Source organism: Mesorhizobium sp. M1A.F.Ca.IN.022.06.1.1 (assembly GCF_003952605.1).
GTDB lineage: Bacteria > Pseudomonadota > Alphaproteobacteria > Rhizobiales > Rhizobiaceae > Mesorhizobium.
The window spans coordinates 2,953,450-3,065,514 of the sequence record NZ_CP034455.1; the positions used below are offsets into that span (position 1 = coordinate 2,953,450).

At 64.1% G+C, this 112,065-nt stretch carries 106 protein-coding genes, 1 tRNA gene and 6 pseudogenes (1 of these 113 only partly in view); 61 read left to right on the forward strand and 52 right to left on the reverse strand.

The window, feature by feature from the left end:
* Together iolC and EJ078_RS13930 are read right to left on the reverse strand one after the other, a co-directional pair.
* Positions 1-247, reverse strand: partial view of a 5-dehydro-2-deoxygluconokinase gene (gene iolC, locus EJ078_RS13925; protein WP_127215322.1) — the 5' end (the start) only. The gene continues 1,688 nt to the left of window position 1, outside the view; the window shows 247 of its 1,935 coding nt (coding positions 1-247); it begins with the start codon at positions 245-247; the stop codon falls past the left edge of the window.
* A gap of 155 nt (positions 248-402) precedes the next feature.
* On the reverse strand, positions 403-1,248 hold the full coding sequence (locus EJ078_RS13930; RefSeq protein WP_067323921.1) for a MurR/RpiR family transcriptional regulator: 846 nt from the start codon (positions 1,246-1,248) through the stop codon (positions 403-405).
* Between the two features lie 158 nt (positions 1,249-1,406).
* Here EJ078_RS13930 and EJ078_RS13935 point away from each other — a divergent pair, with 158 nt between their 5' ends.
* A complete protein-coding gene (locus tag EJ078_RS13935) occupies positions 1,407-2,516 on the forward strand; it encodes a Gfo/Idh/MocA family oxidoreductase (RefSeq protein WP_067323919.1) in 1,110 nt (369 codons plus the stop codon).
* Between the two features lie 12 nt (positions 2,517-2,528).
* Here the strand turns inward: EJ078_RS13935 and EJ078_RS13940 are convergent, their stop codons facing one another.
* The gene (locus tag EJ078_RS13940) at positions 2,529-3,230 is read right to left on the reverse strand and encodes a YafY family protein (RefSeq protein WP_095782142.1); all 702 of its coding nucleotides are present in this window, start codon (positions 3,228-3,230) and stop codon (positions 2,529-2,531) included.
* A 125-nt stretch (positions 3,231-3,355) separates the two neighbouring features.
* Here EJ078_RS13940 and EJ078_RS13945 point away from each other — a divergent pair, with 125 nt between their 5' ends.
* On the forward strand, positions 3,356-3,991 hold the full coding sequence (locus EJ078_RS13945; protein ID WP_095776900.1) for a LysE family translocator: 636 nt from the start codon (positions 3,356-3,358) through the stop codon (positions 3,989-3,991).
* Positions 3,992-4,012: 21 nt separating this feature from the next.
* Here the strand turns inward: EJ078_RS13945 and EJ078_RS13950 are convergent, their stop codons facing one another.
* The 9 genes from EJ078_RS13950 to EJ078_RS13990 form a co-directional block, all read right to left on the reverse strand.
* Complete coding sequence (locus EJ078_RS13950) at positions 4,013-5,104, reverse strand: 3-deoxy-7-phosphoheptulonate synthase (protein ID WP_067323911.1); 1,092 nt, start codon at positions 5,102-5,104, stop codon at positions 4,013-4,015.
* Positions 5,105-5,383: 279 nt separating this feature from the next.
* Positions 5,384-5,806 carry a type II toxin-antitoxin system VapC family toxin gene (locus EJ078_RS13955; RefSeq protein WP_127215323.1) on the reverse strand — a complete coding sequence of 141 codons (423 nt, stop codon included), beginning with the start codon at positions 5,804-5,806 and terminating at the stop codon, positions 5,384-5,386.
* Positions 5,803-6,069 carry a type II toxin-antitoxin system Phd/YefM family antitoxin gene (locus tag EJ078_RS13960; RefSeq protein ID WP_067323907.1) on the reverse strand — a complete coding sequence of 89 codons (267 nt, stop codon included), beginning with the start codon at positions 6,067-6,069 and terminating at the stop codon, positions 5,803-5,805. The genes EJ078_RS13955 and EJ078_RS13960 overlap by 4 nt, the downstream gene beginning before the upstream one ends.
* 152 nt (positions 6,070-6,221) lie before the next feature.
* Positions 6,222-7,016, reverse strand: coding sequence for an SDR family oxidoreductase (locus tag EJ078_RS13965; protein ID WP_127215324.1), 795 nt, complete (start codon positions 7,014-7,016; stop codon positions 6,222-6,224).
* Between the two features lie 32 nt (positions 7,017-7,048).
* Complete coding sequence (gene iolG, locus EJ078_RS13970) at positions 7,049-8,041, reverse strand: inositol 2-dehydrogenase (protein ID WP_067002875.1); 993 nt, start codon at positions 8,039-8,041, stop codon at positions 7,049-7,051.
* Between the two features lie 83 nt (positions 8,042-8,124).
* Positions 8,125-8,895 carry an ATP-binding cassette domain-containing protein gene (locus EJ078_RS13975; protein ID WP_067003269.1) on the reverse strand — a complete coding sequence of 257 codons (771 nt, stop codon included), beginning with the start codon at positions 8,893-8,895 and terminating at the stop codon, positions 8,125-8,127.
* Between the two features lie 2 nt (positions 8,896-8,897).
* Positions 8,898-9,974, reverse strand: coding sequence for an ABC transporter permease (locus tag EJ078_RS13980; protein WP_095782140.1), 1,077 nt, complete (start codon positions 9,972-9,974; stop codon positions 8,898-8,900).
* A 181-nt stretch (positions 9,975-10,155) separates the two neighbouring features.
* Complete coding sequence (locus tag EJ078_RS13985) at positions 10,156-11,097, reverse strand: sugar ABC transporter substrate-binding protein (RefSeq protein ID WP_067002877.1); 942 nt, start codon at positions 11,095-11,097, stop codon at positions 10,156-10,158.
* Between the two features lie 367 nt (positions 11,098-11,464).
* Positions 11,465-12,496, reverse strand: a complete 1,032-nt coding sequence (locus EJ078_RS13990) for a LacI family DNA-binding transcriptional regulator (RefSeq protein ID WP_095799066.1) — start codon at positions 12,494-12,496, stop codon at positions 11,465-11,467.
* A gap of 176 nt (positions 12,497-12,672) precedes the next feature.
* On the opposite strand from EJ078_RS13990, the gene EJ078_RS13995 reads away from it, so the two are divergent.
* The 4 genes from EJ078_RS13995 to EJ078_RS14010 are packed head-to-tail and all read left to right on the forward strand — an operon-like array spanning position 12,673 to position 16,221.
* Positions 12,673-13,779 (forward strand): fatty acid desaturase family protein, encoded by a 1,107-nt coding sequence (locus EJ078_RS13995; protein WP_208721646.1) that lies wholly within the window; start codon positions 12,673-12,675, stop codon positions 13,777-13,779.
* Between the two features lie 46 nt (positions 13,780-13,825).
* A complete protein-coding gene (locus tag EJ078_RS14000; protein WP_127403333.1) occupies positions 13,826-14,140 on the forward strand; it encodes a MocE family 2Fe-2S type ferredoxin in 315 nt (104 codons plus the stop codon).
* 16 nt (positions 14,141-14,156) lie between these two features.
* Positions 14,157-15,374 carry an FAD-dependent oxidoreductase gene (locus EJ078_RS14005; RefSeq protein ID WP_245457160.1) on the forward strand — a complete coding sequence of 406 codons (1,218 nt, stop codon included), beginning with the start codon at positions 14,157-14,159 and terminating at the stop codon, positions 15,372-15,374.
* A gap of 37 nt (positions 15,375-15,411) precedes the next feature.
* Positions 15,412-16,221, forward strand: a complete 810-nt coding sequence (locus EJ078_RS14010) for a 3-methyl-2-oxobutanoate hydroxymethyltransferase (protein WP_127216677.1) — start codon at positions 15,412-15,414, stop codon at positions 16,219-16,221.
* Positions 16,222-16,239: 18 nt separating this feature from the next.
* Here EJ078_RS14010 and EJ078_RS14015 read toward each other — a convergent pair whose 3' ends face one another.
* From EJ078_RS14015 to hslV, 5 genes are all read right to left on the reverse strand, one after another.
* On the reverse strand, positions 16,240-17,199 hold the full coding sequence (locus EJ078_RS14015; protein ID WP_127324175.1) for a DUF1402 family protein: 960 nt from the start codon (positions 17,197-17,199) through the stop codon (positions 16,240-16,242).
* Between the two features lie 129 nt (positions 17,200-17,328).
* Positions 17,329-18,639, reverse strand: coding sequence for an ATP-dependent protease ATPase subunit HslU (hslU, locus tag EJ078_RS14020; protein WP_067323891.1), 1,311 nt, complete (start codon positions 18,637-18,639; stop codon positions 17,329-17,331).
* 5 nt (positions 18,640-18,644) lie between these two features.
* Positions 18,645-19,244 (reverse strand): DUF2585 domain-containing protein, encoded by a 600-nt coding sequence (locus tag EJ078_RS14025; protein WP_067002893.1) that lies wholly within the window; start codon positions 19,242-19,244, stop codon positions 18,645-18,647.
* A gap of 5 nt (positions 19,245-19,249) precedes the next feature.
* Positions 19,250-19,774 carry a GNAT family N-acetyltransferase gene (locus EJ078_RS14030; RefSeq protein WP_127216635.1) on the reverse strand — a complete coding sequence of 175 codons (525 nt, stop codon included), beginning with the start codon at positions 19,772-19,774 and terminating at the stop codon, positions 19,250-19,252.
* A 49-nt stretch (positions 19,775-19,823) separates the two neighbouring features.
* Positions 19,824-20,375: an ATP-dependent protease subunit HslV gene (hslV, locus tag EJ078_RS14035; protein WP_067002895.1), complete on the reverse strand. Its 552-nt coding sequence runs from the start codon at positions 20,373-20,375 to the stop codon at positions 19,824-19,826.
* 203 nt (positions 20,376-20,578) lie between these two features.
* On the opposite strand from hslV, the gene hisB reads away from it, so the two are divergent.
* The 9 genes from hisB (at position 20,579) to coaA (ending at position 26,352) form a co-directional block, all read left to right on the forward strand.
* The gene (gene hisB, locus EJ078_RS14040) at positions 20,579-21,178 is read left to right on the forward strand and encodes an imidazoleglycerol-phosphate dehydratase HisB (protein ID WP_095825521.1); all 600 of its coding nucleotides are present in this window, start codon (positions 20,579-20,581) and stop codon (positions 21,176-21,178) included.
* 4 nt (positions 21,179-21,182) lie between these two features.
* A complete protein-coding gene (locus tag EJ078_RS14045; RefSeq protein WP_127216636.1) occupies positions 21,183-21,656 on the forward strand; it encodes a DUF2628 domain-containing protein in 474 nt (157 codons plus the stop codon).
* A 1-nt stretch (position 21,657) separates the two neighbouring features.
* A complete protein-coding gene (gene hisH, locus EJ078_RS14050) occupies positions 21,658-22,308 on the forward strand; it encodes an imidazole glycerol phosphate synthase subunit HisH (RefSeq protein ID WP_127216637.1) in 651 nt (216 codons plus the stop codon).
* Positions 22,309-22,605: a DUF1330 domain-containing protein gene (locus tag EJ078_RS14055; RefSeq protein WP_067323883.1), complete on the forward strand. Its 297-nt coding sequence runs from the start codon at positions 22,309-22,311 to the stop codon at positions 22,603-22,605.
* Complete coding sequence (gene hisA, locus EJ078_RS14060; protein WP_127216638.1) at positions 22,602-23,348, forward strand: 1-(5-phosphoribosyl)-5-[(5-phosphoribosylamino)methylideneamino]imidazole-4-carboxamide isomerase; 747 nt, start codon at positions 22,602-22,604, stop codon at positions 23,346-23,348. Before EJ078_RS14055 ends, hisA begins: the two co-directional genes overlap by 4 nt.
* The gene (locus EJ078_RS14065) at positions 23,345-24,184 is read left to right on the forward strand and encodes an arginase family protein (RefSeq protein ID WP_127216639.1); all 840 of its coding nucleotides are present in this window, start codon (positions 23,345-23,347) and stop codon (positions 24,182-24,184) included. The genes hisA and EJ078_RS14065 overlap by 4 nt, the downstream gene beginning before the upstream one ends.
* Positions 24,181-24,975, forward strand: coding sequence for an imidazole glycerol phosphate synthase subunit HisF (hisF, locus tag EJ078_RS14070; protein ID WP_164747333.1), 795 nt, complete (start codon positions 24,181-24,183; stop codon positions 24,973-24,975). Before EJ078_RS14065 ends, hisF begins: the two co-directional genes overlap by 4 nt.
* Positions 24,976-24,984: 9 nt before the next feature.
* Entirely contained in the window at positions 24,985-25,308 is a 324-nt protein-coding gene (locus EJ078_RS14075) for a phosphoribosyl-ATP diphosphatase (protein WP_067323877.1), read from the forward strand.
* Positions 25,309-25,392: 84 nt separating this feature from the next.
* Complete coding sequence (coaA, locus tag EJ078_RS14080; protein ID WP_067002907.1) at positions 25,393-26,352, forward strand: type I pantothenate kinase; 960 nt, start codon at positions 25,393-25,395, stop codon at positions 26,350-26,352.
* 114 nt (positions 26,353-26,466) lie between these two features.
* Here the strand turns inward: coaA and EJ078_RS14085 are convergent, their stop codons facing one another.
* From EJ078_RS14085 to EJ078_RS14100, 4 genes and pseudogenes are all read right to left on the reverse strand, one after another.
* Entirely contained in the window at positions 26,467-27,591 is a 1,125-nt protein-coding gene (locus EJ078_RS14085) for a phosphatase PAP2 family protein (protein WP_067323875.1), read from the reverse strand.
* Positions 27,592-27,649: 58 nt separating this feature from the next.
* A pseudogene (locus tag EJ078_RS14090) lies at positions 27,650-28,268 on the reverse strand (alpha-ketoglutarate-dependent dioxygenase AlkB).
* A gap of 86 nt (positions 28,269-28,354) precedes the next feature.
* A complete protein-coding gene (gene arfB, locus EJ078_RS14095) occupies positions 28,355-28,792 on the reverse strand; it encodes an alternative ribosome rescue aminoacyl-tRNA hydrolase ArfB (RefSeq protein ID WP_067002912.1) in 438 nt (145 codons plus the stop codon).
* Positions 28,793-28,873: 81 nt separating this feature from the next.
* On the reverse strand, positions 28,874-30,484 hold the full coding sequence (locus tag EJ078_RS14100; RefSeq protein ID WP_127403336.1) for a phosphoenolpyruvate carboxykinase: 1,611 nt from the start codon (positions 30,482-30,484) through the stop codon (positions 28,874-28,876).
* Positions 30,485-30,825: 341 nt separating this feature from the next.
* Between EJ078_RS14100 and EJ078_RS14105 the strand changes: the two genes are divergently transcribed.
* From EJ078_RS14105 to EJ078_RS14165, 13 genes are all read left to right on the forward strand, one after another.
* Positions 30,826-31,527: a response regulator transcription factor gene (locus tag EJ078_RS14105; RefSeq protein ID WP_006201274.1), complete on the forward strand. Its 702-nt coding sequence runs from the start codon at positions 30,826-30,828 to the stop codon at positions 31,525-31,527.
* A gap of 116 nt (positions 31,528-31,643) precedes the next feature.
* Positions 31,644-33,428 (forward strand): sensor histidine kinase, encoded by a 1,785-nt coding sequence (locus EJ078_RS14110; protein ID WP_067323871.1) that lies wholly within the window; start codon positions 31,644-31,646, stop codon positions 33,426-33,428.
* 25 nt (positions 33,429-33,453) lie between these two features.
* The gene (locus tag EJ078_RS14115; protein WP_127216347.1) at positions 33,454-33,915 is read left to right on the forward strand and encodes an HPr kinase/phosphorylase; all 462 of its coding nucleotides are present in this window, start codon (positions 33,454-33,456) and stop codon (positions 33,913-33,915) included.
* A 165-nt stretch (positions 33,916-34,080) separates the two neighbouring features.
* Positions 34,081-34,482 carry a PTS sugar transporter subunit IIA gene (locus EJ078_RS14120; RefSeq protein WP_067002921.1) on the forward strand — a complete coding sequence of 134 codons (402 nt, stop codon included), beginning with the start codon at positions 34,081-34,083 and terminating at the stop codon, positions 34,480-34,482.
* A complete protein-coding gene (locus EJ078_RS14125) occupies positions 34,479-34,775 on the forward strand; it encodes an HPr family phosphocarrier protein (protein ID WP_067323867.1) in 297 nt (98 codons plus the stop codon). Before EJ078_RS14120 ends, EJ078_RS14125 begins: the two co-directional genes overlap by 4 nt.
* Before the next feature lie 171 nt (positions 34,776-34,946).
* On the forward strand, positions 34,947-36,347 hold the full coding sequence (ahcY, locus tag EJ078_RS14130) for an adenosylhomocysteinase (protein ID WP_127216345.1): 1,401 nt from the start codon (positions 34,947-34,949) through the stop codon (positions 36,345-36,347).
* 188 nt (positions 36,348-36,535) lie between these two features.
* Positions 36,536-39,091: a PAS domain-containing sensor histidine kinase gene (locus EJ078_RS14135; RefSeq protein ID WP_127216344.1), complete on the forward strand. Its 2,556-nt coding sequence runs from the start codon at positions 36,536-36,538 to the stop codon at positions 39,089-39,091.
* Positions 39,092-39,097: 6 nt separating this feature from the next.
* Positions 39,098-40,609: a tRNA (adenosine(37)-N6)-threonylcarbamoyltransferase complex ATPase subunit type 1 TsaE gene (gene tsaE / locus EJ078_RS14140; protein WP_208721595.1), complete on the forward strand. Its 1,512-nt coding sequence runs from the start codon at positions 39,098-39,100 to the stop codon at positions 40,607-40,609.
* Positions 40,606-41,367: a nucleotidyltransferase family protein gene (locus tag EJ078_RS14145; protein WP_127216342.1), complete on the forward strand. Its 762-nt coding sequence runs from the start codon at positions 40,606-40,608 to the stop codon at positions 41,365-41,367. Before tsaE ends, EJ078_RS14145 begins: the two co-directional genes overlap by 4 nt.
* Before the next feature lie 60 nt (positions 41,368-41,427).
* Positions 41,428-44,547, forward strand: a complete 3,120-nt coding sequence (gene addB / locus EJ078_RS14150) for a double-strand break repair protein AddB (protein ID WP_127847081.1) — start codon at positions 41,428-41,430, stop codon at positions 44,545-44,547.
* Entirely contained in the window at positions 44,544-48,056 is a 3,513-nt protein-coding gene (gene addA / locus EJ078_RS14155) for a double-strand break repair helicase AddA (RefSeq protein WP_127404132.1), read from the forward strand. Before addB ends, addA begins: the two co-directional genes overlap by 4 nt.
* A gap of 74 nt (positions 48,057-48,130) precedes the next feature.
* On the forward strand, positions 48,131-48,454 hold the full coding sequence (gene trxA, locus EJ078_RS14160) for a thioredoxin (protein ID WP_041000044.1): 324 nt from the start codon (positions 48,131-48,133) through the stop codon (positions 48,452-48,454).
* Between the two features lie 130 nt (positions 48,455-48,584).
* Positions 48,585-48,866: a cupin domain-containing protein gene (locus EJ078_RS14165; RefSeq protein WP_067002933.1), complete on the forward strand. Its 282-nt coding sequence runs from the start codon at positions 48,585-48,587 to the stop codon at positions 48,864-48,866.
* Between the two features lie 18 nt (positions 48,867-48,884).
* Here EJ078_RS14165 and EJ078_RS14170 read toward each other — a convergent pair whose 3' ends face one another.
* The 6 genes from EJ078_RS14170 to EJ078_RS14195 all read right to left on the reverse strand — a co-directional run bounded on the left by EJ078_RS14170 (position 48,885) and on the right by EJ078_RS14195 (position 54,742).
* Positions 48,885-49,304: a VOC family protein gene (locus tag EJ078_RS14170; RefSeq protein WP_127217156.1), complete on the reverse strand. Its 420-nt coding sequence runs from the start codon at positions 49,302-49,304 to the stop codon at positions 48,885-48,887.
* Between the two features lie 29 nt (positions 49,305-49,333).
* Complete coding sequence (locus EJ078_RS14175; protein WP_127217157.1) at positions 49,334-50,659, reverse strand: folylpolyglutamate synthase/dihydrofolate synthase family protein; 1,326 nt, start codon at positions 50,657-50,659, stop codon at positions 49,334-49,336.
* Positions 50,660-50,874: 215 nt separating this feature from the next.
* A complete protein-coding gene (gene accD, locus EJ078_RS14180; RefSeq protein ID WP_095825505.1) occupies positions 50,875-51,801 on the reverse strand; it encodes an acetyl-CoA carboxylase, carboxyltransferase subunit beta in 927 nt (308 codons plus the stop codon).
* 97 nt (positions 51,802-51,898) lie between these two features.
* Positions 51,899-52,738: a tryptophan synthase subunit alpha gene (gene trpA / locus EJ078_RS14185; RefSeq protein WP_067002941.1), complete on the reverse strand. Its 840-nt coding sequence runs from the start codon at positions 52,736-52,738 to the stop codon at positions 51,899-51,901.
* A 2-nt stretch (positions 52,739-52,740) separates the two neighbouring features.
* Positions 52,741-53,991, reverse strand: coding sequence for a tryptophan synthase subunit beta (gene trpB, locus EJ078_RS14190; protein ID WP_127324725.1), 1,251 nt, complete (start codon positions 53,989-53,991; stop codon positions 52,741-52,743).
* A gap of 91 nt (positions 53,992-54,082) precedes the next feature.
* A complete protein-coding gene (locus EJ078_RS14195) occupies positions 54,083-54,742 on the reverse strand; it encodes a phosphoribosylanthranilate isomerase (RefSeq protein WP_208721597.1) in 660 nt (219 codons plus the stop codon).
* 111 nt (positions 54,743-54,853) lie between these two features.
* Between EJ078_RS14195 and EJ078_RS14200 the strand changes: the two genes are divergently transcribed.
* The gene (locus EJ078_RS14200) at positions 54,854-55,072 is read left to right on the forward strand and encodes a hypothetical protein (RefSeq protein ID WP_067002948.1); all 219 of its coding nucleotides are present in this window, start codon (positions 54,854-54,856) and stop codon (positions 55,070-55,072) included.
* A gap of 44 nt (positions 55,073-55,116) precedes the next feature.
* Here the strand turns inward: EJ078_RS14200 and EJ078_RS14205 are convergent.
* From EJ078_RS14205 to EJ078_RS14220, 4 genes and pseudogenes are all read right to left on the reverse strand, one after another.
* A pseudogene (locus EJ078_RS14205) lies at positions 55,117-55,874 on the reverse strand (M48 family metallopeptidase).
* 118 nt (positions 55,875-55,992) lie between these two features.
* Positions 55,993-56,475 (reverse strand): DUF2852 domain-containing protein, encoded by a 483-nt coding sequence (locus EJ078_RS14210; protein ID WP_067002952.1) that lies wholly within the window; start codon positions 56,473-56,475, stop codon positions 55,993-55,995.
* Positions 56,476-56,591: 116 nt separating this feature from the next.
* A pseudogene (locus EJ078_RS14215) lies at positions 56,592-57,734 on the reverse strand (benzoate/H(+) symporter BenE family transporter).
* Between the two features lie 2 nt (positions 57,735-57,736).
* Positions 57,737-58,507: an alpha/beta hydrolase gene (locus EJ078_RS14220; protein ID WP_127216518.1), complete on the reverse strand. Its 771-nt coding sequence runs from the start codon at positions 58,505-58,507 to the stop codon at positions 57,737-57,739.
* A gap of 214 nt (positions 58,508-58,721) precedes the next feature.
* On the opposite strand from EJ078_RS14220, the gene infC reads away from it, so the two are divergent.
* The 8 genes and pseudogenes from infC (at position 58,722) to EJ078_RS14260 (ending at position 65,886) form a co-directional block, all read left to right on the forward strand.
* Positions 58,722-59,258: a translation initiation factor IF-3 gene (gene infC / locus EJ078_RS14225; protein ID WP_067003282.1), complete on the forward strand. Its 537-nt coding sequence runs from the start codon at positions 58,722-58,724 to the stop codon at positions 59,256-59,258.
* A gap of 376 nt (positions 59,259-59,634) precedes the next feature.
* Positions 59,635-60,282, forward strand: a complete 648-nt coding sequence (locus EJ078_RS14230; RefSeq protein ID WP_067324658.1) for an isoprenylcysteine carboxylmethyltransferase family protein — start codon at positions 59,635-59,637, stop codon at positions 60,280-60,282.
* 239 nt (positions 60,283-60,521) lie between these two features.
* Positions 60,522-60,725 carry a 50S ribosomal protein L35 gene (gene rpmI, locus EJ078_RS14235; RefSeq protein WP_027166935.1) on the forward strand — a complete coding sequence of 68 codons (204 nt, stop codon included), beginning with the start codon at positions 60,522-60,524 and terminating at the stop codon, positions 60,723-60,725.
* 38 nt (positions 60,726-60,763) lie between these two features.
* The gene (gene rplT / locus EJ078_RS14240; protein WP_040968947.1) at positions 60,764-61,165 is read left to right on the forward strand and encodes a 50S ribosomal protein L20; all 402 of its coding nucleotides are present in this window, start codon (positions 60,764-60,766) and stop codon (positions 61,163-61,165) included.
* A 185-nt stretch (positions 61,166-61,350) separates the two neighbouring features.
* Positions 61,351-62,388: pseudogene (gene pheS / locus EJ078_RS14245) on the forward strand (phenylalanine--tRNA ligase subunit alpha); the annotation flags it as partial.
* Positions 62,389-62,398: 10 nt separating this feature from the next.
* Entirely contained in the window at positions 62,399-62,839 is a 441-nt protein-coding gene (locus EJ078_RS14250; RefSeq protein WP_067002960.1) for a GFA family protein, read from the forward strand.
* Positions 62,836-65,244, forward strand: coding sequence for a phenylalanine--tRNA ligase subunit beta (gene pheT, locus EJ078_RS14255; protein ID WP_127847082.1), 2,409 nt, complete (start codon positions 62,836-62,838; stop codon positions 65,242-65,244). The genes EJ078_RS14250 and pheT overlap by 4 nt, the downstream gene beginning before the upstream one ends.
* Positions 65,245-65,283: 39 nt before the next feature.
* Complete coding sequence (locus EJ078_RS14260; RefSeq protein WP_127403563.1) at positions 65,284-65,886, forward strand: nucleotidyltransferase family protein; 603 nt, start codon at positions 65,284-65,286, stop codon at positions 65,884-65,886.
* Positions 65,887-65,967: 81 nt separating this feature from the next.
* On the opposite strand, the gene EJ078_RS14265 is transcribed toward EJ078_RS14260, so the two are convergent.
* Positions 65,968-66,963 (reverse strand): aldo/keto reductase, encoded by a 996-nt coding sequence (locus tag EJ078_RS14265; RefSeq protein ID WP_127215306.1) that lies wholly within the window; start codon positions 66,961-66,963, stop codon positions 65,968-65,970.
* A gap of 96 nt (positions 66,964-67,059) precedes the next feature.
* Between EJ078_RS14265 and EJ078_RS14270 the strand changes: the two genes are divergently transcribed.
* From EJ078_RS14270 to EJ078_RS14295, 6 genes and pseudogenes are all read left to right on the forward strand, one after another.
* Complete coding sequence (locus tag EJ078_RS14270; protein ID WP_127215307.1) at positions 67,060-67,950, forward strand: LysR family transcriptional regulator; 891 nt, start codon at positions 67,060-67,062, stop codon at positions 67,948-67,950.
* A 39-nt stretch (positions 67,951-67,989) separates the two neighbouring features.
* On the forward strand, positions 67,990-68,583 hold the full coding sequence (locus EJ078_RS14275) for a cytochrome b (RefSeq protein WP_259979584.1): 594 nt from the start codon (positions 67,990-67,992) through the stop codon (positions 68,581-68,583).
* 66 nt (positions 68,584-68,649) lie between these two features.
* Positions 68,650-69,225: a YceI family protein gene (locus EJ078_RS14280; protein ID WP_067003284.1), complete on the forward strand. Its 576-nt coding sequence runs from the start codon at positions 68,650-68,652 to the stop codon at positions 69,223-69,225.
* A 267-nt stretch (positions 69,226-69,492) separates the two neighbouring features.
* A complete protein-coding gene (locus EJ078_RS14285; protein ID WP_127215308.1) occupies positions 69,493-70,479 on the forward strand; it encodes a Gfo/Idh/MocA family oxidoreductase in 987 nt (328 codons plus the stop codon).
* Positions 70,480-70,510: 31 nt separating this feature from the next.
* On the forward strand, positions 70,511-72,166 hold the full coding sequence (locus tag EJ078_RS14290) for an FAD-binding dehydrogenase (RefSeq protein WP_128294507.1): 1,656 nt from the start codon (positions 70,511-70,513) through the stop codon (positions 72,164-72,166).
* A 435-nt stretch (positions 72,167-72,601) separates the two neighbouring features.
* A pseudogene (locus EJ078_RS14295) lies at positions 72,602-73,597 on the forward strand (caspase family protein); the annotation flags it as partial.
* A gap of 232 nt (positions 73,598-73,829) precedes the next feature.
* Here the strand turns inward: EJ078_RS14295 and EJ078_RS14300 are convergent.
* Together EJ078_RS14300 and EJ078_RS14305 are read right to left on the reverse strand one after the other, a co-directional pair.
* Positions 73,830-73,906 (reverse strand) — tRNA-Arg (locus EJ078_RS14300).
* A 202-nt stretch (positions 73,907-74,108) separates the two neighbouring features.
* Positions 74,109-75,602 carry a HAMP domain-containing sensor histidine kinase gene (locus EJ078_RS14305; RefSeq protein WP_067002984.1) on the reverse strand — a complete coding sequence of 498 codons (1,494 nt, stop codon included), beginning with the start codon at positions 75,600-75,602 and terminating at the stop codon, positions 74,109-74,111.
* A gap of 255 nt (positions 75,603-75,857) precedes the next feature.
* On the opposite strand from EJ078_RS14305, the gene rpmH reads away from it, so the two are divergent.
* Genes rpmH through yidC form a run of 3 tightly spaced genes read left to right on the forward strand, consistent with a single transcriptional unit; the run spans position 75,858 to position 78,194 of the window.
* Complete coding sequence (rpmH, locus tag EJ078_RS14310; protein WP_008833937.1) at positions 75,858-75,992, forward strand: 50S ribosomal protein L34; 135 nt, start codon at positions 75,858-75,860, stop codon at positions 75,990-75,992.
* Between the two features lie 16 nt (positions 75,993-76,008).
* Positions 76,009-76,362 carry a ribonuclease P protein component gene (gene rnpA / locus EJ078_RS14315; RefSeq protein ID WP_067323826.1) on the forward strand — a complete coding sequence of 118 codons (354 nt, stop codon included), beginning with the start codon at positions 76,009-76,011 and terminating at the stop codon, positions 76,360-76,362.
* Positions 76,363-76,376: 14 nt separating this feature from the next.
* Complete coding sequence (gene yidC, locus EJ078_RS14320) at positions 76,377-78,194, forward strand: membrane protein insertase YidC (RefSeq protein ID WP_067002989.1); 1,818 nt, start codon at positions 76,377-76,379, stop codon at positions 78,192-78,194.
* Between the two features lie 347 nt (positions 78,195-78,541).
* On the opposite strand, the gene EJ078_RS14325 is transcribed toward yidC, so the two are convergent.
* The 3 genes from EJ078_RS14325 to EJ078_RS14335 are packed head-to-tail and all read right to left on the reverse strand — an operon-like array spanning position 78,542 to position 81,751.
* Entirely contained in the window at positions 78,542-80,083 is a 1,542-nt protein-coding gene (locus tag EJ078_RS14325) for a DHA2 family efflux MFS transporter permease subunit (protein ID WP_127215311.1), read from the reverse strand.
* Positions 80,080-81,372 (reverse strand): HlyD family secretion protein, encoded by a 1,293-nt coding sequence (locus EJ078_RS14330; RefSeq protein WP_127215312.1) that lies wholly within the window; start codon positions 81,370-81,372, stop codon positions 80,080-80,082. Before EJ078_RS14330 ends, EJ078_RS14325 begins: the two co-directional genes overlap by 4 nt.
* Positions 81,365-81,751, reverse strand: coding sequence for a hypothetical protein (locus EJ078_RS14335; RefSeq protein ID WP_245457038.1), 387 nt, complete (start codon positions 81,749-81,751; stop codon positions 81,365-81,367). Before EJ078_RS14335 ends, EJ078_RS14330 begins: the two co-directional genes overlap by 8 nt.
* 35 nt (positions 81,752-81,786) lie before the next feature.
* On the opposite strand from EJ078_RS14335, the gene EJ078_RS14340 reads away from it, so the two are divergent.
* The 3 genes from EJ078_RS14340 (at position 81,787) to yihA (ending at position 83,504) form a co-directional block, all read left to right on the forward strand.
* Positions 81,787-82,101, forward strand: a complete 315-nt coding sequence (locus EJ078_RS14340) for a hypothetical protein (RefSeq protein ID WP_095825578.1) — start codon at positions 81,787-81,789, stop codon at positions 82,099-82,101.
* A 96-nt stretch (positions 82,102-82,197) separates the two neighbouring features.
* Positions 82,198-82,836 (forward strand): CatB-related O-acetyltransferase, encoded by a 639-nt coding sequence (locus tag EJ078_RS14345; protein WP_127215313.1) that lies wholly within the window; start codon positions 82,198-82,200, stop codon positions 82,834-82,836.
* A 32-nt stretch (positions 82,837-82,868) separates the two neighbouring features.
* On the forward strand, positions 82,869-83,504 hold the full coding sequence (gene yihA / locus EJ078_RS14350; RefSeq protein WP_127215316.1) for a ribosome biogenesis GTP-binding protein YihA/YsxC: 636 nt from the start codon (positions 82,869-82,871) through the stop codon (positions 83,502-83,504).
* Between the two features lie 268 nt (positions 83,505-83,772).
* On the opposite strand, the gene EJ078_RS14355 is transcribed toward yihA, so the two are convergent.
* Positions 83,773-86,226, reverse strand: coding sequence for a DNA translocase FtsK (locus EJ078_RS14355; protein WP_127403565.1), 2,454 nt, complete (start codon positions 86,224-86,226; stop codon positions 83,773-83,775).
* A gap of 216 nt (positions 86,227-86,442) precedes the next feature.
* Positions 86,443-87,141, reverse strand: a complete 699-nt coding sequence (locus EJ078_RS14360; RefSeq protein WP_127403566.1) for a TetR/AcrR family transcriptional regulator — start codon at positions 87,139-87,141, stop codon at positions 86,443-86,445.
* Positions 87,142-87,276: 135 nt separating this feature from the next.
* Here EJ078_RS14360 and EJ078_RS14365 point away from each other — a divergent pair, with 135 nt between their 5' ends.
* Both EJ078_RS14365 and EJ078_RS14370 read left to right on the forward strand, forming a co-directional pair.
* Positions 87,277-88,452: an HlyD family secretion protein gene (locus EJ078_RS14365; RefSeq protein WP_127217446.1), complete on the forward strand. Its 1,176-nt coding sequence runs from the start codon at positions 87,277-87,279 to the stop codon at positions 88,450-88,452.
* Between the two features lie 115 nt (positions 88,453-88,567).
* Positions 88,568-90,172 (forward strand): DHA2 family efflux MFS transporter permease subunit, encoded by a 1,605-nt coding sequence (locus EJ078_RS14370; RefSeq protein ID WP_095799435.1) that lies wholly within the window; start codon positions 88,568-88,570, stop codon positions 90,170-90,172.
* Between the two features lie 93 nt (positions 90,173-90,265).
* Here EJ078_RS14370 and msrB read toward each other — a convergent pair whose 3' ends face one another.
* The 4 genes from msrB to EJ078_RS14390 form a co-directional block, all read right to left on the reverse strand.
* Positions 90,266-90,769, reverse strand: coding sequence for a peptide-methionine (R)-S-oxide reductase MsrB (gene msrB / locus EJ078_RS14375; protein WP_067323811.1), 504 nt, complete (start codon positions 90,767-90,769; stop codon positions 90,266-90,268).
* 195 nt (positions 90,770-90,964) lie between these two features.
* A complete protein-coding gene (locus EJ078_RS14380) occupies positions 90,965-91,522 on the reverse strand; it encodes a fasciclin domain-containing protein (protein ID WP_067323809.1) in 558 nt (185 codons plus the stop codon).
* A gap of 207 nt (positions 91,523-91,729) precedes the next feature.
* Positions 91,730-92,452: an anti-sigma factor gene (locus EJ078_RS14385; protein ID WP_189413704.1), complete on the reverse strand. Its 723-nt coding sequence runs from the start codon at positions 92,450-92,452 to the stop codon at positions 91,730-91,732.
* Positions 92,449-92,988: a sigma-70 family RNA polymerase sigma factor gene (locus tag EJ078_RS14390; protein WP_127217426.1), complete on the reverse strand. Its 540-nt coding sequence runs from the start codon at positions 92,986-92,988 to the stop codon at positions 92,449-92,451. Before EJ078_RS14390 ends, EJ078_RS14385 begins: the two co-directional genes overlap by 4 nt.
* A 176-nt stretch (positions 92,989-93,164) precedes the next feature.
* Here EJ078_RS14390 and EJ078_RS14395 point away from each other — a divergent pair, with 176 nt between their 5' ends.
* Positions 93,165-94,661, forward strand: a complete 1,497-nt coding sequence (locus tag EJ078_RS14395; protein WP_095799020.1) for an amidase — start codon at positions 93,165-93,167, stop codon at positions 94,659-94,661.
* A 243-nt stretch (positions 94,662-94,904) separates the two neighbouring features.
* Positions 94,905-95,798, forward strand: coding sequence for an acetylglutamate kinase (argB, locus tag EJ078_RS14400; RefSeq protein WP_067003018.1), 894 nt, complete (start codon positions 94,905-94,907; stop codon positions 95,796-95,798).
* Positions 95,799-95,805: 7 nt separating this feature from the next.
* Here argB and bchE read toward each other — a convergent pair whose 3' ends face one another.
* Positions 95,806-97,374, reverse strand: coding sequence for a magnesium-protoporphyrin IX monomethyl ester anaerobic oxidative cyclase (bchE, locus tag EJ078_RS14405; RefSeq protein ID WP_127215202.1), 1,569 nt, complete (start codon positions 97,372-97,374; stop codon positions 95,806-95,808).
* 325 nt (positions 97,375-97,699) lie between these two features.
* Between bchE and EJ078_RS14410 the strand changes: the two genes are divergently transcribed.
* Positions 97,700-98,770: a class I SAM-dependent methyltransferase gene (locus EJ078_RS14410; protein ID WP_127215201.1), complete on the forward strand. Its 1,071-nt coding sequence runs from the start codon at positions 97,700-97,702 to the stop codon at positions 98,768-98,770.
* Positions 98,771-98,893: 123 nt separating this feature from the next.
* On the opposite strand, the gene EJ078_RS14415 is transcribed toward EJ078_RS14410, so the two are convergent.
* Both EJ078_RS14415 and EJ078_RS14420 read right to left on the reverse strand, forming a co-directional pair.
* Positions 98,894-100,873: a GGDEF and EAL domain-containing protein gene (locus tag EJ078_RS14415; protein WP_095825575.1), complete on the reverse strand. Its 1,980-nt coding sequence runs from the start codon at positions 100,871-100,873 to the stop codon at positions 98,894-98,896.
* Between the two features lie 386 nt (positions 100,874-101,259).
* Positions 101,260-101,736: an Lrp/AsnC family transcriptional regulator gene (locus EJ078_RS14420; RefSeq protein WP_067003023.1), complete on the reverse strand. Its 477-nt coding sequence runs from the start codon at positions 101,734-101,736 to the stop codon at positions 101,260-101,262.
* Between the two features lie 142 nt (positions 101,737-101,878).
* Between EJ078_RS14420 and phhA the strand changes: the two genes are divergently transcribed.
* On the forward strand, positions 101,879-102,712 hold the full coding sequence (phhA, locus tag EJ078_RS14425) for a phenylalanine 4-monooxygenase (protein ID WP_095799018.1): 834 nt from the start codon (positions 101,879-101,881) through the stop codon (positions 102,710-102,712).
* 152 nt (positions 102,713-102,864) lie between these two features.
* On the opposite strand, the gene EJ078_RS14430 is transcribed toward phhA, so the two are convergent.
* The 3 genes and pseudogenes from EJ078_RS14430 to EJ078_RS14435 all read right to left on the reverse strand — a co-directional run bounded on the left by EJ078_RS14430 (position 102,865) and on the right by EJ078_RS14435 (position 104,585).
* Positions 102,865-103,356, reverse strand: coding sequence for a MarR family transcriptional regulator (locus tag EJ078_RS14430; RefSeq protein WP_127215200.1), 492 nt, complete (start codon positions 103,354-103,356; stop codon positions 102,865-102,867).
* 306 nt (positions 103,357-103,662) lie between these two features.
* Positions 103,663-103,825: pseudogene (locus EJ078_RS30860) on the reverse strand (GMC family oxidoreductase); the annotation flags it as partial.
* Positions 103,824-104,585 (reverse strand): GGDEF domain-containing protein, encoded by a 762-nt coding sequence (locus tag EJ078_RS14435; RefSeq protein ID WP_067323795.1) that lies wholly within the window; start codon positions 104,583-104,585, stop codon positions 103,824-103,826. The gene EJ078_RS14435 and the pseudogene EJ078_RS30860, both read right to left, overlap by 2 nt.
* Positions 104,586-104,735: 150 nt before the next feature.
* Between EJ078_RS14435 and EJ078_RS14440 the strand changes: the two genes are divergently transcribed.
* The gene (locus tag EJ078_RS14440) at positions 104,736-105,443 is read left to right on the forward strand and encodes a pyrimidine 5'-nucleotidase (RefSeq protein WP_067003034.1); all 708 of its coding nucleotides are present in this window, start codon (positions 104,736-104,738) and stop codon (positions 105,441-105,443) included.
* 67 nt (positions 105,444-105,510) lie between these two features.
* On the opposite strand, the gene EJ078_RS14445 is transcribed toward EJ078_RS14440, so the two are convergent.
* The gene (locus EJ078_RS14445) at positions 105,511-106,350 is read right to left on the reverse strand and encodes an LOG family protein (protein WP_082953833.1); all 840 of its coding nucleotides are present in this window, start codon (positions 106,348-106,350) and stop codon (positions 105,511-105,513) included.
* A gap of 143 nt (positions 106,351-106,493) precedes the next feature.
* On the opposite strand from EJ078_RS14445, the gene dapD reads away from it, so the two are divergent.
* The 3 genes from dapD to EJ078_RS14460 all read left to right on the forward strand — a co-directional run bounded on the left by dapD (position 106,494) and on the right by EJ078_RS14460 (position 108,151).
* Positions 106,494-107,348, forward strand: coding sequence for a 2,3,4,5-tetrahydropyridine-2,6-dicarboxylate N-succinyltransferase (dapD, locus tag EJ078_RS14450; RefSeq protein ID WP_127404254.1), 855 nt, complete (start codon positions 106,494-106,496; stop codon positions 107,346-107,348).
* A gap of 70 nt (positions 107,349-107,418) precedes the next feature.
* Positions 107,419-107,781 carry a DUF805 domain-containing protein gene (locus tag EJ078_RS14455; RefSeq protein WP_067323786.1) on the forward strand — a complete coding sequence of 121 codons (363 nt, stop codon included), beginning with the start codon at positions 107,419-107,421 and terminating at the stop codon, positions 107,779-107,781.
* A complete protein-coding gene (locus EJ078_RS14460; RefSeq protein ID WP_067003040.1) occupies positions 107,774-108,151 on the forward strand; it encodes a DUF805 domain-containing protein in 378 nt (125 codons plus the stop codon). Before EJ078_RS14455 ends, EJ078_RS14460 begins: the two co-directional genes overlap by 8 nt.
* Before the next feature lie 146 nt (positions 108,152-108,297).
* Here EJ078_RS14460 and EJ078_RS14465 read toward each other — a convergent pair whose 3' ends face one another.
* On the reverse strand, positions 108,298-109,332 hold the full coding sequence (locus tag EJ078_RS14465) for a 2-dehydropantoate 2-reductase (protein WP_127215198.1): 1,035 nt from the start codon (positions 109,330-109,332) through the stop codon (positions 108,298-108,300).
* Between the two features lie 118 nt (positions 109,333-109,450).
* Between EJ078_RS14465 and dapE the strand changes: the two genes are divergently transcribed.
* Complete coding sequence (gene dapE, locus EJ078_RS14470; protein WP_127215197.1) at positions 109,451-110,650, forward strand: succinyl-diaminopimelate desuccinylase; 1,200 nt, start codon at positions 109,451-109,453, stop codon at positions 110,648-110,650.
* Between the two features lie 2 nt (positions 110,651-110,652).
* Positions 110,653-111,258: a transporter gene (locus EJ078_RS14475; RefSeq protein WP_127215203.1), complete on the forward strand. Its 606-nt coding sequence runs from the start codon at positions 110,653-110,655 to the stop codon at positions 111,256-111,258.
* Here the strand turns inward: EJ078_RS14475 and truA are convergent.
* The gene (gene truA, locus EJ078_RS14480) at positions 111,255-112,043 is read right to left on the reverse strand and encodes a tRNA pseudouridine(38-40) synthase TruA (protein ID WP_095799013.1); all 789 of its coding nucleotides are present in this window, start codon (positions 112,041-112,043) and stop codon (positions 111,255-111,257) included. The genes EJ078_RS14475 and truA overlap by 4 nt on opposite strands.
* Between the last annotated feature and the right edge of the window lie 22 nt (positions 112,044-112,065).

The window sequence follows — 112,065 nt, forward strand, 5'->3', positions numbered from 1 at the left end:
CACGCCTGAGCTGCTCGCGGATGAAACGGCCCATCTGCTCGTCGCCGACGCGAGTGAGCAGCGCCGAGCGCAGGCCGAGCCTTGCCGTGCCGACGGAGATATTGGCCGGGCAGCCGCCGACCGACTTGGCGAAGGAGGTTATGTCCTCCAGACGCGAGCCGATCTGCTGGCCGTAGAGATCGACAGAGGCGCGGCCGATCGTGATGACGTCGAGCGGCGGATATTTCGCTTCCACGGCTTCGCCCATTCGAACCTCCCATCGGCTTTGTTGTGCAGAGCAGCGTCGTTTTGGGCAGCACGCGCGAACGGCGGCGTGACACCGTCAATATGAAATAATAATTCCAATCTATAGTCAATATGGAATGAGTGTTCCCTGACGGAAAAACGCCCGTTCGGGGCCGCTCAGGCCTTGCGCTTGCGGCCGGCGTCGCGCCGCTTTTCGCCGACGGCAACGGTCAGCGCCATGGCAAGCGCCATCGTTGCCGACAAAGAGCGGAAGCCGCCGAAATCGGATTCGGCCACCTCGAACCAGACCTTGGCGAATTGGGCGAGAGGCGAGAACGAGCTGTCGGTGATGGCGACGATGGGCACGCCCTGCTCGGCGATCGAGCGCGTCTCCTCGATGGTCGCAGGCGCGTAAGGCGAGAAGCTGATGGCGATGACGGCGTCGCGCGGCGTGGCGAAGCCGATCATCTCGGCATTCAAGCCCGCGGCCGACTCGATCAGTTGGTTGCGGATCTTGAGCTTGCCAAGCGCGTAGGCGATGTAGGAGGCGACCGGATAGGAGCGGCGCTTGGCCAGCACATAGATTGTCTCGGCCTTTGCCAGCAGCGTGATCGCCTGTTCGAAATGCGCATCGTTCAGCGCGCGCGAAATGTCGCTGAGCGAGGTGCTGGCGGCAGCCACGAAGCCGTCGAAGATCGCCCGGTGTCCGGCGCCTTCCTCGGCCTTGGCGCGCAGCGCCGCCAGCCGCTCGTCATAAGACGAATTGCGTTCGCGCAGCCGCTCGCGAAACACCTGCTGCAGGCTGGTGAAACCGTCGAAGCCGAGCTGCTGGGCGAAGCGGATCAGCGTCGAGGGCTGGACGCCGGCGGAAGCCGCGATACTCGCCGCCGTGCCGAAGGCGATGTCGTCGGGATTGTCCAGCGCATAGGCGGCGATCTGCGCGATGCGCTTGGGCAGACTGGTGCGCCGCTCCAGGATCGTCGTGCGCAAGGTCTCGAAATCGCGAGGCACCCGTCCGTCCATCGTCGCTCCGCCCACGGCCATGCTGGTGTTCCCTCTCCTGCCTCATCATAGCGGTTTCGCGCAAGAACACCATAAAAAATGATTTGGACGTTCCATTCTCGACTGAAATGGATTAATTCATCCATGCGAATTCTTCCCCTTCAGCGGAGACAATCGACATGGTCGGAGTGGGCCTCATCGGCACGGGCTTCATGGGCAAGTGCCACGCCATTGCCTGGAACGCGGTCGGCACCGTCTTTCCCGATGTCGAGAAGGCGAGGCTGGTGCATCTGGGTGAGGTCAACGACGAGCTTGCAAAGCGCAAAGCGGCCGAGTTCGGCTTCACTCGAGGCTCGGGCGACTGGCGTGCCGTCGTCAACGATCCGGAGGTCGATGTCGTGTCGCTGACCACGCCCAACCAGTTCCATCCGGAAATGGCGATCGCCATCCTCGAAGCCGGCAAGCACCTGTGGTGCGAGAAGCCGATGGCACCGAGTTTTGCCGAGGCCGAGGCGATGGCGAAGGCAGCGACCAAATCCGGCAAGGCTGCCGTGCTCGGCTACAACTACATTCAGAACCCGGCCATCCGCCACATCGGCGCGCTGCTTGAGGAAAAGATCATCGGCGATGTCAATCTCGTGCGCATCGAGATGGACGAGGATTTCATGGCCGATCCCGAGGCGCTGTTCTTCTGGAAGCATGAGGCGGCTTCCGGTTATGGCGCGCTCGACGATTTCGCGGTGCATCCGCTGTCGCTGATCAAAGTGCTGTTCGGCCGCGTCGCTCGCGTCATGTGCGACATGGCGAAACCCTATGCCGACCGGCGCGTCGCCTCCGGCGGCCGCCGTGCGGTCGAGACCTACGATATCGCCAGTGTTCTGATGCATCTGGAGAACGGTGTCGCCGGTACGCTGCTGGTCAACCGCTCGGCCTGGGGCCGCAAGGGCCGTATCGCCCTCCAGATCTTCGGCTCGAAAGGCTCGATCCTCTACGACCAGGAGCGAATGAACGAGTTCCAACTTTATCTGACCGCCGACCGGCCGACCGAGCAGGGCTACCGCACGATCCTGCTGGCGCCGCACCACAAGCCCTACGATTCCTTCGTGCCGGCGCCCGGCCACGGCCTCGGCTTCAACGACCTTAAGATCATCGAATGCCGCGAGCTTTTGATGCGGATCGCCGGCAAGCCGGCGCGGACCATCGACTTCGACGAGGGGCTGGAGATCGAGCGGACCGTGCATGCGATGGCGCGTTCGTTCCAGGAACAGCGCTGGGTGGATGTGAGGTGAGCTGGCTCCCCTTCAGGTGCCGGCGGCGGCTGCTGCATTGATCTCCCAGCCGTCCACCCAAACCTGCCGCAGTTGATCGCCTTCGCCTTTGAACCATAGGCCGGTCGGCTGGCAATCCTCGATGCGGTCGCTGCGGAAATTGCGGATGGCCTGGCGCAGCTCGCACCAAGCGACGATGTTGGCGGTCTCGGCGTAGTAGATCAGCGCGATCGGGCGGACGATACGCTGTGTGTCGCGGCCGGCTTCGTCGCGGTAGGCGAGGTCGAGCTTCTCCTCGTCGCGGATGGCGCGGCGCACCAGCGCCAGATCGACCGCCGCGGCCGCAGGCGAAAAACCCCAGGCATGAAGAGCGTTGGCGTCGAGCGTCTGGCGCAAGGGCGGTGGCACGGCGCCGGCGATCTTGGCGCCAACGCGCTTTGCCGCCTGCTTGAGCTCGTCATCGCCGGTGCGTTCCAGCAGCGCCAGCGACAGCACGATCGCCTCCATCTCCTCGATCGAAAACATCAGCGGCGGCAGGTCGAAGCCGGGGCGCAGGATATAGCCTATGCCGCGCCCGCCCTCGATCGGCACCCGCATCGCCTGCAGCGCTGCGATATCGCGATAGACCGAGCGCACCGTCACTTCCAGTTGCTCGGCGATCGTCGCCGCGGTCACCGGCTTCTTGGCCAGCCGCAGGATCTGGATGATTTCGAACAGGCGCGAGGCCTTGCGCATTTTTCCACTCGATCGAAACGCAACTGACACACCCCCGTCAGTTGGGATGACCTATAGGGCCGCGCATCAGTTTGAAAATCAACAGATTCCTCAGCGTCCTTGGCGGGCCGCGACAGGCAACTGACATGAGTTACACGGAAAATCTCTGGCTGTTCTTCATCCTGCTGTTCGGCATCATCGCCGTGCCGGGCATGGACATGCTGTTCGTGCTGGCCAATGCGCTGACCGGGGGGCGCGACAGGGGGCTGGCGGCGACCGGCGGCATTATGCTCGGCGGCGTAGTGCATACGTTGAACGGGGCGATCGGCGTCGGGCTGCTGATTCATTTCGTGCCGGTCCTGTTCAAACCGCTGCTGATCGCCGGCGCCGCTTACATGGCCTATATCGGAATTTCGCTGATGCGCAGCTCGATCACCGTCAGCGATGACGGGCCCGCCGGCAGCCGCTCCGCCTGGAAAGCCTTTCGCCAGGGATTGGTCACCTGCCTGATCAACCCCAAGGCCTATCTGTTTATCCTTGCCGTCTATCCGCAGTTCCTGAAGCCGGTTTACGGTCCGATCTGGATGCAGGCGACCATCATGGGACTGCTGACTGTCGTCACACAAGCAGGAATCTACGGCGGCCTCGCCATCACCGCCGGGCGCAGCCGGGCGCTTCTGGTCGGCAATCCGCGGGCAACGGTCATTGCCGGCCGTGCGGCCGGGCTGCTTCTATTCGCGGTCTCGGTATTCACCGCATGGGAAGGGCTGAGGGCCGCGTGAACGCCGCCCTCGCCAGGGTTGTCAGGCGGCGCCCTGACGGGTGGCGAGCAGTTCGCGCTTCACCGACCGGCGCCACTCGACGGCGCCGGCAAGTCCGTGCAGCACCGTTTCGGTGGTCGCCCAATCGATGCAGCCGTCGGTGATGCTCTGGCCGTAGGTGAGCTGCTTGCTGGGCACGACGTCCTGACGGCCGGCGACGAGATTGCTCTCGATCATGACTCCGATGATGCGCTCGTCGCCCGCTGCGACCTGGCCCGCCACGTCGTGCGCGACTTTCGGCTGGTTCTCCGGCTTCTTGCCGCTGTTGGCGTGGCTGACATCGATCATCAGGCGCGGCGCGATGCCGATGCGGCCGAGCTCCGCGGCGGCCGCGTCGACGCTTGCCGCGTCGTAGTTCGGCGCTACGCCGCCACGCAGAATGACATGGCAGTCTTCGTTGCCGGTCGTCGCCGCGATCGCGCTGCGGCCGCCCTTGGTCACCGCCATGAAATGATGCGGCTGCGCAGCGGACTTCACCGCCTCGCCGGCGATTCTCAGATTGCCGTCGGTGCCGTTCTTGAAGCCGACCGGGCAAGAGAGGCCCGACGCCAGCTCGCGGTGGATCTGGCTTTCGGTCGTGCGCGCGCCGATGGCGCCCCACGCGACGAGGTCGGCGATGTATTGCGGCGTCGTCATGTCGAGGAATTCGGTCGCCGCCGGCAGGCCGAGATTGTTGACGGCGGAAAGCACGTTGCGCGCCATCCGCAAGCCTTTGTCGATGTTGAAGCTGCCGTCGAGGTCGGGATCGTTGATCAGGCCCTTCCAGCCAACCGTGGTGCGCGGCTTCTCGAAATAGACGCGCATGACGATCTCGAGCCGGTCGGCCAGGGCCTCGCGCAGCGCCGCCAGACGGCTGGCGTAGTCCACGGCGGCGACCGGATCGTGGATGGAACAAGGGCCGACGATGACGACCAGTCGATCGTCGGCCCCGGTCAGGATGGAATGGATGGCGTTGCGTGACGCAGCAACGGTGCGCGTCGCCGTGAGCGAGCGCGGTATCTCGCGCATCACGTCGTCCGGCGTGCTCAGGACTTTGAGTTCCTTGACCCGTAGGTCGTCTGTGGTGGTCAACACGGCTTTCTGCTCCTGGTTAGGAGACCTGCCGGCTGAAACGAAAAAGCCGCCAGGTCTGGCGGCTTTTCGGATTAGATGCTGCAATCTTCAGATCGAGCGCAATCCTCCCGCCGCCAGCGAGCTACCGTAGCTAAAGTACCAAAACGAGGCGGTCAGGTGGATCATGCGGCTCATATAGTCGATGCCGAGGCGCTTGTCACGTCCTCATGAAGCTAAGCATTTGCTTGGTTTGCGCCGTGCTCCGTGGCCTCGGGAAAAAAGAGAGCATCATGCAGCGGTTCATGCAGACCATGGATCGAAAAGTTCGATTGCAAAGCCTTCGAAATGCTTCGAATTACGCGTTGCCAAGGTGAGCTGCTTCGCAATCGCGGTGGCGGCGATCAGACCGTCCATCGACGACAGACCGCGACCGCGGCGCTTGGCAAGGCCCATCAGGTCGCCCCAGGCCAAGGCAACGGCTTCGTCCACCGGCAAAACCCTTTGCTCGAAGCGCTGCGGCAAATCTCGAGCGAGCCATTCGGCCAGTGCCTCTCGTTTGCGGCCCTCATCCATGAGGGAAACGCCGCGCCGGATCTCGGCGATCGACACGACGCTGATGAATGATCGATCCTCATCAAGCCCGTCCAGCCACTTTAGAACGCCTACATCCGGCGCCGGCCTCGTCACCTCTGACAGGACATTGGTATCGAGCAGAAGCCTCAAAGCGGCTGATCACGCGGTTCGTCGGGTTGACGCTCAAGGTCGAGATCGGCGCCGCGCAGCGGCGACTCCAGGAGGAACTCCGCAAGCGTTCCTTTGCGGGCGGTCTTCCGCCGCCATTCCTCTGCGGACACGACGACAACGCTTGGTTTGCCGTTACGGGTGATCGTCTGAGGCGAAGATTGCGCCCGATCTATTACCTCCGAGAGCCGGGCCTTTGCCCCAGCGACCGTCCAGCTCGTATCTTCTTTCGGTCCGGGCAGCATCTCAATCTCATGACTACTCTGACCATCTTGACTATACCGGAATAGCGATGCTGCGGCAACAGGGGCTCTCAGGGGCCGCGTACCTTTGGGCGCACGAGGCTGATCTCATCTCCACCCATAGCTGGCCGGCTTCTGGAAGGCTACTCGTGTCACTACTCCCCGATCACGCCAGCTATGTTTTGATCATAATCGACCAGCGAGCCGGTCATGACGCCGGCCTGCGGGCTGAGCATATAGGTGATCAGCCGGGCAAGCTGCGCCGGCTTGACCAACTGGCCCATCGGCTGCGCGGCCTCGGCCTTTTCCAGCCAGTCGTCCGGCGCATCGTGCCACTTCTTCTGCACGATCGCCTCGCCCTCGGTATCCATCCAGCCGGGCAGCACCGCGTTGCAGCGGATGCGGTTTTTCCGGTAGGAGCTGGCGACATTCTTGGTCAGCGTCATCAGCGCGCCCTTGCTGGTCGAATAGGGCGTCAGGAAGGACTGGCCGGCATGCGCCGACATCGACAGCACGTTGACGATCGAGCCCGGCGCCCTGCGCTCCAGGAGATTCGCGACGAGGCCTTGCATCAGGAAAAAGGGGCCGCGCACATTGGTGTCGAAGATCTGGTCGAAAAGCTCTTCCGATGTCTCGACCAACGAGCCGCGGGCCGAAGTGGCGGCGGCGTTGACCAGCGCGTTCAAAGTGCCGAAATGCGCGAGCGCCGTTGCGACGGCGCGCTTGCAGTCGGCGACCTTGGCGACATCGGCGCTGATGAAGATGGCATCGACACCGTTCTTCTTGAGCGCTGCGACCGCCTTGTCACCTTTGTCCTGCGAGCGGCCGACCAGCGCCAGCGCGCGGCAACCCTCGTCGGCCAAGGCTTCCGCGACGGCGAAGCCGATGCCCTGCGCGCCGCCGGTGACGATGGCGCGCGTTTCTGAATTGCGACCGGCTAGACCGTTCATCGCTCTGGCTCCTGTAATCGAGTTTCAAACCTTCAGGCGACGCGGACGGTCTTGCCTGTCTTGGCAGACTCCAAGGCGGCATCAGCCAGCTTCAAGGCGACCAGCCCGTCCTTGCCGCTCGGCGCCGCCTTCTTGCCGGCAGTCGCGGCGGCGATGAAGGAAGCGATCTCGTTGGCGTAGGCGTCGATGTAGCGGGTCATGAAGAAATCGTGCAGCGGCGGGCGCGTGTAGCCCTTGTCGTTGGCGAGTTCGATCGACACCGGCCGCTGATTCTCGGCCGCAACCATGCCCTTCGAGCCGTGCGCCTCGATGCGCTGGTCGTAGCCATAGGTGGCGCGGCGCGAGTTGGAGATGACGGCCTGCTTGCCGGACGCGGTTTCCAGAATGACGCTGACGGAGTCGAAATCGCCCGCTTCGCCGATCTTCTTGTCGACCAGCACCGAGGCGTGCGCGCTGACGGCAACCGGCTCTTCGCCGAGCAGGAAGCGCGCCATGTCGAAATCATGGATGGTCATGTCGCGAAAAATGCCGCCGGATCGCGCGATGTAGTCGAGCGGCGGCGCGCCCGGATCACGCGAGGTGATGGTGACCATCTCGACATCGCCGATGGCGCCGTCGTCGATCGCCTTGCGGACGGCGGCGAAATGCGGGTCGAAGCGGCGGTTGAAGCCGACCATCAGCGTAGCGCCGGCCTTGTCGACCACGGCCAGGCACTGCTCGACGCGCTTGACGTCGAGGTCGATCGGCTTCTCGCAGAAGATCGCCTTGCCGGCCCTGGCGAAGCGCTCGATGAGGTCGGCGTGAGTGTCGGTCGGCGTGCAGATGATGACGGCGTCGATGTCCTTGGCCTGCTCGATGGCGTCGATGCTGCGCACCTCGGCCCCATAGGCGGAGGCAAGCTCCGTCGCCGCTTTCTCGAAGGCGTCCGCCACGGCCACCAGCTTGGCCTGCGGGTTTGAGGCTACGGCGCGGGCATGCACCTTGCCGATACGGCCGGCGCCGAGAAGAGCGAAGCGGAGAGTCATGGAATGTCCTTTGAGGGTGGCTCTAAAACGTGTCCGCGCCGGCCGGCGCGGACGATTTGGTCTGGTCCCGTCGTGGCGCCTGGTCAGGCGGCCTGAAGCTCCGCCTGCCCGGTCTTGGCGCCGGTGATGTAAGCGACGATGTCGTTGCCGTCGGTGTCCTGCTTGCGCAAATTGGCGACGATGCGGCCGCGCCGGAAGACGACGATGCGGTCGACCAGGTCGAAGACCTGGCGCATGTTGTGGCTGATCAGGATCAGCGGCTCGCCGTTCTCCTTCAGCGTGCGGATGATGTTTTCGACCTGCGCCGTTTCCTGCACGCCAAGCGCTGCGGTCGGCTCGTCCATGATGATCAGCTTGGAGGCGAAGGTTGCGGTCCTGGCGATCGCCACGCATTGGCGCTGGCCGCCCGACATGTGGCGGATGGTGCTGGAAAGGTTCGGGATCTTCACCGCGGTGCGGATCAGCGCCGCCTCCGTCGCCCTGCGCATCGCCTTGCGGTCGAGAATCGAGAAGGGGCCGAGGTTGAAAAGCACCTTCTCCCGGCCGAGGAAGAGGTTCGACGGCACGTCGAGGTCGTCGGCCAGAGCCAGGTTCTGGAACACGGTCTCGATGCCGGCCTCGCGCGCCTCGATCGGGCCGGCGAAGTTCACTTCCTTGCCGTCGAACCAGATCTTGCCGTCGGTGCGCTGCTCGACGCCGGTGATCTGGCGCACGAAGGTCGACTTGCCGGCGCCGTTGTCGCCCATGATGGCGACATGCTCGCCCTTGCGCAGCTCGAAATTCGCCTCCTGCAGCGCGTGAACGCCGCCATAATGCTTGGTGAGGTTTTCGGTCTTCAGAACGATATCGGACATGGTCAAGCTCCTATCGCCCGGCGGCGCTGGCGCCATTGATCGAGAACGACTGCGCCGACGATGATCACGCCCTTGACCATCTCCTGATAGTAGGCGTCGAGGCGCAGGAAGGTGAAGCCGGAGATGATGACGCCGAAGATCAGCGAGCCGATCACCGTGCCTATGATAGACCCGCGGCCGCCCGAGAGCGAGACGCCGCCGATGACCGCCATGGCGATGGCGTCGAGCTCGTACATCACGCCCATGCCGGCCTGGGCAGTGAGGTTCTTGGAGGAGAGCACCACCGCGGCGATCGAGGCGAGGATGCCGGCAATCACATAGACCAGCACCTTGTGGTTGGCGATCTTGATGCCGGACATGCGCGCGGCGTCCTCGTTGGAGCCAATGGCGTAACAATGCTTGCCGTATCGGGTGTAGCTCAGGATGAGCTGGAACAGGATCGCCAGTGAAATGAAGATGATGACCGGCATCAGCCCCTTGCCGATGGCCGCGAAGCTGTCGGTCGGGAACGAGATCGGTTGGCCCTTCGACCACCATTTGGCGATGCCGCGCGCCGTGACCATCATGCCGAGCGTGGCGATGAACGGCGGAATGCGGGTGTAGGCGATCAGGGCGCCGTTGATCAGGCCGGCAATCAGCCCGCAGCCGATCGCGACCAGCAGCGGCACGATGACCGGCAGGTCGGTCCATCCGTAGTCAATGAACATCGCCTTCGGGTTGGGATTGCCGTTGACGGTCGCAACCTGCGCGAAACTCATGGCGATCATGGCGGTGGCGCCGACGATCGAGCCCGAGGACAGGTCGATGCCGCCGCAGATGATCACCTGCGTGACGCCGATGGCGATGATGCCGACGATCGACACCTGCAGGATGATGATCTGCAGCCGCTGCTCGTTGAAAATAGCATCGACGTTATCGCGGGTGTTGAAGAGGAAGCTGTCGCCGAGGAAGACGCGGCCGATCAGCTCGAATGCGCCGACCAGGATGACCAGCGCCAGAAACACGTTGAACTCGGCAGGCCAGGGGCGCTTCTTGGCGTCATAGCTCAGCCCGCCAATGCCATGCGATGTCTGTGACACGTCTTCTTCCTCCGAATGACCGCGCCCGCTCTCCCGCCCGGTCGGGCGGGAGAAGGAAGGGAGCGACGCTGCTCTGTCTGCAGCCGATTTCAGCCAACTCGATGCGTCGGAGCGCCGCTCCAGGGTTTGTCCTCACGCAAGTCCGTACGGAAAACTTCCCTGGAATTGCGTTGGCGCGACCTCAGTTCTTCTTCAGGAACTTGTCGATGTTCGCCGGCGTCACGAGCTGGAAGGGGATGTAGACCTTGCGCTCCACCTTCTCGCCCTTGGAGAGCTTCAGCGCCGCATCGAGCGCGCCCGCGCCTTGGCCAGCCGCATCCTGGAAGACCGTGACGTCGAGATCGCCCGCCTGCATCGCGGCCAGCGCGTCCTGGGTTGCGTCGACGCCGCCGACCACGACCGACTTCATGTCGATATTGGCGGCCTTCATCGCCTGGATGGCGCCGATGGCGCTTTCGTCATTGTTGGCGATGACGCCGTCGAACGGCTTGCCGGACGACAGCCAGTTGGTCATCAGGTTCTGCGCTTCGTCACGCTTCCAGTTCGAGGTCTGCTTGTCGATGATCTTGATGAAGTTGCAGTCCGGCGTGGCAATCACTTCATCGATATCCTTGGTGCGCTGCACCGCCGCCTGATTGGAAAGCTCGCCCATGATCACATAGACATTGGCTTCCTTCTTGCCGGCTTCCTTGAACAGGCGGCAGATTTCCTTGGTCTCGAGCGTGCCGGACTCGGCCTCATTGGACGCGACGAAAGCCTGGTTGTCGGGCAGCTTGTCGACATTGACCGGCTCGCGGTTGACATAGACCAGCGGGATCTTGGCCGCGGCCGCCGCATCCGACATCGCCTGGGTGGCCGAAGTGTCGACCGGGTTGACGATGATCGCGTCGACGCCCGAAGCGGCGAAGTTCTTGATCTGGTCGAGCTGCTTGGCCACGTCGTTCTGCGCGTCCTCGACCTGCAGTTCGACGCCGTCCATGCCCTTGGCCTGGGCGATCATGCCGTTGCGCAGCACGGTCAGGAAATTGTCGTCGAAAAGAGCCATCGAGACGCCGATCTTGGCGGCGAAGGCGGACGAACACATCAGCGCCGAAAGCGCGACGCCCAAAAGCAGTTTCTTCATTTTAGTTTCTCCTCCACTTGGTGTCCGGCTGCACCGATTGAACCGGAATCCCCGATGTTACCGGGGAATCTCTCCCATGGCCCTTCCGGCGGCGTTTTCCTCGCATAATGGAACGCCTGGTCCTCTGCTTGAAACAGATGTTCCGGAACGAAAGAACCAAAATACCCAGTTGGTGAAATATTTATTCCATTTCGCTTGCAGCCGTCAAGGGAGATTCGAAATGGACGTGCCGGTTTTTCGATGGAGGCAAGCGTGCAGCGCCCTCGCGGCCGGCATGCAAACGTTCTGCGGCGGACTTCCGGGCAATTTCACGGCGCGAAAGAATTCCATCAGCCTGATGGATCCCATCATTCCGACGGGAGGCGGCTTAGATGTTTTCCGGCAGATAGATGTCGAAGGGGAGAAAAGTCTGGCCGGGCGCATTGGCGGCGCCGGTCTCGATGGCATGCGCCATCAGCCCGACAAGCTCGCGGCAGAGCGCCGCCAGCGGGGTCGAGATCACCATGGTCAGGATGTTGTCGGCAAGTGCCGCGCGCGACTCCGCATTGATCTCGTTGCAGACGACCACCGGCATATGCGCCGGCTTCGCCGCCCTCAACGCCGCGACCGCGCCCTCCATGCCGCCGCCGGCGACGTAGCAGCCGGCAAGGTCGGGATGCCGAGCCAGAAGCTCGAGCATCGCATCATGCGTCACCTGGTTGGCCTCCAGGTTGACCAGCGTCTCCATCACAGTGAAATCCGGCGCATGCTCGCGAAAATAGGAGCGGAAGCCGATCTCGCGCAGCTCGTGACCATGAAAACGGTGGCTGCCGACGAAAAGCGCGACCTTGCCTGGCTTGCTGGCGGCCTTGGCGATCATCCAGGCCGCGGTCCGTCCGACCTTGCGGTTGTCGAGCCCGACATAGCCTTCACGGATGCCGGCGGCGAAGTCGGAGAGCAGCGAAAAGACCGGCTGCCCTCGCGCCTTCAGCGCCTCGACCACCGCCGTCAGGGTGGGATGGTCCGGACCGACCACGGCGATGGCCCTGGATTTCGCCGCCAGCTTGCGCATCTGGGCGGCGATCTCATCGGGCGCCAGCGAAGCGGCGAAGTCGATCGTAGCAGTGCCCCGGAAACGTTGCGATTGCGAGACCGCAAGCTCCAGCTCGCGGGCGAAATCGCCGTAGAAAACGTCATTGCCGCGTAGCAGCAGGAAGCCGAGACGATATTCGGGCAACTCCTGGCGCATGCGCTGCCTGATCAGGCCGGCGGCGTGATAGCCGATGTCGGTCGCCGCCTCGTAGACGCGACGCGCCGTCTCCTCGCGCACCGGCAGGCGATTGTTCAACACCCGGTCGACCGTGGCGACGCTGAAGCCTGAAACGCGCGCGAGATCGGTGATTGTCGGCCGCTTTGCCATAAGTGCTCCATCGCTTGCCCGACTCAGATTAGCCCAATCTGATAGAAAATGATAGAATCTATCTTTGTGACATTGAGGCTATCATGACTTGGCGCTATGGTGAAGTCGAAGCCAGCCATGGGCGAGGCGCGGCATTGCCGAGGGCCATTCGCCAGGTGCTGATGGAGGACCTCGCAATGACGGCAATCACGTCTCCGGCGCCGTCCGGACGCGACTACAGCCTGACCGGCCGCGACGCCAAGCGCGCGGTCGAGAACGGTCTTTCGGCGGCCCAGTGGTACCACACCGAGATCCCGCGCAAGCAGATGAAGGAGCTGATGCAGCGCTCCGACCAGCCCGCTATCCGAGACACCATCATCTGGCTCGGTGCGCTGTTCCTCAGTGGCGCGGGCGGCGCTTGGTTCTGGGGCAGCTGGTGGTGCGTGCCGTTCTTCTTTGTCTATGGCACGCTCTACGGTTCCTCGACCGACTCCCGCTGGCACGAATGCGGTCACGGCACGGCCTTCCGCACCCAATGGATGAACGATGCGGTCTACCAGCTCGCCTGCTTCATGATCATGCGCAATCCGGTGACCTGGCGCTGGAGCCATACACGCCACCACACCGACACCATCATCGTCGGCCGCGACCCGGAGATCGCCGTCATGCGACCGCCGGACCTTTTGCGCGTTGTGCTGAATTTTTTCGGCGTGCTCGATGCCTGGCATGCGATGACCGACATGGTGCGCAATGCCGCCGGCGTCATCAGCGCCGCAGAACAGACCTTCATCCCGGAACAGGAGCAGCCCAAGGCCATCCGCATCACCCGTATTTGGCTCGCCATCTATGTCGCGACCATCGCGCTGGCGCTCTATCTGCATTCATGGCTGCCGCTGATGCTCGTCGGCCTGCCCCGCCTCTACGGCGCCTGGCATCACGTCATGACCGGGCTGCTGCAGCATGGCGGGCTGGCCGACAATGTCATCGACCATCGGCTGAACAGCCGCACCGTCTACATGAACCCGATCAGCCGGTTCATCTATTGGAACATGAACTACCATGTGGAGCACCACATGTTCCCGATGGTGCCCTACCACGCGCTGCCCAAGCTGCATGAGCTGATCAAGCACGATTTGCCGGCGCCGACGCCGTCGATCCTGGCCGGCTACCGCGAGATGATCCCGGCCTTCCTGCGCCAGCTGCGCAACGAGGACTACTTCCTCAAGCGCGAGCTGCCGCCGACGGCAAAGCCCTACCGGGAAGAGCTGCACAACAACAATCCGGTAGCGGCCGCGGCCGAGTGACCGGATCCGACACAACCGACAACGAAGAATTTCGCCGGAGGACGACATGAGCGACTGGGTCGAGGCCTGCGCGGCCGGAGACATCGACGAGGAGGACGTAATGCGGTTCGATCACGCCGGCCGCACCTACGCCATCTATCGCAGCCCGGAGGACGAGTATTACGCGACCGAAGGCCTGTGCTCGCATGAGAAAGTGCATCTGGCCGATGGGCTGGTGATGGACGACATCATCGAGTGTCCAAAACACAATGGCCGCTTCAACTACAAGACCGGCGACGCGCGCGGGGCGCCGGTCTGCGTCAATCTCAAGACCTATCCGGTCAAGGTCGACGCTGGCAAAGTCCTCATTCAGCTTGGGTGACGGCATGGCGGGAGGAATGGTCATCATCGGCGCCGGCGAGTGCGGCGGTCGTGCCGCGCTTACCCTGCGCGACCTTGGTCATGAAGGGCCGGTGACGCTGGTCGGCGACGAGCCGCATCTGCCCTATGAACGGCCGCCGCTGTCGAAGGAGGCGATGACCAGCGAGGCGCCCCTCATCAAGGCGATCGCCAGCGACGAGCTTTTGGCCGAACGCTCGATCCGCCACATCCATTCCGTTCGGGCCGTCGCGGTCGACCGCGCCGCGCATCTCGTGCGCTTCTCCGAGGGCTCTTCGCTTGGCTATGGCAAGCTGCTGCTCGCGACCGGGTCCGTGCCGCGCAAGCTGCCGATGCCTGGTCTGGGCGGCCGCTGCGTTTATCTCAGGACCTTCAACGACGCGCTCGCGATCCGCGCCCATCTTAAGCCGGAGAACCGCGTCGCCATCATCGGCGGCGGTTTCATCGGCCTCGAGCTTGCCGCTTCGGCGCGCAAGCTAGGCGCAACGGTCACGGTGCTCGAGGCGCAGCCGCGCATCCTGATGCGCGGCGTGCCGGCCGAGATCGCGGAAATCATTCATAAGGCGCATCAGGCCGAAGGCGTGAAGGTGCTTACCGGCCAAGGCATCACGGCGATTGCCGATGACGGCACGCAAGTTCGCATCACGCTTGCCGACAGGCAGGACATCGTCGCCGATCTTGCCGTGATCGGCATCGGCGCGGTGCCGGTGACGGCGCTCGCTGCCGAAGCAGGACTTGCGATCGACAATGGTATCGCCGTCGATGAGAACCTTTGCACCGCGGATCCGGATGTTTTTGCCGCCGGCGACTGCTGCTCGTTCCCGCTCGCCGTCTATGGCGGCCGGCGCGTGCGGCTGGAAGCCTGGCGCAACGCGCAGGAGCAGGGCGCGCTCGCCGCGAAGAACATGCTGGGCGCCAACGAGGCGCATGCCGCGGTGCCGTGGTTCTGGTCGGATCAATATGGGCTCACGCTGCAGATCGCCGGGCTTTCGGACGAAGGCCGCTCGACCGTACGGCGCGACCTCTACGACGGCGCCTTCATTCTGTTCCACCTGGCCGAGGACGGCAGGCTGGTCGCCGCCAGCGGCATCGGGCCCGGCAATGCGGTGGCGCGCGACATACGGTTGGCCGAGATGCTGATCGCGAAGCGGGCGACGCCCGCGCCTGAGGCGCTCGGCTCGCAATCGGTCAAGCTGAAGTCGCTGCTGGCGGCATAGGCCCGAGTAATCGCTGGAAACGAGGGGATCCACGGACATGGCACGCAACAGACCGACCGTCGCCGATTTGCAATTGCTGAAGGGCAAGCGCCAGCTTTCGAAGCTGCGCGTTTTCTCGCTGGAGGAGGCCGAGGCCGCCGAGCGTGCCGGCATCGACATCATCTCGGTCCCCTATGATCTTATCTTCGATCCGCGTTTTCGCGACGCCGCACCCACTTGCTTTGCCATTCCCGGCGACGAACGCATCAAGCTGGGCGCAACCACCGACGAGATCCTGCGCATGGCGGTGAAGCTGCGCGCGGCCAGCGCCGACGCCATGTATTGCGCGGCCAGCCTGCACACCATCCGCCGGCTGCGCGACGAGCATATTCCGGTCTGCGGTCACGTCGGGCTGATCCCGGCGGATGCGACCTGGACGGGCGGCTTCAAGGCGGTCGGCAAGACGGCCGAAAGTGCTGCCTTCGTCTGGAAGCAGGTCAGGGATCTTGAAGCCGCCGGCGCCTTCGCCGCCGAGATCGAAGTTGTGCCGGCCCCGGTTGCAAGCGCGATCTCGCGGCGTACATCGCTGATCATGATCTCGATGGGCGCCGGCGCCGGCTGCGATGCGCAATATCTGTTCGCGGAAGACGTGCTCGGCAGCAATCGCGGCCATTATCCGCGCCATGCCAAGCGCTACCGCGACTTCGCGGCGGAATTCAACCGCCTGCAGAGCGAGCGCGTCGCGGCCTTCCGCGAATATGCCGACGATATCCAGTCGGGCGCCTATCCAGAGCCGCGGCACATGGTCGAGGCGGATGCCGACGAAATGCGCAAGTTCGAGGCGTTTCTCGCCTCGGAAGGCTACTGAGCCACCCGGGTCAGCCGGCTAGAACAGCGTCTTCAGCTCGTCCAGCTTGTCGTTGACCAGCCAGCCGTAATAATTCTCCTCGGGCAGCTTTTCCGCTTCCCCGGCGGCGCGACGCTTCTCGTTCTCCTCCTCCAACGCATAGGCGCGCTGCTCGGGGTTGCCGACATTGTAGAGCGTGGCGGTCAGGCCCGGATTGTGCGAGATGTCGAAGCCGGCGATGCTGTTGTAGGCGTCGATCGACTTCCTGATGGTCGCAGCGACGTAAGGCAGCGTGAGGTCGGGATCCATGATGGTGTTGTAGACCGTGTTCGGATCATTGACGTCGAGCTCGGGCAGGCCGGAGACCTTGTGCACGAGATCGCTCATCTGCAGCGCCGTCAGCGGGTTGAGCTGGCCGAGTCCGAAAGTCTGGCCGGCATAGTAGGGTTGGAAGAAAGTGGCTCCGAAGCGGTCGTTGGGGAAGCTGGTCCCGCCGACGGTCTTGCCGCGGAAGGAATGGTTCCACACCTGCTCGCGGCATTCCCAGAGATCGTAGCTGTCGGTTATGCCGGCGCATTTCTGGAATTGCGGCCGCTCAACGAAATCGCTGACGTCCTCCCCTTCATAAGCAAAGGTGAGCTTGCTCGACAGGTAGGACATTGCCTTGACGTAATAGGTCTGCAGCCGATCATAGGCGTCGACATTGTAGGTGTGCTCGCCGACGATGGCGCCGACGATGTGCATCGGATCGATGTCGTAGGCGGCCGCCACTTTCCTGATCTTGGCGCGCAGCTCGGCATCGTTCTGCAAGAGCGCGTAGACCTTGCGATACTTGGCCTGGAAGCTGGTGTTGGTGGCCTGAGTGCGCCGGCTGGAAGCGCCCGGAATATCCGGCTGCACGCTGTTGCGATTGCCCGGCGGCACCATGGTCGCCGCGTTCGCCGTTGCCATCGCCGCGGCCAATGCCAGCCCAACAAAAAGAAGTATGCGTTTCTTCATCCACCGCCGCCTTCAAGTCGGCGGCAAACTAGGTAAAGCGCGTGGGAGAGTCGAGACGAGGCAAGCTTCCGACGGGACGAAAGGTGGCCAGATGGTACCATCTGGCCACACATCGCCGGGCTTCGCCCGTTAGAGGATGAACCGTGACAGGTCGGTGTTGCGCGAGAGATCGCCGACATGCTTCTGCACGTAGTCGGCATCGATGGTGACCGCCGTGCCGTGGCGGTCCGGCGCGTCGTAGGAAATCTCGTCCAGCACCCGTTCCATCACCGTCTGCAGGCGTCTGGCGCCGATGTTCTCGACATTGGCGTTGAGGTCGACGGCAATGCCGGCGAGCGAATCGATGGCGTCGTCGGTGAAGGCCAACTCGACGCCTTCGGTCTTCATCAGCGCAATATACTGCTTGATGAGGCTGGCCTCCGTTTCGGTGAGGATGCGGACGAAATCCTGCTTCTCCAGGGCACGCAATTCGACCCGGATCGGCAAGCGGCCCTGCAGCTCCGGAAGCAGGTCCGAAGGCTTGGAGACGTGAAACGCGCCCGAGGCGATGAAAAGAATATGGTCCGTCTTGATCGGCCCGTATTTCGTCGCAACGGTGGTGCCTTCAACCAGCGGCAGCAGATCGCGCTGAACGCCTTCACGCGAGGGACCGCCCGAAATGTCGCTCCTGGCCGCGATCTTGTCGATCTCGTCGAGGAACACGATGCCGTCATTCTCCGTCGATTCCAGCGCCTGGCGAACCACCTCGTCCTGGTCGAGCAGCTTGTCGGACTCGTCATTGATCAGTAGCGCGTAGGATTCCTTCACCGTCGTCTTGCGGGTCTTGGTCTTCCTGCCGCCCATCGCCTTCGACAGCATGTCGTTGATGTTGAGCACGCCGATATTGGCGCCCGGCATGCCGGGGATCTCGAAGCCCGGCATACCGCCGGTGCCGGTGTCCGCCACCTCGATCTCGATCTCCTTGTCGTCGAGCTCACCGTCGCGCAGCCGCTTGCGGAAGCTGTCGCGCGTGGCCGGGCTCGCGGTCTTGCCGACCAAAGCTTCGAGCACGCGCTCTTCGGCATTGATGTGAGCGCGCGCCTTGACGTCCTCACGCATCTTCTCGCGCGTCAGCCCGATGGCGACCTCGACGAGATCGCGCACGATCTGCTCGACGTCGCGGCCGACATAGCCGACCTCGGTGAACTTGGTGGCCTCGACCTTGACGAAAGGCGCGCCGGCCAGCCGCGCCAGCCGGCGCGAGATCTCGGTCTTGCCGACGCCGGTCGGGCCGATCATCAGGATGTTCTTGGGCATCACCTCTTCGCGCATCTGGCCCTCCAGTTGCTGGCGGCGCCAGCGGTTGCGCAAGGCGATCGCCACGGCGCGCTTGGCGTCTTTCTGGCCGATGATGAAGCGGTCGAGTTCCGAAACGATTTCGCGGGGAGAAAAGGTGCTCATGTTACTCAAATTCCACTTTGCCACTGCCTGATGGACTCGAACGGATGCAGCAGCATGATCACGTTGAGCGTCAGATTGTCCCGGATGATGTAGCCCGTGCCGAATTCGAAAATGAGCGCCAGAGCCACGATCACCCATATAGGGAGCTTTCGCGCCATCACAAATCCGAGCGCCATGAACAGCGTGTCGGACACCGAATTGATGATGCTGTCGCCGTAGTAGTTGAGGGAGATGGTGCCGGCGCGGTAGCGGTCGATGATGAAGGGGCTGTTCTCCAGGAGTTCCCAGCCGCCTTCGATGAGGACGGCGAAAGCCAGCCTCAGCCCGACGGGCGAGCGCGGGAACAGAGCCCAGGCCAGCGCATAGAACAAGAAGCCGTGGATGATGTGCGAGAAGGTGTACCAGTCGGCGATGTGCTGGGAATTCTCCGAGCTGTTCACCACACCGTGCCAGAGCTTGACGTAGCCGCAGGTGCAGATCGGCGGATGGCCCATGCCGTAGAGAATGCCGGCCTGGAAAACGACGAGAGCCAGCACCAGCAGCAGCCCCATGCGCCAGCTGTCTTCATAGGCCGACAGCGTCTTGTCTCCCCCGGATGCGGTCATTGTGATCAGTCCCCCTCTTGTTGGTCGATTTCGGCCGCATCGACGGCCATCAGCACGACGTCCCCATATTCCGAATGCCTGCGGCCGATCGGCCTGAAGCCGGCCTTTTCATAGGCGCGGATGGCGCGGCCATTGCCGGGATGCGAATCGATGACGACGCGCGGCGCGCCTTCCTCGAACAGTTCCGCGACGAACTGGCGGACGATGGCCGAGCCGTGGCCGATGCCGACCAGGTCCGGCGGCCCGATCGACAGATCGATACCCAGCGTGCCGAATGGCTGGTCGGCGTAAGGATGGTTGTCCTCGAGATGCGGATCGTAGCTCTGCAGATAGGCGATCGGCTTGCCGCCCAATTCGACGATCAGCGGCTCCACCGAAACCGACCCGATATGCTCGCGTATCTCGGCGATCTCCTTTTCCGGATCGCCCCACCATTCGGCGATATGCGGCTCGGCAAGCCAGCGGGCGATCATCGGCAGATCCTTTTGGGTGACCGGCCGAAAATCGTAGCTGTCTTCCTGTTCGACCATGATCTGTTCCAGAAGCCGATTCCCATTTTTCGGGATCATGGCCGGCCGCCTAGGCGGCATCGAGCGTTTCGACGACGAAGCTGCTGTTGGTGTAGACGCAGATATCGGCGGCGATCTGCATCGCCCTGCGGGCGATCTCCTCGGCGTCCTTGTCGGTGTCCATCAGCGCGCGGGCGGCGGCGAGCGCGTAGTTGCCGCCGGAGCCGATGGCCATGACGCCATGTTCTGGCTCGAGCACGTCACCGGTGCCGGTCAGCGCCAGCGAGACCGACTTGTCGGCGACCAGCATCATCGCTTCCAGGCGGCGCAGATAGCGGTCGGTGCGCCAGTCCTTGGCGAGCTCGACGCAGGCGCGGGTCAGTTGGTCAGGATATTGTTCGAGCTTGGCTTCGAGGCGTTCGAGGAGGGTGAAGGCGTCGGCGGTGGCGCCGGCAAAACCGGCAATGACACTGCCGCCCTTGCCGATGCGGCGCACCTTGCGGGCGTTGCCCTTCATGATGGTCTGGCCAAGACTGACCTGGCCGTCGCCGGCGATGACAACCTTGCTGCCCTTGCGCACGGTGACGATGGTCGTGGCGTGCATGGTCAGTTCATTCGACATTTCCTGCTCCGAGTCGCGCTATCCCTCAAAGGCGATTGGCGCGGTACGAGTGACTTTGATCGGCCATATGTATGCATAGGGCGAGTGATTGCAAACCGTCCGCGGCAAGGCCGATACAGTCCGGAATGGCAACTGGCAATCGCCGGATCATGCTGATAGAAGGCTCTCGTTTTCAAGCCCGCGCCTCTGAACAGGACAGACTGATGCCGCCCCGTTCCGCAGAAATCAGCCGCAAGACCAAGGAAACCGAGATTTCCGTATCGGTCCATGTCGACGGCACGGGTAAATCCGACATTTCGACGGGTGTCGGCTTCTTCGACCACATGCTCGATCAGCTGTCGCGCCATTCGCTGATCGACATGACGATCGAGGCCAAAGGCGATCTTCACATCGACGACCATCACACGGTCGAGGATACCGGCATTGCCATCGGCCAGGCGCTGAGCAAGGCTTTGGGGGAGCGGCGCGGCATCATGCGCTATGCCTCGATCGAGCTGGCTATGGACGAGACGCTGACCCGGGCGGCGATCGACGTTTCCGGCAGGCCGTTCCTGGTCTGGAACGTTTCCTTCTCGTCGCCGAAGATCGGCACATTCGACACCGAGCTGGTGCGCGAATTCTTCCAGGCGCTGGCGCAGAATGCCGGCATAACGCTGCATGTGACCAACCACTACGGCGCCAATAACCATCATATTGCGGAAACCTGCTTCAAGGCCGTGGCCAGGGCGCTGCGCGTGGCGCTGGAGCCTGACCCGCGCCAGCCCGATGCGGTGCCGTCCACCAAGGGATCCCTGAAAGGATAACCCTATGGCCATCTATGTCGTGATGGAGCCGCCTGCGGGGGGCAACGAGGAGGACGCCGCCCTGGTGCGCGACAGCTTCACCTGGCTCGGCTTCCTGTTCTCGCCGATCTGGCTCGCCTGGCACCGCCTCTGGATCGAGGCCCTGCTCACCTTCGCGGCCATGGCCGCGTTGTCCATGCTCGGCGAGAAACTAAGGCTTGAATGGGCTGGATCGGCGCTCTCGCTGCTGGTGTCGCTCTATATCGGCTTCGAAGGCCAAGCCCTGCGGATCGCGGCGCTCCGCCGCCGCGGCTGGCGGGAATGGGGCGTCGTCGAGGCCGGCAGGCTCGGCGATGCCGAGGTCCGTCACGCGCTCGAAGCCAGCGAGCGCACGCAGGAACAGGCGCCGATGCCGCACATCGTGCCCGACACCAACCTGGCGCGGCCGGCGCAGACGGGCATGGCGCTGGGGCTGACCCATACTCCGGGAAGGCCCTGACATGCGGGTAGCGATCATCGACTATGGGTCGGGCAATCTGCGCTCGGCCACCAAGGCCTTCGAGCGCGCCGCGCATGAGGCGGGCATCGCCGCGACCATCGATCTCACGGCCGACGCCGAGCGGGTGCGCAGCGCCGACCGCATCGTCCTGCCGGGCGTCGGCGCCTATGCAGACTGCGCGGCCGGCCTGCATGCCGTCACCGGCATGTGGGAAGCGGTGGAAGAGGCGGCGCTTCGCAAAGGGCGGCCGTTCCTCGGCATCTGCGTCGGCATGCAATTGATGTCGGAACGCGGGCTGGAAAAGACCGTCACTAAGGGTTTTGGCTGGATTGCCGGCAACGTCAAGGAAATCACGCCGAAGGATCCGGCACTGAAGATCCCGCAGATCGGCTGGAACACGATCGAGCTCGCGCGCAACCATCCGCTGTTTTCGGGCATCGAGACCGGTCCGAAAGGGCTGCACGCCTATTTCGTCCATTCCTACCACCTGGAGGCGAGGAACCCGGCCGAGGTGCTGGCGACGGCCGACTATGGCGGGCCGGTGACGGCGGCCGTTGCCCGCGACAACTTTGCCGGCACGCAGTTCCATCCCGAGAAAAGCCAGGCGCTCGGCCTGGCGCTGATCACCAATTTCCTGAATTGGAGGCCCTGAATGACCAAGAAGGGCTACTGGATCGCCATGATCGATGTCCGCGACCCGGACACCTACAAGAAATACATCGAGGCCAACGCGAAGGCCTTCGCCAAATTTGGCGCGAAGTTTGCTGTTCGGGCCGGCCGCCATACCGACCCGGAGGGGGCAACGGGAAACCGCCATGTCGTGGTGGAGTTCGATTCTTACGACAGGGCGCTCGCCTGCTATCAGTCGCCCGAGTACCAGGAAGCCTTGAAATTCCGGCTGGCGGCATCGACCGGCCACTTCGCCATCGTCGAGGGCGCCTGGTCGTGATCCTGTTTCCGGCAATAGACCTCAAGGACGGCAAATGCGTGCGCCTGACGCACGGCGACATGGCGACCGCCACCATCTACAACGATGACCCGGCGGCCCAGGCACGAGCCTTCGAAGAGCAAGGCTTCGAATGGCTGCACGTCGTCGACCTCAACGGCGCCTTCAAGGGCCAGAGCGTCAATTCCGCCGCGGTCGGCGCCATCCTCGAGGCGACGAAGAACCCGGTGCAGCTCGGCGGGGGCATCCGCACGTTGGCGCAGATCGAGGACTGGCTGGACCGCGGGCTGGCGCGAGTCATCCTCGGGACCGTGGCGGTGCGGGAGCCCGAACTGGTGAAGGAGGCATGCAGGACCTTTCCCGGCAAGGTAGCAGTCGGCATCGACGCCAAGGGCGGCAAGGTGGCGGTCGAGGGCTGGGCCGAAGCCTCGGAACTCGGCGTCATCGAATTGGCGAGGAAGTTCGAAGGTGCGGGCGTGGCCGCCATCATTTACACCGACATCGACCGCGACGGCGTGCTCTCCGGCATCAACTGGGATGCCACCATCGACCTTGCCGAGACGGTATCGATCCCGGTGATCGCTTCCGGCGGATTGGCCTCTATCGCCGACATCGTGCGCATGACCATGCCCGATGCGAAGCGCCTGGAGGGCGCGATCTCCGGCCGCGCGCTCTATGACGGGCGCATCGACCCGGCGGAGGCGCTCGCCATCCTGCGCGGCAATCACGCGGAGGCACGAGCGTGAACATCTCGATCATCCTGGCATCTTATGACAGCGGCCACTTTCACGGCCGCTGTGGCCAAGGCCCCGATGCGCTGATCTCCGGCGGGCTGGCCGAGGCGCTGAAGCTTGCCGGTCACGACGTCGAGGTGCGCGACATCGGCAAGGTCGTCGAGGACGAGCAGGAGCGCGAGATCGGCACGGGATTTGCCGTCTGCAACGTCGTTTCGGGCGAGGTCCGCATCGCGCTGGACAACGGCCGCTTCCCCATCGTTCTGGCCGGCAACTGCCTGACCAGCGCGGGCGCGGTGGCCGGCGAAGGCGCGGACGCCATCATCTGGGCCGACCAGCATGGCGACCTCAACACGCCGGAAACCTCCACCTCCGGCTTTCTCGACGGCATGGCCCTGGCAACGGCGCTCGGATTGTGCTGGCGGCGCATGGCGGCGCAGATTCCCGGCTTCAAGCCGATCGAGCCGGCCCGCTGTGTCCTGGTCAACGCACGCGACCTCGATACGGCCGAGAAAGGGCTTTTGGAGAAGCTGCCGATCATTCGCACCGAGTGTCCGGACTGGGCAGCCGCCGCGGCGAAGCTGAAGGCCACGGGTGCCGAGCGCATTCACATGCATGTCGACCTCGACGTGCATGATCCGGAAAAGCTGCAGGCCAATCGTTACGCAACGCCTGGCGGCCCGGCGCCGGAGCAGGTCCGCACCGCGATGTGCGGCCTTGCCGGCCCGCTCAGCATCGCCGGGCTTACCATTTCCGCCTACGATCCGGCGTTCGACCCGAAGGGCGAGGTGCCGCCGCAGGTCGGCGAGCTGGTGGTCGACCTTTTGTCGACCATGGAGGGGCGCTGATGCTGAAAGCCCGCGTCATTCCCTGTCTCGACGTCAAGAACGGCCGCGTGGTCAAGGGCGTCAATTTCGTCGACCTGGTCGATGCCGGCGATCCGGTCGAGGCGGCCAAGGCCTATGACGCGGCGGGCGCCGACGAGCTCTGCTTCCTCGACATCACCGCATCGTCCGACAATCGCGAGACGATCTTCGACGTGGTCGCCCGCACGGCCGAACAATGTTTCATGCCGCTCACCGTCGGCGGCGGCGTGCGCCAGGTGGCCGACATCCGAAGGCTGCTTCTGGCCGGCGCCGACAAGGTATCGATCAACACGGCGGCGGTGAAGAACCCGGATTTCGTCGCGGAGGCTGCCGACAAGTTCGGCAACCAGTGCATCGTCGTCGCCATCGACGCCAAGAAAGTATCGGCTGCCGGCGAGGCCGACCGCTGGGAGATCTTCACGCATGGCGGGCGCGAGAAGACCGGCATCGACGCGGTCGAGTTCGCCAAGAAGATGGTCGATCGCGGCGCCGGCGAGATCCTGCTGACCTCGATGGACCGCGACGGCACCAAGGCCGGCTACGATATCGCGCTGACCCGCGCGATCGCCGATGCCGTGCGTGTGCCGGTCATCGCTTCGGGCGGCGTCGGCACGCTTGATCACATGGTGGAAGGCATCCGCGATGGCCATGCCGCCGCCGTGCTTGCCGCCTCGATCTTTCATTTCGGCACCTACACCATCGCCGAGGCCAAGGCGCATATGGCGGGCGCCGGCCTGCCGATGCGGCTGGACTCGACCGTTCATCGGACTTAAACCACTGCTATGGCTCAATTTTCACTCGCCGAGCTGGAAACGATAATTCATCAGCGCGCCCATTCCGGTGATCCGGAGTCATGGACGGCGAAATTGTTCGCCAAGGGCATGGACAAGGCGGCGCAGAAGCTCGGCGAGGAAGCGGTCGAGGCTGTGATCGCCGCCGTTCGCGGCGACCGGCAGGCCCTCGTTTCGGAAAGCGCCGATCTTCTATATCATTGGCTGGTCGTCCTCGCGATCGCGGGCATTCCGCTGGAGGACGTGCTGAAGGAGCTCGAGGGCCGCACCGGCCGCTCGGGCGTCGCTGAAAAGGCGTCCCGGCCCCGGGGCTGACCGCTAAAGACGGATAGAGCATGATGTCGTCCGAAAACCGCTCCACACTTTTCGGCATCATGCTCTAGGAGGGCAGGAGACTCGATGGACCAGCTTGCTCCGACCGAGAAATACTCCCCCTTTCGTTTCTTCTCGGCCGAGCAATGGTCGCAGTTCCGCGCCGACACGCCGCTCACGCTGACCGAGGACGAGATCGACCGGCTGCGTTCGCTCAATGACCCGGTCGACCTCGAAGAGGTCAAGCGCATCTACCTCTCGCTTTCCCGTCTGCTTTCGGCGCATGTCGAGGCGAGCCAGCTGCTGTTCAGGCAGCGCCAGGCCTTCTTCAACGCGCAGGACGTCGTCAAGACGCCGTTCATCATCGGCATCGCCGGCTCGGTCGCCGTCGGCAAATCGACCACCGCTCGCGTGCTTAAGGAATTGCTGGCGCGCTGGCCGTCGAGCCCGAAGGTCGATCTCATCACCACCGACGGCTTCCTCTTGCCGAACGAGATCCTGCGCCGCAACAATCTGATGGAGCGCAAGGGCTTTCCAGAAAGCTACGACGTCGGCGCCCTGCTCCGCTTCCTTTCCGGCATCAAGTCGGCGCAGCGCGATGTCCGGGCCCCGGTCTACTCGCACCTGACCTACGACGTCATTCCGGGCGAGTTCGTCACCATCGACAGGCCGGACATTTTGATCTTCGAAGGCATCAATGTTTTGCAGCCGGGCAAGCTGCCGAAGGACGGCAAGATCGTGCCGTTCCTGTCGGATTTCTTCGACTTCGCCATCTATATCGATGCCGACGAGAAGCTGATTCACCAGTGGTACACCCAGCGCTTCATGCGACTGCGCGAGACTGCCTTCCGCAACCCGGACTCCTTCTTCCACCGCTATTCGCAGCTGTCGGAGGATGCCGCCCGCGCCATCGCCGAGGGCCTGTGGAGCAACATCAACCTGAAGAATTTGCGCGAGAACATCCTGCCGACCAGGGCGCGCGCCGACCTCATCCTGCGCAAAGGCGCCAACCACCTGGTCGAAGAGGTGGCATTGCGGAAACTCTGATAGAATCCGGCGGACCGGCGCCTAAAGCGCATGGCCCTGGCGTCGATTCAGGCGACGCGCTTTCAAATTAGTCTTTGTTCTTAGTCGGCGGCAGCTTCGATAAGGAGCCGGGTCTCAGCAGACCGTAGCGGCGGCCACGGGACGGTTGACGGCTCCGATCGGCATGTTCGGCACGAGGCGACGGTCCGCGGGGATCAGCTTGCGAGCGACGATGTAAATCACAGACACGACGATGACGGCGACATAGCTGTCTATTGCATAGTGCCATGCCAGATAGACCGAGCTGACAGCAACAAAGGCCACGTAGAGCAGAGCGAAGGCGCCGAGGAGGCGGCTGTATTCGCGCACGAACAATGCATTGAGCATTGCAAGGCCGACGTGAACGCTGGGAAACGCCGAGATACCCGTGGCAAAACCGGTCTGCTTGGCCTCATACAGCGACCATAGATACTGCTGGTAGGCGGCCGCGGAGTTGCTTGACCCAGCCCCGCGGGCCAGGAATGCAAGCTGTTCACCAAATCGCGCCGTGTCTCCCGTGACCGCGCCGTAAAATGCCGGACCCGCCGAGAGGAACAGCGCCGCCAGGATGTTCCCGACCAGGATCCAGACTGCCATAAAGCAGGCGAGATAGCGCGTTCGGACCGATGCCACCATGGGCGATGTGGCGACGAAGAACAAGCCGACGAAATTCAGCAAAAACCAGAAGACGTTGTAGTTCCATTCTATTATGGCGCGCACCAGATCACTTTCGGCCACGGAGTAGAGCCAGCGCCACGGATCGGCGCCCAAATGGAGGAAAGCGTCGATGTCCGCGTGCAGGACATCGAATTGAAAACCGCCTTGCCAGGCCGACATTCCGTTTTTCACGGAAGTGAAATTGCCCTGAAAGATCATGAGCGCCATCAGAAGGCACAATCCCGATAGCGAATATGCCAACCGCCCGGTCGAAAACACTCTTTTCGCAACCAAACGTCGCCGGGAATTGAAGCGATGCATAATGAGAATTGCGTCGGCAAGGATTGCTATTGTGGGCAGTGCGAAGCCGTTGAGGGAGATCCAGGACCCGAAATATATCGAGAACGCGAGGCGGTCGGCCGCGCCAATCGCGTTCAGAAAGATCAGCCCGGCCAAAACATAAATGACGATGGCCAGATAGAGGCCCGAATCCCTCCGAACGAGTTGGGCTGCCTCCGTGACGATTGCCCACAGGCCGCGGAGGACCGAATAGCTTTGCGTCATTGCCGAGCCCCAAGCTGCAATAGCTGCCCGTCTTTATGAGGAAAACTTCTAGATTTCGTTAGCTTGCGGGCACCGTTACCCGCCGCAGCGTCAGATTGATACGGCCGCCACTCCTCAACAGCGCCGAGGTCGCTGGGTAGATGCGGTCAACGCCGTGGAAACAGAGGCGTCCCTCCCCGCCAAGCACGACGACATCGCCGCTCTTCAGCCTGAACGACTTGGTGCCGCCTTCGCGCGTGGTGACCGACCCGAAACAGGCAGTCGTCGCCGAGCGACACCGAAACGACGGGTGCTGCGAAATCCTGCTCGTCGCGGTCCTGGTGCAGACCCATCTTGGCCTCGCTCGAATAGAAATTGACGAGGCAGGCTTCCGGCGCGTGCGAATAGGCCGACACCTCGCACCACACTTTTATCAGGGCTTCGGGGACCGGCGGCCAGGGCTCGCCTGTCACCGGGTGCATCGGCTGGTAGCGATAGCCGCGCTCGCGGTCGGTCACCCAACCGAGCGTCCCGCAATTGGTCATGCGCACGCTCATTTCCTTGCCGGTGCGCGGCATGGCAGGCACGTAAAGCGGCGCCGCCTGCACGACGCGCCTGATCTCCTCGACCAGCGCTTCCTGCTCCGTGCGCGACAGATAGCCCGGCATATGGCGAACGCCCTTGGGCAGAACGAGCATGGGATTCGATCCGATCAGTCCGTCCGAGCATGCCACCGGCAGAACGGCTTCGCGACCCGAAAGCGGCCGTCGTCGGATCTCGGCCCCTAGTCGCTTTCGACCCGGCCGCGCAGCTTCTTCACCGTCGAGCGCCCGGCCTTGGTCTTGAGGCGCCGCTCGACGGCGCCCTTCGAAGGCTTCGTCTTCTTGCGCGGCGGCGGCGGCGGCTCGGCCGCCTTGGCGACCAGTGCCGTCAACCTGGCTCGCGCGTCGGCGCGATTCTGTTCCTGAGTGCGAAAGCGCCCGGCCTCGATGACGATGACGCCATCCTTGGTTGCGCGCTGGCCGGCGAGCTTGATGGCGCGCTCCCGCACCCGCTCCGACAGGCCCGGCGCATTGGCGGCGTCGAAGCGCAGCTGGACGGCGGTCGCTACCTTGTTGACGTTCTGGCCGCCCGGGCCGGAAGAGCGGATGAAATCCTCGTGCAGGTCGTCCGGATGGATGACCGCGTCACTGGCGATGATGATCCTGTCGTCGGCATTCATGCGCACAGTCATGGCGCGGCGGCGGGAAAAAGAAAAGGCCCGGCCAAAGCCGGGCCCTGGAGGAAGATGTTGGAGCGGCAGCTATTCCGCCGCCTCCTGCAGGCGCGGTGCCGCGCCGCGGATGGCCGCGTCGACATGTGTTTCGAATTTCTCGAAGTTGGCGGCGAACATGTTGACCAGCTTGGAGGCCTGCCTGTCATAGCCCGCCTTGTCGGCCCAGGTCGAGCGCGGATCGAGAATGGCGCCGTCGACGCCCGGCACCGCCACCGGCACCTCGAAGCCGAAATTGGCATCGGTGCGGAATTCGGCGGCATTGAGCGAGCCGTCGAGCGCCGCGCCGAGCAGGGCGCGCGTCACCTTGATCGGCATGCGACGGCCGGTGCCATAGGCGCCGCCGGTCCAGCCGGTGTTGACCAGCCAGCAATCGACGCCATGGCCGGCGATCAGCTCGCGCAGCAGATTGCCGTATTCTGACGGATGGCGCGGCATGAAGGGCGCGCCGAAGCAGGTCGAGAAGGTCGCCTCGGGTTCAGTTATGCCCTTTTCGGTTCCGGCGACCTTGGCGGTATAGCCTGAGAGGAAGTGATACATCGCTTGCGCCGGCGTCAGCCGGGCAATCGGCGGCATGACGCCGAAGGCGTCGGCCGTCAGCATGATGATGTTCTTCGGATGGCCGGCGCGGCCGGTCCTCGAGGCATTGGGAATGTAATCCAGCGGATAGGCGCAGCGCGTGTTCTCCGTCAGGCGGCCGTCGTCGAAATCCGGCGCGCGCGCAGCGTCGAGAATCACATTCTCCAGCACCGTGCCGAAGCGCTGCGTGGTGGCGAATATCTCGGGCTCCGCCTCGGCCGAAAGCCTGATCGTCTTGGCGTAGCAGCCACCTTCGAAGTTGAAGATGCCGTGCGGCCCCCAGCCGTGCTCGTCGTCGCCGATCAGCGTGCGCGATGGATCGGCCGACAGTGTCGTCTTGCCTGTGCCGGAAAGGCCGAAGAAGACGGCCGCGTCGCCGGCGGGTCCTTCGTTGGCCGAGCAATGCATCGGCATGACGCCTTTTTGCGGCAGCAGGTAGTTCAGCACGGTGAACACCGATTTCTTCATCTCGCCGGCATAGGACGTGCCGCCGATCAGCACGATCTTGCGGGTGAGGTCGACCGCGATAACCGTCGCCGCGCGGGTGCCGTGGCGGGCCGGGTCGGCGCGGAAGGACGGCAGGTCGATGATCGTCATCTGCGGCACGAAGCGGTCGAGCTCGGCGGCTTGCGGGCGGATCAGGAGATTGCGGATGAACAGCGAGTGCCAGGCGAATTCCGTCACGACGCGAACCGGCAGCTGGAACTCGGCGTCGGCGCCGCCGACGAGATCCTGCACATAGAGATCCTTGGCCGCAGCATGGGCGCGGAAATCGGCGAGGAGCGTCTCGAACTGCGCCGGCGAGATCGCCTTGTTGTTTTCCCACCAGACATGCGGGGCGGTGCTGTCGTCACGCACGACGAACTTGTCCTTCGGCGAGCGTCCGGTGTGCTGGCCGGTCTCGGCAACCAGCGCGCCCTGCGCGGTCAATTTCGCCTCGCCGCGGCGGATCGCTTCCTCATAGAGCTCGGCAGCGCCGAAATTATATCGCACCGTGCCCGTGGTCTTCAGGCCGATCGCGTCAATGGCGCAGTCGGGGTTGCGTTTGCCGGCTTCCGACATCAAATTTCCTCTCCGGATTTTGGCCGCGTCTGACCGGTCATTGCCGGAACGCGCAAGGGACAAATTAGGGTCAGAACCAGAAAAGGCGAATGATATCAAATCATTAATCGATTTAAAAATTTTGAAAGTTGTTTAAATCGTTTATATGTGCAAAAAATCACAGAGGTTGCCCAAAGGATTGGCAGGCTTCGTTCGTCCAATCCGGTTATGGGTGCGATCGTGTGTAGCGGCAGGCCGCCCGTGACTTCGGACAAGGCCCGTGCCACATTTTGTACCCAATTTGTCCTGCAAAAGCCCTTTCTCGACGACAGAAGGGACAGCTCATGAGGGAGCCGCTTGAAATGGCAACAATCGCGCTTGTCGACGACGACCGAAATATTTTGACTTCGGTGTCGATCGCGCTCGAATCCGAGGGCTACCGCGTCGAAACCTACACCGACGGCGCGTCGGCACTCGAAGGCCTGGCGGCGCGGCCGCCCAACCTCGCCATCCTCGACATCAAGATGCCGCGCATGGACGGCATGGAGCTGTTGCGCCGGATGCGGCAAAAATCCGACTTGCCGGTGATCTTCCTGACCTCGAAGGACGACGAGATCGACGAATTGTTCGGCCTCAAGATGGGGGCCGACGACTTCATCCGCAAACCGTTCTCGCAGCGCTTGCTCGTCGAGCGGGTGCGCGCGGTGCTGCGCCGCACCAGCGCCCGCGAGGCGGCCGCCAAGGCGCCCAGCCAGCAGGCGCGCTCGCTCGAGCGCGGCCAACTGGTGATGGACCAGGAGCGGCACACCTGCACCTGGAAGGGCGAGCCGGTGACGCTGACGGTAACCGAGTTCCTGATCCTGCATTCGCTTGCGCAGCGCCCCGGCGTGGTAAAAAGCCGTGATGCGCTGATGGACTCGGCCTATGATGAGCAGGTCTATGTCGACGACCGCACCATCGACAGCCACATCAAGCGGCTGCGCAAGAAGTTCAAGGCCGTCGATGACGACTTCGAGATGATCGAAACCCTTTACGGAGTCGGGTACCGGTTTCGGGAAGCTTGATATAGTGAATAGTCAATGGTGAATGGTGGATGGTGCGAGCGGCCCAATGGGCTCTATCTAAGCGCCCCATTTTTCCATTCGCCATGCACCATTCACCGGACAGGGACTGCTAGTTGATGGCAGTGGACGCAGAGCGAGGCAGGCGGGCGGGCGCGGCGAAGCGCCCGTCGCGTATCGTGCCTGCATTCCTGTCGAAGATCACGGTGCCGATGCGCCGCTTCCTCGGCCACCACATCTTCTCCAGCCTGACGCGGCGCATCCTGTTTCTCAACCTGGCCGGCCTTGCCGTGCTGGTCACGGGCATCCTCTACCTCAACACCTTCCGCGACGGGCTGATCGACGCCCGCGTCGAAAGCCTGATGACGCAAGGCGAGATCATCGCCGGCGCCATCGCGGCCTCGGCGACGGTCGAGACCGACTCGATCAGCATCGATCCGGAAAAGCTGCTCGAGCTGCAGGCCGGCGAAAGCCTGGGGCCAGGCTCCGACCAGCTCGACAATCTCGACTTCCCGATCAATCCCGAGCGCGTGGCGCCGGTGCTGCGGCGGCTGATCTCGCCGACCCGCACGCGCGCCCGCATCTACGACCGCGACGCGAACCTGCTGCTCGATTCGCGGCATCTCTATTCGCGCGGCCAGATCCTGCGCTACGACCTCCCGCCTGTCGACGACGAGCAGCCCGGCCTTTTGGAGCGCGTCGAGAAATTCGTCTTCGACTTCTTCCGCAACAAGGACCTGCCCGTCTATCACGAACAGCCCGGCGGCAATGGCGCGGCCTTCCCCGAAGTGGTCAAGGCGCTGACCGGCAGTCCCTCGACCATCGTGCGGGTAAGCGAGCAGGGCGAACAGATCGTCTCGGTAGCGGTGCCGATCCAGCGCTTCCGCGCCGTGCTCGGGGTCTTGATGCTGTCCACCGAAGGCGGCGACATCGACAAGATCGTCGCGGCCGAACGCAAGGCGATCCTGCGCGTGTTCGGCATCGCGGCGCTCGTCACGGCCATCCTCTCGCTGCTGTTGGCCTCCACGATCGCCAATCCGCTGCGGCGGCTGTCGGCTGCTGCCGTACGGGTGCGGCGCGGCGTCAAGAACCGCGAGGAGATCCCTGACTTCTCCGACCGTCAGGACGAGATCGGCAATCTGTCGATCGCGGTGCGCGACATGACAAACGCGCTCTATGCGCGCATCGAGGCGATCGAAAGCTTCGCTGCCGATGTCTCGCACGAGCTCAAGAATCCGCTGACCTCGCTGCGCAGCGCGGTCGAAACGCTGCCTCTGGCCAAGAACGACACCTCACGCGAGCGTTTGATGGAAATCATCCAGCACGACGTGAAGCGGCTCGACCGGCTGATCACCGACATTTCCGATGCCTCGCGGCTCGATGCCGAATTGGCGCGCGAGGATGCCTCGACGGTCGACCTGAAGAAGTTCATCACCGATCTTGTCGCGGTCTCGCGCGAGACGACGCGCAACAAGAAGTCGGTCGAGATCGAGCTCAAGGTCGCCAAGCTGCCGCAGGGCGTCAAAGGCTATGTCGTCGTCGGCCATGATCTGAGGATCGGCCAGGTCATCACCAACCTGATCGAGAACGCGCGTTCCTTCGTTCCCGAGGAACACGGCCATATCACCATCTCGCTGGCGCGCGCCGGCAAGTTCAACATCGTCACCGTCGACGACAACGGTCCGGGCATCAGAGCCGAAAAGATCGATCGCATCTTCGAGCGCTTCTATACCGACCGGCCCGCCGGCGAGGCCTTCGGCCAGAACTCCGGCCTGGGCCTGTCGATCAGCCGCCAGATCGTCGAAGCGCATGGCGGCACGCTGACGGCGGAAAACATCCCCGGCACCAAGCCGGGCGAGATCAAGGGCGCGCGCTTCGTGGTGACCCTGCCGGCCGAAGGCTGATCTCCGTTCCCAGACAGAAACGATCATGTCCGATCCTGCCGTGAAGTCCGAAAATATCCACGCAACGGCGATCCTGATCGGCGATCGCGGCGTCCTCATCACCGGGCCGTCCGGCGCCGGCAAGACGACGCTGGCGCTGACGCTCATCGATCATTGCCGGGTGCGCGGGCTGTTTTCGCGACTGATCGGCGACGACAGGCTGCTTGCCGCCCCGCGTCACGGGCGGCTGGTCTGCCGGGCGCCGGCCACCATCGCCGGTCTCGCCGAAGTGCCCGGCTTCATTCCGAGCCCGCTGCCGTTCGAGCCGGGCGGCGTGATCGACCTGCACGTCCGGCTGGTGCCGAAAGAGGAAATGGCCCGCTTCCAGGAAGAAATCAGCGAGCCGGTCGCGGGCTGCCTGGTGCCGCGCATCGATCTTGCGGAGCGCAATGTTGTCACAGGCGTGCCGGCCGTGATGGCGCGGCTGTCGATAGCGCCTTTTTCATGATCCGGGTCCGGATTTTTTGCTGCAATGCGTCAAAATGGACCGGGCCGTCGCAATTTTGGGCTTGTCAACCGGCCGTGCGTCGACAAGATAGCGCTCCCGCCGCCTGGAATGGTTGGCGAACATAAAATACGCCAGTAAAGCGGCGATGACGGGAGCCACCAAAGAATGATCGGACTCGTGCTCGTGACGCACGGTCAACTCGCCACCGAGTTCCGGCATGCCGTCGAACACGTGGTGGGGCCACAGGACAATTTCGAAACGGTCGCGATCGGCGCCGACGACGACATGGAGAAACGCCGGGCCGACATCGTCGACGCGGTGGCACGCGTCGACACCGGGGCCGGCGTCATCGTGCTCACCGACATGTTCGGCGGCACGCCTTCCAACCTCGCCATCTCGGTGATGGAATCGGGCCGCACCGAGGTCATCGCCGGCATGAACCTGCCGATGCTGATCAAGCTCTCCTCGGTCCGCAAGGGCGACAACATGGCCGCCGCGCTCGACGAGGCGCAGGCCGCAGGGCGCAAGTACATCAACGTCGCCAGCCAGCTTCTGAGCAGCAAATGAACGCCCATGCGCCGGAAAAAGACGAGGTTGTGCGTGAGTTCCCGATCGTCAACCAGCGCGGCCTGCATGCCCGCGCCTCGGCCAAGTTCGTCCAGGTCGCCAGCGGCTTCGACGCAACCATCCATGTCGAGAAGGACGGCGTGAAGGTCGGCGGCACCTCGATCATGGGCCTGATGATGCTGGCGGCAAGCCCCGGCTACTCGATCCGCGTCACCGCCACCGGTCCGCAAGCCGGTCCGGCCATGGACGCGCTGGAGCAATTGGTCGCCTCGCGCTTCGGCGAGGAAATCTGAAGGCCGCCGATCGCTGCTCGCATTGTCTCGAAAGACATGCACGAATAAAGATTTCTTTATATCCCATTGTCGTTTGGCAGCCGATCTGCTAGTCAGGCCGGCAATCCGCGCCCTCCATGCGCCGTCCCGGCGCCGGCGCGCTTTTGAAGACAATCACACCGGAGCACTGCCATGACGGGTAGCAAGGACTATGTGGTCGCCGACATTTCGCTTGCCGGCTGGGGCCGCAAGGAGATCGAGATCGCCGAAACCGAGATGCCGGGCCTGATGGCCTGCCGCGAGGAATTCGGCGACAAGAAGCCGCTCAAGGGCGCGCGCATCACCGGCTCGCTGCATATGACGATCCAGACCGCGGTGCTGATCGAGACGCTGAGAGCGCTGGGCGCCGATATACGCTGGGCCTCCTGCAACATCTTCTCCACCCAGGATCACGCCGCCGCGGCGATCGCCGAGGCCGGCATTCCGGTCTTCGCCATCAAGGGCGAGTCGCTGGAGGACTACTGGGATTACACCGACCGGATCTTCCAGTGGGCCGACGGCGGCACGTCCAACATGATCCTCGACGACGGCGGCGACGCCACCATGTACATCCTGCTCGGCGCGCGCGCCGAGGCGGGTGAGGACGTGCTGTCCAGTCCCGGCAGCGAAGAGGAAGAGATCCTGTTCGCCCAGATCAAGAAGCGCATGAAGGCTTCGCCGGGCTTCTTCGCCAAGCAGAAGGAAGCGATCCGCGGCGTCACCGAGGAGACGACCACCGGCGTCAACCGCCTCTACCAGCTGCAGAAGAAAGGCCTGCTGCCCTTCCCGGCGATCAACGTCAACGACTCCGTCACCAAGTCGAAGTTCGACAATAAATACGGCTGCAAGGAATCGCTGGTCGACGGCATCCGCCGCGGCACCGACACGATGATGGCCGGCAAGGTCGCGGTCGTCTGCGGCTATGGCGACGTCGGCAAGGGCTCGTCGGCCTCGCTGCGCGGCGCCGGCGCTCGCGTCAAGGTGACCGAGGTAGACCCGATCTGCGCGCTGCAGGCGGCGATGGACGGCTACGAAGTGGTCACGCTGGAAGACGCAGCCCCCACCGCCGACATCGTCATCACCACCACCGGCAACAAGGACGTCGTCACGCTCGACCATATGCGGGCGATGAAGGACATGGTGATCGTCGGCAACATCGGCCACTTCGACAACGAGATCCAGGTGGCGTCTCTGCGCAACCTGAAATGGACCAACGTCAAGCCGCAGGTGGACATGATCACCTTCCCGGACGGCAAGCGGATGATCCTTCTGTCCGAAGGCCGCTTGCTCAACCTGGGCAACGCCACGGGCCATCCGAGCTTCGTCATGTCGGCTTCGTTCACCAACCAGGTGCTGGCTCAGATCGAGCTCTTCACCAAGCACGGCCAGTACCAGAACCAGGTCTATGTGCTGCCCAAGCACCTCGATGAGAAGGTGGCGCGGCTGCATCTCGACAAGCTTGGCGCGCGCCTCACCGAGCTCTCTTCCGAGCAGGCGGCCTATATCGGCGTGAGGCCGCAGGGCCCGTTCAAGCCTGAGCACTACCGCTATTAACCAAAACGAAAATATCTACAACATATTGAAGCCGGGTGTTGACTTTCTGCCCGGCTTCATTTTTTGCACCTGTGATTCTTCACGCCGATTCCGGCAGGCGTTATTGTTGTGATTCGCGGTCCGGGGACAGTTGGGCCGGGGACGCATTCAGGGCGGTCTTGCATTCAAGCGGCGAAGAGGACCAAGACATGCCGGGGGATAACCCGCCACGCGCGGGAAAGGCCGTTTCCGGCGGCCACGAGGATTCGATCACGAGCGGCTCCGCCGCGGCGGGCGGAGCTCTCTCATGGCGTGCCGGCGCCCGTCTCGGCACGCTCCTTGCCACCGCCATGTCTGCCGCCCCATTGCTTAGCATTGCGGCGCATGCCGATACCGGCGTGGCCGCGGCGGTCAGCACGGTCGAGGTGATGCAACTTGCGATGTTTGCCGGCGTCATGGGGGCAGCCCTTGTCTCGGCCATCTTCCTGATCCGCGAGCGGGCACGGACGGCGTCGCAAAATGTCCAGCTCAGGGCGCGAATCGCCGACGTCAACGCGGCCCTGCAGCGCTCCGAGGCGCTGCTCAATTTGCGCGACCAGCGCGTCGTCGTGTGGAGTTCCGAGATCAAGAAACCGGAGCTGATCGGCAGCCTGCCGCTCGAAAGCGGCGCACCGGACGAGCGGTCCGCCTTCCTCGCTTTCGGCCGCTGGCTGATGCCGCGCTCCGCCGCGGCGCTCGAGAACGCCATAGCGGCGCTGCGCGACCAAGCGAAAACTTTCGATCTCGTAATCGAAACGCAAGCGGGCATGCCGCTGGAGGTGCATGGCCGCAAGAGCGCCGCGCATGTCTTGGTCCGCTTCATATCGCTGTCGGAAACGCTGCGCAGCCAGGCCCGGCTGAAGGTCGAGAATCAGCGGCTCAGCGCCGACTACGATACCATGCTCGGCCTGCTCGACGCGCTGAAGATGCCGACATGGCTGCGGGCGGCCGACGGGCGGCTGAAATGGGTCAACCGCGCCTATGCCGAGGCGGTCGAAGCGGAAAGCGCGGAGGCCGCCGTGCGCGAAGCCAAGGAGTTCCTCGGCGGACAGGCGCGCGAGCAGATTGCCGAACAGCACAAGTCGCGCCCCGTCTTCGAGCAGACATTGTCCACGGTCATCGAGGGTGATCGCCACATGTTTTCGGTCACCGACTTTGCGAGCGCCGACGGCTCGGCGGGGCTCGCCTGCGACATCAGCGCGATCGAGACGATCCGCGCCGAATATGAGCGCACCGTGCGCAGCCATGCCGACACGCTCGACCAGCTCAACACGGCGGTGGCGATCTTCGATACGGATGAAAACCTGCGCTTTTTCAACCAGGCATTCCAGAAACTGTGGGGCCTGGACGGCGGCTTCCTGCACAGCGCCCCCTCCAACGCGCTGCTGCTCGACCGGCTGCGCAGCGAAGGCAAGATCGCCGAACAGCCGGAATGGCGGCGCTGGAAGGAGAACCTGCTCGGCGCCTATCGCGCCGTCGAATCGCAGGAGCATTGGTGGCACCTGCCGGACGGCAAGACGATCCGCGTGGTGGCCAACCCGCAGCCCAAGGGCGGCGTCACCTGGGTGTTCGAGAATCTGACCGAGAAGATGGACCTCGAAAGCCGCTACCAGACCGCCGTGCGTGTGCAGGGCGAGACGCTGGACAATCTGGCGGAGGGCGTGGCGGTGTTCGGCCCGGACGGACGGCTGCGCCTGTCCAACCCCGCCTTTATCGCGCTGTGGGGGCTGGCGCCGGACGCGATCAAGGCTAACGTGCATGTCTCGGCGATCCGCGATCTTTGCGACCAACGCGCGGCAGACAGTCCGTGGGGCGGCTTCGTCGCCGCCATCACCGGCTTCGACGACGAACGCCGCGACCGCCACGGCCAGGCGGAACTCGTCAACGGCACGGTGCTGAGCTATGCCGTGATCCACCTGCCCAACGGGCAAGTGATGATGACCTTTGTCGACGTCACCGACACCGTCAATGTCGAGCGGGCGCTGAAGGACAGGAACGAGGCGCTGGAGAAGTCAGACCAGTTGAAGAACGAGTTCGTGCAGCACGTCTCCTACGAACTGCGCTCGCCGCTGACCAACATCATCGGCTTCACCGAACTGCTGTCGCTGCCGACGACGGGACCGCTGACGCCGAAGCAGCGCGAATATGTCGAGCATGTCGGCTCGTCGTCCTCGGTGCTGCTCACCATCGTCAACGACATACTGGATCTCGCGACGGTCGATGCCGGCATCATGCAGCTCGACATTTCCGAGATGAGTATCGACAGGACGATCGCTGCGGCCGCCGAGCTGGTCGCGGACCGGCTGGAGGAGCATCAGATCAAGCTCAAGGTCGACGCTGCATCGGCGCCGAAGAGCTTCCACGGCGACGAGATCCGGGTCCGCCAGATCCTCTACAATCTCTTGAGCAATGCCGCAAATTATGCGCCAGCGGCGAGCACGATCACGCTCACTTGCCGTCAGATGGCCGACGGCGTCGAATTCTCGGTGCATGACGACGGCCCGGGCATGCCGCCGGACGTGCTGGAATCGGTCTTCCGACGCTTCGAGCCGCGCGCCAATGGCGGCCGCCGACGCGGCGCCGGGTTGGGACTGTCAATCGTCAAGAGCTTCGTCGAATTGCACGGCGGAACGGTGCGTATAGAGACCGGAGCGGACAAGGGCACGACCGTGATCTGCACCTTCCCGGAGACGCCCTCCGGCGGCATCCGCGAAGCGGCCGAGTAACGCGCTTTGGCAGAAATGGTGTTGGAACGTTTTCTCGCCGACGAGGCGGCGACCGCAAGGCTTGGCGAAGACCTTGCCATGGCGCTGCGGCCTGGCGACGCGATTGCGCTGAAAGGCGATCTCGGCGCCGGCAAGTCGACGCTGGCCCGCGCGCTCATCCGGGCGCTCGCTGACGACGCCGGCCTCGAAGTGCCAAGCCCGACCTTCACGCTGGTGCAGAGCTACGAGACGCGGGTACCCGTGCGCCATTTCGACCTCTACCGCCTGTCCTCGCCGGACGAGCTCGACGAGCTCGGCCTCGACGACGCGCTGGCGCAGGGAGCGGCACTGATCGAATGGCCGGAACGAGCCGGCGACCAGCTGCCGGCAAATGCGCTCCAGGTAGAGCTTATCGAGCAGGGCGCCGGTCGGGCGGCAAGGATCTCCGGACAGGGAGCCGCCTTCGAGCGCGCGGCGCGCTCGCTGGCGATGCGTGATTTCCTGGCCTCCGCCGGCTGGGGCGAAGCGAGCCGACGTCATTTCGTCGGCGATGCGTCCGCGCGCTCCTACGAGATCGCCTCGCTTCCCGGCCAGGCGCCGCGCGTGCTGATGAACTCGCCGCGCCTGGTGCTCGGTCCGCCGGTGCGCGACGGCAAGCCTTACGCCGTGATCGCTCACACCGCACAATCGGTCACCGCCTTCGTCGCCATCGACCGCGCGCTTCTCGCCGCCGGCGTCAGCGTGCCGCTTATCCATGCGCAGGACCTCGACCAGGGCTTTCTGCTGCTCGAACATCTCGGCTCGGAAGGATTTTTGGGCGGCGACGGCCAGCCGATCGCCGAGCGCTATAAGGCAGCGGCGGAGTTGCTCGCCATGATGCATGGCAAGGCCTGGCCGGACCGCATGGAGGCCGCGCCGGGCGTATACCACGACGTTCCGCCCTTTGACCGCGAGGCGATGCTGATCGAGGCCGACCTTCTGGTCGATTGGTATGTGCCGATGGTCACCGGCGAGCCGGCAAGCGATGCATTGCGGGCCGGCTATCATAACGCATGGAACGCGGTGCTCGACCGGCTCGAGGGCCAGGAATACACGCTGATGCTGCGCGACTTGCATTCGCCCAACATCATCTGGCGGGCAGAGCGTTCCGGCCTCGATCGGCTCGGCATCGTCGACGTGCAGGACGCGCTGATTGGCCCGGCGGCTTACGACGTCGCCTCTTTGGCCATGGATGCGCGTGTCACCGTCTCGACCGAGATCGAGCGGCGGACGGTCGAAGCCTATGTCGCGGCGCGGCGTTCGGCCGGCGCCTTCGACGAAGCCGGCTTCGCCGAGGCCTATGCGATCATGGCGGCGCAGCGCAATTCGAAGATCCTCGGCATCTTCGTGCGGCTCGAAAAGCGCGACGGCAAGCCCTACTATCTGAAGCACCTGCCGCGCATTCGCGACTATCTGAGGCGGGCGCTGGCGCACCCGGCGCTTGCCGGCCTGAAGGAACTTTACATGGCCCACGGCCTGCTCGAGGAGCGCTCGCCATGAAGCCGAAGACCGCGATGGTGCTTGCGGCCGGTCTCGGCAAGCGCATGCGGCCGATCACCGACACGATGCCGAAGCCGCTGGTGACGATCGCCGGCAAGACCTTGCTCGACTGGGGGTTGGACAGCCTGGAAGCCGCCGGCGTCGCCAGCGCCGTCGTCAACGTTCACTACCTGCCGGAGCAGATCATCGCCCATGTCGCTGGCCGCCAGGCGCCGAAGATCGTCATTTCGGACGAGCGCGCGGGCCTGCTGGACTCGGCCGGCGGCATCGTCAAGGCGCTGCCGCTCCTGGGGAGCGAGCCCTTCTACATCATCAATGCCGATACGTTCTGGATCGACAGCGGCGAGCCCAGCCTCGAGCGCCTTGCCCTTGCATGGGACGCCGCCAGAATGGATATTCTGCTGATGCTCACCGATCTCGACTCAGCGATCGGACACTGCGTCGGCACCGATTTCCTCGTGGCGCCGGACGGCGCGCTGCGCCGTTCCAAAGGCGACCCTGCCGGCTTGATCTATGCCGGTGCCGCGATCATCGATCCGCGCATCTTCAAGGATGCGCCCGAAGGCCCGCATTCGATCAACGCCTATTTCGACAAGGCAATCGACGCCGGCCGCCTGTTCGGCATGAAGATGAGAGGCCGCTGGATCACCGTCGGGACGCCGGACGCCATTCCGGCGGCCGAAGCGGCGGTCACCGGCGCGCCCGCGACCGCATCGGCCCAAAAATCGGGTCCGATTTTTGGAAAGCACGATGCGTAGACTCAAAGAGTTAGATCGTCGTTTGTGCGCCCAAACGGGCGCACAAAGATCTAATGCGGTATGAGCGGCTCGCGCCGCGTCTTTTCCATCCCGTCCGGAGCGCCGTTCCTGCCGACGCTGGCGGAGGCGTTGCTCGAAGGCCGCCTGATCCCAACCTTCCGCTTCGACGGCGAGCCGCTGGCGCTGGCTGACGCGACCATCTATGTGCCGACGCGGCGCGCGGCGCGCGCCCTGCGCGGCGCCTTCGTCGACATGCTCGGCAGACGCTCGGCCATCTTGCCGACGGTGCGGCCGCTCGGCGAGTTCGACGAGGACGAGGCCGCCTTTGACGCCGAGGCGGCACCGGCAATAGACCTCGCACCGCCGATCGCCGCGCAGGAAAGGCTGCTGTTGCTGGCGCCGCTGGTGCGTGCCTGGAAGGAAAGCCTGCCGGCGCACGTCCGGGCGCGCTTCAACGAGGAGTTCGTTGTGCCGACCTCGGCCGCCGACGCCATCTGGCTTTCGCGCGACCTTGCCCGGCTGATGGACGAGATCGAGACCGAGGGGACGGATTGGGCGAAGCTCGCCACGCTGGTCACCGGCAACCTTGCGGGCTGGTGGCAGGTGACGCTCGATTTCCTCGGCATCGTCACCGACAACTGGCCGGAGTTGCTCAAAGAGCGTGACCGCTCCAATCCGGCCGCGCACCGCAGCGCGCTGATCCGGCTGGAAGCGGCGCGGCTGAAGCGCAGTCCGCCGACCGGACCGGTGATCGCCGCCGGTTCGACCGGCTCCATTCCAGCCACGGCCGAGCTGCTTGCCGTGATCGCCGGCTTGCCGAACGGCGCCGTCGTGCTGCCCGGGCTCGACCGCGAGCTCGACGACGCGTCCTTCGCGGCGATAACCGCGCCCGGCGCGCGGCCGGCAACACTTGGTCACCCACAATACGGCCTCGCCAAGCTGATCGGCAGCATTGGCATTGAGCGCCGCGATGTCGAGGAGATCGGCGCTGCGTCAAGACCGCTTGCATTACGCGCCGCCCTTGTCGGCGAGGCGCTGCGGCCGGCCGAGACCACCGAGCTTTGGACGGAGTCGCGGCCGCGTTTCCCGGTCAGCGATGTCGAGCAGGCGCTGGCCGGCGTGACGCTGGTCGAGGCTGCCAATGAGCGCGACGAGGCGGCAGCGATTGCCATTGCGCTTAAGCGCGCAGTGGAAATGCCGGGCAAGCGCGCGGCACTCGTCACCGGCGACCGCGCCCTGGCGCGACGCGTCTCGGCCGAGTTGCTACGCTTCGGCGTCGTCGCTGACGATTCCGGCGGCACGCCGCTAGCCAACACGCCGGCCGCCAGCCTGCTCAGGTTGGCGCTAGGCGCAGCATTCCGGCCAGGCGATCCGGTGGGTCTATTGTCGCTGCTCAAGCATCCGCTGCTTGGCCTCGGTCTCGAACGCCAGAGCGTGCGCAAGGCTGCCGAGCTGATCGAGCTGGTGGCGCTGCGCGGCGGCACCGGCCGGCCGGACGTCGCTTCCCTCGACGCGCTTTTCGAGACGCGGCTCGCGGGCCTTGGCGGCGACAGCCGTCAGCCCTTCTGGTTCCAGCGCCTCACGGTACGCGGTATCGAAGAGGCGCGGGCAGTGCTCAATCGCCTCACCGATGCGCTATCCCCGCTCACTGCGATGCGCGGCGAGAAGGATGCCGATATCGCGACATTGACGCGGGCGAGCGTCGTGGCGCTGGAAGGTCTCGGCCGCGCGGCCGATGGCAGCCTGACCAGCCTCTATGCCGGCGACGCCGGCGAGAAGCTCGCCGAGCTGCTGCGCGGGCTGGTTGCCGTGTCATCGCCGTTTATGATCGGTGCGGGCGAATGGCCCGACGTGATGGAGGCGCTGCTCGCGCCGGAAACGGTCAAGCCGGCGCAAGGCACCGACCGCAACATCGCCATCTGGGGCGCGCTGGAAGCTCGCCTGCAAAGCGTCGACACGCTGGTCATCGGCGGCCTCAATGAAGGGGTCTGGCCGCGCAAGCCCGAGAGCGACCGGTTCATGTCGCGGCTGATGAAGACCGGCATCGATCTCGAGCCGCCGGAGCGGCGCATCGGCCTGGCCGCGCATGATTTCCAGATTGCGATGGGTACTGAAACGGTGGTGCTGACGCGCTCGGCCCGATCCGGCGACGCGCCGGCGGTGCCGTCGCGCTGGCTGCAGCGCATCGTCACCTTCATCGGCAAGGACCAGGCGACGGCAGTTCGCCGGCGCGGCGACGCGCTGCTTGCCTGGGCGCGCGCGCTCGATGCCGGCGACAGGAAGGATTTCGCGTCTCGCCCACAGCCGAAACCGCCGCTGCACCTGCGGCCACAGCATTTCTCGGTCACCGAGATCGAGACGCTGCGCCGCGACCCCTATGCGATCTATGCCAGGCGGATTCTCAGCCTGATGCCGCTCGACCCGGTGATCCGCGACCCCGGCGCTGCCGAACGCGGCACGCTGTTCCACGAAATCCTGCATTTGTTCTCGCGAAGGATGGAGGATCCGAGGGCGCCGGGCGCCCTGGCAGCCCTCATCGAGGCCGGTCGCGCGTGCTTTGCCGACGCGGCACTTCCGCCCGATATCGAGGCGGTGTGGTGGCCGCGCTTCGAAAAGCTCGCGGAAAACATCATCGAATGGGAGCATACCCGCGCCGACGCCGTCGCCCGGCGCTATGCGGAGGAACGCGCCGAAAAGACCGTTATCGGCCGCACCGGCATCACGCTTTCGGGCTATGCCGACCGGGTCGACCTTCTCGCCGGCGGCATGGCCGACATCCTCGACTACAAGACCGGTTCCTCGCCTTCGAAGGCGCAGGCGCATACGCTTCTGTCGCCGCAGCTGGCACTCGAGGGCGCGCTGCTTCGGCGGGGCGCCTTCAAGGAGCTCGGCATCTGCGAGCCCTCGCAGCTTGCCTTCGTGCGGCTGAAGCCGAACGGTGAGGTGTTCGAGGAATCGATCCTCGAATACAACCGCAAGCCGAAGACCGCCAACGAGCTTGCCGAGGAAGCGTGGGCGCGGCTGGAAAGGCTGCTGTTCCACTATGCTGACCCGACCACCGGCTATCTGTCACGCGCGCTGCCGTTCCGCGAAGGCGAGGCCGATGGCGACTACGACCATCTGGCGCGCGTGCTGGAATGGTCGGCCGGCGGCGCAAGCGAGGACGAGGCGGAAGGATGAGATATCCGATCCCCTCCGACACCGCCGCCAGCCAGGCGCGCGCTTCCGATCCGCAAAATTCCGCCTGGGTCTCGGCCAATGCCGGCTCGGGCAAGACCCATGTGCTGGCGCAACGCGTCATCCGGCTTCTGCTCAACGGCACCGATCCGTCGAAGATCCTGTGCCTGACCTACACGCGCGCCGCCGCCGCCAACATGTCGAACCGCGTGTTCTCGACGCTGTCGGAATGGACGGCGCTTCCCGACGCCGAGCTCGCGACACGGATAGCCGCGCTCGACGGGCGGTCGGCCGATCGCGATACGATGCGGCGCGCGCGCCGATTGTTTGCCGAGGCGCTGGAAACGCCGGGCGGCCTGAAAATTCAGACCATCCACGCCTTCTGCGAATCGGTGCTGCATCAGTTCCCGCTGGAAGCCAACATCCCGGCGCATTTCGAGATGCTCGACCCGCAGATGGAGGCCTCGCTTTTCGCTGATGCGCGACGCGACATGATCTCGGGTGCCGGCACCGGTGTCGAAGGCCTGGCGGAAGCCTTTGCCACGGTGCTGGAGCGCGGCGGCGAGTTCGGGCTCGACATCCTGCTCTCCGAGATCGTCGGCAAGCGCGACGAACTGCGCGCCTTTATGGAAAAGCTGGGCAAGGACCGGGACTTCCGGCTGCTGTTCGCCGAATTCGGCTTCAAACCCGGACAGACGGCAGCCGGCATTGCCGCTTCGGTCTGGCCGCTGCCGGGCTTTGCGCCGAGCCAGTTCGCTGAATTCGGGCGCGCCGCCGAAGCCGCCGACGCGCGGCAGGTGCTGAACAACGTGCTGCCCTATGCGCAGACCGCTTTTGCCGAAGCCGATCCTATCAGGCGACTGCGACTGCTCGCCAAGGCATTTCTGCGCTCCGATGGCGACCCTTACGATCCACCGAAAATCTTCAAGAAAGCGCTGGTGGACAGGCTGCCCGACCTGCCCGAGCGCTATCTCGCGGCGGCCAAGGCGATCCTCGATGTATCGGACCGGCTGGGGCTGTTCCGCATGCTCGAAGGCACGGCCGCCGCGCTCACCGTCGCCGGCTGGCTGATCGCCCGCTACGAGCAGCTGAAGCGAAGCCGCGGTTTCCTCGACTTCAACGATTTGATCACCCGCACGGCCAGCCTGCTGTCGCGGCCCGATGCCGGGCCGTGGGTGCAGTTCAAGCTCGACCAGGGCATCGACCATATCCTGCTCGACGAGGCGCAGGACACCAGTCCCGACCAGTGGGAGGTGGTGAAGAAGCTGACGGAAGAGTTCTTCGCCGGGCTAGGCCAGCGCGAGACGGTGCGGCGCACGGTGTTCGCCGTCGGCGACGAGAAACAGTCGATCTACTCCTTCCAAGGCGCGGCGCCCGATTCCTTTGCCGAAAGCCGGCTTTTGTTTGCCGGGCGGGTGCGCGACGCGGAGGCTTCGTTTGCCGACCTGAAGCTCACCTGGTCGTTCCGCTCGAGCGACGACGTGCTTGCCGCCGTCGACCGCGTCTTCGCCGAGCCAGGCGTGCGGCGCGGCATCAGCCACGATCCCGATCCGCTCAGCCACAAGGCGATCCGCACCGATGCGCCGGGCTATGTCGAGGTGTGGCCCTCGATCGGCGCCGAAATGGTCGATGAGCCCGACGACTGGACCTTGCCGGTCAACCACGCCAGCGCGCCCGCCGTGCGCGTGGCCGAACATGTGGCAACGACGATCCAGAACTGGCTGCGCAACGGCGAGGCCATCGAAGGCAAAGGCCGCAAGCTGACCGCCGGCGACATCCTGGTGCTGGTGCGCAAGCGCGATCGCTTCGTGCACGCGCTGTCGCGCAGCCTCAAGAACCGGCAGATCCCGGTTGCCGGCGCGGACAGGCTGAGCCTTCCCGGCCATATCGCCGTGCAGGACCTGATCGCGCTCGGCCATTTTTTGATTCAGCCGGAGGACGACTTGTCCCTGGCCGCCGTGCTGCGCAGCCCGATCTTCGAGGTTTCCGAGGAGACGTTGCTCACGCTCGCTGGCGAGCGGCCAAAGGGCCAGTCGCTGATCGCCTCGCTCCGGCAGCATGCCGGCGGAGACGAGGTCTTGGCCGCCGTTGTTAGCCGGCTCGATGGCTGGGCGACTGAGGTGGCGTTCAAGCCGGTGTTTGAATTCTATGCCGCCGCGCTTTCGCGTGACGGCCTGCGCCGCAAGATGACGGCCCGGCTCGGGCCGGAAGCCGGCGACATCCTCGACGAGTTCCTGAGTTTCTGCCTGGCTGAGGAACGTACCGGCCTGCCGGGGCTGGAATCCTTCCTCTCGACGCTGGAAAACAGCGGGCCGGAGATCAAGCGCGAGATGGACCAGACCCGCAACGAGGTGCGCGTCATGACCGTGCACGCCGCCAAGGGCCTGGAGGCGCCGGTCGTCTTCCTGGTCGACGGCGGCTCGGCGCCGTTCAGCGACCAGCACCTGCCGCGGCTGATGGCCTTCGAAAGCTCGGGCGCTGATTGGAAGGGCAAGGGCTATCTCTGGCGCTCGGCGAGTGACGTCGTCAACGGCGTTTCGAAAGCGGCCTCGGCGCGGGCGCGCGCGCTTGCCGACGACGAATACCGGCGGCTGCTCTATGTCGGCATGACGCGCGCCGAGGACCGGCTGATCGTCTGCGGCTATCACGGCAAGCGCGCGCCGAGCACCGGCACCTGGCATTCGATTGTCAGCCGGGCACTGCTGGGTGCGCCGGAAAGCGCTGAGCGGCGGCATCCGGCGACACCCGACGTGGCGGTGCATCGCTTCCATATGACCAAGCTGCCGCCGATGGCGCTCAATCAGGCTGAGGAGACGATACCGTTCGATCATGCCGCGCCGCTGCCGGACGGCCTGTTCCGGCCGCTGCCACCCTATGAGGACTTGCCGCGGCCGCTCTCGCCTTCAGGCGCCTCGGCGCTGATCGACGAAGCGACGGAAAGCTTGCCCGACACGCGCTCACCGGTGCTCGATGCGGAAACCGAACCCGGCTTTGCGGTGATGCGCGGGCTTGCACTGCACAAATTGCTGCAGATGCTGCCCGGCATCGCCGAGGACGAGAGGCGGAGCGCGGCCGAACGCTATCTGGCGCGCGCCGGCGCCGACTGGCCGGCCGAAGAGCGCGACACCGCGCTGGAAGCCGTGCTTTCCATCCTGTTCGACAGAAGCTTCGGGGCGCTGTTCTCGCCGTCCTCGCGGGCGGAAGTCGCCATCATGGGCAGCCTGGAGGTGAAGGGCAAGCTGCGCTCCATCTCCGGCAAGATCGACAGGCTGGCGGTCACTGCGGAAACGGTCTCGATCGTCGACTACAAGACCAACCGGCCGGCGCCGGCCAGCCTGGCCGAAGTGCCGCCGGCCTATGTCCTGCAGCTTGCGCTCTACCGCGCGCTGCTTCAGCCGCTCTATCCGGGCCGCACGGTGACGGCCGCGCTGCTGTTCACCGAGGCGCCGCGCCTGATCGAGCTGCCGGCAGCGGCCATGGACGGTGCCCTTGCCCGACTCACGGGAGCGTGACACAAGAACTGCTTGAACATCGCCACCACAGCCACCACATTTGGTGCAACCCGAGTTTTCGAAAGGATTTCAGCATGGCCACCGTCAAGGTCGACAAGGGCAATTTCCAGGCCGATGTGCTCAATGCCAAGGAGCCGGTCGTGGTGGATTTCTGGGCTGAGTGGTGCGGTCCGTGCAAGATGATCGCCCCGGCTTTGGAAGACATCGCCAAGGAGCTCGGCTCGAAGGTGAAGGTCGCCAAGCTCAACATCGACGAGAATCCCGAGTTGGCCGCCCAGTACGGCGTGCGCTCGATCCCGACGCTGATGATCTTCAAGGGCGGCGAAGTGGCCGACATGAAGGTGGGTGCGGCGCCGAAGACGGCGCTGTCGCACTGGATCAATGGCAGCCTCGCCTGAGCCAATCCGAATATCAGAAAGATCGAGCCCGGCCATTGCGCCGGGCTTTTTCCTTGGCGCCATCGCTGACGGCGCTCTGGCCCTGACGCTTCGGGCAGCCATCTCCTTTCCTTAAGAAAAGGAGAGTCCCATGACCGGAACAGCCAAGGCCACAGTTCACGTCGACAATGAGCGCGTGATCGTCACCGAATACCGTTTCGCCCCGGGCGCCAACACCGGCTGGCACCGCCATGGCCACGACTATGTCATCGTGCCGCTGATGGACGGCAAGGTGAAGCTGGTGACCAAGGACGGCGAATCCTTCGCGGAGATGAAGCAAGGCGCGCCCTATTTCCGCCGGGAAGGCGTCGAGCACGATGTCATCAACGCCAATGACGGCGAATACGCCTTCATCGAGATCGAGCTCAAATAACCTTCGAGGCAGGCGCCGCTACCAATCGGCGACGCGATCGCCGCCGATGAATTGCGCGCTTTTGGCCGTGTATTCGAACAGCTCGATCTTGACGCCGTTGGGGTCTTTGATCCAGGCCTGCCAGGTGCCGTCGCAAGCGAGCTTCTTCGCCGTCACCTCGACCGCTTTCGACCGGATATGGGCGATCGCGGCGTCCATGTCTTCCACCTCCAGGCAGAAGTGGTTGATCTGGTTCGCCTCGCTGTAGCGGGCTTCGGCCTTCTCGAACACCTCGACATGGCTGCGGCCGCCGCAATCGAGATAGAAACCGAAGATCTTGCCGTCGCGCAGGAAGTTGAGCCGGGTGTCCATGCCGAGCACATCCCGGTAGAAGCCGCGCGTCGCCTCAAGGTCATGCGCGAAGATGCAGACATGGGCCAGCTGGTTCACCTTGATCACGATTGCTCCTCGCGACTGCCTCGGCGCTATCAGGTCGGCGGCGTGCCGTTCTCGTCCAGCACAGCGCCGGCGAAATAGAGCGAGCCGCCGATGAGGATGCGCGGCGCCGGACCGTCCCAGCTGTCGCGCAGCAGCATAAGCGCATCGGCGACGGAGTTGACCGGCTCGGCCGACAGGCCGGCCTCGGTGGCGCGCAGCGCGAGCTCGTCATTGGGCACCCCGGCATCGCTCTTGCTCACCGGCACCGTGTAGACATGGCGGGCAAGCCCCTTGAAGGCGCTGAAATAGCCGGTCTGGTCCTTGGTGTTGATCATGCCGGCGATAAGGATCAGCGGGCGCGGGTTCTTTTCCTCCTGCTCGGCCAGCGCTTCGGCGATGACGACGCCGGCGCCCGGATTGTGGCCGCCGTCGAGCCAGATCTCGGCGCCCTTTGGGGCAAGCTCAACCAGCCTGCCCTGCGTCAGCTTTTGCATCCGGGCCGGCCACGTGGTGCTGGTCATCGCTTTTTCGGCAGCCCGATGGCTTATCTCGAAGCCGGCGGCCTTGACCGCGGCGATCGCCGCGGCGGCATTGGCGAACTGATGCCGACCGGGCAGGCGCGGCAGCGGCAGGTCCATCAGACCGTCCTCGTCCTGATAGACCATGCGGCCGTTCTCCTCGAAGGCCAGGAAATCCTGACCGTAGACAACGGTCGGGCAATCCAGCCGCTCGGCGGTCTCGATCAGCACCTCCAGCGCGGTCTCGCTTTCCTGCGCGCCGATCACCACCGGGCAGCCGCGCTTCATGATGCCGGCCTTTTCGGCCGCGATCAGCTCAACGCGGTCGCCGAGATAGGCTTCGTGATCCATCGACACCGGCATGATCACCGAGACGGCAGGCCGCGAAATGACATTGGTGGCATCGAAGCGGCCGCCGAGCCCGACCTCGATGATCGCCGCCTCGGCCGGATGCTCGGAAAACAGGATGAAGGTGACGGCGGTGAGGATCTCGAAAACGGTGATCTTCTGGCCTTGATTGGCCTTGGCGACGCGCGCGATGGCCTCGGCAAAGACATCGTCGTCGACCAGCTTGCCGCCGCCCTCGGCGGCCAGCCGGTAGCGCTCGTGCCAGTTTACCAGGTGCGGCGAGGTGTGCAAGTGGACGAGATGACCGGCCGCCTCCAGCAGCGCCCGCGAGAAGGCGGCGCAGGAGCCCTTGCCGTTGGTGCCGGCGATGTGGATGACCGGCGGCAGCCGGTCCTGCGGGTTGCCGAGACGCTCGAGCAGGCGGGCGATGCGGTCCAGCGAAAGGTCGAAACCTTTCGGATGAAGCGTCATCAGATGTTCGATTTCACGATCGGCGGCGAGCGTTGTCATGGCGGAATCCTAGAACATTTGCGGCGAAAGAACAGGATCGCCTTCAATGCCTTTCGTTCGTGTGCAATTCCGGACGCAAAACCGCTACGCACTCTTGCTGGAATTGCTCTGGCGCATGAGCCCGTACCGGGATCGGTTTTGGAAAGGGATCATGCGCAAACAGCTACTGCGCAGCGCAGCTGGCGCCATCGCGGTGGGCGGCAAACGGTGTCGCGTCAGGCCTGCGGCCGGGCTTCGGCGTTGACGACCGCCGGCGGCAGGATCTCAGGCTCCAATGGCTTCTCGGCCACTGGGGTCTTGAGCAGCATCTTCAACAATCGTGCGATGGTCGGGCGCATCTCCAGACGCGAGACCACCATGTCGACCATGCCGTGTTCCATCAGATATTCGGCGCGCTGGAAGCCGTCGGGGAGCTTCTCGCGGATCGTCTGCTCGATGACGCGCGGGCCGGCGAAGCCGATCAGCGCGCCGGGCTCGGCGATGTGAACGTCGCCCAGCATGGCATAGGACGCGGTCACGCCGCCGGTGGTGGGGTTGGTCAGCACCACGATATAGGGCAGGCCGGCTTCCTTCAGCCGGTCGACGCCGACCGTGGTGCGCGGCAATTGCATCAGCGAGAGGATGCCCTCCTGCATGCGGGCGCCGCCCGAGGCGGCGAACAGGATCAGCGGCCGCCTGCGCTGCAAAGCGACCTCGAAGGCATGGACGATGGCCTCGCCCGCGGCCATGCCGAGCGAGCCGCCCATGAAGGCGAAGTCCTGCACGGTAACCACCACCGGCAGACCTTCGATGGTGCCGACTGCGTTAAGAATCGCGTCCTCGAGGCTTGTCTTGGCCTTCGCCTCTTTCAGCCGATCGGTGTAGCGCTTCTCATCGCGGAACTTCAGCGGATCCTGCACGACCTTGGGGTTTTCCAGCGTCTCGTATCTGCCGTCGTCGAAGAAGTATTTCAGCCGCTCCTTGGCCGAGATCTTCATATGGTGGCCGGAAGACGGGATGACGAACTGGTTGGATTCGAGGTCCTTGTGGAAGATCATCTCGCCGGTCTCGGGATCCTTGATCCAGAGATTTTCCGGCATGTCGGTGCGCCGGCCGAGCATCGAATTGATCTTCGGTCGAACGTAGTTGGTGATCCAGTTCATCGCTTCGGCTCCTGTCCCGACGAAGAGACGTCCAGCAATTCCAGGAAAAGTGTGCGGCGGTTTTCCGTCCGGAATCGCGTAAAAACAAATAGTCAGACTATTCGGCGGCAGCAAGGCGGGCCGAGCGGACGCCCTGGGCAAGCCCGCTGACCAGCGTGGCGACCGCTTCGGCCGGATCGGCGGTCTTCTCGCCCTTGGGCCCGAGCACATTGGCGACCGCGTTGACAATCGCCGTGCCGACGACGACGCCGTCGGCGGAGGCGCCGATGGTACGCGCCTGCTCGGCGGTCTTGACGCCGAAGCCGACGCAGACCGGCAGCGCGGTGTGACCCTTGATGCGTTTGACCGCCGCCGACACCTTGGCAGTGTCGGCCAAGGCCGAGCCGGTGATGCCCGTCATCGACACGTAGTAGACGAAGCCGGAGGTGTTCTCGAGCACCTTCGGCAGGCGCTTGTCGTCGGTGGTCGGCGTCGCCAGGCGGATGAAATTGATGCCCGCCTTCAGCGCCGGAACGCAGAGCTCCTCGTCCATTTCCGGCGGCAGGTCGACAACGATCAGGCCGTCGATGCCGCTCGCCTTGGCGTCAGCCAGGAAACGATCGACGCCGTAAATGTAGATCGGGTTGTAGTAGCCCATCAGCACGATCGGCGTTTCGTCGTCGCCGGCGCGGAATTCGGACGCCATCTTCAGCGTCTTGACCAGCGTCTGGCCGCCTTTCAGCGCCCTGAGACCCGCCGCCTGAATGGCCGGACCGTCAGCCATCGGATCGGAGAACGGCATGCCGAGCTCGATGACATCGCTGCCGGCGCCGGGAAGCGCCTTCATGATAGCCAAAGATGTCTCGTAGTCGGGATCGCCGCCCATGAAATAGGTGACCAAAGCCGGACGGCCCTCGGATTTGAGCTTCGCCATGCGGCGGTCGATGCGGGTCGTCATTGTCAGATCTCCATGCCCAGCATCTTGGCCACCGTGTGCACGTCCTTGTCGCCGCGGCCGGACAGGTTGACGATGACGATCTGGTCCTTGTCCATTTTCGGCACGATCTTCATCGCATGCGCGATGGCGTGCGCCGATTCCAGCGCTGGGATGATGCCTTCGACGCGGGTCGTCAGTTGGAAGGCCTCCAGCGCCTCCTCGTCGAGGATCGGCTCATATTCGACGCGGCCCGAATCGCGCAGCCAGGCATGCTCGGGCCCGACGCCCGGATAATCGAGACCGGCCGAGATCGAATGGCCGTCGAGGATCTGGCCGTCCGCATTCTGCAAGAGGTAGGTGCGGTTGCCGTGCAGCACGCCCGGCGCGCCGGCATTCATCGAGGCGCAGTGCTCGACGCCGTCGAGGCCGCGACCGCCGGCCTCGATGCCGATGATGCGCACATCCTTGTCGTCGAGGAACGGGTGGAACAGGCCAATGGCGTTGGAGCCGCCGCCGACGGCGGCGATGATGACGTCGGGCAGCCGGCCTTCCTGCTCCAGCATCTGGGCGCGCGCTTCCGTGCCGATCACCGACTGGAAGTCGCGCACCAGCTCCGGATAGGGATGCGGGCCGGCGGCGGTGCCGATCAGGTAATAGGTGTCCTCGACATTGGTGACCCAGTCACGCAGCGCTTCGTTCATGGCGTCCTTCAGCGTGCCGTGGCCGGCGGTGACCGGGCGCACCTCGGCGCCGAGCAGCTTCATGCGAAAGACGTTCGGGCTCTGGCGGGCGACGTCGGTGGCACCCATGTAAACCACGCAAGGATAGCCGAAGCGCGCAGCGACCGTGGCGGAAGCGACGCCATGCTGGCCGGCACCGGTCTCGGCGATGATGCGCTTCTTGCCCATGCGCTTGGCGAGCAGGATCTGGCCGAGGCAATTGTTGATCTTGTGCGAGCCGGTGTGGTTCAGGTCCTCGCGCTTGAAATAGACCTTGGCGCCGCCCCCGAGGCCCTTTGCCGAGGAAACCTCCCGAAGATGCCTTGTCAGGCCTTCGGCGAAATAGAGCTTGGACGGTCTACCGGCATAATGGGTCGAAAGGTTCTCCAGCTCCGCCTTGAACTCCGGATCATTCTTGGCCTTGTTCCACTGCTCTTCGAGATCGAGGATCAGCGGCATCAGCGTCTCGGCGACGAAGCGGCCGCCGAAAATGCCGAACATGCCCTGCTCGTCGGGCCCGGTGCGGAAGGAATTGGGCATAGCCGGCCTGTTCATCGCCGATCTCCTGAGTCTTTGCTTCTGAGCACGTCCTTATCGGAAAACCGGTTCCCACTTTTCCGGGACATGCTCGGGTTTGAAAACTTCCTCAGGCGGCGCGGTCGTCGCGCGCGGCCCTGACGGCCCGGAAAAACTGCTCGATCAGCGCCGGTTCCTTGACGCCCGGAGCGCTCTCCACGCCGGAGGAGATGTCTATCCCGGGCGGATTGGCCAGTCTGAGGGCATCGCCGACATTGGCGGCGTTGAGTCCTCCGGAAAGCATGTAATCGAGGCCGGCGTCAAGGCCGGCAAGGATGCGCCAGTCGAAGGCTACGCCATTGCCGCCCGGCAATTGCGTTCCCTTGGGCGGCTTGGCGTCGAACATCAAGCGGTCGGCAACGCCGACATAGGGCTTTATCCGCTCGAGATCCGCGGCTTCGCTGACCGACAGCACCTTCATCACCGGCAGGCCGTAGCGGGTCTTGAGCTCGGCCACCTGCACCAGCGTTTCGGAACCATGCAGTTGCAGCATATCCGGCTGCATCCTCGCGACAATATCGTCGAGAAAGTCATCATCCGCATCCACGGTGACGGCAACCGCCTTGGCCTTGCCGATGGCCGCCTGGCGCAGACGGCCAGCCTCGGCCGGATCGACGAAGCGCGGGCTTTTGGCAAAGAAGATGAAGCCGACATGGCTGGCCCCGCCGGCAAGCGCGGCGGCCATCGCGGTGTCGGTCTTCAATCCGCAGATCTTGATGTCGAGCGTCATGGCGCGGGATTGCCACGAAAAGCCGCAAGAGTCGAGAAAAAGCATGCCGTTGCCGGGCCGGCGGAAAGCGCTACCTTTTCGAATAGGGACACAGGCGGGAGCAGGAAGATCATGACCGACAAGACCGTCGCCGAACTCAGACAGAAGATCGCGCAGGCGCGCGAGGTGATCGCGCATCTGATGGACAAGTCCGCTTTCAACGGCGCCGAGGCGCACCGGGCGCTCGACTATTTCGGCAGCGACGCGTTCGACCGGAATTTTCTGCCGTGGCCGCATGCAAGTGAGGAAGGGCTGCGGCCGGAGGAACTCAACGCGGCGAATGACGATTGAGCGGCTGCGCTGGGCCGCCAGCTATACGGGTGCCAGGGCGACGCCTACTCAAACACGATCGCCTGCAGCGCGCCGCCGTTGCGCTTCAGCCAGTCCTTGCAGCGATCGGTGTCGGGGCAGAGCTTTTCGCACAGCTTCCAGAATTTCGGTCCGTGGTTCATCTCTTTCAGATGCGCGACCTCATGCGCCACCAGGTAATTGATGACCGGCGGCGGCGCCATCATGATGCGCCACGAGAAGGACAGATTGCCCTCCGAGGTGCATGACCCCAGCGGCTGGAGGTATCCTTGTAGCGGATCGCCTTGGCGCGCTTGCCGATCGCCTCGGTGTGCTTGACCACCAGCTTCTCGATCTCGCGCTTGGCCTCGCGTTTCAGATAATCGGCGATGCGGCGCGGCAGGTGGACACGCTCGCCATGGATGATGAGCAGCGGGCCGCGCTCGTCGCGCGCGATGGTGACGGTGCCGCGTTTCGCCGGCTCATGGACGATGCGGTGCGGCACGCCGCGGATCGGGATCTTGATGCCGGGCCGCACCTGCGGGCGCATCGGCACCTTGGCCAGGCGCTGCTCCAGCCAGTCCTGATGGCGGTCGAGGAACTTCTCCACCTCGCCGCGGCGCAAGCCGGGCGGCACGGTTATGCGCAGCCCCTGGCCGCCGGAATCGATACGCAGCGTCAATCGCCGGGCCCTCGCGCTTTCGACGATTTTGAGCGGCAGGGTGCGGCCGGCGACGCAATGCTCGCGCTCCACAACGGGCTTGGGTTCTGGCTTGGTCAGATTGCGAAAGAAGCCGAGGGTCATGGCCGGACGATACGCGATTCGAGAAAAACGACCAGTAGAGTGAGGCTACATGGAGAACAAAAAAGAAACGGCGCCGCTCGCGCGACGCCGCATGTCGGCCGAGTCTTATGATTGAGGCTCAGTCGTCAAGGAGGTTCGACCCCTTGCCGCGCTTCGGCCCCGTCGCTCCGGTTGGACCACTCGTCGTGGTTGGCGCGGTCCGCTTGTTACGCTCGGCCATGAAGCGGTCGAACTCTTCCTGGTCCTTGGCACGGCGCAGCTCGCGGGCATACTCGTCGAACTCGTTCAGCATCTCGTCGAGCTTGCGGCGCTCCTCGGCGAGGCGCTCAAGTTCCTTCTCGCGCCAGTCGTCGAAAGCGACGTTGCCGGTGCGGGACGAGCCATGGCCCCAGCGGGCCGCCTTTTCCGAGCCACGGCGGCAGCCGGCGAAGATGCCGTCGGTGGCGCGGTTGACATCGCGCTTGAAGCCTTCGAGCCGGTCGCCCCAGATGATGTAGGCAAGCATGGCGAAGCCCAGCGGCCAGAACACCATGAAGCCGATCACCATCAGCGCGATGGTCGCCGGCGTCCAGGCCGGACGGATCAATGCACTTGTGTTCATTTTCTCCCAATCCTTCCGTTGGAGACAGCCAAACCGGCTGCGTGGAATCGAAATGGGAAGGCGAAATCGGCGATTCAAGGCAAGTCCGGCCAAAACCGGCGAAAGGCCTGAAATGATTATCGCTTTTTGAGTTTCTCGAGGAAAAGCACTGCCATTCCGGCGACCAGCCCCCAAAAAGCCGCGCCGACGCCGAACAAGGTGAGCCCTGAGGCCGTCACCGCAAAGGTGAGCGTGGCCGGCATGCGCTCGCCCGCATCATGGAGCGCGATCGAGAGCGCGTTGGCTAAAGGCGCCATCAGCGCCAGGCCGGCGACCAGCACGATCAGGCTCTGCGGCAGGACGGCGAAGATCGCCACCAGCGAAGCGCCGAAGATGGCGAAGACCAGATAGGCGAGCGCATAGAACGGCCCCGTCTTCCAGCGCTCGGCGGGATCCGGATGGACATCCGGGCCGGTGCAGATCGCCGCGGAGATCGCCGCCAGATTGGTCGTCGAGGCGCCGAACGGCGCCTAGAGCAGCGAGAACAGCCCGGTGACGCCGATCAGCGGGCCAGGTTCCGGGTGGTAGCCGGCGGCTTTCAGCACCGCGAGACCGGAGAGGTTCTGGGAGGCCATGGTGACGAGGTAGAGCGGCAAGGCCAGGCCAATGATCGCCGAAACGGTGAACTGCGGAGCGATCAGCGTCAGTGTCGACAATTCCGGCGCCGGCAGGCCGCCGACGCGGCCGGTGAGGAAGGCGGCAAGGCCGCCGCCGATCAGCACGACAAGGACCGAAACCGCCGGGTTGAACAGCCGGATGACGAAGAAGGCGGCGATCAGCGGCAGGATCAGCCACGGATCGGCGGGAATGGCCTTGACCGCACTGATGGCGAAGCCGACCAGGACGCCGGCCAGCATGCCGGACGCCACCGAGGCCGGAATCTGCGCGATCAGCCGGGTCAGCGGCTTGAACAGACCGGTGGCGATCAACAGGATGCCGGTGACGATGAAAGCGCCGACGGCTTGCGCCATGGTGAAGCCGCTGGAGGCCGCGATCAGCGCCAGGCCCGGCGTCGACCAGGCGGTGATGACCGGCATTTTCGTGCGCCAGGACAGCCACAGGCATTCGATGGCCATGGCCAGGCAGATGGCCGTCACTCCGCTCGCGGTCTCGATCTGAGTGGCGCCGATCGCCTTGGCGGCGGCAATGACGATGGCCAAAGTGCCGCCAAAGCCGACGATCGCCGCAACAAAGGCGGATATCGGGATTGAAATGCGCATGCTCATGAAACCCGCTGGATCAGGTCGCCGACGGCGCGGTTGAGCATGTCGAGATCCTCCGGGCGGGAGAGGCGATGATCGCCGTCGGGGATAAGCGACAGCGTGACGTCATCGGCCGGCAGCAGTGCGGCGAGCTTCAGCGCATGGCCGGAAGGCACGTCGGGATCGGCGAGACCCTGCAGGATATGCACCGGGCAATGGGTGTCGATCGGCCCGGTCATCACCCGGTTCGCGCGGCCGTCCTCGATCAGCGCGCGCGTGTAGATATAGGGCTCGGCGGAATAGTCGGACGGTTCCTCGAAAAATCCCTTTTTCGAAAGGTCGCGCTTCTGCGCCCTGGTCAGCACCGGCTCGATCAGCTCGACGGTAAAGTCGGGCGCCGGCGCAAGCAGCACCAGGCCGGCGATGCGGTCGTCGCCGGCCTTGTGCAATTCCTGCACCATGCGCAGCGCAATCCACGCCCCCATCGAGGAGCCGACCAGGATCTGCTTGCCCTTGCTGAAGCGGCGAAAGACGGCGAGGCTCTCGGCCAGCCATTTCGAGATCGTGCCCTCGGCGAATTCGCCGCCCGATTCGCCGTGGCCGGAATAGTCGTGGCGCAGATAGGCGCGGCCTTCGCGGCTCGCCCAGGCCGACAGCGCCTCGGCCTTGGTGCCCAGCATGTCGGACTTGTAGCCGCCCAGCCAGACGATGCCCGGCGCTGAGCCCGGCGCCTGCCTGACAGCGATCTGCGTTCCGTTCACGTCGATGAAAACTGGTGCGCTGGCGTCCATGACCTCGTCCTTCCGGCCGGTCTTTTGGCACATCCGGCGGTTCGCGGAAAAGTGCTCGCACCTTTTCTTTGCTTGGTGCAGGCAATGGCAAGCTTTGAGGTGATTTCCTGGCGAGGCTGTGCTATTGACTCCGGCCGCGCGCTCACCACATAGGCGCGTCCAAGCGATTGAACTCAAAGAAACCCTGAACGAAACGGCCGAGGAGACCACGACCATTCGCAGACCTTTCAAAGCAGCGGCCCCGACCAAGGACGGTCCGCGCTCCAACCGAGACATCCGGGTGCCCCGGGTCCAGCTCATCGACGCAGAAGGCCACAACCGTGGCGAAGTTTCCATCAACGACGCGCTGCTGCTGGCCGAAGAGGCCGGGCTCGATCTCGTCGAGATATCGCCCAACGCGCAGCCGCCCGTCGTCAAGATCCTCGATCTCGGCAAGCTGAAATACGCCAACCAGAAGAAGGCGGCCGAGGCGCGCAAGAACCAGAAGGTCATCGAGATCAAGGAGATCAAGATGCGCCCGAACATCGACAGCCATGACTACGAAACCAAGATGAAGGCCGTGCGGCGCTTCTTCGAGGACGGCGACAAGGTCAAGCTGACGCTGCGTTTCCGCGGCCGCGAAATGGCGCATATGGAACTCGGCATGCAGCTCCTGAACAAGGTGCGCGAGGAAGTCGCGCCGATCGCCAAGGTCGAGGCCGAGCCGAAGCTCGAAGGCCGACAGATGATGATGGTGCTGGCGCCCCGCTGACGGTGCGCCTCACGTTTCCTTTCCGTCCTGGAGCCATTCCGGCGCGATCGCCGCAAACTGTCGCGCCGATCACGGTTTCGCGAAGGAGAATTGACCGGCCGGCGCTGCTTGGTGCTCCAAAATCCGCCTGAATTGCCGCGCAGGGCGACCCGACGATCGGCGGGGCGCCTGTTTTTCTATCCGATCGCCGGCTTCTCGACGATCGAGCTCCTCGATCGCGAGCAAATCGACGATCGGATTTTCCCGATCGCGACCAAATCGACGATCGGATTTTCCCGATCGCGATCAAAACACGACGATCGGATTTTCCCGATCGCGATCAAATCGACGATCGGATTTTCCCGATCGCGATCAAAACACGACGATCGGATTGGCCATGGTCGATGAAACAAAGATCCCGACCGACAACCAGATAGAAGGGTTGGGCGGCTACCAGTATATGCGCCGCATCGTGCTGGCGGTGCTCATCGTGGTGCTGTTTGCGGCACTCCTGTTCGGCCAGTCGACGTTCCCTCCCGAGACGCCCGTGCACGAGACGATCGAGATGTTCGGCGTGCTCCTGATCTTCCTGGGCATCGTCGGGCGCTTGTGGTCGACGCTCTACATCGGCGGCCGCAAATCCTCCGAAGTGGTCACCGGCGGGCCCTATTCGATCACCCGCAACCCGCTCTATCTGTTCTCGACCGTGGCGGCAGCCGGCGTTGGCGCGCAGATCGGCTCGTTTTCCGGCATCATCCTCTTCGCGGTCCTTTGCGCCGGCGCGTTCCACATCGTCATCCTGCGCGAGGAGCGCTATCTCAAGGAAGTCCTCGGCGCTCCCTACAAAGCCTATCTGGCGCGCGTGCCGCGCTTCTTTCCAAAGCTTTCGCTCTACCAGGAAGGCGACACCGGCAGCTTCAAGCCGCGCCTGCTGTTGAACACGCTGCTCGACGGGCTGGTATTCCTGGTGGCGCTGCCGGCCTTCGAACTGATCGACGGCGCGCAGCAGTCGGGGGTGCTGCCGGTGTGGTTCACGCTGCCCTGAACGGGACAGCGCGCCGCAGGGCGTGAGGTGTTGCGCACGAGCCCTGTTTGATCTATAGGACCGCCGTTCTGCGTATCGGGCCGGAAATCATCTCTGATTTACGGAAAGCACGATACGCAGAGCAAAAACAAAAACCGCCCGGCAGGGCATGCCGTGGCGGTTTCATTTGCTTTTCGGGCTCTGGTCGGCCCGAAGCGAGAAAAGAAGCGCGATGGTGCGCCACATTACGGAGTAGCAAAATGCCCAAGATGAAGACCAAATCGGCCGCCAAGAAGCGGTTCAAGATTACCGCCACCGGCAAGGTGCTGTCGGCTGCCGCCGGCAAGCGCCACGGCATGATCAAACGTTCCAACAAGTTCATTCGCGATGCCCGCGGCACGATGGTTCTGGCTGAACCGGACGGCAAGAAGGTCATCAAGAATTTTCTGCCGAACGGCCTTTAAGCATTCGGTCCGGAACAGCGTTTTAAGGAGATCATGACATGGCACGCGTAAAGAGAGGCGTCACCGCCCACGCCAAGCACAAGAAGGTCCTGAAAGCCGCCAAGGGCTTCTACGGCCGTCGCAAGAACACCATCCGCATCGCCAAGCAGGCGGTGGAAAAGTCGCTGCAGTACGCCTATCGCGACCGCAAGAACCGCAAGCGCTCGTTCCGCGCGCTGTGGATCCAGCGCATCAATGCAGCGGTGCACGAGCACGGCCTGACCTATGGCCGCTTCATCGACGGCCTCAACAAGGCCGGCATCGAGATCGACCGCAAGGTTCTTTCGGACATGGCCATCCACGAGCCGCAGGCTTTCGCAGCCCTTGTGGCCAAGGCCAAGGTGGCGCTCGAATATCTGAAGAACACCACGCCGAATGCTTTTGAGAGCGCTGTCGCCTAAGCCAGCGCTTCCCAAGCATTCGCTATTCTGATTTGGGGAACCCGCGCTGGCACGGCTGGCGCGGGTTTTTCTTATGCCTGATGCAACCAAATTGGTGACGCACCGGACCCCGGTGGTTGCCCGATCGAGAGAGTTTCGCCGTGAACGCCACCGCTGGAAATCTTGAAACCCTTGAAGCTTCTTTGATGGCCGACATCGCGGCCGCGGCCGACGAGCAGGCGATCGAGGCTGTGCGCGTCTCGGCGCTGGGCAAGAAGGGCTCGGTCTCCGAGATGCTGAAAACGCTCGGCGCGATGAGCGCCGAGGAGCGGCAGGTCAAGGGCCCGGCGATCAATGGGCTGAAGAACCGCGTCACCGAGGCGCTGACGGCGCGCAAGTCGGAGCTGAAGGACGTGGCGATCGCGGCGCGGCTCGCCGCCGAAACGGTCGACGTCACGCTGCCGGTGCGCCAGTCGCCGGCCGAGCGCGGCCGCATTCATCCGATCAGCCAGGTGATCGACGAGATCGCAGCGATCTTCGGCGATCTCGGCTTCGCGATCGCCGAAGGTCCGGACATCGAGACCGACTATTACAATTTCACCGCGCTCAATTTTCCCGAGGGGCATCCGGCGCGCGAGATGCACGACACCTTCTTCTTCCAGCCGGACGAGAAGGGCGAGCGCAAGCTTTTGCGCACGCACACCTCGCCCGTGCAGATCCGCACAATGGAGCAGCAGAAGCCGCCGATCCGCATCGTCATTCCCGGCAAGACCTACCGGCAGGATTCGGACGCCACGCACTCGCCGATGTTCCATCAGGTCGAGGGGCTGGTGATCGACAAGACCGCCAACATCGCCAACATGAAGTGGGTGCTGGAGGAATTCTGCAAGGCCTTCTTCGAAGTGCCGAGCGTAAAAATGCGCTTCCGGCCGTCCTTCTTTCCGTTCACCGAGCCCAGCCTCGAGGTCGACATCCAGTGCGACCGCTCGCGGCCGGGCGAAGTACGCTTCGGCGAAGGCTCCGACTGGATGGAGATCCTGGGCTGCGGCATGGTGCATCCCAACGTATTGCGTTACGGCGGGCTCGATCCCGACGAATACCAGGGCTTTGCCTGGGGCATGGGCATCGACCGCATCGCCATGCTGAAATACGGCATGCCGGACCTGCGCGCCTTCTTCGACGCCGACGTGCGCTGGCTCACGCATTACGGCTTCCGGCCGCTCGACATGCCGACGCTGTTCGGGGCCTTTCCACATGACTGCTCCCCACACCGGGGGCTGCCGCTGCGGTGCCGTGCGGTTCGAGGCCTCGGCCGAGCCGCACCACATCAGCTATTGCCATTGCGGCGATTGCCGGCGCGCCAGCGGCGCGCCGGTGTCGGCCTTTATCGGCTTCGCGGCCGACCAGATCGCGCTCGAAGGCAAGTCGCTGAAGAGCTACCGGAACGGCCCGGTGGCGCGCTCGTTCTGCGGCATTTGCGGCTCGCCGATCGCCTATAGCGACGAGCGGCTCGCCGGCCATATTTACTTCACGCTCGGCGCCATGGACATGCCTGCCTATTTCAGGCCGACGCTGCATGCGCATGTGCGCGAGCAACTGCCCTTCCTGCATATGCCCGATTCACTGCCGCGGCACCTCAAGACGAGCGTGGCTAGACCTGACGCGCAAAGCCCTTCCTACGGAACACAGTCATGAAATTCACCCTCTCCTGGCTCAAGGACCATCTCGAGACCGACGCTTCGCTTGCCGAAATCGTCGAGCGGCTGACGGCGATCGGCCTCGAAGTCGAACATGTCGACGACAAGGCGGGCCTAAAACCCTTTGTCATAGCCAAGGTGCTGACTGCCGTGCAGCATCCCGACGCCGACCGGCTGCGGGTGCTTACCGTCGATACCGGCGACGGCAAGCCGCCGGTGCAGGTGGTGTGCGGGGCGCCCAACGCCCGCGCCGGCCTGGTCGGCGCTTTTGCTGCGCCCGGCACCTATATTCCCGGCATCGACGTCACGCTTTCGGTCGGCAAGATCCGCGGCGTCGAGAGCCATGGCATGATGTGCTCCGAACGCGAGCTGCAGCTTTCGGACGAGCATACCGGCATCATCGACCTGCCCGAAGACGCACCGGTCGGCACCAGCTTCGCCGCCTACGCCCATCTCGACGATCCGGTGATCGAGATCAACCTGACGCCGAACCGCCCCGATGCCACCAGCGTCTACGGCATCGCCCGCGATCTCGCGGCGAGCGGCCTCGGCCGGCTGACCGGCGGCGCGATCATGCCGCATGCCGGCGACGGCATGTGCCCGGTCAAGGTCAAGATCGAGGCACCGGAACTCTGCCCCGGCTTCGCGCTGACTCTGGTGAAGGGCGTGAAGAACGGCCCGTCGCCGAAATGGCTGCAGCAGCGGCTGATCGCGATCGGGCTTCGGCCGATCAGCGCGCTGGTCGACATCACCAACTACGTCACCTTCGACCGCGGCCGGCCGCTGCATGTGTTCGACGCGAAGAAGGTCACCGGCAACCTTGTGGTGCGCCGCGCCAGGGACGGTGAAAACGTGCTGGCGCTCGACGGACGCGAATACTCGCTGACGCCCGAGATGTGCGTGATCGCCGACGACAACGGCATCGAATCGATTGCCGGCATCATGGGCGGCGAGCATTCGGGCTGCGACGAGAACACCACCGACGTGCTGATCGAATCGGCGCTCTGGGACCCGATCACGACGGCCCGCACCGGTCGCACGCTCGGCATCATCAGCGATGCGCGCTACCGCTTCGAGCGCGGCGTCGACCCTGAGTTCATGGTGCCCGGCGTCGAGCTCGCGACCAAGCTGGTGCTGGAATTGTGCGGCGGCACGCCGACGGAAATCGAGGTGGCGGGCTATGCCGGCCACAAGCCGAAGATCATTTCCTTCCCGCTGTCGGAAGTGAAGCGGCTGACCGGCATCGAGGTGCCGAGAGAAGAAGCGCTCACTATACTGACCCGTCTCGGCTTCGAGCCGCGCAGCTCAGGTGACGCCGTCGAGGTGAAGGTCCCCTCCTGGCGTCCGGATGTCGACGGCAAGGCCGATCTCGTCGAGGAAGTGATGCGCATCCACGGCGTCGACAACATAGCGCCGCAGCCGCTCACCTCGCATGACGCGGTCAACGGCAGGATCCTGACCATACTGCAGGTGCGCACCCGGGCCGCCAAGCGCGCGCTCGCCGTGCGCGGCATGATGGAGGCGGTCACCTGGTCGTTCATTCCGGCGAAACACGCCGAGCTGTTCGGCGGCGGCCAGAACCGGCTGAAGCTCGCCAACCCGATCGCCGCCGACATGTCCGACATGCGGCCGTCGCTGCTGCCCGGGCTGATCAGCGCCGCCCAGCGCAATGCCGATCGGGGCATCGGCGACGTGGCGCTGTTCGAGGTCTCCGGCACCTATGAAGGCGACTTGGCCGATCAGCAGCGGCGCGTCGCCGCCGGCGTGCGGCGGGGCACCGCCAAGCTCGACGGCTCGGGCCGCAGCTGGGCCGGCAATGCCGGGCCGGTCGGGGTGTTCGACGCCAAGGCCGATGCGATCGCGGCGCTCGAAGCCTGCGGCGCGCCGGTCGACAGGCTGCAGATCGAGCCCGGCGGCCCGGCCTGGTACCATCCCGGACGCTCAGGCACGATCAAGCTCGGGCCGAAGACCGTGCTCGGCACTTTCGGCGAGTTCCATCCAAAGACGCTCGAAGTGCTCGACGCCTCCGGGCCGCTCTGCGGCTTCGAGGTCTTTGTCGATGCCGTGCCGGAGCCGAAGGCCAAGCCGACGCGCACCAAGCCGAAGCTGGAGCTTTCACCCTTCCAGGCGGTGAAGCGCGATTTTGCTTTCGTCGTCGACCGGACGGTCGAGGCCGGCACGCTGGTGCGGGCAGCTTTGGCCGCCGACAAGAAGCTCGTCACCGGCGTTTCGGTGTTCGACGTCTTCGAGGGCGCTGCGCTCGGCGCCGCCAAGAAGTCGATCGCCATCGAAGTCTCGATCCAGCCGGTCGAAAAGACGCTGACCGACGAGGATTTCGAGGCGCTGGCCAAGCGCATCGTCGAGAACGTCAACAAGCAGACGGGCGGCGTGCTGAGAGCATAAAGGATTGCCGGAAGGTGGCGAATCGCCCTCCATTGGGCGATGCACCATCTCCGCTATTCCGGCCTGCCTTTCGAGGAGCAACGCGCGGCGTTCCTCGAAATCGTGGTGGCGGACCCGCTGCTGGCCAAAACGCTGGCGCGAGTGCGTGAACTGGCGTTGCCGGACTGGCTGGTGGTTTCCGGCGCGCTCTACAACAGCATCTGGAACCATCTCACCGGCAGGCCCTCAGGCTACGGCATCAAGGATGTCGATCTGTTCTATTTCGACGGCACCGATCTCTCCTACGAGGCCGAGGACGCGGTGATCCGCCGGGCGGCGCAGCATTTCGAAGGACTGACGCTGCCGGTGGAGGTGCGAAATCAGGCACGCGTGCACCTGTGGTATCCGGCCAAATTCGGGCAGGCATGCCCGCGCTACACGAGCGCGAGTGAATCGGTCGGCTATTTCGCCTCGAAGACGCATGCGGTCGGGGTGCGGTTCGACGCAGACGAGGCGTTGGAGCTGGTGGCGCCGTTCGGGCTCGACGACATTTTTTCGTTCCGTATCACGCCGAACCGGGCGCTGGACAACCAGCGGACGCATGAGGCGAAGGGGAGGAGGGCGCGAGAGAACTGGCCGGAGATCAGCGTGGTGCCTTGGTAGGTCAGCGCGAGGCGCCCCCCTCTGTCCTGCCGGACAGAGGGGGGCGCTGTCCCGCCAGCGTCTCAAAGCAAGCTGAAATGTCTAACCATTCACCAGCGCCAGCAGCTCTTCGGTATAGCGCTTGCCGACGACCTTGTCGGGCGACAGCGCGTCGCCGATGGCCGCGACCTCGGCGGCGCTCAGCTTGATCCCGGCCGCTGCCGTGTTCTGCTCCAAATGGCGGATCTTGCGCGCGCCGGGGATCGGCACGATGAAATCGCCCTGGTGCAGCACCCAAGCGAGCGCCAGTTGTGCCGCTGTCACGCCCTTTTCCATCGCCAACTTTTCCAGCACGGCAATGACGGCATTGTTGGCTTCCATGGCTTCGGCCTGGAAGCGCGGCAGGCCGAGGCGCCAGTCGCCGGCGCCGAGCGTATCGCGCTTGGCGATGGTGCCGGTGAGCAGGCCGCGGCCGAGCGGACTGTAGGGGACAAAGCCGATGCCGAGCTCGCGGCAAACGGCAAAGACCTCGTCCTCGGGATCGCGGCTCCACAGCGAATACTCGCTCTGCACGGCGGCGATCGGGTGCACGGCATGCGCCCGGCGCAGCGTGGCGCCGCTCACTTCCGACAGGCCGAGCGCCCGCACCTTGCCCTCGCGCACCAGTTCGGCCATGGCGCCGACCGTGTCCTCGATCGGCACGTTCGGGTCAACGCGATGCTGGTAGTAGAGGTCGATGACGTCGGTATCGAGCCGCTTCAGCGAGGCCTCCGCCACCGCCTTGACGTGCTCAGGGCGGCTGTCGACGCCGATCATGCGGTCGACGCCCGAACCGTGCTCGGATATCTTGAAGCCGAATTTGGTGGCGATGGTGACCTTCTCGCGTACCGGCTTCAGCGCCTTGCCGAGCAGGATCTCGTTCTCGTAAGGGCCATAGACTTCGGCGGTATCGAAGAAGGTGACACCGATCTCGATGGCGCGGCGCAGCGTAGCGATGGCTTCCGCCTCCGGCTGTCCGCCATAGACAAAGCTCATGCCCATGCAGCCGAGGCCGACGGGGAAGACTTCGAGTTCAGTTCCTAATTTGCGGGTTTGCATGGCGCATCTCCTTGTTGCGATGGAGATGAAATAGCGCCTAGGCATCCGTTCGATAATCATGTCTCTTTCGCACAGCTCGCTCTATAAGATAGATCAATGAACCGGACGAACCTTTCCCAGCTGGCCGTTCTCGCCGCGGTCGCGCAATGGGCCAGCTTCCGCGGCGCGGCCCGCGAGCTCGGGATCGCGCCGTCGGCGGTCAGCCATGCGGTGGCGAGCCTGGAGGCGCAGCTCGGCGTGCGGCTGCTGGCGCGCAGCACGCGCAGTGTCGCCCCGACCGAGGAAGGCGCGCGGCTGTTGGAGCGCCTGCGGCCGGCGCTGTCCGAGATCGACCTGGCGCTGGAAACGGCGGTCGAGGCGCGCGACCGCCCGGCCGGCAATCTCAGGCTCAGCGTGCCGCGCACCGCCGCGCATCTGGTGCTGACGCCGCGGCTCGCTGCCTTCACGGCCGCCTATCCCGAGATCGTGCTGGAGGTCGTCATCGAGGACCGCTTCACGGATGTGGTGGAGGGCGGGTTCGACGCCGGTGTCAGGCTGGGCGAAAGCCTGCAGCGCGACATGATCGCGGCGCGCATAGGGCCGAACATCCGCGGCGCGGTGGTCGGCGCGCCCTCCTACTTCGCGACCATGCCCAAACCACGTCATCCGCGCGATCTCGCCGATCACCGCTGCATCCGCTTCCGCTTCTCCAGCGGCATCCTCTACCGCTGGGAGTTAGAGAAGGACGGCGAGGAAATCGAGATCGCAGCACAAGGGCCGCTGATCCTCGACGAGGACCATCTGATCGCCCAGGCCGCGATCGACGGCGCCGGGCTCGCCTTCGTCTTCGAGGACTATGTGAAGGCGCCGCTCGCCGATGGCCGGCTGATCCGCGTGCTGGAGGACTGGTGCCCCGCTTTCGACGGCTTCTTCGTCTACTACCCAAGCCGCCGCCAGATGCGGCCGGCGTTGCGGGCCTTCGTCGATTTCTTCAAGGTGAGCCCGTAGGGCTCCTCCGTTCCGCTTGTGGGGAGGGCTGGAAGAAAGGTGATTTCAGCGACGTTTTTCGACCATGCAATCGTCACCAACACCGCCACCCGCTATGGCTGGGCGATGATCATCCTTCACTGGCTGATCGGCCTCATCTTCATCGGCCAGTTCGTGCTCGGCTTCGTGATGATGCAGATCGACAGCCAGCGGACGTCTTTCGAGCTGATCCAGTTGCATAAGTCCTTCGGCTTCCTGCTGCTTGGGCTGGTCATCCTGCGCATCGCCTGGCGTGTCGGCAATGCGGCGCCAGCACTCCCGCCTTCGGTCGGAACATGGGAGCGCAAGGCAGCGCCGCTGGCGCATTTGGCGCTTTACGCCTTCCAGGTTGCCCTGCCGCTCTCCGGCTGGGCGCTGGTCTCGGTCTCGACGCTGGAAATCCCGACGATGCCCTTCAACCAGTTCGTCATGCCCGACCTGCCGCTCGCCGAATCCGATGCCGCGGAAAGCTTCTGGTCGGCCGCGCATTGGTATCTTGCCTATGCCGGCATCGCGCTGGTCGCGTTGCATATCCTTGCTGCGATGCGCCACCATTTCCTGCTGCGCGACAGCGTGCTCACGCGCATAATCACGCCTTCGTCTGTCCGGGAATAGAGCGGGCCGCCCGTTCGTTGGTGGCGGGAAGACAGCAATGCGCTGGTTCAGGATAGGAAGATGTCGATGCATGCGCGCATCCTCGGATTGGCGGCCTTTGCCGCTTGCCTTGCCGCGCCGGTTTGCGCCGCGGTGGCGCTCAGTGACGCCGCCGGCAGCTACACGATCAGCCCGGCGGGCTCCTCGATCCGCTTCACCATCGGCAAGGCCGGCGGTGGCGGCTTCGGCGGCGCCTTCGGCCGCTTCAAGGGCACGATCCGCATCGACAATGCCGATGTCGGGCGCTCGAAGGTCAACCTCACCATCTTTCCGGAAAGCGTCGGCACCGGCCAGGGCCGCATCGATGCTTTCCTGCGTTCCGACGCCGTCTTCGACAGCGCCAACAATCCGGAGATCCAATTCCGCTCGACAAACGTGACCCGCACCGGCGAGACCACCGCCGTGGTCACCGGCCGGCTGACGGCGCGCGGCAAGACGTTTTCGGAAAAGTTCACGGCCGAGCTCGATGGGCTGAAGTCAGGAACCATCAAGTTCCATGTCACCGGCAAGGTGCTCAGATCGCGCTACGGCATGGATGTCGGCACGCCGATCTATTCCAACGTCGTCGACTTCGACATGACCCTGACGGGGAGAAGGGGTTAGCTCTGGTCGCGCATCCTCGGGTTCGTCATCCTAGGGCGGAGCAAGGAGCGAAGCGACGCGCGCAGACCCTAGGATCCATGCCGTGAGGCTAAGGCGTTGCAACGGTTACAGAACTCTGCATCCCTGCACTTTACGTCATAGGTCACGGAATGGATCCTCGGGTCAAGCCCGAGGATGACGAAGGCGCTTTGTGGCCCGCGTCTGCGATTGGCTTTTCTCCGGAATTGGGGCACACCTCCATCGACGTAACCGACATGGAGAAGCATGATGTTCCGATGGGGTGTTCTGTCGACGGCCAAGATCGGCCGCGAGCAGCTTTTGCCGGCGATCGTGGATTCGGAGAATGGCGTGCTGTCGGCGATCGCCAGCCGCGACCTGTCGAAGGCCAAGGCATTGGGCGAGCGTTTCGGCGCGCCGCATGCCTTCGGCTCCTATGAGGAACTGCTCGCTTCCAAGGAGGTCGATGGCGTCTATATTCCGCTGCCGACCTCGCAGCATGTCGAATGGACGGCGAAGGCAATCGAGGCGAGAAAACATGTGCTGGTCGAGAAGCCTCTTGCGCTCGACGCCAAGGACATCCCGCCGCTGATCAAGTTGCGCGACGAGAAGAAGGTGCTGGTCTGCGAGGCCTTCATGGTCGTCTACCACCCGCAGTGGATCAAGGTGCGCGACCTCATTGCCAGCGGCGCGATCGGCCGCCTGCGCCACGTGCAGGGCGCGTTTTCCTATTACAATGTCGATCCCAGCAACATGCGCAACCAGCTGGATCTTGGCGGCGGCGCGCTGCCCGACATCGGTGTCTATCCGACCGTGTCGACGCGCTTCTCGACCGGCAAGGAACCGGTCCGCGTGCAAGCCACCATCGAGCGCGACAAGACCTTCGGCACCGACATCTATTCCTCGATCCGCGCCGATTTCGGCGACTTCGAACTGTCCTTCTACCTGTCGACGCAGATGGCGGCGCGGCAGGTGATGGTGTTCCATGGCGAGAAGGGTTTCATCGAGGTCTTTGGCCCGTTCAATGCCGGGCTCTACGACCACCACCGCATCGAATTGCACAACCAGAACCACACCGAAGCGCAGGTGTTCCGCTTCCCAGGCACCCAGCAGTACCGGCTGGAATGCGAGGCCTTCGTACGCGCGGCCCAGGGCGGCAAGGACCGTGTCTTCACGCTGGAGGAATCGGTCCTCAACCAGAAGGTCATCGACGCCATCTTCCGCGCCGGCGACAAGGACGGCTGGGAGCCCGTCTGACAGCCGTCGGAAGGCGCTGGGGGGAACGAAGATGGCTGACGACGCGGATGTCATCATTGTCGGCGCGGGGCTGGCAGGCCTCGTCGCCGCGGCAGAACTTGCCGAGGCCGGCAAGAAAATCATCATCGTCGACCAGGAGCCCGAGCAATCGCTGGGCGGCCAGGCCTTCTGGTCGTTCGGCGGGCTTTTCCTGGTCGACTCGCCCGAGCAGCGGCGCATGCGCATCCGCGATTCCCACGACCTCGCGGCCGCAGACTGGATGGGCACCGCCGCCTTCGATCGCGCTGAGGATTTTTGGCCGCGCAAATGGGCTGAAGCCTATCTCGGCTTCGCCGCCGGCGAGAAGCGCTCCTGGCTGATCGAGCGCGGGTTGAAATTCTTCCCCGTCGTCGGCTGGGCCGAGCGCGGCGGCGGCACTGCCAGCGGCCACGGCAATTCGGTGCCGCGCTTCCACATCACCTGGGGCACCGGGCCCGGCGTGCTGGAGCCCTTCGTGCTGCGCGTGCGCGAGGCGCAGAAGCGTGGGCTCGTCGAGTTCAAGTTCCGCTACCGGGTCAACGAAATCACGCGCACCGGCAAGACGGTGACCGGGGTGCGCGGCGACGTGCTGGAGCCAAGCACGGTCGAGCGTGGCCGCAAGAGCTCGCGCAACGTGGCCGGGGATTTCGAGCTCCACGCCCAGGTCGTGATCGTCGCTTCCGGCGGCATCGGCGGCAACCACGAGCTGGTGCGTACGAACTGGCCGCAGCGCCTCGGCGCGCCGCCGAAGCGCATGATCACCGGCGTGCCGGACCATGTCGACGGCCGCATGCTGGCTATTGCCGAAGCAGCGGGCGGGAGGGTCATCAACCGCGACCGCATGTGGCACTATGTCGAGGGCATCAAGAATTGGGCACCGGTCTGGACCGATCACGCCATACGTATTCTGCCGGGCCCCTCTTCGCTATGGCTCGACGCGCGCGGCAGACGGCTGCCGGTGCCGCTTTTCCCAGGGTTCGACACTTTAGCCACGCTCAGCCATATCATGAGCACCGGCTTCGATTATTCCTGGTTCATCCTGACGAAGAAGATCATCCAGAAGGAGTTTGCGCTGTCGGGCTCGGAACAGAATCCGGACCTCACCGGCAAGAGCTGGCGGCAGGTGCTTGGCCGCGCCACGTCGGGCATTCCCGGCCCGGTGAAAGCCTTCATGGAAAAGGGCGAGGATTTCATCGTCGAGGCCAACCTTTCGAAGCTGGTGGCGCAGATGAACGGGCTGGCCGGCGAGCCGCTGCTCGATGTGGCGCAGGTCGAACGCGAGATCCGCGCCCGCGACATGCAGCTCGACAACCCGTTCTCCAAGGATGCGCAGATCACCGCGCTGCGCGGCGCGCGCGCTTATCTCGGCGACAGGCTGATCCGCACCGCAAAGCCGCACAAGATGCTCGATCCGGCGAACGGCCCGTTGATTGCGGTGCGCCTCAACATCCTCACCCGCAAAACGCTGGGCGGCCTGCAGACCGATCTCGACAGCCACGTGCTCGACGCGGCGGGCGAGCCGGTCCCTGGTCTCTACGCGGCGGGCGAGGTCGCCGGCTTCGGCGGCGGCGGCGTGCACGGCTATGCGGCGCTCGAAGGCACCTTCCTCGGCGGCTGCATCTTTTCCGGCCGCAGCGCCGGAAGGGCGGCGACGAAGGCGGTCGGCTGAGCGAACGAACGGTTTGCCACAAGCTCGTGAGGCCTGCCCACCTTGTATGCTGCGGCCTCATTCAGGGGATTGATGGTGTTTGAAGTCGATGCCGGAAAGGGCGTTGAGGATGCACGGAGACCTCATACCAAGCGGCCTCCGGCAAGTTTGGCCTCTTCCCCAAGCAAGATGGCCCTTACAACGGGTACCCACGCGCTTTAACGGATGCTAATATTCTCCGTTACTCGGGAAGGTCGCAATGTCCAAGGTTTGTTTGTTGTGCGCGTGCCTTCTTTTGCTGGCCGGCTTGTCGACACCGGCCTCCTCTGAGACCCAGATCGGTCAACGCAGCCATAGATATGCGCTCGTAATCGGTAACTCGGCCTACCGTTTTGCGTCATCGCTTCCCAACGGGGTAAATGATGCGAATGCCATCTCCCGAGTTTTCAAGAGACGGGCTTCGACGTCACCCTTGGATTGGATACCGACGCATCAACGTTCAGGGCACTCATCGGAAAATTCAGGCGAAACTTGCGGCCGGGTGACGTCTCCCTTTTTTACTTCGCCGGACACGGGCTCCAAGCGAACGGGGAGAACTACCTATTGCCCGTTGACGCCGCCCTTCAACGTCCGGCCGACTTGGCTCTGGAGGCTGAGCGCCTGCAAGACATCATCGCCGCCATGACGGCCGAGGAAAATATCGCAATCGTCCTTCTCGATGCCTGTCGGGACAATCCTTTCGTTAAGCAATTGAGTGGACCGGGTCAAAGTCGCGGCCTTGCCATAGGAAAGGGGCTGGGAGCCTTGGATGCTGGCAGGGGAGTCTTTATCGGCTTTGCAACACAACCCGGCAACGTGGCTCTCGATGGAGCCGTCAATCATAGTCCGTTTGCAGACTCTCTTGTGAAGCGGATAAAGACTCCTTCGATCGACATTGAAATTCTCATGCGTCGCGTCCGGTTGGACGTCATGAACGCGACTTCTGGGAAGCAGGTTCCCTGGAGCAACTCGTCCCTGGTGGAGCCGGGATTCTCATTCAACCCAGATGCCGCGTCTAGTCCGTCTTCGGCAGACGCCTATCAGCCAGACATCAACGCGGCGGCAGAGCTTGAATTCTGGAAATCAATCAAGGATACATCCGATGTCTCGATGTATCGTGCTTATCTAGCGGCATTTCCGAATGGTGCATTCGTCGAAATTGCAAAGAGCCGAATTGCCAAGTTCCAAGCACTTACGCCGCCACGCAAAAAGATCCTGCCAAAGAAAGTCAGTCGCAAGCCGCAAGTGTCGTTGCCTGTCGATGAACCTTCCAATCGTTCGGCAAAAACGAGCGCACCAGCTAAACCGGAATCCGTGGGGCGATGCAGGGATGGCAACAAGGAGAGGTGTCGCCAGAGATGCCGTGAAGGCGCAAGGCGTGCCTGTCGCAAGCTGCAACAGCTAGGGGGTTAGTAACGCCGATGACTGCCTTGCGCGCGGTGGGACTTAGGCCGCGCCGCCGACTGCGGCTGGAGACGAGCAAGGGTGCATGGAAAAAAGCTGAACTCAAGAACGCTCGGGTACCACTGCCGACCCGATCGGGATCGTGGATTAATACGCCACGTGAACCTCGCCGCGTGAGCGTAGGCAGCCAGCGACTGCTTCGGCCGGCGAGGCAAATGCGCGGGAGTTCAGTTTGATTAATTGGCGCGCCCGAAGAGATTCGAACTCCTGACCCCCAGATTCGTAGTCTGGTGCTCTATCCAGCTGAGCTACGGGCGCGCATCAGGCCGTGTGAGACACAAGCCCCGCGATCCGGTCGAGACGCCGGCCGCGATGTGGAGTGTTCCCTAACGACTGAATTTCGGAAAAGCAAGCCGGCCCGGCAAAAGTTTTGTCGCAGGCGTTTACAGGATCACATTCCGACCGGGGCCTTTGCTTCGCGGAACTCCGAAGCGGGAACGTCTTCCCTGGCCTGTCACGGTCAAGCCGGGCGGCGCAGGCCGTTGCGGGCCTGATCGAGCCGCACCGGCTGGTCGGGGATGGTGACGGCGAAGACCGTGCGGCCGCCGATCGATTCGACCAGCTCCACCGTGCCGCCATGGGCGCGGATCAGCTCATGGGCGATCGCCAGGCCAAGGCCGGTGCCGCCGCTGCGCGCCGAGCCGCGGAAGGCGGCGAACAGGTTTTCGCGCGCCTTGGGCGGGAGGCCGGGGCCGGTGTCGCTGACGGTGATGCGGCTGACGCTGCCCAAGCGCTCGGCCGAGACGGCGAGCCGACGCACCACCGCGCTCTCCGTGTCGGCCGCCATTGCCTGCACCGAGTTGCGGCACAGATTGGTGAGCACGCGGAAGAGCTGGTCGGAATCGGCGTCGACTTCGAAGGTGAGCTCGACGGCATTGATGAATTCGATGCCCTCCTCGATATCGAGCAGGCCGTGCACGTCGTCGACCAGCTGGCGCAGCCGCAAGCGGCGGCGCGACGGCGCCGGCTCCTGTGTGCGGCCATAGGCAAGCACGCCCTCCGAATAGGCGACGGCGCGGTCGAGCGCGCGCAGGAGCTTCGGCGCGAAGGACTGCACGGTCGGATCCTTCACCTGGCGCAACCGGTCCGACATAAGCTGCGCGGAAGCCAGGATGTTGCGCATGTCGTGGTTGATCTTGGACACGGCAAGCCCGAGGTTGGCGAGGTGCTTCTGCTCGGCGAGCATTTTTTGCAGCCGATCCTGCATCTGCGACAGCTCGCGCTCGGCGACGCCGATCTCGTCGGCACGCTCCGTCGGGCAAATTATGCGGCCGGGATCGTCCGGCGCCTCGGAGAAGGACAGGATCGAGCGCGTCATGGTGCGGATCGGGCCGATCATGATCAGATCGATCGCCGCATAGACGAGCATGGCGGTGAACAGCGAGATCAGCAGCGAGACGACGGCGACGTTGCGCGAATATCTGAGCATGGCGTTGCGCAGACTGTAGTCCGGCATGATCAGCTCGAATTCCTTGTCGCTGTCGCCGACCGGGCCGAAGACGCGCAGCATCCGGTTGCCGCCGGCGAACAGCGTTTCCAGCGCGCCGGTCATGCCGTTGACCAGGCCGACATTGGCAATGTCGATATGCTCGTCGACCTTCGGCGGCATGTCGGCCACGACCAGCAGCCGCGAGACGCCGCCGTCGCGCACCGCGATCGCCTTGGCGCCGATCGCCATCAGCACGTCGTTCTGGGCGGTGTGCGACAGGGAGTTGGGCTCGCCCTGCAGCAACACGATCGACACGGCGGCGGAGGTGCTCAGCCGCTCCTTCAGCCAGTTCACCCGGTAGCTGGCGATCCAGGGCAGGAAGATCAGGATTTCGGCGAGCAGCACGAAGACGATGGTGAGAAGCAGAAGCTTGGTCGACAGACCGCGCGACAGCGGCACCCGGCGCGGCGAGCTTGCCGCCGCGGGGCGTGGCTTTTCATCCGTTGACAGGACTTCACTTGTCATGACGCGGTTTTCACGAAGGCTTGATCGAGCAAGATTATGCGATTTGCGGCTTTTTTGCCAATTTCGCCGCCAGCCAGTGAAAAAATGCCTTTGGGCGGGCTGGATTGACTTCCAAAATCCTTCTTCCTATAAGCCCGCTCACGCTCGGGCCTTCCGTCCCGGCGCGGTTTCGATCGCGCCTATAACCGGCCCGGCAAAGCTCCTGTTACAGTGTGACAGAATCAAGAAGGGCCGCACGCCGCGGTATTAAAACAAATGAAGCGTACCTACCAACCGTCCAAACTCGTCCGCAAGCGCCGGCACGGTTTCCGTGCCCGTATGGCCACCAAGGGTGGCCGCGGCGTCGTCGCAGCCCGCCGCAACCGCGGCCGCAAGCGGCTCAGCGCCTGAACGAAAGACGAGATCGTTGCCCGCAACCGGCAAGCCAAAGGGGAAAACTCCCGGGCGGCTTCTGAAACGCGCGGATTTCATGGCTGTGCGCGGCGGCGAGAAGCGCCGCGGGCGGCTTTTTCTCGTCGAGGTTCTCGACCGGGGCGACGATTGTGCGCCACGCGTCGGCTACACCGTGACCAAGAAGGTCGGCAACGCCGTGGTGCGCAACCGCGTCCGGCGGCGGCTGAGAGAAGCCGTGCGAACGCATGCCGCCGATGACATGGCGCCCGGCAGTGACTATGTCATCGTCGGGCGCGAAGACGTGCTTGCCATTCCGTTCGGCCAGTTGAAGGCCGAGCTTTCCCGCCGGCTGCGCGGAACACGATAGGCCAAGGGCTTTCGATGGAAAACAACCGCAATTTCTTCATCACCATCGCGCTGTCGGTGCTGATCCTGACGCTCTGGCAGGTGTTCTACATGAACCCCAAGATGGAGCAGCAACGCGAGCAGGCCCGCATCGAGCAGCAGCGCGTCGAGGCGCAGAAGAAGGAAGCGCAGGGGACCAATCCGGGCGCGGCCGGGACGCCGGCGCCGGCTCCGGGCGCCATCCCGACCGCACCTGGCGGCGAGACAGTCACTGTCGAGAGCCGTGACCAGGCTGTTGCCGCGACCAAGCGCATCAAGATCGACACGCCGAGCCTCGAGGGCTCGATCAATCTCACCGGCGCTCGCCTGGACGACCTCAAGCTCAAGCACTACACCGAGACGGTCGACAAGAATTCGCCCGAGATCCAACTCCTCAATCCGCAGGCGCTACCGACCGGCTATTTCGCCGAGATCGGGTTCGTCGGCACCGACAAGACCGGCGCGGTGCCGAGTTCCGACACGGTGTGGAGCGTTGAGGGCAATCCGACGCTGACCCCGTCGACGCCGGTGACGCTGACCTACACCAACGACAAGGGCCTGACCTTCAAGCGCACCATCTCGGTCGACAACGATTATATGTTCACCGTTTCGGACACTGTGCAGAATTCGGGAAGCGCTGCCGTCAGCCTGTTCAACTACGGTCGCGTCACGCGCTACGACAAGCCGGCGGTCGCCAGCACTTATGTGCTGCATGAAGGCCTGATCGGCGTTACTGGCACCGAGGGGCTGACGGAATACAAATACGCCGCCATCGAGAAGGACAAGGAAGTCAAGCCAGGCAAGTCGACCGACGGCTGGCTCGGCATCACCGACAAGTACTGGGCCGTCACCATGGTGCCGACCGAAAAGCAGCCCTTCCAGCCACGCTACGGCTATTTCGAGGACGGGCGCCATCGCTACCAATCCGACTTCCTCACTGATCCGATCAACATCGAGGCCGGCCAGTCCGCAACCATCGAAACCGAAGTGTTCGCCGGCGCCAAGGAAGTCGCCAAGATCAACGCCTATGAGGCTGACCGCCATATTCGCCAGTTCAATCTGCTGATCGACTGGGGCTGGTTCTATTTCATCACCAAGCCGATGTTCTGGCTGATCGACACGCTGTACAAATTCTTCGGCAATTTCGGCCTAGCGATCCTGGCCACGACCGTCATCGTCAAGGCCATCTTCTTCCCGCTGGCCAACAAGTCCTACGCGTCGATGGCGAACATGAAGAAGGTGCAGCCGAAGATGCTGGAAATCCGCGAGAAATACGCGGACGACAAGATGAAGCAGCAGCAGGCGATGATGGAGCTCTACAAGACGGAAAAGATCAATCCGTTGGCCGGCTGCTGGCCGGTGGCGCTGCAGATCCCGGTCTTCTTCTCGCTCTACAAGGTGCTCTACATCACCATCGAGATGCGGCACGCGCCGTTCTTCGGCTGGATCCACGACCTCGCGGCGCCCGATCCGACCTCGGTGTTCAACCTGTTCGGCCTGCTGCCCTTCGCGCCGCCGGCCTTCCTCCCGCATATGGGCGCCTGGGCGGTCGTGATGGGCATCACCATGTTCCTGCAGATGCGCATGAACCCGACGCCGCCGGACCCGACGCAGGCCGCGGTGTTCACCTGGATGCCGGTCCTCTTCACCTTCATGATGGGTTCCTTCCCGGCCGGCCTCGTCATCTACTGGGCCTGGAACAACCTGCTCTCGATCCTGCAGCAGGGCGTGATCATGAAGCGCCAGGGCGCCAAGATCGAGTTGTGGGACAATCTGGCGGCGATGTTCCGCAAGAAACCATCGCCGGCGGAATAGATGGCACCCCGGCCCTAACACCAAAAACCCCGGCGTGACCGGGGTTTTTTCGTTGGCGGCTTGCCCTATGGCGCTCCGGACAGAACTTCGCGCAGCCGTCTTTCGGAATTTGGCCTGCCCCCGCGAAACTGCGGCATGGCCTGCCTCGTAGCTTCCCCGGTCCTCCCCAAAAGCCGCGACGGCTTCCGGCGCAGCGACGCCGGTGTTGGGAAGGCCGTCCGGCAGGCCGGGGTCCCGCGGGGGACCCCGGTTTTTCCTCCTAAAGCGCAACGCGCTTTAGGGACTTTGTTTTAATGCAGTGTCGTTTTCCCAAAACCGCTCCACGCTTTTGGGCGACATGCACCAGCTCACTCCATGACGGCGCTGTGGTCGACCTTGGCCGGTGTGCCAGGCTTGCGCAGCAGAAGCACAAGCGGGATGGCGGCGAGCGAGAGCAACATCATCAGCTCGAAGTCGTCGACATAGCTGATGATCGTTGCCTGCAGCGTGACCAGCCCGTCGAGCGCGGCGCGGCCGGCGGCGGTGTAAGGGCTCAGCGCCTGCGCGATCGCCGGATCGCCGAACGCCGGATTAAAGGGCGTCACATAGTCGGCGATGTTGGCATGGTTGATCTGCTGGTTCTGCGTCAGAAGCGCGGTGACGACCGAGATGCCGACGCTGGAGCCGATGTTGCGCGACAGATTGTAGAGGCCCGTCCCTTCAGCGCGCCGTTCCGGCGCCAGCGTGGCGAAGGTGATGGTGGTGAGCGGCACGAACAGGAAGCCTAAGCCGGCGCCCTGGATGAAGCCGGTGCGGATGATCGTCCATTGCGAAACGTCCGGGGTCCAGCCGGTCATGTCGTACATCGCCCAGGCGGTGACCGCGAGCCCCGTGAACAGCAGCCAGCGCGTGTCGACCTTGCCGACCAGCCGGCCGACAAGGAACATGCAGGCCATGGTGCCTAGGCCACGCGGCCCCATGACGATGCCGGCGGTCACCACGGGATAGCCCATCAGCGTTTGCAGGTAGGGCGTCATCAGCGCCAGCGAGGCGAGATAGGTGATGCCTATGATGAAGATGAACACCATGCCGACCGCGAAGTTCCGGTCGAGGAACAGCCGCGGGTTCACGAAGGTGTCGCGGGCGGTGAAGGTGTGGACGATGAAGATATAGAAGGCCGACGCGCAGACCAGCGCCTCGACGATGATCTCGGACGAGGAGAACCAGTTGAGCTGCTCGCCGCGGTCGAGGAACATCTGCAGCGAAGCGATGGCGAGGCTGAGCATGCCGAAACCCAACCAGTCGAGCCGGGCCTTGAGGTCGAGCTTGGTCTCCTGCACGAACATCGAGACGCCGGCGAAAGCCAGCACGCCGATCGGCACGTTGATGTAGAAGACCCAGCGCCAGGAAACATTCTCGGTCAGCCAGCCGCCGATGACGGGCCCAAGCACCGGGCCGACCATCACCGAGACGCCGAACAGCGCCATGGCCGAACCGCGCTCCTCGACGCTGTAGATGTCCAGCAGGATACTCTGGGACAGCGGTACAAGGGCGGCGCCGAACAGGCCTTGAAGCAGCCGAAAGCCGACGATCTGCGGCAGCGACTGGGCAAAGCCGCACAGCACCGAGGCGACGACGAAGCCGGTGATGGCGACCAGCAGGATGCGCTTGCGGCCGAAGCGGTTGGCAAGATAGCCCGAAGGCGGCGTCATCACCGCCGCGGCGACGATATAGGAAGTGAGCACCCAGTTGATCTGGTCGGCGCTCGCCGACACGCTGCCCTGGATATAGGGCAGCGCCACATTGGCAATGGTGGTGTCCAGCGCCTGCATGATGACCGCCAGGATGACGCAGGCGGTGATGGCGCCGCGATTGGCGACCGCAGGCGTGCCCGTGGCGACGGTGCTCATGACTTTTGCTCAAACCGCTTGAAGAGGTCGGTCACGAAATCGGGCAGGCCGCGGGCATGGCCGGTGTCTATGCTGACAACCGCGCTCATGCCCCCGCGCAGCGGCGGCTTGCCTTGCGGGTCGTCGATCGTCACCCGCATCGGGATGCGCTGCACGACCTTGACCCAGTTGCCGCTGGTGTTCTGCGCCGGAAGCAGCGAGAAGCTTGACGACGAGGCCGGGCTGATGCTGCCGACCTCGCCATGCCAGACCTCGCCCGGATAGCCATCGATGCTGATCGTCGCCTTCTGCCCCGGCCGGACATAAGTGAGCTCGGTTTCCTTCGGCTCGGCGGCGATCCAGATGTCGGTCGACGAGACCAGGCTGAAGGCCGGCTGCGAGGCGGGAAGGTACTTGCCGACCTGCAGCGCATCGACATTGGTAACGACGCCGTCGAACGGCGCCTTGACAACAGAATCGCCGAGATTGCGCTGGGCATCGTCCACCGCCGATTGGGTCTGCAGGTAGAAAGGGTTCTTCTCGACCGGCTGGTCGGCGTCGCCGCCGAGCTGGGCGAGCGTTGCCTGCGCCTGCGCCTTGGCGACGATGACTTTCTGCCGGGCGGCGATGAGATCGTGCTGGGCGCTGTCGAAAGTCGCCTTCGAGGCGGTTGAGGTCTTGAGCAGGTCCTGCTGACGCTGGAAGGCCGACTCGTAGTAGGGGATGTCGGCCTCGGCCTGGGCGATCTGCGCCAGCGACTGCTGGTAGCTCGCCTGCAAGGTCAGCACCTGGTTGCGCACCGTGCCGAGCTGCGCCTGAGCGCCGGCCAGCGCCGTCTCGAACGAGGCCGGCCGCAAGCGGAAGAGCACCTGGCCCTTCTTAACCGCCTCGTTGTCATGCACGTCGATCTCCTGCACGGTGCCGGAAACATCGGTGGAGACGCCGAGCGACTGCGCCTGGACATAGGCATTGTCGGTGGTCATGACCTGACCGCCGACGACGTAGTAATAGCCGCCGACCGCCAGCGCCACCGGAAGCAGCGCAAACAGGACAGACCGGGTTAAGCTGCGCCGCGGCTTGGCCCGGGCCGGCGAGGCTATCGTGACGGCGGCCGGCTTCGGCTGGGCCGAGGGTGCTTCGAGCGCAGCAGGTTCCGGCGCGACAGGGGCTTCCAGCTCATCGTTTTCGATCCCCGGATTGGCGGCACGCCTTTGCTCGCGCTGGCTGTCCAGGCGAATGACCTGGTCGCTGCTTCTGTCGCCGGCATTGTCGCCGTCGGCGGGTTTGCGTGGTGAGGCTGGTTCAGACATGGACTTTCTCCCGGTCGACAGCCGGCTGGGCGCAGGCCTCGAGCAGATTGGATTTGATCAGACAAAGTGTTCGCAGCTCCTGCCGCGCGTCCGCGGAAAGGTGAATGCCTTGCTGTCGAGACAGATAGGGCCGCACCTGCCAATGCCCGCGAGTCTGGCTCGAGCGGCGCGAGCGCTGCTCGAAGCGTTTTCCGGGCAGGCGCGCGACGTCGTGCAGGACGAAGCTGCTGGTGAGCGAGGAAGGCATGGGAGGAACTTCGGAGTCGGCAGACAAGCTTTCGTGAGCATGCTTATTATCATCATGCACATAATCCTGCTGGACGCGGTGCGCAAGACCAGCTAAGCCGCCTGGAGCAAACGTCGCGCCGACGTGGCGCAACTGAAGGCCGGCAGAGGCACGCACGAAAAATGAAGATGAACCGGCTCAGGATCGCGACCGTGGCTGCCCTGCTGACATGCGCGTTTCCGGCCGCCGCCAAGGAAGCGGTGAGCTGCGGCGGCGCGGCAATGCTCGGCGGCGCGCAGCTCAACTGCAGCCACGTGCAACCCAAGGCTCCGCCGCAGTTCTGCACCTATAGCTGGGCCCTGCACACCTCGGCCGGCGACCAGAAAGTCGTCGACGGCAGTTTCACGCTGCCGCCCGGCGCCTCCAACGTCCAGGTCTATCAGGGCAGCGGTTTCGACAGCGCGCTTTCCAACCCGATCGTGATCTGTCGCGGCAGCCGCTGAGCGCGGGTTGGTGCTGCAGCCTGATCACGGTAGTTTGATCGGGAGACAGCGTCGCCAGGGCGCCGCCTCGTGCCTGCCAACTAAGGACTGACCGCGATGACCGGACCCAACCCCAACATCAAGCATCCCATTGCGATGCATCCGCGCGTCGGCTTCCTGAAGCCGCTGGTCAATGCGCCGAACATCGAGATCGGCGACTTCACCTATTACGACGATCCCGACGGTCCGGACAAATTCGCCGAGAGGTGCGTGCTGCACCACTATCCCTTCATCGGCGACAGGCTGATCATCGGCAAATTCTGCGCCATCGCCGAGGGTGCCCGCTTCATCATGAACGGCGCCAATCACGCGATGTCCGGCTTCTCCACCTATCCGTTCAACATTTTTGGCCATGGCTGGGAGGAAGGTTTTGACCCCGAGACCTGGTCGAAAGAGATCCGCGGCGACACGGTCGTCGGCAATGACGTGTGGATCGGCATGGATGCGGTGATCATGCCGGGCATCGAGATCGGCCATGGCGCGATCGTCGCCGCGAAATCGGTTGTCACGCACGACGTGCCGCCCTATTCGATCGTCGCCGGCAATGCGGCCAAGGTGGTGAAGATGCGCTTCGATGAGTTCACGGTGCGACGGCTTTTGAAAGCGGCCTGGTGGAACTGGCCGGTCGACAAGGTCAGCCGCAACCTCAACGCCATTCGAGGCGCCGACATTTCCAAGCTGGAGGCCGCCGTTTGAACGCGCCGGACAAAACCACGAGCGAAACTGCCATAAGTCCGGAGCTGTTCACCCGCGCGTGGATCTTCATCCGCGGCGTGCCGTCGATGAAATTCCTGCCGCCGGAAGGGCCGCCGGAGATCGCGTTTGCCGGCCGCTCCAACGTCGGCAAGTCGTCGCTGATCAACGCGCTGGTCGGCCAGAAGGGGCTGGCGCGCACCTCCAACACGCCCGGACGGACGCAGGAGCTGAACTATTTCGTGCCGGACGGCTTCTCCGGCGAAGGCGCCGACCTGCCGCCGATGGCGCTGGTCGACATGCCGGGCTACGGCTACGCCAGCGCGCCGAAGGACAAGGTCGACGCCTGGACGAAGCTGATCTTCGAATATCTGCAGGGCCGCGTCACGCTGAAGCGCGTCTATGTGCTGATCGACTCCCGGCACGGCATCAAGGCCAAGGACGAGGAGGTGCTGTCGCTGCTCGACAAGGCGGCGGTGTCCTACCAGATCGTGCTGACCAAGACCGACAAGATCAAGGCGGCCGGCGTGCCGAAGCTGATCGAGGAGACGCTGGCCAAGATCAAGAAACGGCCGGCGGCGTTCCCGGCGGTGCTCGCGACTTCGTCGGAAAAGGCCTCAGGGCTCGACGATCTGCGCGCGGCGATCGCCTTGGTGGCGAACGGCGGCTGAAGCATTTTCGCCTTGGAGCAAGGCAGCCGCGCATGGTGCTGCCCCTCACCCAGCCTCCGCTTCGCCCCGGCTGACCTTTCCCCGAGGGGAGAGGAGATTGCCGGCGCTGGCGCTAGTCTTTTCTCCCTCAACGGGAGAAGTGTAGCCGCGAAGCGGCCCGGATGAGTGGGCTGGCGCCGTCTGTGCGTATTGCCCCTGCCCAGATCGAACAAGGAAGGGCAGGACCAGCCGTGATCGGCCGAGCTGACTGCGCCTCCCGACGCCCCGCTCAATCCGTCTCGTCGCGCTCCAGCGCATGGTCGCGCCGGCCGGCAAGGATCTCGCGCTTACCGACATGGTTGGGCGCGCCGACCAGGCCTTCCTTCTCCATGCGTTCGACCAGCGAGGCGGCGCGGTTATAGCCGATGCCGAGGCGGCGCTGGATGTAGGAGGTCGAGCATTTCTTGTCGCGCTTGACCACTTTGACCGCCTCCTCATAGAGGGCGTCGCCATCCTCGGCGTCGATCGAGCCCTTGTCGAAGACTGGACCCGTGTCGGCCGGATCTTCTTCCTCTTCCTCGCCGGCGGTGACCGTATCGAGATATTCCGGGCGGCCTTGCGCCTTCAAATGCGCCACGACGTGCTCGACCTCGCGATCGGAGACGAAGGGACCGTGCACGCGCACGATGCGCCCGCCGCCGGCCATGTGCAGCATGTCGCCCTGGCCGAGCAGTTGCTCGGCGCCCTGCTCGCCAAGGATGGTGCGGCTGTCGATCTTGGACGTCACCTGGAAGGAGATACGGGTGGGGAAATTGGCCTTGATGGTGCCGGTGATGACGTCGACCGACGGGCGCTGTGTGGCCATGATCAAATGGATGCCGGCGGCGCGCGCCATCTGCGCCAGCCGCTGGATGGCGCCTTCGATCTCCTTGCCGGCCACCATCATCAGGTCGGCCATCTCGTCGACGATGATGACGATGTAGGGCATCGGCGCGAGGTCGATCTCCTGCTCCTCGAACAGCGGCTCGCCCGTGCCCTTCTCGAAGCCGACCTGCACCTGCATGACCACGACCTCCCCCTTGTCGCGGGCGGCCGCGGCGCGCTGGTTGTAGCCGTCGATGTTGCGCACGCCGAGGCGCGCCATCTTGCGGTAACGCTCCTCCATCTCGCGCACCGCCCATTTGAGCGCGGTGACCGCTTTCTTGGAATCGGTGACGACCGGCGTGAGCAGATGCGGGATGCCGTCATAGACGGACAATTCGAGCATCTTGGGATCGACCATGATGAGGCGGCACTCCGCCGGCTTCATCCGGTAGAGCAGCGACAGGATCATGGTGTTGATGGCGACCGACTTGCCCGAGCCGGTGGTGCCGGCGACCAGCAGATGCGGCATCTTGGCGAGGTCGGCGATGACCGGCTCGCCGCCGATGGTCTTGCCCAGCCCCAGCGCCAACTTGCACGACGTGTTGCGGAAGCCGGTCGACTCGATCAGCTCGCGGAAATAGACCGTCTCGCGCGTTTCGTTGGGCAGCTCGATGCCGATGACGTTGCGGCCCGGCACCACCGCGACGCGCGCCGAGATGGCCGACATGGAGCGGGCGATGTCGTCGGCCAGGCCGATGACGCGGCTGGACTTCACGCCCGGCGCCGGCTCGAACTCGTAGAGCGTGACGACCGGACCCGGCCGGACATGGATGATTTCGCCCTTGACGCCGAAATCCTCCAGCACGCTTTCGAGCAGGTCCGCGTTCTGTTCCATCCGCTCCTGCGACATGTAGAAGCCCTGGCCTTCCGGCGGCATCTGCAGCAATTCCTCGGACGGAAGCTCGTAGCCGGCCGAAGCGGGCTGCGGCGCGACCTTGCCGGCGACGGGCAGGGGCGGCGCGGGTCTGGCGGCCTTGGCGCTCTTTGCGATGGGACGCGGCGCGACGGACTCAGGCGCGGGCGCGCGCGATTCGATTTCCCCAGGAGCGGACCGGAGAGCGGGCAGATCGACCGGCGCCGTCAGCGGGGCCAGACTTGCGGCCGGCCCGTGCGAGCGCCATTCGATGACGCGGTAGAACGAGGTCGCCTCGCCGATCGCGGCGGGGCGGAACGGGCTCGGTTGCGCCGCAGGACTCATCCGCGCGGGAGCCGCGGGCGTCTGCAAAGGATCGTTCAGCCGTGCCCGCGCCAGGCGCTCGGCGAGCAAGGGCAGGCTGAACTCGAAAAACGCATCGTCGGAAAGATAGGACCAACGAAATTTCGGCGGCTGCGGCTTTTGTGCCGGAGTGGCTACGGCCCGTGGCGGCGGCGCGGCGCTGGCCTGCTGCGGCTTGACGATGGCCTGCGGCGGCTTGGCCGGGGCGGTGGCGGCCGCGCCGGGGACTGCCCGGCCCGGATTGGTCGGCTGGGGCGCCAGCGGCGCCGGACGAATGGGAAGCCCGCGGGAAGCCACCGCCTTGGCCGGCGCTTCATCAACTGGCTCCGGTGCGGGCCGTTTGTCGGAATCCGGCGTGCGAGTGAAGCGCACATTGGGCGCGAGGAAGAAATATTGCTGCCAGGCCTGGCCGCCGAACTCGTCGCCGCCAGCCGAATCGGCGGCGTTCGATTCGCCGTCAGCGGCGGCTCGCAGCGTGACGACCTGCCCTGTTTGCCGCTGCGGCGGCACGGCAGCGCCATGGTGCCGCGCGTCTTCCGAGCTGCTGTCGTCGTTGTCGCCGTAAGCGGAAGCACCGGAAGGATTGGCACGGGTAAAACGCATGGATGTCACACTCGAGATTCGTCGAACAAACGTGTCCCGAGACATAGGAACCGATGGTTAACAAGCTCTTCCGGAAGGGTCCGGGAAAAGTGCCGGTCGACGGTTCGAGTTGGGCTGGAAGAAGGAGGTGACCGGTGGCATCGAAGTCGGCTGCCGCGGCGCCGTAGCGTCGTCAAAGCGCCTCGCGTTCCTTCGCAATCGCTGCGCGCCGCAGGTTCACGCCGAGAGCGACGCCTGCTCCTCGGCCGCGAGCTTCTCGGTGCCGTAGGCCTTCAGAAAGACGTTCACGCCGGAGCGAACGACATGCTCGATCTCGGCTTGGCTCGGCGCCTTGGTGCGGTAGGAAAAAATGCACTGGCGGAAGAGGCCGGCGAGGCAGAGCTCGGTGAACTGATAGGCGGCGAGATCGACATCGTCGATCTTCAGCAGGCCGCGTTCGACGGCTTCGTTGAGGAAGATCATCACCTTGTCGTGGCCACGCTTGGGACCGCGCTCGTAGAAGCGGGCGCCAAGCTCGGGAATCCTGTCGGAAGCGCCGACCACCGTGCGCTGCGCCTGGATGACCTTGGCCGAGGTGATCTTGGCGGAGAGCACCATGCCGAACTTCACCAGCGTCTTGCGCAGGTCGTCGAAATGGTCGAGCACCTCATACATATTCTTGAAGATGGTGCCGCGCTCTTCCTCGATGAGAGCCTCGAACAGCTCTTCCTTGTTGGCGAAATAGACATAGATCGTGCCCTTGGAGACGCCGGCCTCGCGCGTGATGTCGTTCATCGACGCGGCTTCGAAGCCCTTGTGGATGAAGACGCGGCGCGCGCCTTCGATGATCTGGGCCCGTTTGATCGGATCCTGCCCGGCCGCGGGACGGCCTTTGCGCAGGTCGAGCAGATCGCTATCGGCTGTCGTTTCGACCATCGGAGTCAAACCTCACGAAATATTTCGAACCAACCGGTTCGATTTGCTCTTGATATGGGCCTCTTTCCGCGCTATGTCAATCACCAATTCGAACCGAACGGTTCAGTCTGACTGACTTGTCCCAGAGAGATTATCATGTCCTCGAACGCGCCCGCTATCGCCGAAGTCCGCAATTTCCCCAACGCCAAGGTCCAGCCGTCGACCGAAGCTCCGGAAGCGCCTGTACTGCCCGCGCCTGCCGAAGCGCCGGCCAAGAAGAAGCGCTCTGTCCGCTCGCTGCTGCTGCCGATCATCGGGCTGGGCCTCCTCGGCGCCGGCTGCTGGTACGGGTACGATTACTGGACCGACGGCCGGTTCATGATCTCCACCGACGACGCCTATGTCCAGGCCGACATGTCGTTCGTGTCGCCGAAAATCTCCGGCTATGTGGACAAGGTGCTGGTGAGCGAGAACCAGAGCGTCAAGGCCGGCGATCCGCTGTTCGTCATCGATGACGGCGACTACAAAATCGCGGTCGCCCAGGCCGAGGCGCAGATCGCCACGCTGGCGAAGACGCTCGACCGCATCGACGCGCAGACCAAGGCGGCGCAGGCCTCGCTGGCGCAAGCACAGGCGCAGAAGATTGCCGACCAGGCGGCGGCCGACAATGCGGCACGCGCCCAAGCCCGCGCGGCGCAGCTGCTCAAGACGCATGTCGGCACGCAGGCACAGCTCGACGACGCCCAGACGGCGCTCGACCAGGCAAAGGCAGCCCTTGCCGGCGCCGACGCGCAGATCACCGCCGCGCAGGCCAATATCGGCGTGCTCGAAGCCCAGCGCGCGGAATCCGCCAGCACGCTCGCCTCGCTGCAACTCACCCGCGACAAGGCGCAGCGCGACCTTTCCTTCACCGTGCTCAAGGCGCCCTATGACGGCGTCGTCGGCAACCGCTCGGTCGAACAGGGCGACCTCGTCACGCCCGGCCAGAAGCTCGCCGTCGTCGTGCCGATGGACAAGCTCTACATCGTCGGCAACTTCAAGGAAACGCAGCTTGGCCGGCTGGTGCCTGGCGAGAAGGTCCGCATCACGGTCGATGCCATCGACGGCCAGACCTTCGAGGGCACGGTTTCGTCGCTGGCACCGGCTTCGGGCGCGGTGTTCTCGCTGCTACCGCCGGAAAACGCCACCGGCAACTTCACCAAGGTCGTGCAGCGCGTCCCGGTCCGCATCGACGTGCCGGCCGACGTGCTGAAGACCGGCAAGCTGCGCGCCGGCCTGAGCGTCATCGTCGCCGCCGACAGCCGCACCGCGCCGGCCGCGACGACCAACTGAGAGTTTGGGGGGCGGCCCGGTGGCCAATTGAGCGCCGAGCCGCCCAGCCTGTTTTGACGCAGTTCCGGGCGGAAAACGCCGCGCACTTTTGGAGCTGCCGCAGGGAGGCCATGAGATGGCAACCGCAACCATTACCGCAGGAGCAGCGCCGGCAAGGCCGGCAGCCGCCGCACCCGCCGACCACATGCCGGCGCGCCGCGTCATCGCCTTCCTGGCGATGGTGTTCGGCATGTTCATGGCGATCCTCGATATCCAGATCGTCTCGGCATCGCTGGCCGAGATCCAGGCCGGCCTCAGCGCCAGCTCCGACGAGATCCCGTGGGTTCAGACCGCCTATCTGATCGCGGAAGTGGTGATGATCCCGCTGTCGGGCTTCCTCAGCCGCATGCTGTCGACCCGCGTGCTGTTCACGACCGCGGCCGCCGGCTTCACAGCAGCAAGCGCGCTGGCCGCGACCGCCACCAACATCGACCAGATGATCGTCTACCGCGCCATCCAGGGCTTTATCGGCGGCGGCATGATTCCGAGCGTGTTCGCTGCCGCCTTCACCATCTTCCCGCCGTCGCGCCGCGCCGTCGTCTCGCCGATGATCGGCCTCGTGGCGACGCTGGCGCCGACCATCGGCCCGACGGTCGGCGGCTATATCAGCCATGCCATGTCCTGGCACTGGCTGTTCCTGATCAATGTCGTGCCGGGTATACTGGTGGCGACGGCTGCCTGGTCGCTGATCGATTTCGACAAGCCGAACCTCAAGCTGTTCTCCAAGTTCGACTGGTGGGGCCTGATCGGCATGGCCGCCTTCCTTGGCTGCATGGAATACGTGCTGGAGGAAGGCCCGAACCATGACTGGCTGCAGGAGCCGGCCGTCTTTGCCTGCGCCATCATCATGACCATAGGCGGTCTCATCTTCTTCTGGCGCGTGTTCACCGCCGAGGAGCCGATCGTCGATCTGCGGGCCTTCAACAATGTCAATTTCGCCTTCGGCTCGCTGTTCTCCTTCGTGGTCGGCATCGGCCTTTACGGGTTGACCTACCTCTATCCGGTGTTCCTCGGCCGCATCCGCGGTTACGATTCGATGATGATCGGCGAGGCGCTGTTCGTCAGCGGCCTGGCGATGTTCTTCACCGCGCCCGTTGCCGGCATCCTGTCGAACAAGATCGATCTCAGGCTGATGATGATGGTCGGCTTCATCGGCTTCGCCACCGGCACATGGTGGATGACGCATCTCACCGCCGACTGGGATTTTTATGAGCTCTTGATCCCGCAGATCCTGCGCGGCTGCTCGATGATGCTGTGCATGGTGCCGATCAACAACATCGCGCTCGGCACGCTGCCGCCGGAGCGGCTGAAGAATGCGTCGGGCCTGTTCAACCTGACCCGCAATCTCGGCGGTGCCGTCGGCCTGGCAGTCATCAACACGGTGCTGATCGACCGCAATGCCTTTCACTATGCAAGGCTTTCCGAGCATGTGCAGTGGGGCAGCGAGGCCGCGCAGACCAAGCTGCAGAACATGACGCTGACCTTCCAGCAAAACGCCGGCCTCGACGCCACGGCCGCCGCCATTTCAAAGCTGTCCGGCATGGTGCAGCAGCAGGCGGCGCTGTTGTCCTTCATGGACGTGTTCATGATGCTGACCGTGCTGTTCGCCTCGCTCGGATTTTTCGTGCTGTTCATCAACAAGCCGGCACAGCAAGGCGGCGGTGGCGGCGGAGGCCATTGAGGAGCCGGAACCCCCGCCTGGCGTCCTCAACGCGTGACCCCGGAAATCGTCGCCGATTTCCGGGGTCATTTCTTTGGACAGATCGCAGTCCGCTCAGGCCGCGGCGGGCTTGAAGGTCAGCGCCACGCCGTTGATGCAGTGGCGCAGGCCGGTGGGCGGCGGGCCGTCGTCGAAGACATGGCCAAGATGACCGCCGCAACGGCGGCAATGCACCTCGGTGCGCGTCATGCCGAGCGAACGGTCTTCGGTCTTGCCGATGGCATTGGGGATCTCCTGCCAGAAGCTCGGCCAGCCGGTGCCGGAATCGAACTTCGTTTCCGACGGATAGACCGGCAGGTCGCATCCGGCGCAGGCGAAGATGCCCTTGCGGTGTTCGTTGAGCAGCGGGCTGGTGCCCGGATATTCGGTGCCCTCCCTGCGCAGCACGTCGAAGGCGGCATCCGAAAGGATGGCGCGCCATTCGGCGTCGGTCTTGGTGATCTCGAAGGTCTCGGCGGCCAGAGCCGGCTTCGCGCCGCCCATGTGCAACGCCGCTCCGGCTCCGATTGTGAGGGCAGTGGCGGCGGCACCGCTCCAGAGAAAGTCGCGACGGTTCATGGCCTTTCCTCCTGACGTGATCTTACAAACTAGGACGCCACCGGAAAAGCAAAAGCCGGTGACGGTTCGCGCGCCACCCCGCGTCGACCCAAGCCCTGGCGATGCGGAGCGGCGCTTGACGGCAGCACGGATCGTGGGAGGGAGACCGTGCGGCCGGCGCGGACATACGCCACTTCGCCGGCCGCACGCGCTTTGTTACATCTTCGGCAGAAGAACCTTGTCGATGACGTGGATGACGCCGTTCGACTGGCGCACGTCGGCGATTGTGACATGAGCGACGTTGCCGTTCTCGTCGGTCGCCGTGACCTTGCCCTTTTCGGACTTCAGCGTCAGGGCGCAGCCGCCGACGGTCTTGACCTCATGCGCACCGCCATCGGCCTTGGCCATCTTGGCGACGTCGGCGGCCAGCGCCTTGGCGGCAATGACATGGCAGGTGAGGATCTTGGTCAGCTTGTCCTTGTTCTCGGGCTTGAGCAGCGTCTCGACGGTGCCGGCCGGAAGTGCAGCGAAGGCCTCGTTGGTCGGGGCAAAGACGGTGAAAGGACCGCGGGTCTGCAGCGTGTCGACCAAGCCGGCGGCCTTGACGGCGGCGACCAGCGTGGTGTGGTCCTTCGAATTGACGGCATTCTCGATGATGTTCTTCTTGGCATACATCGGGGCGCCGCCGACCATCGGATTGGCGGCATAGGCAACGGCGCCAAGCGCCGAAAGGCCGATTGTAGAGGCAAGCAGAAGGGTGGCGAGTTTACGCATTGTATCAGTCTCCTCGGGTTGTTTTCCCCATCCTTGGGAACGCGAGGAGATACGACGCGTCAAAAACTTAGTTTCGCGAACTTCGAAGATTTTTTATTCGTCGGCCCGGATGCAAACGTACCGCGTCTAAGCGCACGAAAGCGCTGCTGCCGACACATGTCGGATGGATAGACTTCGGATAGTCTCCAATTCTTTTCCGAAATGTCGTCAGATGCCCTTCAGATCGCCGGCGGCGACGACGGGGCCGGTCGGCTGGCCGGTCGGCGAACCGCCGGCCGGCTCGAGACTGACGGCGAGCACGGCGCCTTGCGCCAGCTTCTCCTGCACGGCCGGCGTGACGGCCATGCGCGCGGTCTGGCCGGCCGGGATGACGCCCATCGAGACCGGCGCAGTCTTGCCCTCGATCATCCACAGCTCGAAATCCTTGCCGGCGCCGCGTTCGCCGGAAACATGCGAGAGGCCGACCTCCTGGCGCGCAGCGTCATAGACAGCGAGGTATTTGACGTTGCTGTTGTCGGCGGCGAGCGAGGCGACCAGCCTGGTTTCGGGCTGCGGCAACGGCGGATTGACGAGAGGCAGGGCGACAAAGACGGCCAAAGCGGCAAGCGCGGCCGCGGCAAGCCCGCGCCAGAAGGCGAGGCTCCCCAGCAGGCCGGTGCTGGGCGCGGCGGGGGTGGTCACTGATGAGGCAAACAGCCGCCGGTCGATCGCCGCCTTGACCGAAGCCGGCGCCTCGACCGCAGCGTAGGCGGCTGCCATCGGCGCGAAATGGGCTTCCCAGGCATCGACCAGGCGGGCAAAACCCGCCTCGGTATCGAGGCGGCGGGAGGCGATCTGGCGTTCGTCGGCTGCCAGAACGCCGAGAACGTATTCGGCGGCGAGCAGGTCGTCGCCTCCGCGTTCCGGTCCGTTTTCTTCCGCCAGCGTCATCTTTCCAGGCATTCTCTCAGTTTGAGCAAGCTTCGCCGCAGCCAAGTCCGCATCGTGTTCAGCGGGACCTTGTGGCGCTCCGCCAGCTGGGCATAGCTTTCGCCGTTGAGATAGGCGCCCCGGACCGCCGCCGCCCGGTGTTTCTCCAATTCGTCGAGGCAATGGTAGATGCGTTCGGTCTCGCCGCCCGCGACAGCCATGGCCTCAGGCCCCGGCGCCGGATCGGCGACCTCGAGCGCTGCATCGATATTGGCGGAAGGACCGCGCCGGGCCCTGATGCGGTCGATCGCATGGTTGCGCGCAATGGCCACCAGCCAGGAAATCGGGCTGAGATCGGAAATCGCGAAACGATCGGCCTTGGTCCAGATCTTGACGAAGACCTCCTGCAGTGCTTCTTCCGCCTCACTCTTGTCCCTCAATACACGAAGGCAGACGCCGAAAAGTTTCCCGCTGGTCTGCTTGTAGAGCAGATCGAACGCAGCCCGGTCCTTCATCGAAGTCCGGACGATCAGCTTGCTGATGTCCTGAGGCCCCATGCAGGCAAATTAGAAGATTGCGATTTATTTGCAACGGCGCGGGCGGTGTTGTCCACCCAAGGCTGCCGCGGCGTCAGTACGTGAAGTCATCTTCCGCAATGCGAGATGAACAACGCAAATCCGGATTTCGATTTGCGGCTTCATGCGATAGCCTTCGCCAAAACAGGGGAGCGGCAATGTCGATCGAACGCGTGCTTTGGGAACAGGATGCGACCGGACTTGCCGAACTCATCCACAAGGGGGAAATCTCGCCGCAGGAGCTGGTCGACGCCGCGATTGCCCGCGCCGAGGCGACAAGACCCGACATCAACGCCATAGCCACGCCGCTCTATGACGCCGCCAGGGCGCGGGCGAAGGCGATCGACCGCAAGCAGCCGCTCGCCGGCGTACCCTTCGCGCTGAAGGATCTCGGCATCGGCATCAAGGGCGTGCCGATCCATGGCGGCAGCCGCATTCCGGCCTTCACGGCCGATTTCAACTCGGTGATGGTCGAGCGCTATCTGGCCGCGGGCCTGATCCCGATCGCTACCAGCACCTCGCCTGAGCATGGGCTGCGGCTGATGACCGAATCGGCCCGCTTCGGCATCACCCGCAACCCCTGGAACACCGGCCACACCACCGGCGGCTCGTCCGGCGGATCGGCGGCGCTCGTCGCGGCCGGCGTGGTGCCGGCGGCGCACGCTTCCGACGGCGGCGGCTCGATCCGGGTGCCTTCGGCCTGCAGCGGCTTGGTCGGGCTCAAGACCTCGCGCGGCCGGGTGCCGCTGACGCCGCTCACCAGCGAGAGCTGGTACGGCATGGTCGTCGACCATGCGGTCAGCCGCTCGGTGCGCGATACAGCCCTCCTGCTCGACCTGACGCACGGCGCCGATCCGCTGTCGCCTTATGCGGCGCGGGAGCCCAAGGGCGCCTTCACCGCCGCAGCGGCGCGCGATCCAGGCCGGCTCAGCCTCGCCGTCTACCGCAAATCGCCGCTCGGCCTGCCGATCTCGGCTGAGACGATGGAAGCGCTGGACACCGCGGTGGCGCTGGCGCGCGAGGGCGGGCACACGGTGGAAGAGATCGACCTGCCCTATATCGGCCGCGACTTCATCGCCGATTTCTGCAAGAGCGTCGCGTCGGCCGTCGCAGGCATGATGCGTGCCGAGGCGAAGCGCGTCGGCCGCCCGGTGTCCGGCGAGGTCGAACGTGCGACGCGCGTGCTTGGTCGCCTCGGCGAAATGCTGTCCGCCGGCGAGGTCTATGACGCCGTGCAGCGGCTCAACGCCACCGCGCGGCAGATGATCGAAGACACGGCGCGCTTCGATGCCGTGCTGATGCCGATCATTGCGCACCCGCCGCTCGCCTGCGGCGCGATGGACCCGAAAGGCGCCGACGAGCTCGTCGAGAACGTCCTCGACAAATTGCATCTAACCGGGCTGCTCAGGATCAAATCGTTTTTCGGCCAGCTGATGGACAAGAGCCTGTGGTTCACTCCCTGGCCGGCGATCCACAATGTCAGCGGCCAGCCCTCGATCGCGCTGCCGGTGCATGTCACCGCAGGTGGCCTGCCGCTCGGCATCCAGGCCGCGGGACGGCCAGGCGACGAGGAGACGCTTTTGTCGCTCGCAGCGCAAATGGAGAAGATTTCAGGATGGCTGAAGCGCCGCGCGCCGCTCAAGGTGCCCGGCTAGGTCTGTCGATATTCAGGTGATGCCGGCCTGCGAATGGCGGTTTTCTGCGCTTTCCGGTACTCACGTACCAGAAAGTACGCTCCGTTCCGGTTCTCGAAATCCGCCATTCTCGACTCGGCCTGACCTGAATCTCGACAGACCTTGAAACCCGCCGATTTCGTCATTGTGAGCGCAAAGCCGTTTGCGACCTGCGGCAATTCCCGCTAAGACGCCCGCCATCCTTGCCACCTAGGGAAAGCACCGATGACGGACATCGCCGCCAACGCCGAAATGCAGGCCGCGCTGCTCTCGCGCGCGCTTCCTTATATGCAGCGCTACGAGAACAAGACGGTGGTGGTTAAGTATGGCGGCCATGCCATGGGCGACAACGAGCTCGGCAAGGCCTTTGCGCGCGACATCGCGCTGCTCAAACAGTCCGGCGTCAACCCGATTGTCGTTCACGGCGGCGGGCCGCAGATTGGCGCCATGCTCAACAAGATGGGCATCGAATCCAAGTTCGAGGGCGGGTTGCGCGTCACCGACCAGAAGACGGTCGAGATCGTCGAGATGGTGCTGGCCGGCTCGATCAACAAGGAAATCGTGGCGCTGATCAACGCCGAAGGCGAATGGGCGATCGGTCTCTGCGGCAAGGACGGCAACATGGTCTTCGCCGAAAAGGCGCGCAAGACCATGATCGACCCGGATTCGAACATCGAGCGGGTGCTGGATCTCGGTTTCGTCGGCGAGCCGGTCGAGGTCGACCGCACGCTGCTCGACCTGCTGGCCCGTTCCGAGATGATCCCGGTGCTGGCACCGGTGGCGCCCGGCCGCGACGGCCATACCTACAACATCAACGCCGATACTTTTGCCGGCGCCATCGCCGGCGCCTGCCGCGCCTCGCGCCTGCTTTTCCTGACCGACGTGCCCGGCGTGCTCGACAAGAACAAGAAGCTGATCGACGAGCTGACGGTCGGCGAGGCCAAGGCGCTGATCAAGGACGGCACGATATCGGGCGGCATGATCCCGAAGGTCGAGACCTGCATCGAGGCGATCGAGCGCGGCGTCGAGGGCGTCGTCATCCTCAACGGCAAAACGCCGCATTCGGTGCTGCTCGAGCTGTTCACCGAGCACGGGGCCGGCACGCTGATCGTGCCGTAGGGTTTATTTAGCCGGCTAGCCTGCTGCTTTCGGCGACCCGCTTATCTTCCGCGACGGGCAGGGCCGGCTCTCGCGCCGGGCGCTGAAAGACCATCGATTCCTCGTCGGCGTCCTGCGGCGCGCCCCAGAATTCGGCAAGCGTCGGGCCCGCGGCCACGCGGCGGTCGCGGACCAGAAAACCCCAAACCTCACGGAACCAGACGCGGCGGCCCATCTTGGTGTACCAACGCATCGAATGCCGCTGCTCTGGGTCCGGATGGAAAAGGACGCGCGCCAGCGCTTTCGGCCGTGACTGCACGGCAAGCTCGATCAGCTTGACGGCGAAGAACAGCATCCACGGCTTCAGCCGGGTCATATGCAGCACCTGGTGCTTGTAGTCCCAGAGCCGGATGTCCTTCTGGATCACCCTGCGATCCTTGGCGATGCGGAAGAACGGCGTCCAGCGATGCGGCGTCACATAGAGCGCCTGGATCTGGTCGGGATCATAGGCGATGAGCTGGCGAAAGCCGCGCCAGAGATCGCGAAAACCCTCATCCTCGAAGCCAGCGACCCAGGTCGCCATGGACAATATGCCGTGCCGGCGAAGCAGCCGGATCGCTTCGCGATCGGACTTGGTGCTGCCGCCCTTGCGGATCAGCGACAGTGTGGCCTCGTCGGTGTTCTCCATGCCGAGCAGCCAGCGGATGACGCCGGCCTTGCGATAAAGGTGCAGGATATCGGCATCGCGCACGATATCGTCGGCGCGCGTCGAGCCGACGATCAGCACCGGCACGTTCTCGGCGATCATCGCATCGAGAAAGGCGCGCCAAGCCTTCTTCGAGGAGGTGGGGTTCTCGTCGGCCAGATTGACCAGCTCGACGCCATACTCGCGGTGCAGCCAGGCGATCTCCTTGGCGAAGCTGACCGGGTCGCGATGTCGCCAGCGGGTCCAGAAGCCGCGCTGGCCGCAATAGTTGCACAGATGCGGACAGCCGCGCGAGAACTGCATGACCACGGCGCGCTTGCCGCCCCAATAGCTGTAGCGGCCATGGTCGATCAGCTCCCAGCCGATGCGGCAGGCGTCGAGATCGGTAATCGTCATCGCAGGCGGCGTCGCGAAGGGTCGGCCGCAATCGTCGCGATAGGCGATGCCGGCGACACCCGACACCGGCCGGCGCCTTTCCAGCGCCTCGACCAGCGCCAGCGCGGTCGCCTCACCCTCGCCGCGCACGATGAAGTCGAAGACGTCCGTTGCGGCGAGCACGTCGCGCCAGTGATAGGTCGGGAAGACGCCGCCATAGAGGATGACGACCCCTAGCGCGCGGGCCTTGATCATTTCCGCGATCCGCAGCGCGGTCGGATGCGCCGAAGTCGAGCCGGAATGGCCGATCAGGACGAAATCCGGATTCTCGCTCAGGGCCTCATCGACGAGCGTGGAAAGCGGGATCGGCCCGAACTCCGCATCGACCAGGCGCACCCGATGGCCGGCATCGAGCAGCGGACCGCCGATCGCCAGCAGACCCAAAGGCGGCAGGTGATCGTCGGGCACGCGGCTGCCGATGGCCGTATGCGGCGGGTTGATCAGCACGATGTTCATGGCGGACCTCCGTTGTGTCGGTCCGCCGGTTGTATTTGGCGATGTCGAAGCCGCCTGGGCGCGGTTCAGCAGTTTCGATGCAGCTTTCCCACAGATTTGATGGGCACACCCGAAACGTCGCGCAGAGCGGGAGACGGCGTTAGCCCAGTGCATAACAAAAGGTTAAGGACGTGCGCGTTCCGCAGCTCGATCGAGCTCTGGTTTTCGGCGCTTCAAACCTTCGGCAAGGAGAGTATTAGCATCAACTAATGCAGTTGACCCTAAACTTTTATTAAAACTCTAGGCATTTATAATTGTCGGTGGGGGACCACAAGGAAATGCCCATATGGCGCTGAATCCCGATCTGAAAATCGATGAGGCGAGCCTCATCACATCGACGTTGATCAAGAAGCACAAGGCGGCGTCCGCGGAGGCGGTCGACGCCGCCGAGCTCAAGGCGCGGGCGGCCCAGCTCGCCCTGGTGCTGGACCTCGCTCATCAGGCTTTCGCGCGCCAGGAGCCCGCAGGGCAAATCGTCGAGCGCCTGGCGGGTCGACTGCATGAACTGCGCCGGGAGGTCGCTCCGGCTCTTTGGCAGGAACTGATCCCGCTCGCTCAGCAGCACCACGTGGCGGCCTACCTGAAGCAGGATCCGTTCACGCGCTGGTCCTTCGAAAAGCCGCGCGGCTATTCGGGCGACGCGACGCTGCTGGACATCTACTACAAGCACCCGAGCGCCGACGAGATCGTGGCATCGTCGAGCGAACTCGGCCGCGAGATCTTTGCCTATACGAGCGAAGCGGCAAGCTCGGTGGCGGGGCGCGAGCGCCGCGAGATACTGGCCAAAACGGTCGACGAAACGGCTGCCCGGATAGAAAACGCCGAGGTGCTGGCAATCGCCTGCGGCCATTTGCGGGAAGCCGAACTCTCAAAGGCGCTCGCCGAGAGAAGGTTAAAGCGCTGGATCGGTCTCGACCAGGATCCGGTGAGCGTCGGCACGGTCAACCGCGACCTCACCGGTACGGCAGTGGAAGCCGTGGACGGATCGGTGCGCGGTCTTTTGCGGCGCGCCTACCCGCTTGGCACATTCGATCTCGTCTATGCTTCCGGGCTGTATGACTACCTGCCGCTTCCGGTCGGCGCACGGCTGCTGCAGCGCGCGATGGAACTGGTCAAGCCGGACGGCGAATTCCTCTTCGCCAATTTCAGCGACGAGATCACGACCGACGGGTACATGGAAACGTTCATGGACTGGCCGCTCATCCTGCGATCGGCCGGCGACATGTGGGACATCATCAATGCCGCGGTGGATAAGAACCGCGTCGAAGCCGAGGTCTATTACGGATCGAATAGGAACATCGTCTACGGCAAGATCCGCAAACGCGTGGATTTCGCGGCGCCCGCCATGGAGCGGTAGCCGAGCCGCTTCACATCCGGATTTTCAAGTCGGGCCGTGCAGCGGCCCGGCTTTCTGATGCATCGCGCGGCGTCCTCGTTTCGCCGACATAGCGCCGCCTGTCCTCCTGCCGGACTGCTTAAGCTAAGCGACGAGGTCCTGCCTGGCCTGCATGATCTCTTCGATCGGGACGGGACGTCCGGTCAGGAAGCCCTGGATCGACTGAATGCCCATGTGCTGCAGCAAATTCTGCTGCTCTTTCGTCTCGACACCCTCGACAAGGACCGTATGGCCCAGATTGCGCAGCAGTCTGACCATGTCCTGCAACAGGCTCAGGCCTCGAACCGTCTGGCAATCGTGCAAGAAACTGCGATCGATCTTGACGACGTCGAACTTGAAACGACGGAGCCAGGCCAGACCCGCAAATCCGGTTCCGAAATCATCGAGCCAGATCTGAACACCCAGGTTTCGAAGCTGCTCGATACTTCTGGCGGCCTGTGCCTCCAGAGATATATCGCTGCCTTCAGTGACCTCGAGCGCCAGCCTCTGGGGCGCCATGCCATGCCGACCAAGGATCTCGGTGACGTGAAGCGGGAAATTCGGAGCCTTGAGCTGGACGACCGAGACGTTCACGGACACGACCGATCCTAATCCGTGCTCGACCATGTCGCCGCAAGCCCGATCGATCACCCACATCCCGAGTTCCTCGATCCCGCCGGTCTGCTCGGCGACAGGTATGAACACGGACGGGCTGATCACGCTGCCGTCGAAGTCGCGCAGCCGCATCAACGACTCATGGCCAAGCACCTTGCCGGATATCGCATCGCAGATCGGCTGATAGACCACGGAGACCAGTCCCTCCGAAACGGCTTGCTTGAGCAGTTCCGAAAGATTCTGGCTGGCGCGCTTCTGATCGATGGCCTGCGCATCATAGATGGTGAAGGTCGCGCGACCGGAAAACTTGGAGGCGTAAAGCGCGCGATCGGCCTCCTGCAACAAGATCCGAAGCTCTATGCTTTGATCGGCGCGCGTCAACGAGGCGCCAGCGCTGATGGTGACGATGTTGAGTTTATCGTCCCGATCGGGATGGGAGATGTTCAAGTCCTCGACGGCCCGGCAGAATTGATGGGTCACCTCGCGCAGGTGATCCGGTCCGGCGACCTTGCAGAGCACGACGAATTCTTCGCCGCCGTACCGTCCCGCGATGGCGTGATTGGACGCCGCCGTCTCGTCGAAGGCTCGGGCAAGCTCGATCAGGCAGTCGTCGCCGGCCTGATGGCCGAGCCGGTCGTTGAACCGCTTGAAGTAGTCCACGTCCATGAGAATGACGCCTATTTCGTCATTGTCCCTGGCCCATTCCTTGCACAACTCCGCGAATTCTCGGGTGATCGCCCTGCGGTTCTTAAGCCCGGTAAGCGGGTCGGTGTCTGCGATCTCGATGAGCTTTTGACCATTTTCGATGGCGACCTGCTCCTGGATCTGCGCCTGAAGGGCATGCAGGAAGGTTTGGTAGCGCTCCATGCTGAGGCGCCATGACAGATAAAGCGACAAAACAAGGCAATTCACGAAATAGGTTGCAAGCACCAGACGGGTGCCAAGATCGGCTTGAAGCAAGAACAGCGTGGCGCCGAGGAATGCTATTGTCACGGTTGCGGACGACAGCGCCGAGAGCCATAGCCGGAAGTTGAAGAAAAGGTTGGCACCGAGAATGAAAACCGTGCCGAAGATGATGAAATGGGACAGCGCCTCCTGATGCGTCGTTCCGAGGGCCGACAGCAGCCATCCGATCGCGCCCGCCACGATCGCCAGAGCAGCAACGTAGTGCAGAGTGGTGACGGCAAAATCGCGTCGAGCAACAAGTTCGACAAGCACCAGGAAGGTCAATCCCAACGTCAGGCGCGTCAGAATCACACGGTCGGCAATGTCCGGGAAAAGGAACCAGTCGAAGGCCCCGTAGCATATGTAGCTCAACACGGCCGCCGCTATGCCCCAGCGCACGACCTTGCGATTCTGATCCGCGTTCTTCTGCAGCAGCATCGCAAAAAGCGTCGGATCGGCGGATTTCCACGGCGGGCGTGAAATCGCTTCAGTGACCCTCTGAGCCACGTCCTCCGTCAGTTGCATGCAATGCTCCTTTGCGATCATCCTCCGCATGAACGGGTTCGAGCAAGCGAAGTCCGTCAAGTCCTTACGGAAGGACGAAGGCAAGCCTGGTTCATTAAAAGACACTAATGTTGCTAACCGCCGGTAAACGGATCATGCGATTGCACCGGCACAGCGACCCGCTAAGGATTCCATGCAACAATCGTGAGTTACCGAATAATGCATGGTCACACTTTCTCCAGATCGCAAGAGACGACGCACGAAACATTGCGTAAATTTCCGAGCGCGTCTTTTGTTAAGGTTCGTGTAACCTTAATTTCAGTTGATATCGGGGAAATCGTCCCGAAGTAGATTCGCTCCCACCACATTGTCGGGCCGTTCTTTGCGGAGAACCGTTTCGGGTACGATTACCGCCGCAGATGGCTGAGCGGCACGTGGCCTGGCCCCTTGATGTTCTGCAGCACAAGCTGGGTATGGACGTCGCGGACGCCGGGCAGCCGCATCAGTCGGTGCATGACGAAAGCATTGAGATCGTCCACCGACGGCACCATCACATGCAGCAGGAAATCGTGGTCGCCGGTCATCGTCCAGCAGGACGAGACCTCGTCCATGCGCTGCACGGCGGCGATGAAGCTTTCCGGCGAGCCGTCGCTGTGGCTCACCAGGCGGACCTGGATGAACACCTCGACCGTCAGCCCCAGCGCGCGTCGGCTGAGCACGGCGGCAAAGCCCTTGATGATGCCGGCGCCTTGCAGCGCCTCGAAGCGCCGAGCGCAGGGCGTGGTCGACAGGCCGATCTCCTGCGCGAGTTCCGACACGGCCTTGCGCCCGTCGCGCTGCAGGGTGTCCAGCATTCTTATTTCGAACTCATCCAACTGAGGCATTTTCCCTCCTAAACGTTTAAATTTGAGCGAAGTTTACCTCAAAATCCCTCGCTTGGCTACAAAGAAGGCTGATTTGCCTCACGACCCGCGGCTACGATGACGCCACCATCCGGGAACCGACGATTTTTTTCAGGAGGAAGAAATGACGATCAGCGTTGCCGACTATGCCCGCGAGTGCGCGGCGCAAGGCCTTCGCGGCGACTATTCGGTGTGCCGCGCCGACTTCACAGTGGCTCAGCATTACGACTATTCCGCCGACGAGCAGGCAGTGTGGCGCACGCTCTGCGATCGCCAGACGAAGCTGACGCAGAGGCTGGCGCACCGTTCCTATCTCGACGGCGTCGCGACGCTCGGGCTGCTCGACAAGATTCCGGATTTCGACGCCATCAGCGAGAAATTGCGCAAGCTCACGGGCTGGGAAATCGTGGCGGTGCCCGGGCTGATCCCCGCCGGCCCCTTCTTCGACCATCTCGCAAACCGCCGTTTCCCGGTCACCAACTGGCTGCGGACCAGGCAGGAACTCGACTACATCGTCGAGCCGGATATGTTCCATGACTTCTTCGGGCATGTGCCGATCCTGACGCAGCCGGTGTTCGCCGATTTCATGCAGATGTATGGTGAGAAGGCCGAGGACATGATCGCGCTGGGCGGCGACGAGATGATCACCCGGCTCTACTGGTACAGCGCCGAATACGGCCTCATCCAGGAAGCCGGCCAGCCGGTAAAGGCTTTCGGCGCAGGACTGATGTCGTCTTTCACCGAGCTGCAATTCGCGGTCGAAAGCAAGGACGCCCATCATGTGCCGTTCGACCTGGAGACGGTGATGCGCACCGGCTACGAGATCGACAAGTTCCAGCGCGCCTACTTCGTGCTGCCGTCCTTCGACGCATTGCGCGATGCATTCGCCGGCGACGACCTCGCCGGGATCGTCACGCGGTTCAAGGGTCAGCCGGCGCTCGACCCCGCCACGGTCTAGGCATTGAACCAAAATGCGCGAGCCCGAAATCGTTCGGTGCGGCGCGCTTCGGGGTCCGGCTTTCGCCCAGCCGGCCGTCAGAGCGGTTCGGTGGCTAAAAGGCGACTGAGCCGCTCTGGGTTTTGCGGAAGCCAGTGTCCGGTCCTCGGGCATCAGCCGGCCGAAGCCGGCTCGGCCTTGAGCCTCGCCAACTGCTCGCTTTGCAGCTCCAGCGCGGCGTCGATGAAGCGCAGCACGGTCGCCAACTCGGCGTCGCTGAAAGCCGCCATCACTTTCTCGCCCTCGCGCGCGATGGCGCCATAGTAGCGCTCCGAAAGTTCTCTGGTCAGGTCGGTCGCCTCGATCACCACCTTGCGCCTGTCTTCCAGGCTGCGGGTTCGGGTAACGAGCCCACGCGCCTCAAGGCGGTCGATCAAGGCCGTCACCGCTGCCGGCGTCAGCCCCGTAGCCGCCGCCACGGCGCCGGCCGATTGCGGCCCCGCGTAAAGCAAGCCCAGACAATAGCGCTCGGCTGCGATCAGCCCAAGCCGCTCCCCGACCGCCTCGTCATAGGCTTGCGTCGCGTCCTGCCAGCGCATGACGGCACGGCTGACGGCCGCCGTCATCTCAGCACGACTCATGCTTGACGAATTTAGTTCGATCATCTAACTATCAAGTTGCCTAACATTCAGGCTATCGTATCAATATGCGATGCCACCCTTTGCGAAGCAAGGGCAAAGTCGCCGACAGGAGTGAACAATGAGCTTGATTCAACAGCGCCCCCTCTCTCGCATGAGGAGGAGTACAGATACGCCAAGCTGGCCATGGAATGGTATGGCTGGGGCTCGCCCATCGGCCTCGGCATCCTGCTGGTGGCACTTGCCGCCGCGGCCGTGCTGGTGCGGGTCGCCCCCAAAGGCGCGCCAGGGCGGCGCCGATTCCACTTCCGGCGCCGCCTGCCTTTTCGGGGTTCAGACTGTGATCACCTGGCCGAGGTGATCGCCCAGCCGGCAGGCGAGCGCCCGCCGTCTCCTCATTCGTCGGATAATCGCCACCATTGCCGATCCAGTCGGCGATGCGCACGCGGCCGAGATTCTTCCGCGCCATGGTCGTGCCGAAGAGCCGCAAGCCCTCAGGCGGCTTCCGAAAGATCGCGATCGAGAACGGACAGGTTGCGGCCGCGATGCTTGGCCTCGTAGAGCCTGCGGTCAGCGGCGCGCATCAGCTCCGACACGGTGGCGCTCTCGCCACAGGTGATGCCGCCGATCGAGACCGTCAAAGGCACGGTCCGCTCGTCGACAGGGCGAAAGCGGATCAGTTCGACCTCGCGACGGATGCGCTCGGCCACGCGCCTTGCTTCCGGTTCGGTGGCGCCAACCAGGAAGGCGGCGAACTCCTCGCCGCCGATTCGGCCGAGCACATCGCCGCTGCGCACGCCGCGCTCGATGGCGCCCGCGATCAGAAGCAGTGCATCGTCGCCGGTCAGGTGACCGTAATTGTCGTTGATGGTCTTGAAGTGGTCGGCATCGATGATCAGCAGGGCGCCGCGATCGGCCTTGCGCCGGGAACCGTCGAGCGCGGCGAAGAAGGTCTCGCGGTTGAGCATGCCGGTCATGTCGTCGCGGCTTGCCTTCTCCGACAGGCGTCTGTGGGCCGCGGCAAGCTGGGCATGCGCGCGGGCAAGCTCGCGATGCGCATTTTTCAGCCGGTCGCTTTGCCAGAAGGTGCCGACGCTGGCAATCCAGGCGAGAATCAAAGGGCAAACCGTGGCCGTAAGCCAGACGGTGCGGCTGATCGGAAAGCCCATGGCCGGGACCACAACCAGCGTCAACAAGAGCGAGACAGCGACCGAAGCGAACGCGACGACTGCGGACTTCAAGATTATGCGACTCATCGCTGTCTCCCAACGGACTGCCTCTGTGCCAGCAAGCGCTGAAGGTGACCTTTCCGGGACGATTAAAATTTGAAGCGAGGCGCCATTTTCACGACGCAAGACGCGCGGAAGTTGTGGATAAACTCCGCGTCCGCATGCCATAAGGAGGCCATGACGACGACACCCGAGCCCGCCCGTTTTGCCCATGTCACGGATTGGGTATTCGACCTCGACAACACGCTCTATCCGCATCACTCGAACCTGTTCGCGCAGATCGACGTGAAGATGACTGCCTATGTCGGCGAGCTGCTGACGCTCTCGCGCGAGGAGGCGCGCAAGCTGCAGAAAGAGCTCTACCTGGAGTACGGCACGACGCTGAACGGGCTGATGGCGCGCCACGGCATCGACCCCGACGACTTCCTCGAGAAGGTGCACGACATCGACTATTCCTGGCTGGTGCCCGATCCGGTGCTCGGTGCCGCGATCCGCCAATTGCCGGGCCGCAAGTTCATTTTCACCAATGGGGACCGCAAGCATGCCGAGCGCGCCGCGCGCCAGCTCGGCGTATTGGATCATTTCGACGACATCTTCGACATCGTCGCGGCGGGTCTCAACCCCAAGCCGGCCCGCCAGACCTATGAGCGGTTCGCCGAGCTGCATTCCGTGACCGGCCACAACGCGGTGATGTTCGAGGACCTGGCGCGCAACCTCTCTGTGCCGAAATCGCTCGGCATGACGACGGTGCTGGTCGTGCCGCGCAATTTCGAGCCGACTTTCTCCGAGATCTGGGAGCGCGACCCGGCGAATGAGGACGACGTGGATTTCGTCACCGACGACCTCGCCGGCTTCCTGACGGCAATCGTCGAGGTCCCGGGCTGACCCAACTCCAGATTGCCGGCGCCGTCGTCAGAACTCGCTGGTCATTGCGGTAACGACGAGCGCGCACTCAGAGGCTGTAGAAGCGGCGAACGATGTCCCAGGCTTCGTCGGCGGTGTCGACGAAATCGATGATGTCCTGGTCGCCGGGCGAGATCGTGCCTTGCTCGGCAAGGAAGTCGAGGTCGATCGCCCGTTGCCAGAACGCCTTGCCGAACAGGATCACCGGCACGCGCTCCATGCGCCCGGTCTGGATCAGCGTCAGCGTCTCGAAGAATTCGTCCATCGTGCCGAAGCCGCCCGGAAACACGGCGACCGCCTTGGCGCGCATGACGAAATGCATCTTGCGGATTGCGAAATAGTGGAAGTTGAAGCAGAGCTCGGGCGTCACATAGGCGTTCGGCGCCTGCTCGTGCGGCAGCACGATGTTCAAGCCGATCGACGGCGCGCCAACATCGTCGGCGCCGCGATTGCCCGCCTCCATGACTCCCGGTCCGCCGCCGGTGACGACGACGAATTCGCGATAGTAGGACGTGGCCGACTGCTGCGAGCACAGCCGGGCGAACTTGCGCGCCTCTTCGTAATATTTGCTGTTCAGCTCGAGGTTCTTCTTCTGCGTCTCGTTCTTGGCGGCCCAGGCGGCGCCGCCCGGCTCGGGAAGCCGCGCCCCGCCGAACAGGATGACGGTCGAGCGGATGCCGCGCTCGGCAAGGATCATCTCCGGCTTCAAGAGCTCGAGCTGCAGGCGCACCGGACGCAATTCGCGCCGCGTCATGAAGTCGGGATCGTTCCAGGCCAGGCGATAGGTTTCGGCCCGCGTCTGCGGCGTGTCCGGCACGCTTTTCGACCGCTCGAGATCCTCGTCCGAATGGGGCAGCGGCGTCCAGCCCGCCTTTTCCATGGGTGTCATCGAATCCACCGTCCTAATTCCTTTACTTGCGCCGTCCCGTGACGCAGTCGCGATTGACCCCCATTAAGGCTTCACATAGGGTCCGCGCGATTTCAAAACAGGTTAAGGCGCAGGCCTTAACAGCTTTGTAATGGAGCAAATTCATGTCGAAGCCCGATCTGGCGAGCCTCGAAAAGACCATCGAAAAGGCCTTCGAGGAGCGCGATACGATTTCGACCGCGACCCGCGGCGAAACGCGCGACGCCATCCAGTCGGCGCTCGACTTGCTCGACCGCGGCGTGGTTCGCGTCGCCGAGCGGCAGGACGACGGCAAGTGGCTGGTCAACCAGTGGCTGAAGAAGGCGGTGCTGCTCTCCTTCCGGCTGAACCCGATGAAGATCATCAAGGGCGGCCCGGGCCACTCGGTATGGTGGGACAAGGTGCCGTCGAAGTTCGAGGGCTGGGGCGCGGTCGATTTCGAGAAGGCCGGCTTCCGCGCCGTGCCGTCCTCGGTCGTGCGCCGCTCGGCCTATGTTGCCCCGGGCGCGGTGCTGATGCCGTCCTTCGTCAATGTCGGCGCCTATGTCGATACAGGCACCATGGTCGACACCTGGGCCTCGGTCGGCTCTTGCGCCCAGATCGGCAAGAACGTGCATCTCTCCGGCGGCGTCGGCATTGGCGGCGTGCTGGAGCCGATGCAGGCCGGTCCGACCATCATCGAGGACAATTGCTTCATCGGCGCGCGCTCCGAGGTGGTCGAAGGCTGCATCGTGCGCGAAGGCTCGGTGCTCGGCATGGGCGTGTTCATCGGCCAGTCGACCAAGATCGTCGACCGCGCCACCGGCGAGGTCTTCTACGGTGAAGTGCCGGCAAATTCGGTGGTCGTCGCCGGCTCGCTGCCGGGCAAGCCGCTGCCAAATGGCGAGCCGGGCCCGAGCCTCTACTGCGCCGTCATCGTCAAGCGCGTCGACGCCAGGACCCGCTCCAAGACGTCGATCAACGAATTGCTGCGCGATTGATCTTTCCCGCGAACAGACGCACCCTCCGCCGGCGCGACATTCCGTCGCGCTGGTTCAACGGAGGGGCGTCATGGACTGGAAGTATCTGCTGACGAGTTTCGACGGCCGCATCAACCGGGCCAAGTTCTGGGCCGGCATCGGCATATTCATCGTCATCGCCATCATTGCGTTCATTCTCGACTCGATCCTCGGCACACGTTTCACCACCGCCGGCGGCGACCAGATCGGCATCCTCGGCATCCTGGTCGCGCTGGCATCGATCTATTTCGCGATTGCTCTCTATGCCAAACGCTGGCACGACCGTAACAAGTCGGGCTGGTGGACACTGATCGGCCTTATACCCATCATCGGCGGCATCTGGCTGCTCATCGAACTGGGCATGCTCGAAGGCACCAGGGGCGCCAATCAATACGGACCGGACCCGCTTGCCTGAAAAAGCAGACTTCATCTGGCTCTTCTTCAAAACCTCGGGCCGCGTCAGCCGCGCGGCTTATTTTCTCGGCGGATTGCTGGTTGCTATCGTCCAGGCCTTTCCGCTTTATCGCTTCACGCTGGTGCCGGAAGGTTCGGCCGAGAGCAACATGTGGTCGTTCGTCTTCTTCCTCACGTTCCTCGCCTCGTTGTGGTCGAACGTCGTGCTGGCAGTGAAGCGGCTGCACGACCTCGACAAGCCGGGCATCGCGGCGCTGGTGCTGTTCGTTCCCGTCGTGTCGATCGTTGCCTTCCTGGTGCTCTGCCTGTTTCCGGGACAGCCCGGATCCAATCGCTACGGCAGCCGCACGAATGCGCCGGCCGACCGCTAGCGCCGGATGATTTTTAGGTCGTTTCGACCTCAAATCTGATCCGGCTCTAAATCACAGAGATAACGCGTGATGTAATCGGTCGACGATGTCGCCATCCTTGGCGTCAACGAGACCGAGAATTTGAGCTCGAACCTGTCGCGCAGATATCACGCTGATCGAGGACCGCGGCTGACGTCGTCGGGCGTCAATCCGGGCGGACCGCGCCTGTCCGCTTCCGCCTGACACACCAGCGCCATGATGCGCTTCGTCACAGGCGCCGGCACGCCGGTCTTTTGCGCGAGCCGCAGTATCGCTCCCTGCAATTCGTCGACCTCGGTCGGCCGACGACGATGGAGATCGTCCCACATCGAGGAGCGCGCCTTGGGGTCGATCGCCAGCAGCCGCCGGGCCAGGATTCCGAACAGCCAGTCCGGAAGCCGCAGCACTTTCGGCAGCAGCCATGGGGGCGGCCCAGCGATGCGCGCCGGCTCGATACGACAAGCTTTCATTGCGGCCAGCGCCTCGTCGATCTGGTCCGCCAGAATGACGCGCCAGCCGCGGTCCGCCAATTCGGTCGCCAGCGGCAGATCGGAGAGCGCGACCAGCGCATTGTTGAGGTTCATCAGCAGTTTGCTCCACTGCACCGCCCTCATGTCGGCATGGGTTTCGACCCCAAGTCCTTCGACATCGAGCAGTGCTGAAAGGCCGGGCTCAGTATTCTCGATGATGACCATGCCGTCGCTGGCGCGGCGGACGCTGAACGGCGTCTCGCCATCCGGCGATTGCACGACGTTGAACGCAACCATACCGGCAAGCACGCGATGCGCAGGAAGCGCTCCACGCAGTTTGTCCGGATTGTCGACGCCATTCTGCAGGCTGATCACAATGGCATCGGGGCGGGCATGAGCCGCAACAAGCGCCGCCATCTCCTCGGTCGCGCCGCTCTTTACGGTGACCAGAACGATATCCGCGTTGCGCAGCGCCAGCGCCGGATCGTCGCTGACCGCCAGCGTCTCAGGCCCGATGCGTCTGTCGCGGCCGTCAAGATCGCTGATCCGCAGCCCGTCCTTGCGCAACGCCTCCACAATGCGGCCGCGGCCAAGGAAGACGACCTTACGCCCGGCGAGCGCTAGGCAGCCGCCGACATAGCAGCCGATGCTGCCGGCGCCGGCTATCGAGATCGTCTTTCCTTCTTTGGCCATGCGATCATCCCGTCCTGGCCCGCGCGACTATACGACACGACAACCATATTGTCGGCGGCTTGCTCGGCGAACATCTGCCACCGTGACAGGCCTGCCGCTTTCGACTATCGCTTTGCCCATGAAATTGCCGACCGACCCTGCCCAGAACCTTGCCGCCCTGATCCGCTGCCCTTCCGTGACGCCCGCCGAAGGCGGCGCGCTGCAGACCTTGGAAGACATGCTGAAGCCACTCGGCTTCGCCGTAGAGCGGCCGATATTCTCGGCAGATGGCACGCCGAACATCGAAAATCTCTATGCGCGCCGCTCCGGCAACGGCCCACATCTGATGTTTGCCGGCCATACCGACGTGGTGCCGGTCGGCGACGAGGCGGCGTGGACGCATCCGCCCTTTGCCGCCGAGATCGCCAATGGCGAGATGTATGGCCGCGGCGCCGTCGACATGAAAGGCGGCATCGCCTGCTTCATCGCCGCGGTGGCGCGCCACATCGAGAACAATGGCGGCCCGAAAGGCTCGGTCTCGCTGCTGATCACCGGCGACGAGGAAGGGCCGGCCATCAACGGCACGGTGAAGCTGCTCGACTGGGCTGCCGCCAAGGGCGAGAAATGGGACGCCTCGATCGTCGGCGAGCCGACCAATCCGGATGCGCTTGGCGATATGATCAAGATCGGCCGGCGCGGCTCGCTCTCCGGCAGCGTCATCGTCAATGGCCGTCAGGGCCACGCCGCCTATCCGCAACTTGCCGACAACCCGGTGCGCGGGCTTATGAGCCTTGTCGACGCTCTGCTCCATCCGGTGTTCGACAGGGGAACAAAGGATTTCCAGCCGACCAATCTGGAAGTGACGTCGATCGACGTCGGCAACCCGGCGACCAATGTCATCCCGGCCAAGGCCACCGCCACGTTCAACATCCGCTTCAACGACACTTGGGATGCCGAGACCGTCCAGGCCGAGATCCACAACCGGCTCGACCAGGCGGCGGGCCGCAAGAAATATCGGCCGGGCAAGAAGACCGCCGTCGACTACGAGCTTGTCTGGCGCGACCGGCCGAGCCATGTCTTCCTTACCCGCGACGAAAAGCTGATCGACACGCTGAGCGGTTCCGTGGCCGCGGTGGTCGGCAAGAGGCCTTCGCTCTCCACCTCCGGCGGCACTTCGGATGCGCGTTTCATCAAGGATTTTTGCCCGGTGGTCGAGTTCGGGCTGGTCGGCAAGACCATGCACATGGTCGACGAGCGCGTGGCGGTCGCCGATCTCGAGACGCTGACAGGGATATACGAGCGCTTTATCGAGGACTGGTTCGGACAAGGTCTGACGTGACCATGCTCTCAACGGACGAAACCTTTGCTTCGCTGGCCGGCGCCTGGCGGCTGATGCTCGGCAGGGCCGACGGCCTGCGCATGCTCGATCTGTCTGCGGACGGTTTCTGGAATTCCTTCTTCGCCATCGTCGTGGCGGCGCCGGCGCTGATCGTCGGCTGGGTCGGGATCGCCAATGAGATAGGCGATCCGAATGCGTTCGCCGGGCGGCTCGGCATGCTGCTCCGGCTGGCAACCGTCGACATCGGTTCCTGGGTGCTGCCGCTGGTGGCGCTTGCGCTGGTCGCGCCGCGCGCCGGCATCGGCAGCCGCTTCGTCCACTACGTCGTCGCCTCCAACTGGGCCTCCGCGATCATCGCCTGGCTGATGCTGCCGTCGGCGCTGCTGAGGCTGTTCCTGCCCTCGACCGACGAGGTCAGCGGCCTGGTCTCGCTGCTTCTGTTCGCGCTGTCGATGGTGCTGACCTGGCGCATGACCAACGCGACGATCGGCAAGGGCGCGGCTGCCGGCACCGCGGTGTTTGTCGGCATGTTCGTCGCCTCGCTGCTCGTCTTGTTCGGGCTGCAGGTGCTGCTCGGCATCGACATTCCGGACGGCGCGAGGGGCTAGGTCTCCGCGTCCTCTGCCGCGGCGGGTTTGTCAGCCGTCGCCGGATAATCCACCCCGACCAAGAACAGGCCGTCGGGCGGCGCTACCTGTCCGCAGGCTGCCCGGTTGCGCGCTTCGAGCGCTGCCTTGAGATCGGCGGCGCTCCAGGAGCCGTCGCCCACCCTGCGCAGTGAGCCGACCATCGAGCGCACCTGGTTGTGCAGGAAGGAGCGCGCCGAGGTTCGCACCTCAATGAGATCTCCGGCGCGGGTGACATCGAGACGGTCAAGCGTGCGCACCGGGCTTTCGGCCTGGCACTGGGTGGAGCGGAAGGTGGTGAAATCGTGCCGCCCGAGTAGCACCTTCGCCGCCTCGTGCATGGCCTCGGCATCGAGCCGTTTCGGTACCCACCAGACCTTGCCCTTTTCAAGCGCCGACGGGGCGCGGCGGTTGAGGATGCGATAGAGATAATGGCGGCCGGTGGCCGAAAACCGCGCATCGAAATCGTTGGCGACGACGGCAGCCTTGAGGATGGCGATGCGCGCGCCGGCTGCCTGCAGATGGGCGTTGACGGCGTCGCGCACCTTGTCGCCCGCCCAGTCCCTGGCCAGATCCACATGGGCCACCTGGGCGGTCGCGTGCACGCCGGCATCGGTGCGGCCGGCGGCACGTATTCGCACCTCTTCGCCGCAGAACTTTTCGATCGCCTGCTCGATCGCCTGCTGCACCGAAAGCTGGTCCGCCTGATGCTGCCAGCCGGCGAATTGGCTGCCGTCATATTCGATATCGAGTCGAAAACGCGGCATGCCAGCTCTGCGTTCGCGCTCG

Excerpts from the sequence above, each read along its gene's own strand:
- EJ078_RS13930 (WP_067323921.1), bottom strand. The coding sequence starts at position 1,248 with ATGGACGGACGGGTGCCTCGCGATTTCGAGACCTTGCGCACGACGATC.
- EJ078_RS13935 (WP_067323919.1), top strand. The coding sequence starts at position 1,407 with ATGGTCGGAGTGGGCCTCATCGGCACGGGCTTCATGGGCAAGTGCCAC.
- EJ078_RS13940 (WP_095782142.1), bottom strand. The coding sequence starts at position 3,230 with ATGCGCAAGGCCTCGCGCCTGTTCGAAATCATCCAGATCCTGCGGCTG.
- EJ078_RS13945 (WP_095776900.1), top strand. The coding sequence starts at position 3,356 with ATGAGTTACACGGAAAATCTCTGGCTGTTCTTCATCCTGCTGTTCGGC.
- EJ078_RS13960 (WP_067323907.1), bottom strand. The coding sequence starts at position 6,069 with ATGCTGCCCGGACCGAAAGAAGATACGAGCTGGACGGTCGCTGGGGCA.
- EJ078_RS13965 (WP_127215324.1), bottom strand. The coding sequence starts at position 7,016 with ATGAACGGTCTAGCCGGTCGCAATTCAGAAACGCGCGCCATCGTCACC.
- iolG (WP_067002875.1), bottom strand. The coding sequence starts at position 8,041 with ATGACTCTCCGCTTCGCTCTTCTCGGCGCCGGCCGTATCGGCAAGGTG.
- EJ078_RS13975 (WP_067003269.1), bottom strand. The coding sequence starts at position 8,895 with ATGTCCGATATCGTTCTGAAGACCGAAAACCTCACCAAGCATTATGGC.
- EJ078_RS13985 (WP_067002877.1), bottom strand. The coding sequence starts at position 11,097 with ATGAAGAAACTGCTTTTGGGCGTCGCGCTTTCGGCGCTGATGTGTTCG.
- EJ078_RS13990 (WP_095799066.1), bottom strand. The coding sequence starts at position 12,496 with ATGGCAAAGCGGCCGACAATCACCGATCTCGCGCGCGTTTCAGGCTTC.
- EJ078_RS13995 (WP_208721646.1), top strand. The coding sequence starts at position 12,673 with ATGACGGCAATCACGTCTCCGGCGCCGTCCGGACGCGACTACAGCCTG.
- EJ078_RS14000 (WP_127403333.1), top strand. The coding sequence starts at position 13,826 with ATGAGCGACTGGGTCGAGGCCTGCGCGGCCGGAGACATCGACGAGGAG.
- EJ078_RS14005 (WP_245457160.1), top strand. The coding sequence starts at position 14,157 with ATGGTCATCATCGGCGCCGGCGAGTGCGGCGGTCGTGCCGCGCTTACC.
- EJ078_RS14010 (WP_127216677.1), top strand. The coding sequence starts at position 15,412 with ATGGCACGCAACAGACCGACCGTCGCCGATTTGCAATTGCTGAAGGGC.
- EJ078_RS14015 (WP_127324175.1), bottom strand. The coding sequence starts at position 17,199 with ATGAAGAAACGCATACTTCTTTTTGTTGGGCTGGCATTGGCCGCGGCG.
- hslU (WP_067323891.1), bottom strand. The coding sequence starts at position 18,639 with ATGAGCACCTTTTCTCCCCGCGAAATCGTTTCGGAACTCGACCGCTTC.
- EJ078_RS14025 (WP_067002893.1), bottom strand. The coding sequence starts at position 19,244 with ATGACCGCATCCGGGGGAGACAAGACGCTGTCGGCCTATGAAGACAGC.
- EJ078_RS14030 (WP_127216635.1), bottom strand. The coding sequence starts at position 19,774 with ATGGTCGAACAGGAAGACAGCTACGATTTTCGGCCGGTCACCCAAAAG.
- hslV (WP_067002895.1), bottom strand. The coding sequence starts at position 20,375 with ATGTCGAATGAACTGACCATGCACGCCACGACCATCGTCACCGTGCGC.
- hisB (WP_095825521.1), top strand. The coding sequence starts at position 20,579 with ATGCCGCCCCGTTCCGCAGAAATCAGCCGCAAGACCAAGGAAACCGAG.
- EJ078_RS14045 (WP_127216636.1), top strand. The coding sequence starts at position 21,183 with ATGGCCATCTATGTCGTGATGGAGCCGCCTGCGGGGGGCAACGAGGAG.
- hisH (WP_127216637.1), top strand. The coding sequence starts at position 21,658 with ATGCGGGTAGCGATCATCGACTATGGGTCGGGCAATCTGCGCTCGGCC.
- EJ078_RS14055 (WP_067323883.1), top strand. The coding sequence starts at position 22,309 with ATGACCAAGAAGGGCTACTGGATCGCCATGATCGATGTCCGCGACCCG.
- EJ078_RS14075 (WP_067323877.1), top strand. The coding sequence starts at position 24,985 with ATGGCTCAATTTTCACTCGCCGAGCTGGAAACGATAATTCATCAGCGC.
- coaA (WP_067002907.1), top strand. The coding sequence starts at position 25,393 with ATGGACCAGCTTGCTCCGACCGAGAAATACTCCCCCTTTCGTTTCTTC.
- EJ078_RS14085 (WP_067323875.1), bottom strand. The coding sequence starts at position 27,591 with ATGACGCAAAGCTATTCGGTCCTCCGCGGCCTGTGGGCAATCGTCACG.
- arfB (WP_067002912.1), bottom strand. The coding sequence starts at position 28,792 with ATGAATGCCGACGACAGGATCATCATCGCCAGTGACGCGGTCATCCAT.
- EJ078_RS14100 (WP_127403336.1), bottom strand. The coding sequence starts at position 30,484 with ATGTCGGAAGCCGGCAAACGCAACCCCGACTGCGCCATTGACGCGATC.
- EJ078_RS14105 (WP_006201274.1), top strand. The coding sequence starts at position 30,826 with ATGGCAACAATCGCGCTTGTCGACGACGACCGAAATATTTTGACTTCG.
- EJ078_RS14110 (WP_067323871.1), top strand. The coding sequence starts at position 31,644 with ATGGCAGTGGACGCAGAGCGAGGCAGGCGGGCGGGCGCGGCGAAGCGC.
- EJ078_RS14115 (WP_127216347.1), top strand. The coding sequence starts at position 33,454 with ATGTCCGATCCTGCCGTGAAGTCCGAAAATATCCACGCAACGGCGATC.
- EJ078_RS14120 (WP_067002921.1), top strand. The coding sequence starts at position 34,081 with ATGATCGGACTCGTGCTCGTGACGCACGGTCAACTCGCCACCGAGTTC.
- EJ078_RS14125 (WP_067323867.1), top strand. The coding sequence starts at position 34,479 with ATGAACGCCCATGCGCCGGAAAAAGACGAGGTTGTGCGTGAGTTCCCG.
- ahcY (WP_127216345.1), top strand. The coding sequence starts at position 34,947 with ATGACGGGTAGCAAGGACTATGTGGTCGCCGACATTTCGCTTGCCGGC.
- EJ078_RS14135 (WP_127216344.1), top strand. The coding sequence starts at position 36,536 with ATGCCGGGGGATAACCCGCCACGCGCGGGAAAGGCCGTTTCCGGCGGC.
- EJ078_RS14145 (WP_127216342.1), top strand. The coding sequence starts at position 40,606 with ATGAAGCCGAAGACCGCGATGGTGCTTGCGGCCGGTCTCGGCAAGCGC.
- addB (WP_127847081.1), top strand. The coding sequence starts at position 41,428 with ATGAGCGGCTCGCGCCGCGTCTTTTCCATCCCGTCCGGAGCGCCGTTC.
- addA (WP_127404132.1), top strand. The coding sequence starts at position 44,544 with ATGAGATATCCGATCCCCTCCGACACCGCCGCCAGCCAGGCGCGCGCT.
- trxA (WP_041000044.1), top strand. The coding sequence starts at position 48,131 with ATGGCCACCGTCAAGGTCGACAAGGGCAATTTCCAGGCCGATGTGCTC.
- EJ078_RS14165 (WP_067002933.1), top strand. The coding sequence starts at position 48,585 with ATGACCGGAACAGCCAAGGCCACAGTTCACGTCGACAATGAGCGCGTG.
- EJ078_RS14175 (WP_127217157.1), bottom strand. The coding sequence starts at position 50,659 with ATGACAACGCTCGCCGCCGATCGTGAAATCGAACATCTGATGACGCTT.
- accD (WP_095825505.1), bottom strand. The coding sequence starts at position 51,801 with ATGAACTGGATCACCAACTACGTTCGACCGAAGATCAATTCGATGCTC.
- trpA (WP_067002941.1), bottom strand. The coding sequence starts at position 52,738 with ATGACGACCCGCATCGACCGCCGCATGGCGAAGCTCAAATCCGAGGGC.
- trpB (WP_127324725.1), bottom strand. The coding sequence starts at position 53,991 with ATGAACAGGCCGGCTATGCCCAATTCCTTCCGCACCGGGCCCGACGAG.
- EJ078_RS14195 (WP_208721597.1), bottom strand. The coding sequence starts at position 54,742 with ATGACGCTCGACATCAAGATCTGCGGATTGAAGACCGACACCGCGATG.
- EJ078_RS14200 (WP_067002948.1), top strand. The coding sequence starts at position 54,854 with ATGACCGACAAGACCGTCGCCGAACTCAGACAGAAGATCGCGCAGGCG.
- EJ078_RS14210 (WP_067002952.1), bottom strand. The coding sequence starts at position 56,475 with ATGAACACAAGTGCATTGATCCGTCCGGCCTGGACGCCGGCGACCATC.
- EJ078_RS14220 (WP_127216518.1), bottom strand. The coding sequence starts at position 58,507 with ATGGACGCCAGCGCACCAGTTTTCATCGACGTGAACGGAACGCAGATC.
- EJ078_RS14230 (WP_067324658.1), top strand. The coding sequence starts at position 59,635 with ATGGTCGATGAAACAAAGATCCCGACCGACAACCAGATAGAAGGGTTG.
- rpmI (WP_027166935.1), top strand. The coding sequence starts at position 60,522 with ATGCCCAAGATGAAGACCAAATCGGCCGCCAAGAAGCGGTTCAAGATT.
- rplT (WP_040968947.1), top strand. The coding sequence starts at position 60,764 with ATGGCACGCGTAAAGAGAGGCGTCACCGCCCACGCCAAGCACAAGAAG.
- EJ078_RS14250 (WP_067002960.1), top strand. The coding sequence starts at position 62,399 with ATGACTGCTCCCCACACCGGGGGCTGCCGCTGCGGTGCCGTGCGGTTC.
- pheT (WP_127847082.1), top strand. The coding sequence starts at position 62,836 with ATGAAATTCACCCTCTCCTGGCTCAAGGACCATCTCGAGACCGACGCT.
- EJ078_RS14260 (WP_127403563.1), top strand. The coding sequence starts at position 65,284 with ATGCACCATCTCCGCTATTCCGGCCTGCCTTTCGAGGAGCAACGCGCG.
- EJ078_RS14265 (WP_127215306.1), bottom strand. The coding sequence starts at position 66,963 with ATGCAAACCCGCAAATTAGGAACTGAACTCGAAGTCTTCCCCGTCGGC.
- EJ078_RS14270 (WP_127215307.1), top strand. The coding sequence starts at position 67,060 with ATGAACCGGACGAACCTTTCCCAGCTGGCCGTTCTCGCCGCGGTCGCG.
- EJ078_RS14280 (WP_067003284.1), top strand. The coding sequence starts at position 68,650 with ATGCATGCGCGCATCCTCGGATTGGCGGCCTTTGCCGCTTGCCTTGCC.
- EJ078_RS14285 (WP_127215308.1), top strand. The coding sequence starts at position 69,493 with ATGTTCCGATGGGGTGTTCTGTCGACGGCCAAGATCGGCCGCGAGCAG.
- EJ078_RS14290 (WP_128294507.1), top strand. The coding sequence starts at position 70,511 with ATGGCTGACGACGCGGATGTCATCATTGTCGGCGCGGGGCTGGCAGGC.
- EJ078_RS14305 (WP_067002984.1), bottom strand. The coding sequence starts at position 75,602 with ATGACAAGTGAAGTCCTGTCAACGGATGAAAAGCCACGCCCCGCGGCG.
- rpmH (WP_008833937.1), top strand. The coding sequence starts at position 75,858 with ATGAAGCGTACCTACCAACCGTCCAAACTCGTCCGCAAGCGCCGGCAC.
- yidC (WP_067002989.1), top strand. The coding sequence starts at position 76,377 with ATGGAAAACAACCGCAATTTCTTCATCACCATCGCGCTGTCGGTGCTG.
- EJ078_RS14325 (WP_127215311.1), bottom strand. The coding sequence starts at position 80,083 with ATGAGCACCGTCGCCACGGGCACGCCTGCGGTCGCCAATCGCGGCGCC.
- EJ078_RS14330 (WP_127215312.1), bottom strand. The coding sequence starts at position 81,372 with ATGTCTGAACCAGCCTCACCACGCAAACCCGCCGACGGCGACAATGCC.
- EJ078_RS14340 (WP_095825578.1), top strand. The coding sequence starts at position 81,787 with ATGAACCGGCTCAGGATCGCGACCGTGGCTGCCCTGCTGACATGCGCG.
- EJ078_RS14345 (WP_127215313.1), top strand. The coding sequence starts at position 82,198 with ATGACCGGACCCAACCCCAACATCAAGCATCCCATTGCGATGCATCCG.
- EJ078_RS14355 (WP_127403565.1), bottom strand. The coding sequence starts at position 86,226 with ATGCGTTTTACCCGTGCCAATCCTTCCGGTGCTTCCGCTTACGGCGAC.
- EJ078_RS14360 (WP_127403566.1), bottom strand. The coding sequence starts at position 87,141 with ATGGTCGAAACGACAGCCGATAGCGATCTGCTCGACCTGCGCAAAGGC.
- EJ078_RS14365 (WP_127217446.1), top strand. The coding sequence starts at position 87,277 with ATGTCCTCGAACGCGCCCGCTATCGCCGAAGTCCGCAATTTCCCCAAC.
- EJ078_RS14370 (WP_095799435.1), top strand. The coding sequence starts at position 88,568 with ATGGCAACCGCAACCATTACCGCAGGAGCAGCGCCGGCAAGGCCGGCA.
- msrB (WP_067323811.1), bottom strand. The coding sequence starts at position 90,769 with ATGAACCGTCGCGACTTTCTCTGGAGCGGTGCCGCCGCCACTGCCCTC.
- EJ078_RS14380 (WP_067323809.1), bottom strand. The coding sequence starts at position 91,522 with ATGCGTAAACTCGCCACCCTTCTGCTTGCCTCTACAATCGGCCTTTCG.
- EJ078_RS14385 (WP_189413704.1), bottom strand. The coding sequence starts at position 92,452 with ATGACGCTGGCGGAAGAAAACGGACCGGAACGCGGAGGCGACGACCTG.
- EJ078_RS14390 (WP_127217426.1), bottom strand. The coding sequence starts at position 92,988 with ATGGGGCCTCAGGACATCAGCAAGCTGATCGTCCGGACTTCGATGAAG.
- EJ078_RS14395 (WP_095799020.1), top strand. The coding sequence starts at position 93,165 with ATGTCGATCGAACGCGTGCTTTGGGAACAGGATGCGACCGGACTTGCC.
- argB (WP_067003018.1), top strand. The coding sequence starts at position 94,905 with ATGACGGACATCGCCGCCAACGCCGAAATGCAGGCCGCGCTGCTCTCG.
- bchE (WP_127215202.1), bottom strand. The coding sequence starts at position 97,374 with ATGAACATCGTGCTGATCAACCCGCCGCATACGGCCATCGGCAGCCGC.
- EJ078_RS14410 (WP_127215201.1), top strand. The coding sequence starts at position 97,700 with ATGGCGCTGAATCCCGATCTGAAAATCGATGAGGCGAGCCTCATCACA.
- EJ078_RS14415 (WP_095825575.1), bottom strand. The coding sequence starts at position 100,873 with ATGCAACTGACGGAGGACGTGGCTCAGAGGGTCACTGAAGCGATTTCA.
- EJ078_RS14420 (WP_067003023.1), bottom strand. The coding sequence starts at position 101,736 with ATGCCTCAGTTGGATGAGTTCGAAATAAGAATGCTGGACACCCTGCAG.
- phhA (WP_095799018.1), top strand. The coding sequence starts at position 101,879 with ATGACGATCAGCGTTGCCGACTATGCCCGCGAGTGCGCGGCGCAAGGC.
- EJ078_RS14430 (WP_127215200.1), bottom strand. The coding sequence starts at position 103,356 with ATGATCGAACTAAATTCGTCAAGCATGAGTCGTGCTGAGATGACGGCG.
- EJ078_RS14435 (WP_067323795.1), bottom strand. The coding sequence starts at position 104,585 with ATGAGTCGCATAATCTTGAAGTCCGCAGTCGTCGCGTTCGCTTCGGTC.
- EJ078_RS14440 (WP_067003034.1), top strand. The coding sequence starts at position 104,736 with ATGACGACGACACCCGAGCCCGCCCGTTTTGCCCATGTCACGGATTGG.
- EJ078_RS14445 (WP_082953833.1), bottom strand. The coding sequence starts at position 106,350 with ATGACACCCATGGAAAAGGCGGGCTGGACGCCGCTGCCCCATTCGGAC.
- dapD (WP_127404254.1), top strand. The coding sequence starts at position 106,494 with ATGTCGAAGCCCGATCTGGCGAGCCTCGAAAAGACCATCGAAAAGGCC.
- EJ078_RS14455 (WP_067323786.1), top strand. The coding sequence starts at position 107,419 with ATGGACTGGAAGTATCTGCTGACGAGTTTCGACGGCCGCATCAACCGG.
- EJ078_RS14465 (WP_127215198.1), bottom strand. The coding sequence starts at position 109,332 with ATGGCCAAAGAAGGAAAGACGATCTCGATAGCCGGCGCCGGCAGCATC.
- dapE (WP_127215197.1), top strand. The coding sequence starts at position 109,451 with ATGAAATTGCCGACCGACCCTGCCCAGAACCTTGCCGCCCTGATCCGC.
- EJ078_RS14475 (WP_127215203.1), top strand. The coding sequence starts at position 110,653 with ATGCTCTCAACGGACGAAACCTTTGCTTCGCTGGCCGGCGCCTGGCGG.
- truA (WP_095799013.1), bottom strand. The coding sequence starts at position 112,043 with ATGCCGCGTTTTCGACTCGATATCGAATATGACGGCAGCCAATTCGCC.